106 protein-coding genes, 1 tRNA gene and 1 pseudogene (2 of these 108 running past the window's edge) are annotated in these 113,939 nt (G+C 73.1%); 60 read left to right on the top strand and 48 right to left on the bottom strand.

All coding sequences use genetic code 11. The annotated features are described in order from the left end of the window. On the top strand, positions 1–81 hold the final stretch of the coding sequence (locus FFT21_RS10220) for an ESX secretion-associated protein EspG (RefSeq protein ID WP_192909462.1). It extends 711 nt beyond the left edge of the window; 81 of the gene's 792 nt are visible here — the last part of the coding sequence; its start codon lies off the left edge, out of view; the stop codon is at positions 79–81. A gap of 48 nt (positions 82–129) precedes the next feature. Here the strand turns inward: FFT21_RS10220 and FFT21_RS10215 are convergent, their stop codons facing one another. From FFT21_RS10215 to FFT21_RS10195, 5 genes are all read right to left on the bottom strand, one after another. Beyond that, a complete protein-coding gene (locus tag FFT21_RS10215) occupies positions 130–1,584 on the bottom strand; it encodes an acyl-CoA carboxylase subunit beta (protein WP_137813550.1) in 1,455 nt (484 codons plus the stop codon). 80 nt (positions 1,585–1,664) lie between these two features. Next, complete coding sequence (gene fabF, locus FFT21_RS10210) at positions 1,665–2,897, bottom strand: beta-ketoacyl-ACP synthase II (protein ID WP_137813549.1); 1,233 nt, start codon at positions 2,895–2,897, stop codon at positions 1,665–1,667. 51 nt (positions 2,898–2,948) lie between these two features. Further along, positions 2,949–3,188: an acyl carrier protein gene (locus FFT21_RS10205; RefSeq protein ID WP_137813548.1), complete on the bottom strand. Its 240-nt coding sequence runs from the start codon at positions 3,186–3,188 to the stop codon at positions 2,949–2,951. A 69-nt stretch (positions 3,189–3,257) separates the two neighbouring features. Continuing rightward, positions 3,258–4,187: a beta-ketoacyl-ACP synthase III gene (locus tag FFT21_RS10200; protein WP_137813610.1), complete on the bottom strand. Its 930-nt coding sequence runs from the start codon at positions 4,185–4,187 to the stop codon at positions 3,258–3,260. 47 nt (positions 4,188–4,234) lie between these two features. Beyond that, positions 4,235–5,176: an ACP S-malonyltransferase gene (locus tag FFT21_RS10195; RefSeq protein ID WP_137813547.1), complete on the bottom strand. Its 942-nt coding sequence runs from the start codon at positions 5,174–5,176 to the stop codon at positions 4,235–4,237. Positions 5,177–5,588: 412 nt separating this feature from the next. Between FFT21_RS10195 and FFT21_RS10190 the strand changes: the two genes are divergently transcribed. Next, entirely contained in the window at positions 5,589–7,241 is a 1,653-nt protein-coding gene (locus FFT21_RS10190; RefSeq protein ID WP_137813546.1) for an APC family permease, read from the top strand. 42 nt (positions 7,242–7,283) lie between these two features. Here FFT21_RS10190 and FFT21_RS10185 read toward each other — a convergent pair whose 3' ends face one another. Together FFT21_RS10185 and FFT21_RS28820 are read right to left on the bottom strand one after the other, a co-directional pair. Beyond that, entirely contained in the window at positions 7,284–8,525 is a 1,242-nt protein-coding gene (locus FFT21_RS10185) for a PucR family transcriptional regulator (protein ID WP_137813545.1), read from the bottom strand. Between the two features lie 241 nt (positions 8,526–8,766). Further along, positions 8,767–8,934: a hypothetical protein gene (locus FFT21_RS28820; protein ID WP_153816549.1), complete on the bottom strand. Its 168-nt coding sequence runs from the start codon at positions 8,932–8,934 to the stop codon at positions 8,767–8,769. Positions 8,935–9,187: 253 nt separating this feature from the next. Between FFT21_RS28820 and FFT21_RS10180 the strand changes: the two genes are divergently transcribed. Beyond that, on the top strand, positions 9,188–9,826 hold the full coding sequence (locus FFT21_RS10180; protein WP_137813544.1) for a nicotinamide mononucleotide transporter family protein: 639 nt from the start codon (positions 9,188–9,190) through the stop codon (positions 9,824–9,826). Positions 9,827–9,912: 86 nt separating this feature from the next. Here FFT21_RS10180 and aceE read toward each other — a convergent pair whose 3' ends face one another. Next, the gene (gene aceE, locus FFT21_RS10175; RefSeq protein ID WP_192909461.1) at positions 9,913–12,690 is read right to left on the bottom strand and encodes a pyruvate dehydrogenase (acetyl-transferring), homodimeric type; all 2,778 of its coding nucleotides are present in this window, start codon (positions 12,688–12,690) and stop codon (positions 9,913–9,915) included. 355 nt (positions 12,691–13,045) lie between these two features. Here aceE and FFT21_RS10170 point away from each other — a divergent pair, with 355 nt between their 5' ends. From FFT21_RS10170 to FFT21_RS10155, 4 genes are all read left to right on the top strand, one after another. Beyond that, positions 13,046–13,480 carry a DUF3052 domain-containing protein gene (locus tag FFT21_RS10170; RefSeq protein WP_137813542.1) on the top strand — a complete coding sequence of 145 codons (435 nt, stop codon included), beginning with the start codon at positions 13,046–13,048 and terminating at the stop codon, positions 13,478–13,480. 115 nt (positions 13,481–13,595) lie between these two features. After that, positions 13,596–14,057: a peroxiredoxin gene (locus FFT21_RS10165; RefSeq protein WP_137813541.1), complete on the top strand. Its 462-nt coding sequence runs from the start codon at positions 13,596–13,598 to the stop codon at positions 14,055–14,057. Between the two features lie 50 nt (positions 14,058–14,107). After that, a tRNA-Val gene (locus FFT21_RS10160) sits at positions 14,108–14,179 on the top strand. Positions 14,180–14,533: 354 nt separating this feature from the next. After that, positions 14,534–15,586, top strand: a complete 1,053-nt coding sequence (locus FFT21_RS10155; protein ID WP_137813540.1) for a saccharopine dehydrogenase family protein — start codon at positions 14,534–14,536, stop codon at positions 15,584–15,586. Between the two features lie 3 nt (positions 15,587–15,589). Here FFT21_RS10155 and lipA read toward each other — a convergent pair whose 3' ends face one another. The 3 genes from lipA to FFT21_RS10140 form a co-directional block, all read right to left on the bottom strand. Next, complete coding sequence (lipA, locus tag FFT21_RS10150) at positions 15,590–16,591, bottom strand: lipoyl synthase (RefSeq protein ID WP_137813539.1); 1,002 nt, start codon at positions 16,589–16,591, stop codon at positions 15,590–15,592. A 36-nt stretch (positions 16,592–16,627) separates the two neighbouring features. Beyond that, positions 16,628–17,554 carry an oxidoreductase gene (locus tag FFT21_RS10145; RefSeq protein WP_137813538.1) on the bottom strand — a complete coding sequence of 309 codons (927 nt, stop codon included), beginning with the start codon at positions 17,552–17,554 and terminating at the stop codon, positions 16,628–16,630. Positions 17,555–17,799: 245 nt separating this feature from the next. After that, positions 17,800–18,318 (bottom strand): hypothetical protein, encoded by a 519-nt coding sequence (locus tag FFT21_RS10140; RefSeq protein WP_137813537.1) that lies wholly within the window; start codon positions 18,316–18,318, stop codon positions 17,800–17,802. Positions 18,319–18,448: 130 nt separating this feature from the next. On the opposite strand from FFT21_RS10140, the gene FFT21_RS10135 reads away from it, so the two are divergent. Next, positions 18,449–19,084, top strand: a complete 636-nt coding sequence (locus FFT21_RS10135; RefSeq protein WP_137813609.1) for a TetR/AcrR family transcriptional regulator — start codon at positions 18,449–18,451, stop codon at positions 19,082–19,084. A gap of 60 nt (positions 19,085–19,144) precedes the next feature. Continuing rightward, positions 19,145–20,080, top strand: coding sequence for an LLM class F420-dependent oxidoreductase (locus FFT21_RS10130; RefSeq protein WP_137813608.1), 936 nt, complete (start codon positions 19,145–19,147; stop codon positions 20,078–20,080). 58 nt (positions 20,081–20,138) lie between these two features. Here the strand turns inward: FFT21_RS10130 and FFT21_RS10125 are convergent, their stop codons facing one another. From FFT21_RS10125 to lpdA, 6 genes are all read right to left on the bottom strand, one after another. Next, on the bottom strand, positions 20,139–20,411 hold the full coding sequence (locus FFT21_RS10125) for a hypothetical protein (RefSeq protein ID WP_307722915.1): 273 nt from the start codon (positions 20,409–20,411) through the stop codon (positions 20,139–20,141). A gap of 280 nt (positions 20,412–20,691) precedes the next feature. Further along, positions 20,692–22,002 carry a mannosyltransferase family protein gene (locus FFT21_RS10120; RefSeq protein WP_153816548.1) on the bottom strand — a complete coding sequence of 437 codons (1,311 nt, stop codon included), beginning with the start codon at positions 22,000–22,002 and terminating at the stop codon, positions 20,692–20,694. A gap of 366 nt (positions 22,003–22,368) precedes the next feature. Further along, positions 22,369–23,106, bottom strand: coding sequence for a lipoyl(octanoyl) transferase LipB (gene lipB / locus FFT21_RS10110; RefSeq protein WP_192909460.1), 738 nt, complete (start codon positions 23,104–23,106; stop codon positions 22,369–22,371). Between the two features lie 152 nt (positions 23,107–23,258). Continuing rightward, positions 23,259–24,173: a TIGR01777 family oxidoreductase gene (locus FFT21_RS10105; protein ID WP_137813533.1), complete on the bottom strand. Its 915-nt coding sequence runs from the start codon at positions 24,171–24,173 to the stop codon at positions 23,259–23,261. A gap of 86 nt (positions 24,174–24,259) precedes the next feature. After that, the gene (sucB, locus tag FFT21_RS10100) at positions 24,260–26,065 is read right to left on the bottom strand and encodes a 2-oxoglutarate dehydrogenase, E2 component, dihydrolipoamide succinyltransferase (protein ID WP_137813532.1); all 1,806 of its coding nucleotides are present in this window, start codon (positions 26,063–26,065) and stop codon (positions 24,260–24,262) included. 47 nt (positions 26,066–26,112) lie between these two features. Next, entirely contained in the window at positions 26,113–27,483 is a 1,371-nt protein-coding gene (gene lpdA, locus FFT21_RS10095; protein ID WP_137813531.1) for a dihydrolipoyl dehydrogenase, read from the bottom strand. Between the two features lie 278 nt (positions 27,484–27,761). Here lpdA and FFT21_RS10090 point away from each other — a divergent pair, with 278 nt between their 5' ends. Further along, positions 27,762–28,100 (top strand): oxidoreductase, encoded by a 339-nt coding sequence (locus tag FFT21_RS10090; RefSeq protein ID WP_137813530.1) that lies wholly within the window; start codon positions 27,762–27,764, stop codon positions 28,098–28,100. Here FFT21_RS10090 and FFT21_RS10085 read toward each other — a convergent pair. Together FFT21_RS10085 and FFT21_RS10080 are read right to left on the bottom strand one after the other, a co-directional pair. Further along, positions 28,097–28,474 (bottom strand): antibiotic biosynthesis monooxygenase family protein, encoded by a 378-nt coding sequence (locus FFT21_RS10085; protein ID WP_137813529.1) that lies wholly within the window; start codon positions 28,472–28,474, stop codon positions 28,097–28,099. The two genes, FFT21_RS10090 and FFT21_RS10085, sit on opposite strands and share 4 nt — an antisense overlap. Before the next feature lie 103 nt (positions 28,475–28,577). After that, positions 28,578–30,074 carry a leucyl aminopeptidase gene (locus tag FFT21_RS10080; RefSeq protein WP_225978265.1) on the bottom strand — a complete coding sequence of 499 codons (1,497 nt, stop codon included), beginning with the start codon at positions 30,072–30,074 and terminating at the stop codon, positions 28,578–28,580. 182 nt (positions 30,075–30,256) lie between these two features. Here FFT21_RS10080 and FFT21_RS10075 point away from each other — a divergent pair, with 182 nt between their 5' ends. The 3 genes from FFT21_RS10075 to FFT21_RS10065 all read left to right on the top strand — a co-directional run bounded on the left by FFT21_RS10075 (position 30,257) and on the right by FFT21_RS10065 (position 33,724). Further along, positions 30,257–31,498 carry an APC family permease gene (locus FFT21_RS10075; protein WP_137813527.1) on the top strand — a complete coding sequence of 414 codons (1,242 nt, stop codon included), beginning with the start codon at positions 30,257–30,259 and terminating at the stop codon, positions 31,496–31,498. 9 nt (positions 31,499–31,507) lie between these two features. Next, positions 31,508–32,155 (top strand): ribonuclease FAU-1 family protein, encoded by a 648-nt coding sequence (locus FFT21_RS10070; protein WP_307722914.1) that lies wholly within the window; start codon positions 31,508–31,510, stop codon positions 32,153–32,155. Positions 32,156–32,620: 465 nt separating this feature from the next. After that, positions 32,621–33,724, top strand: coding sequence for a branched-chain amino acid aminotransferase (locus tag FFT21_RS10065; protein WP_137813526.1), 1,104 nt, complete (start codon positions 32,621–32,623; stop codon positions 33,722–33,724). A gap of 218 nt (positions 33,725–33,942) precedes the next feature. Here FFT21_RS10065 and cobS read toward each other — a convergent pair whose 3' ends face one another. The 3 genes from cobS to cobU all read right to left on the bottom strand — a co-directional run bounded on the left by cobS (position 33,943) and on the right by cobU (position 36,399). Next, entirely contained in the window at positions 33,943–34,713 is a 771-nt protein-coding gene (cobS, locus tag FFT21_RS10060; protein ID WP_225978264.1) for an adenosylcobinamide-GDP ribazoletransferase, read from the bottom strand. Further along, entirely contained in the window at positions 34,710–35,774 is a 1,065-nt protein-coding gene (gene cobT, locus FFT21_RS10055; protein WP_137813525.1) for a nicotinate-nucleotide--dimethylbenzimidazole phosphoribosyltransferase, read from the bottom strand. Before cobT ends, cobS begins: the two co-directional genes overlap by 4 nt. 76 nt (positions 35,775–35,850) lie before the next feature. Further along, positions 35,851–36,399, bottom strand: a complete 549-nt coding sequence (gene cobU, locus FFT21_RS10050; RefSeq protein ID WP_137813524.1) for a bifunctional adenosylcobinamide kinase/adenosylcobinamide-phosphate guanylyltransferase — start codon at positions 36,397–36,399, stop codon at positions 35,851–35,853. A gap of 159 nt (positions 36,400–36,558) precedes the next feature. Here cobU and FFT21_RS10045 point away from each other — a divergent pair, with 159 nt between their 5' ends. Continuing rightward, positions 36,559–36,765, top strand: coding sequence for a hypothetical protein (locus FFT21_RS10045; RefSeq protein WP_137813523.1), 207 nt, complete (start codon positions 36,559–36,561; stop codon positions 36,763–36,765). Between the two features lie 23 nt (positions 36,766–36,788). Here the strand turns inward: FFT21_RS10045 and FFT21_RS10040 are convergent, their stop codons facing one another. The 3 genes from FFT21_RS10040 to FFT21_RS10030 form a co-directional block, all read right to left on the bottom strand. Next, positions 36,789–37,631 (bottom strand): right-handed parallel beta-helix repeat-containing protein, encoded by an 843-nt coding sequence (locus FFT21_RS10040; protein ID WP_137813522.1) that lies wholly within the window; start codon positions 37,629–37,631, stop codon positions 36,789–36,791. Between the two features lie 169 nt (positions 37,632–37,800). Continuing rightward, positions 37,801–38,784, bottom strand: coding sequence for an aldo/keto reductase family protein (locus FFT21_RS10035; protein ID WP_137813521.1), 984 nt, complete (start codon positions 38,782–38,784; stop codon positions 37,801–37,803). Positions 38,785–38,855: 71 nt separating this feature from the next. Continuing rightward, positions 38,856–39,500, bottom strand: coding sequence for a DUF3043 domain-containing protein (locus FFT21_RS10030; RefSeq protein WP_137813520.1), 645 nt, complete (start codon positions 39,498–39,500; stop codon positions 38,856–38,858). Between the two features lie 97 nt (positions 39,501–39,597). Between FFT21_RS10030 and FFT21_RS10025 the strand changes: the two genes are divergently transcribed. Both FFT21_RS10025 and FFT21_RS10020 read left to right on the top strand, forming a co-directional pair. Further along, the gene (locus FFT21_RS10025; RefSeq protein ID WP_137813519.1) at positions 39,598–40,752 is read left to right on the top strand and encodes a glycerate kinase family protein; all 1,155 of its coding nucleotides are present in this window, start codon (positions 39,598–39,600) and stop codon (positions 40,750–40,752) included. A 221-nt stretch (positions 40,753–40,973) separates the two neighbouring features. Beyond that, positions 40,974–41,333: a HesB/IscA family protein gene (locus FFT21_RS10020; protein ID WP_137813518.1), complete on the top strand. Its 360-nt coding sequence runs from the start codon at positions 40,974–40,976 to the stop codon at positions 41,331–41,333. Between the two features lie 64 nt (positions 41,334–41,397). On the opposite strand, the gene FFT21_RS29115 is transcribed toward FFT21_RS10020, so the two are convergent. Further along, complete coding sequence (locus FFT21_RS29115; RefSeq protein WP_192909459.1) at positions 41,398–41,565, bottom strand: hypothetical protein; 168 nt, start codon at positions 41,563–41,565, stop codon at positions 41,398–41,400. A 239-nt stretch (positions 41,566–41,804) separates the two neighbouring features. On the opposite strand from FFT21_RS29115, the gene FFT21_RS10015 reads away from it, so the two are divergent. After that, positions 41,805–42,740: a carbohydrate kinase family protein gene (locus tag FFT21_RS10015; protein WP_137813604.1), complete on the top strand. Its 936-nt coding sequence runs from the start codon at positions 41,805–41,807 to the stop codon at positions 42,738–42,740. Between the two features lie 49 nt (positions 42,741–42,789). Here the strand turns inward: FFT21_RS10015 and asnB are convergent, their stop codons facing one another. Next, complete coding sequence (asnB, locus tag FFT21_RS10010; protein WP_137813517.1) at positions 42,790–44,718, bottom strand: asparagine synthase (glutamine-hydrolyzing); 1,929 nt, start codon at positions 44,716–44,718, stop codon at positions 42,790–42,792. A 339-nt stretch (positions 44,719–45,057) separates the two neighbouring features. Between asnB and ctaC the strand changes: the two genes are divergently transcribed. The 4 genes from ctaC to FFT21_RS09990 all read left to right on the top strand — a co-directional run bounded on the left by ctaC (position 45,058) and on the right by FFT21_RS09990 (position 49,308). After that, positions 45,058–45,975, top strand: coding sequence for an aa3-type cytochrome oxidase subunit II (gene ctaC, locus FFT21_RS10005; protein ID WP_137813516.1), 918 nt, complete (start codon positions 45,058–45,060; stop codon positions 45,973–45,975). Positions 45,976–46,021: 46 nt separating this feature from the next. Then, entirely contained in the window at positions 46,022–46,420 is a 399-nt protein-coding gene (locus FFT21_RS10000; protein ID WP_137813515.1) for a cytochrome c oxidase subunit 4, read from the top strand. 316 nt (positions 46,421–46,736) lie between these two features. Next, a complete protein-coding gene (locus FFT21_RS09995; protein WP_192909458.1) occupies positions 46,737–48,068 on the top strand; it encodes a DUF1800 domain-containing protein in 1,332 nt (443 codons plus the stop codon). A gap of 13 nt (positions 48,069–48,081) precedes the next feature. Continuing rightward, positions 48,082–49,308: a DUF1501 domain-containing protein gene (locus tag FFT21_RS09990; RefSeq protein ID WP_137813513.1), complete on the top strand. Its 1,227-nt coding sequence runs from the start codon at positions 48,082–48,084 to the stop codon at positions 49,306–49,308. Between the two features lie 7 nt (positions 49,309–49,315). Here FFT21_RS09990 and trpD read toward each other — a convergent pair whose 3' ends face one another. After that, positions 49,316–50,380 (bottom strand): anthranilate phosphoribosyltransferase, encoded by a 1,065-nt coding sequence (trpD, locus tag FFT21_RS09985; protein WP_137813512.1) that lies wholly within the window; start codon positions 50,378–50,380, stop codon positions 49,316–49,318. 5 nt (positions 50,381–50,385) lie between these two features. Further along, entirely contained in the window at positions 50,386–50,796 is a 411-nt protein-coding gene (locus FFT21_RS09980; RefSeq protein WP_137813511.1) for a hypothetical protein, read from the bottom strand. A 293-nt stretch (positions 50,797–51,089) separates the two neighbouring features. Between FFT21_RS09980 and ctaE the strand changes: the two genes are divergently transcribed. The 4 genes from ctaE (at position 51,090) to qcrB (ending at position 55,644) form a co-directional block, all read left to right on the top strand. Continuing rightward, entirely contained in the window at positions 51,090–51,704 is a 615-nt protein-coding gene (ctaE, locus tag FFT21_RS09975) for an aa3-type cytochrome oxidase subunit III (protein WP_137813510.1), read from the top strand. Between the two features lie 49 nt (positions 51,705–51,753). Continuing rightward, complete coding sequence (gene qcrC / locus FFT21_RS09970) at positions 51,754–52,650, top strand: cytochrome bc1 complex diheme cytochrome c subunit (RefSeq protein WP_137813509.1); 897 nt, start codon at positions 51,754–51,756, stop codon at positions 52,648–52,650. Between the two features lie 169 nt (positions 52,651–52,819). After that, positions 52,820–53,941, top strand: a complete 1,122-nt coding sequence (gene qcrA / locus FFT21_RS09965) for a cytochrome bc1 complex Rieske iron-sulfur subunit (RefSeq protein WP_137813508.1) — start codon at positions 52,820–52,822, stop codon at positions 53,939–53,941. Next, on the top strand, positions 53,938–55,644 hold the full coding sequence (gene qcrB, locus FFT21_RS09960; RefSeq protein ID WP_137813507.1) for a cytochrome bc1 complex cytochrome b subunit: 1,707 nt from the start codon (positions 53,938–53,940) through the stop codon (positions 55,642–55,644). Before qcrA ends, qcrB begins: the two co-directional genes overlap by 4 nt. Before the next feature lie 83 nt (positions 55,645–55,727). Here qcrB and FFT21_RS09955 read toward each other — a convergent pair whose 3' ends face one another. Continuing rightward, positions 55,728–56,015 carry an Lrp/AsnC family transcriptional regulator gene (locus tag FFT21_RS09955; protein WP_137813506.1) on the bottom strand — a complete coding sequence of 96 codons (288 nt, stop codon included), beginning with the start codon at positions 56,013–56,015 and terminating at the stop codon, positions 55,728–55,730. A 212-nt stretch (positions 56,016–56,227) separates the two neighbouring features. Continuing rightward, positions 56,228–58,003, bottom strand: coding sequence for a DEDD exonuclease domain-containing protein (locus tag FFT21_RS09950; RefSeq protein WP_137813505.1), 1,776 nt, complete (start codon positions 58,001–58,003; stop codon positions 56,228–56,230). A gap of 182 nt (positions 58,004–58,185) precedes the next feature. Between FFT21_RS09950 and FFT21_RS09945 the strand changes: the two genes are divergently transcribed. From FFT21_RS09945 to FFT21_RS09920, 6 genes are all read left to right on the top strand, one after another. Next, positions 58,186–60,534, top strand: a complete 2,349-nt coding sequence (locus FFT21_RS09945) for an MFS transporter (protein ID WP_137813504.1) — start codon at positions 58,186–58,188, stop codon at positions 60,532–60,534. Positions 60,535–60,766: 232 nt separating this feature from the next. After that, the gene (locus FFT21_RS09940) at positions 60,767–61,558 is read left to right on the top strand and encodes an AfsR/SARP family transcriptional regulator (protein ID WP_192909457.1); all 792 of its coding nucleotides are present in this window, start codon (positions 60,767–60,769) and stop codon (positions 61,556–61,558) included. Between the two features lie 58 nt (positions 61,559–61,616). After that, the gene (locus FFT21_RS09935; RefSeq protein ID WP_225978263.1) at positions 61,617–62,996 is read left to right on the top strand and encodes an NYN domain-containing protein; all 1,380 of its coding nucleotides are present in this window, start codon (positions 61,617–61,619) and stop codon (positions 62,994–62,996) included. Between the two features lie 573 nt (positions 62,997–63,569). Then, the gene (locus FFT21_RS09930) at positions 63,570–64,445 is read left to right on the top strand and encodes an NlpC/P60 family protein (protein ID WP_225978262.1); all 876 of its coding nucleotides are present in this window, start codon (positions 63,570–63,572) and stop codon (positions 64,443–64,445) included. Positions 64,446–64,542: 97 nt separating this feature from the next. After that, entirely contained in the window at positions 64,543–65,895 is a 1,353-nt protein-coding gene (locus FFT21_RS09925) for a gluzincin family metallopeptidase (protein WP_225978261.1), read from the top strand. Between the two features lie 9 nt (positions 65,896–65,904). After that, entirely contained in the window at positions 65,905–67,041 is a 1,137-nt protein-coding gene (locus FFT21_RS09920; RefSeq protein WP_137813501.1) for a glycosyltransferase family 4 protein, read from the top strand. Between the two features lie 51 nt (positions 67,042–67,092). Here the strand turns inward: FFT21_RS09920 and FFT21_RS09915 are convergent, their stop codons facing one another. Beyond that, positions 67,093–68,907: an AMP-dependent synthetase/ligase gene (locus FFT21_RS09915; RefSeq protein ID WP_137813500.1), complete on the bottom strand. Its 1,815-nt coding sequence runs from the start codon at positions 68,905–68,907 to the stop codon at positions 67,093–67,095. A 250-nt stretch (positions 68,908–69,157) separates the two neighbouring features. On the opposite strand from FFT21_RS09915, the gene FFT21_RS09910 reads away from it, so the two are divergent. The 5 genes from FFT21_RS09910 to FFT21_RS09890 all read left to right on the top strand — a co-directional run bounded on the left by FFT21_RS09910 (position 69,158) and on the right by FFT21_RS09890 (position 73,480). Next, on the top strand, positions 69,158–69,946 hold the full coding sequence (locus FFT21_RS09910) for a metallophosphoesterase family protein (RefSeq protein WP_137813499.1): 789 nt from the start codon (positions 69,158–69,160) through the stop codon (positions 69,944–69,946). Positions 69,947–69,972: 26 nt separating this feature from the next. After that, entirely contained in the window at positions 69,973–70,413 is a 441-nt protein-coding gene (locus tag FFT21_RS09905; protein WP_137813498.1) for an SRPBCC family protein, read from the top strand. Positions 70,414–70,428: 15 nt separating this feature from the next. Beyond that, entirely contained in the window at positions 70,429–71,676 is a 1,248-nt protein-coding gene (locus tag FFT21_RS09900; RefSeq protein WP_137813497.1) for an ArsA family ATPase, read from the top strand. A gap of 17 nt (positions 71,677–71,693) precedes the next feature. Further along, positions 71,694–72,347 (top strand): hypothetical protein, encoded by a 654-nt coding sequence (locus FFT21_RS09895; protein WP_137813496.1) that lies wholly within the window; start codon positions 71,694–71,696, stop codon positions 72,345–72,347. A gap of 179 nt (positions 72,348–72,526) precedes the next feature. After that, positions 72,527–73,480 (top strand): ROK family protein, encoded by a 954-nt coding sequence (locus FFT21_RS09890; protein WP_137813495.1) that lies wholly within the window; start codon positions 72,527–72,529, stop codon positions 73,478–73,480. Between the two features lie 19 nt (positions 73,481–73,499). Here FFT21_RS09890 and FFT21_RS09885 read toward each other — a convergent pair whose 3' ends face one another. After that, positions 73,500–73,940 carry a hypothetical protein gene (locus tag FFT21_RS09885; RefSeq protein WP_137813494.1) on the bottom strand — a complete coding sequence of 147 codons (441 nt, stop codon included), beginning with the start codon at positions 73,938–73,940 and terminating at the stop codon, positions 73,500–73,502. An 88-nt stretch (positions 73,941–74,028) separates the two neighbouring features. Beyond that, positions 74,029–74,799 carry an alpha/beta hydrolase gene (locus tag FFT21_RS09880; RefSeq protein ID WP_137813493.1) on the bottom strand — a complete coding sequence of 257 codons (771 nt, stop codon included), beginning with the start codon at positions 74,797–74,799 and terminating at the stop codon, positions 74,029–74,031. A gap of 252 nt (positions 74,800–75,051) precedes the next feature. Between FFT21_RS09880 and FFT21_RS09875 the strand changes: the two genes are divergently transcribed. The 3 genes from FFT21_RS09875 (at position 75,052) to FFT21_RS09865 (ending at position 77,545) form a co-directional block, all read left to right on the top strand. Further along, positions 75,052–75,798, top strand: coding sequence for a lysophospholipid acyltransferase family protein (locus tag FFT21_RS09875; protein WP_137813601.1), 747 nt, complete (start codon positions 75,052–75,054; stop codon positions 75,796–75,798). 71 nt (positions 75,799–75,869) lie between these two features. After that, positions 75,870–76,376, top strand: coding sequence for a polyadenylate-specific 3'-exoribonuclease AS (locus FFT21_RS09870; RefSeq protein WP_137813492.1), 507 nt, complete (start codon positions 75,870–75,872; stop codon positions 76,374–76,376). 143 nt (positions 76,377–76,519) lie between these two features. Continuing rightward, a complete protein-coding gene (locus tag FFT21_RS09865) occupies positions 76,520–77,545 on the top strand; it encodes a 6-phosphofructokinase (RefSeq protein WP_137813491.1) in 1,026 nt (341 codons plus the stop codon). 149 nt (positions 77,546–77,694) lie between these two features. On the opposite strand, the gene FFT21_RS09860 is transcribed toward FFT21_RS09865, so the two are convergent. Beyond that, the gene (locus tag FFT21_RS09860) at positions 77,695–78,783 is read right to left on the bottom strand and encodes a DUF2891 domain-containing protein (RefSeq protein WP_137813490.1); all 1,089 of its coding nucleotides are present in this window, start codon (positions 78,781–78,783) and stop codon (positions 77,695–77,697) included. A 149-nt stretch (positions 78,784–78,932) separates the two neighbouring features. On the opposite strand from FFT21_RS09860, the gene FFT21_RS09855 reads away from it, so the two are divergent. Continuing rightward, the gene (locus FFT21_RS09855) at positions 78,933–80,321 is read left to right on the top strand and encodes a class II 3-deoxy-7-phosphoheptulonate synthase (protein ID WP_137813489.1); all 1,389 of its coding nucleotides are present in this window, start codon (positions 78,933–78,935) and stop codon (positions 80,319–80,321) included. Positions 80,322–80,362: 41 nt separating this feature from the next. On the opposite strand, the gene FFT21_RS09850 is transcribed toward FFT21_RS09855, so the two are convergent. Beyond that, positions 80,363–82,294: a Stk1 family PASTA domain-containing Ser/Thr kinase gene (locus FFT21_RS09850; protein WP_225978260.1), complete on the bottom strand. Its 1,932-nt coding sequence runs from the start codon at positions 82,292–82,294 to the stop codon at positions 80,363–80,365. A gap of 75 nt (positions 82,295–82,369) precedes the next feature. Here FFT21_RS09850 and FFT21_RS09845 point away from each other — a divergent pair, with 75 nt between their 5' ends. Next, positions 82,370–82,735 (top strand): Rv2175c family DNA-binding protein, encoded by a 366-nt coding sequence (locus FFT21_RS09845; RefSeq protein WP_192909456.1) that lies wholly within the window; start codon positions 82,370–82,372, stop codon positions 82,733–82,735. Between the two features lie 60 nt (positions 82,736–82,795). On the opposite strand, the gene mptB is transcribed toward FFT21_RS09845, so the two are convergent. Beyond that, entirely contained in the window at positions 82,796–84,337 is a 1,542-nt protein-coding gene (gene mptB / locus FFT21_RS09840) for a polyprenol phosphomannose-dependent alpha 1,6 mannosyltransferase MptB (protein ID WP_225978259.1), read from the bottom strand. A 10-nt stretch (positions 84,338–84,347) separates the two neighbouring features. Here mptB and FFT21_RS30275 point away from each other — a divergent pair, with 10 nt between their 5' ends. Then, complete coding sequence (locus FFT21_RS30275; protein ID WP_264081634.1) at positions 84,348–84,470, top strand: hypothetical protein; 123 nt, start codon at positions 84,348–84,350, stop codon at positions 84,468–84,470. Between the two features lie 155 nt (positions 84,471–84,625). On the opposite strand, the gene FFT21_RS09835 is transcribed toward FFT21_RS30275, so the two are convergent. Continuing rightward, a complete protein-coding gene (locus FFT21_RS09835) occupies positions 84,626–85,729 on the bottom strand; it encodes a polyprenyl synthetase family protein (protein WP_137813487.1) in 1,104 nt (367 codons plus the stop codon). Between the two features lie 249 nt (positions 85,730–85,978). On the opposite strand from FFT21_RS09835, the gene metF reads away from it, so the two are divergent. Continuing rightward, positions 85,979–86,881, top strand: a complete 903-nt coding sequence (gene metF / locus FFT21_RS09830) for a methylenetetrahydrofolate reductase [NAD(P)H] (protein ID WP_137813486.1) — start codon at positions 85,979–85,981, stop codon at positions 86,879–86,881. Positions 86,882–86,912: 31 nt separating this feature from the next. On the opposite strand, the gene FFT21_RS09825 is transcribed toward metF, so the two are convergent. Then, positions 86,913–87,593 carry a DUF3153 domain-containing protein gene (locus tag FFT21_RS09825; RefSeq protein WP_192909454.1) on the bottom strand — a complete coding sequence of 227 codons (681 nt, stop codon included), beginning with the start codon at positions 87,591–87,593 and terminating at the stop codon, positions 86,913–86,915. Between the two features lie 191 nt (positions 87,594–87,784). On the opposite strand from FFT21_RS09825, the gene FFT21_RS09820 reads away from it, so the two are divergent. Then, on the top strand, positions 87,785–89,476 hold the full coding sequence (locus tag FFT21_RS09820) for a DUF885 domain-containing protein (protein WP_137813484.1): 1,692 nt from the start codon (positions 87,785–87,787) through the stop codon (positions 89,474–89,476). Positions 89,477–89,504: 28 nt separating this feature from the next. On the opposite strand, the gene FFT21_RS09815 is transcribed toward FFT21_RS09820, so the two are convergent. Both FFT21_RS09815 and FFT21_RS09810 read right to left on the bottom strand, forming a co-directional pair. Next, positions 89,505–90,080, bottom strand: coding sequence for a GNAT family N-acetyltransferase (locus FFT21_RS09815; RefSeq protein ID WP_137813483.1), 576 nt, complete (start codon positions 90,078–90,080; stop codon positions 89,505–89,507). 73 nt (positions 90,081–90,153) lie between these two features. Further along, a complete protein-coding gene (locus FFT21_RS09810; RefSeq protein WP_137813482.1) occupies positions 90,154–90,657 on the bottom strand; it encodes a YbaK/EbsC family protein in 504 nt (167 codons plus the stop codon). Positions 90,658–90,972: 315 nt separating this feature from the next. On the opposite strand from FFT21_RS09810, the gene FFT21_RS09805 reads away from it, so the two are divergent. From FFT21_RS09805 to FFT21_RS09795, 3 genes and pseudogenes are all read left to right on the top strand, one after another. Further along, complete coding sequence (locus FFT21_RS09805) at positions 90,973–91,440, top strand: SAV_6107 family HEPN domain-containing protein (protein WP_192909453.1); 468 nt, start codon at positions 90,973–90,975, stop codon at positions 91,438–91,440. A gap of 253 nt (positions 91,441–91,693) precedes the next feature. After that, positions 91,694–92,452 (top strand): maleylpyruvate isomerase family mycothiol-dependent enzyme, encoded by a 759-nt coding sequence (locus FFT21_RS09800; RefSeq protein ID WP_137813481.1) that lies wholly within the window; start codon positions 91,694–91,696, stop codon positions 92,450–92,452. Positions 92,453–92,581: 129 nt separating this feature from the next. Continuing rightward, positions 92,582–93,199: pseudogene (locus FFT21_RS09795) on the top strand (IlvD/Edd family dehydratase); the annotation flags it as partial. 289 nt (positions 93,200–93,488) lie between these two features. On the opposite strand, the gene FFT21_RS09790 reads toward FFT21_RS09795, so the two are convergent. Further along, positions 93,489–98,219 (bottom strand): ATP-dependent helicase, encoded by a 4,731-nt coding sequence (locus FFT21_RS09790; RefSeq protein WP_137813479.1) that lies wholly within the window; start codon positions 98,217–98,219, stop codon positions 93,489–93,491. A 250-nt stretch (positions 98,220–98,469) separates the two neighbouring features. Here FFT21_RS09790 and FFT21_RS09785 point away from each other — a divergent pair, with 250 nt between their 5' ends. Beyond that, positions 98,470–99,864, top strand: a complete 1,395-nt coding sequence (locus tag FFT21_RS09785; RefSeq protein WP_225978257.1) for an MFS transporter — start codon at positions 98,470–98,472, stop codon at positions 99,862–99,864. Between the two features lie 9 nt (positions 99,865–99,873). On the opposite strand, the gene FFT21_RS30270 is transcribed toward FFT21_RS09785, so the two are convergent. Continuing rightward, on the bottom strand, positions 99,874–100,002 hold the full coding sequence (locus FFT21_RS30270; RefSeq protein ID WP_264081633.1) for a hypothetical protein: 129 nt from the start codon (positions 100,000–100,002) through the stop codon (positions 99,874–99,876). A gap of 32 nt (positions 100,003–100,034) precedes the next feature. On the opposite strand from FFT21_RS30270, the gene FFT21_RS09780 reads away from it, so the two are divergent. Further along, complete coding sequence (locus tag FFT21_RS09780) at positions 100,035–100,229, top strand: DUF3046 domain-containing protein (RefSeq protein ID WP_137813477.1); 195 nt, start codon at positions 100,035–100,037, stop codon at positions 100,227–100,229. An 11-nt stretch (positions 100,230–100,240) separates the two neighbouring features. Here FFT21_RS09780 and FFT21_RS09775 read toward each other — a convergent pair whose 3' ends face one another. Next, positions 100,241–100,930 carry a DUF4383 domain-containing protein gene (locus FFT21_RS09775; RefSeq protein ID WP_137813476.1) on the bottom strand — a complete coding sequence of 230 codons (690 nt, stop codon included), beginning with the start codon at positions 100,928–100,930 and terminating at the stop codon, positions 100,241–100,243. Positions 100,931–101,197: 267 nt separating this feature from the next. Here FFT21_RS09775 and recA point away from each other — a divergent pair, with 267 nt between their 5' ends. From recA to FFT21_RS09760, 3 genes are read left to right on the top strand one after another with little or no spacing between them, the layout of a single operon-like run. Continuing rightward, on the top strand, positions 101,198–102,241 hold the full coding sequence (gene recA, locus FFT21_RS09770) for a recombinase RecA (protein ID WP_137813475.1): 1,044 nt from the start codon (positions 101,198–101,200) through the stop codon (positions 102,239–102,241). A 15-nt stretch (positions 102,242–102,256) separates the two neighbouring features. Beyond that, a complete protein-coding gene (gene recX, locus FFT21_RS09765) occupies positions 102,257–102,892 on the top strand; it encodes a recombination regulator RecX (RefSeq protein WP_137813474.1) in 636 nt (211 codons plus the stop codon). A gap of 32 nt (positions 102,893–102,924) precedes the next feature. Next, on the top strand, positions 102,925–103,629 hold the full coding sequence (locus FFT21_RS09760) for an HAD family hydrolase (RefSeq protein WP_225978256.1): 705 nt from the start codon (positions 102,925–102,927) through the stop codon (positions 103,627–103,629). A 174-nt stretch (positions 103,630–103,803) separates the two neighbouring features. On the opposite strand, the gene eda is transcribed toward FFT21_RS09760, so the two are convergent. Further along, positions 103,804–104,439 carry a bifunctional 4-hydroxy-2-oxoglutarate aldolase/2-dehydro-3-deoxy-phosphogluconate aldolase gene (gene eda / locus FFT21_RS09755; RefSeq protein WP_137813473.1) on the bottom strand — a complete coding sequence of 212 codons (636 nt, stop codon included), beginning with the start codon at positions 104,437–104,439 and terminating at the stop codon, positions 103,804–103,806. 34 nt (positions 104,440–104,473) lie between these two features. Then, the gene (gene edd, locus FFT21_RS09750) at positions 104,474–106,363 is read right to left on the bottom strand and encodes a phosphogluconate dehydratase (RefSeq protein WP_192909452.1); all 1,890 of its coding nucleotides are present in this window, start codon (positions 106,361–106,363) and stop codon (positions 104,474–104,476) included. 259 nt (positions 106,364–106,622) lie between these two features. Between edd and FFT21_RS09745 the strand changes: the two genes are divergently transcribed. From FFT21_RS09745 to FFT21_RS09710, 8 genes are all read left to right on the top strand, one after another. Next, a complete protein-coding gene (locus tag FFT21_RS09745) occupies positions 106,623–106,907 on the top strand; it encodes an Rv0250c family protein (RefSeq protein ID WP_137813472.1) in 285 nt (94 codons plus the stop codon). A 50-nt stretch (positions 106,908–106,957) separates the two neighbouring features. Next, the gene (gene sdhC / locus FFT21_RS09740) at positions 106,958–107,746 is read left to right on the top strand and encodes a succinate dehydrogenase subunit SdhC (RefSeq protein WP_137813471.1); all 789 of its coding nucleotides are present in this window, start codon (positions 106,958–106,960) and stop codon (positions 107,744–107,746) included. A 24-nt stretch (positions 107,747–107,770) separates the two neighbouring features. Next, positions 107,771–109,678, top strand: coding sequence for a fumarate reductase/succinate dehydrogenase flavoprotein subunit (locus FFT21_RS09735; protein WP_137813470.1), 1,908 nt, complete (start codon positions 107,771–107,773; stop codon positions 109,676–109,678). After that, on the top strand, positions 109,678–110,439 hold the full coding sequence (locus FFT21_RS09730) for a succinate dehydrogenase/fumarate reductase iron-sulfur subunit (protein WP_137813469.1): 762 nt from the start codon (positions 109,678–109,680) through the stop codon (positions 110,437–110,439). The genes FFT21_RS09735 and FFT21_RS09730 overlap by 1 nt, the downstream gene beginning before the upstream one ends. A gap of 167 nt (positions 110,440–110,606) precedes the next feature. Then, positions 110,607–111,473: a helix-turn-helix domain-containing protein gene (locus FFT21_RS09725; RefSeq protein WP_137813468.1), complete on the top strand. Its 867-nt coding sequence runs from the start codon at positions 110,607–110,609 to the stop codon at positions 111,471–111,473. Continuing rightward, positions 111,470–111,673, top strand: a complete 204-nt coding sequence (locus FFT21_RS09720) for a DUF397 domain-containing protein (RefSeq protein ID WP_137813467.1) — start codon at positions 111,470–111,472, stop codon at positions 111,671–111,673. Before FFT21_RS09725 ends, FFT21_RS09720 begins: the two co-directional genes overlap by 4 nt. 110 nt (positions 111,674–111,783) lie before the next feature. Beyond that, positions 111,784–112,974, top strand: coding sequence for an alpha/beta hydrolase family protein (locus tag FFT21_RS09715; protein WP_137813466.1), 1,191 nt, complete (start codon positions 111,784–111,786; stop codon positions 112,972–112,974). Positions 112,975–113,011: 37 nt separating this feature from the next. Further along, complete coding sequence (locus tag FFT21_RS09710) at positions 113,012–113,512, top strand: tetratricopeptide repeat protein (RefSeq protein ID WP_137813465.1); 501 nt, start codon at positions 113,012–113,014, stop codon at positions 113,510–113,512. A gap of 6 nt (positions 113,513–113,518) precedes the next feature. Here FFT21_RS09710 and FFT21_RS09705 read toward each other — a convergent pair whose 3' ends face one another. Both FFT21_RS09705 and FFT21_RS09700 read right to left on the bottom strand, forming a co-directional pair. Further along, positions 113,519–113,875, bottom strand: a complete 357-nt coding sequence (locus FFT21_RS09705) for a VOC family protein (RefSeq protein WP_137813464.1) — start codon at positions 113,873–113,875, stop codon at positions 113,519–113,521. A 15-nt stretch (positions 113,876–113,890) separates the two neighbouring features. Next, positions 113,891–113,939 carry the end of an amino acid ABC transporter permease gene (locus FFT21_RS09700; protein WP_137813463.1) on the bottom strand. The gene runs 839 nt beyond the window's last position, so only the last 49 of its 888 coding nucleotides appear in the window; its start codon lies beyond the right edge, outside the window; it ends in the stop codon at positions 113,891–113,893.

Raw genomic sequence — 113,939 nt, 5'->3', positions numbered from 1 at the left:
GGGTGGGTCACGCTCACCCGGGCCGGCCACGACCACCTGGTCCGCGCGCTGCGGGAACTCCTGGACCGCACCGGACAATAACCGTGCCCCGGCACCGTGCCCCGGCACCGGGAACCGGGCGAAAGGAAACTACAGGGGGATGTTGCCGTGCGCGCCGCGGCCGGCGGGCGCGGCGGCCAGCGCCTCGGCGAGCCGGCGGCGGGTCTCCTTCGGGTCGATCACCTCGTCCACCACGCCGATGGTCATGGCGCGGTTCACCCCGCCGGCGATCCGCTCGTGCTCCTCGATCAGCTTGGCCTGCAGGGCCTCCCGCTCCTCGTCAGGCGCGGCGGCGAGCTTCTTGCGGTGCAGGATGCCCACCGCCGCCTTGGCACCCATCACCGCGACCTCCGCGGTCGGCCAGGCGAACACCGTGGTGGCGCCCAGCGAGCGGGAGTTCATCGCGATGTAGGCTCCGCCGTAGGCCTTGCGGGTGACCAGGGTGACCCGGGGCACCACGGCCTCGGAGAAGGCGTGCAGCAGCTTGGCGCCGCGGCGCACCACGCCGTCCCACTCCTGGCCGACGCCGGGCAGGTACCCCGGCACGTCCACGACCACCAGCAGCGGCACGCCGAACGAGTCGCACATCCGGACGAAGCGGGCCGCCTTCTCGGCGGACAGTGAGTCCAGGCAGCCGCCGAGGCGCAGCGGGTTGTTCGCGATCACGCCGACGGTGCGGCCGCCGAGCCGGCCCAGCCCGATCACGATGTTCGGCGCCCACTTGGCCTGCAGTTCCTCGAACATGCTGACCTGCGTGCCGTCCGGGCCCTGCTCGGTGTCCAGCAGGTGCCGCAGCAGCGGCTTGACGTCGTAGGCCCGCTGCGGCCGGTCCGGCAGCAGCGCGCCGAGGTCCTCGCCGTCCCGCACGGCGTGCAGGTCGAACAGGCCGGGCCGGGCGAACAGCCCGGTGATCCGGCGCGCCCGGGTGTAGGCGTCGTCCTCGCTGTCCGCGATCACGTGCACCACGCCGGACCGCTTGCCGTGCGCGCTCGGCCCGCCCAGCGCCTCCATGTCCACCTGCTCGCCGGTCACGCTGCGCACCACATCCGGCCCGGTGACGAAGATCCGGCCGGCCGGCGCCATGACCACCACGTCGGTGAGCGCCGGGCCGTACGCCGCGCCGCCGGCGGCCGGGCCGAGGATCACCGAGATCTGCGGCACCCGGCCGGAGGCGCGGATCATCGCGGCGAACACCTGGCCGACCGCGTCCAGCGACTCGACACCCTCGGCCAGCCGGGCACCGCCGCAGTGCCACAGCCCGATCACCGGGCAGCGCTCGCGCACCGCGGTGTCGATGGCGTCCACGATGTGCCGGCAGCCCTCGGCACCCATCGCACCGCCCATCTTGGTGGCGTCGGTGCAGTAGGCGACGACGCGGGCACCGTCGATGCGCCCGCGCACCGCGTAGACGCCGCTCGAGTCCCTGGGCCGCAACGGGACCAGCGAGTCGGCGTCGAGCAACTGGGCGAGCCGGACCTCCGGGTCACGGGGGTCGAGGTCGCTGCCGGTCTCCTGGGTCTGGAGAGGCGTGGCCAGAGCGGTCATTGTCAGCTCCTCGCTGGCGACGAAGGGCAGCCGGAACCGCGGTGGGACGGAGAGTCCGCCCCACCCCCGGTTCGATGGGATCAGGCTGGGGTGAACGCGAGCGCGACGTTGTGCCCGCCGAAACCGAACGAGTCGGAGACCGCCGCGTCCAGCCTGACCTTGCGTGGTTCGCCGACCACCACGTCAAGCTGCACGCCCGGGTCGAGGTTCTCCAGGTTGAGCGTGGGCGGGATCAGGCTGTCCCGCACGGAGAGCAGCGTGATGATCGCCTCCACCGCGCCCGCGGCGCCGAGCAGGTGCCCGATCGCGCTCTTCGGCGCGGTGAGCACCGGGTGGTCGCCGATGGCGTTGCGTACGGCCACGGTCTCGGTCACGTCACCGGCCTGGGTGGAGGTGGCGTGCGCGTTGACGTGGCCCACGTCGGCCGGGTCGATCCCGCCGCTGCGCAGGGCAGCCCTGATCGCCCTGGCCTGACCGACGCCCTCCGGGTCCGGCCCGGTGATGTGGTAGGCGTCGGCGCTGGTGCCGATGCCGGCCAGCCTGCCGTAGGTCCGGGCGCCGCGGGCGGCGGCGAACTCGGCGCGTTCCAGCACCATCACCCCGGCGCCCTCGCCGAGCACGAAGCCGTCCCGGTCCACGTCCCACGGCCGGGACGCCTTCTCCGGCTCGTCATTGCGCGTGCTCATGGTGCGGGCCTGGGTGAAGCCGGCCATGGTGATCGAGGTGATGCACGCCTCGGCGCCACCAGCGATCACCACGTCCGCCTCACCCGTCTTGAGCATGCGCCACGCCCAGGCCAGCGCCTCCGCCCCGGAGGCGCACGCGGAGACCGGTGCGTGCACGCCGGCCTTGGCCTTGAAGTGCAGGCCGACGTGCGCGGCCGGGCCGTTCGGCATGAGCATCGGCACGGTCAGCGGGGAGACCTTGCGCAGCCCCTGCGTCTCCAGGAGGTCGTCCTGGGTCAGCAGGGTCAGCGCGCCGCCGATCCCGGTGCCGATCACCACGGCCAGCCGCTCCGGCTCCACCGCGTTCTCGTCCAGCCCGGCGTCGGCCCACGCCTGCCGGGCGGCGATCATGGCCACCTGTTCGCACCGGTCCAGCCGGCGGGCCTCCACCCGAGGCAGCACCTCGGTCGGCTCGACCGCGAGCTGCGCCGCGATCCGCGAGGGCAGCTCGTAGCGGTCGACCCAGTCGGCCTCGATGGTGGACACGCCGCTACGGCCGGCGAGCAGGGCGTCCCAGGTGGACGCGACGTCCCCGGCGAGCGGGGTGGTCGCGCCCAGCCCGGTGACGACGACGTCGGGTGAGTTCATGACGTCTCCGCGAGAAGAGGTGCTGGTGTCCGGGTCACGCGACGTTCTGCGTCACGCGTTCTTGACGATGTAGTCGACGGCGTCGCTGACCGTCTTCAGGTTGGCCAGCTCGTCGTCCGGGATCTTCACGCCGAACTTGTCCTCCGCCTGGACGGCGATCTCGACCATGGACAGCGAGTCGATGTCCAGGTCGTCGACGAACGCCTTCTCGGGGGTGACGTCGGCGGCGTCCACGCCGGCGACCTCCTCCACGATGGCGGCGAGGCCCTGCAGGATCTCCTCGTTGCTCACTTGGTTTCCTTCCTTCTTCGCTCGGCCGGCCGGGTGGGGACCCGCCGGAAAACCATGATTCGGGCCGGGTCAGGGTACGAGCACGACCTGCCCGGCGTAGGACAGGCCCGCGCCGAACCCGACCAGCAGGGCGAGATCGCCGCTGCGTACCTGGCCCTTGGCCCGCATGTGGTCCAGCGCCATGGGGATGGACGCCGAGGAGGTGTTGCCCGAGTACACGATGTCGTCGGCGACCACCATGTCCTCGCGGGCTCCCTTGGCGCGCAGCCGCTTCGCGATCGCCTCCACGATCCGCAGGTTCGCCTGGTGCGGCACCAGGACGTCCACATCGGACGGTTCGAGGCCGGCCAGCGCCAGCGCGTCCAGCGCGACCGGGGCGATCTGCGTGGTCGCCCACCGGAAGACCGACTGGCCCTCCTGGTAGATGTACTTGTGCTCGCGCATGTAGATGGTGTCCACCAGGTCGCCGGCGCTGCCCCAGGCCACCGGGCCGATGCCCGGCGTGTCCGCGGGGCCGACCACCGCCGCGCCGGCGCCGTCCGCGAAGATGATCGCGGTGGACCGGTCCACCGGGTCCACCACGTCGGTCAGCTTCTCCGCGCCGACCACCAGGACCCGGTTCGCGGTGCCGCCGCGCACCAGGTCGGAGGCCATGCCCAGGGCGTAGCAGAACCCCGCGCACGCGGCGTTCACGTCGAAGGCGCCCACCGCCTTGATCCCGATCCGGTCGGCGGTCTGCGCCGCGGCGTTCGGGATCGGTGCGGGCATGGTGCAGGTGGCCACGATCACGGTGTCCACATCGGACGCGGTGAGGCCGGCGTCCGCCAGCGCCTTGGAACCCGCCTCGACGCCCATGTCCACGACCGTCTCGTCCGGGGCGGCGAACCGGCGCTCGATGATGCCGACCCGGTCGCGGATCCACTGGTCGCTGGTGTCCATGATCTGGGACAGCTCGTCGTTGGTGACCACCCGGTCGGGCTGGTAGCTGCCCAGCCCCATGATCCGGGTGGCCGGGGCGCCCTGCCGGGGCGGCGCGATCGTGCGGCTCACCGGGCACCTCCGTCGGCGGTCGCGTGCTCGGCGACCAGGTCGGCGACCTTGTCCAGGTCGGCCGGGGTCTTCACGGCCAGCGTGGCGGTGCCCCTGAGTTCCCGCTTCACCAGGCCGCTCAGCGCGCCGGCGGGGGGCAGCTCGATGGTCGCGGTCACCCCCCGCTCGCGCAGGGCGGCCATGCACGCGTCCCACCGCACTGGCAGCGTCACCTGGGCGACCAGCCGGCGCAGCATCTCCGATCCCGTGGTGACCACGGCACCGTCCGCGTTGGACAGCAGTGGCCGGTTCGGGTCGGCGACGGTGATCCGCTCCGCGTGCGCCCGCAGCTTCTCCTCCGCGGGCGCCATGTACCCGGTGTGGAACGCCCCGGCGACCTTCAGTCGGACCAGCTTGGTGCCGGCCGGCGGGTTCTCGGACAGCTTGTCCAGCGCGGCGAGCGAGCCGGCCACCACGGTCTGCCCGGCGCCGTTGCGGTTGGCCGGGGTGAGCCCGAGGTCGGCCAGCGTGGCGAGCAGTTCCTCCTGGTCCCCGCCCATCACCGCGGTCATGCCGGTGGGCTCCAGGGCGCAGGCCGCGGCCATCTCCGCACCACGCACCGCGGCCAGCGCGACCGCGTCGTCCGCGCTCAGCACGCCGGCCATGGCCGCGGCGGCCAGTTCACCCACGGAGTGGCCGGCGGCCGGGGCGCCGGCCGGGATCTCCACTCTGCGGGTCAGCTCCTCGTGCGCCAGCAGTGTCAGCGCGACGATGAGCGGCTGGGTGACGGCGGTGTCCTTGATCTCCTCGGCGTCCGCGGTGGTGCCGAGGCGGATCAGGTCCAGCCCGGTGCGCTCCGACCATGCCGTCAGTCGTCGCTCGGCTCCGTCGAGTTCGAGCCAGGCGGAGAGCATGCCGGGGGACTGGGCACCCTGTCCGGGAGCGAGCAGCGCGATCACGCCCCTCACTGAACACGGTCGTGGGCACTCCGCGTGATGTCGCCAGTGACCAAGTCACGCCGATGACTTTGTGGAGTGTCTACAAAAGTAACTGGCAGATGAACCCAACCAGCAGCTTCGCGTTGTTGAGTACCTGCGGATATCCGACACTGTCGTGTGAGGCGTGGAGCACACGAACGGCACATTGGCGACGCTGACCGCCCGAAGTGAACACGAAGCGTAGCCAATTCGCCGGTTCGAGGTAATGCTTGGTGCGTCACGGGCAGACCGACGGTTGACCTTCACCCGTTCGTGCGAGTATGACGCGCATCTCACGGCCGTGTCGACGCGCCGGGACCCGGCGCCGGCGGCCGGGCTGTGGGGAATGCAAGCAGGAACGGGTACCGGGGGCGGGAAGAGGAGGTCGACACTTATGGTCCAGGTACGAGCCGAAGGACCACCGACACGTCGTCTACGGCGAGAGGTCGGGCTGATCAGCCTGACGTTCGTCTCGCTCGGCTCGATCATCGGCTCGGGGTGGTTGCTCGGCGCCCTGACAGCCGCCAAGGAGGCCGGACCGGCCTCGATCCTCTCGTGGGTGCTCGCCGGCGTGATCCTCGCCGTGCTCGCACTCATCCACGCCGAGCTGGGCGCCGCCTACCCGGTGGCAGGGGGCACCGCACGCTGGCCGCACCTGGTGTTCGGCCCGCTCGGTGGGTTCACCTCGGGATGGATGGCCTGGCTCGGCGGCGTGGCCCTGGCGCCGATCGAGGTGGAGGCCGCGCTGCAGTACCTGAGCAACATCATCCCCGGTCTGGTGAACGAGTCGTCGTCGACCGCGGTGCTCACGCACACCGGCATCGCGGTGGCCGTGGTGCTCATGGCCGTCTTCTCGCTGATCAACATCATGGGCGTCCGCTGGCTGGCGGAGACCAACACCGCGGCGGTGTGGTGGAAGCTGGCGGTCCCGCTGCTCACTATCGTGGTGCTGGCCGCCACGTCCTTCCACCCCTCGAACTTCACCGCGGGCGGCGGCTTCGCCCCGAACGGCTTCAAGGGCATCCTGTCCGCGCTGCCGGCCGGTGTGGTGTTCGCCGCGGTCGGCTTCGAGCAGGCGGTGCAGCTCGGCGGCGAGTCGCGCAACCCGAAGAAGGACGTGCCGAGGGCGGTGGTCGGCGCGATGGTCATCGGCACGCTGGTCTACCTGCTGCTGGAGTTCGCCTTCATCGGCGCGCTCGACCCGGCCAACCTCGCGCACGGTTGGAGCAACCCGATCTCCAAGGGCGAGTTCGGGCCGTACGCCGGCCTGGCGACCAGCCTCGGGCTGTCCTGGCTGGCGGTGATCCTCTACATCGACGCGTTCATCTCGCCGGCCGGCACCGGGCTGGTCTACTCCGGGACCACCCCGAGGATGAGCTACGCGATGAGCCGCAACGGTTACCTGCCGCCGATCTTCGAGAAGCTGAACAAGCGCGGCATCCCGTGGTTCAGCGTGCTCGTCACCTTCGTGGTGGGGCTGGTGCTGCTGCTGCCGTTCCCCAGCTGGCAGGAGTTCGTCGGCTTCGTCACCTCGGCCTACGTGCTGATGTACGCGTTCGCGCCGGTGGCCTTCGCCGCGCTGCGGCGCACCGACCCGGACCGGGCACGCCCCTACCGGGTGGGCGGCGGCGCGGTGCTCGCCCCGCTCGGGTTCGTCGCCGCCAACCTGGTGGTGTACTGGAGCGGCTGGAAGACCGACTCCAAGCTGCTGCTGTGCATGGTGGGCGGGTTCGTCCTGCTGGGCATCTCCTACCTGACCAAGGCGAACCCGAACCGGCCGAAGATCGACTGGAAGGCCGGGAGCTGGATCTTCCCGTACCTGGCCGGTTTGGCGCTGATCAGCTACCTGGGCCAGTTCGGCAACGGCACCAAGGCGATCCCGTTCGGCTGGGACATCGCCGTGATCGTCGTGTTCAGCCTGGCGGTCTTCTACGCGGCGGTGGCGCTGTCGCTGCCCTCGGAACGGGTCGCCGAGTTCGTCCAGCAGGAGGAGGCGGAGGCCCGCGAGGGCCTGGAGGAGAATCCTCCGGCCACCGCGACCGCCTGAGCTGGAGTCCGGTGAAGGGGCGGGGTGCGGGAGCCCGCCCCTTCACCACAGGCCGCGCGCTCGGGCCAGCCGGCCCACCGACAGCGCCACCCGCAGCACCAGCGCGTCCCTCGGATCGTTGGCGTTGCGCCCGGTGATCTCGGCCACCCGGCGCAGCCGGTAGCGCACCGTGTTGGGGTGCACGAACAGCCGCTTGGCGCACGTCTCCAGCACCCCGCCGACCTCGAGGAAGGTGTCCACCGTGGCGAGCAGCGCGCCGCCGGCCTCCTCGAGCGGCTGCGCCACCCGCTGCACGAGCTGCAGCTCCGCCTCGGGATCGCCGGCGAGGGCCCGTTCTGGCAGCAGTTCCGCCGAGCGCACCGGCCGGGGTGCCGCCGGCCAACCCACCACCGCGCGCAGCCCGGACAGCGCGTCCGCGGAGCTGCGGTGCGCCTCGGCCAGGCCGGGCACGGTCGGCCCGGCCACCACCGGTCCCTCGCCGAACGCCTCGGCGATCCTGGCCAGCACGCCGCGCGCCGCGGGACCCTCGGTCGGCCCGGCCAGGATCACCACCAGCCGGGTGCCCTGCACGCCGAGCAGCACCGCGCGGCCCGCTCGGGCGGCGCGGCTGCGCACCTCGTAGACCACCTCGGGCGGATCGTCCGACGGTGAGTTGCCGACCAGCACGGTGGCCTCCGCCGCCGGATCCCAGCCCAGCGCCGAGGCCCGGGAGAACAGTGACTCCTCGGCGTCGCCACGGAGCACGCCGTCCACGACCAGGGCCTCCAGCCGGGCATCCCACGCGCCCCTGGCCTCGGCGGCGGCCGCGTAGGAGGTCGCCGCGGCGAAGGCGATCTCCCGGCCGTAGCGGAGCACCGCGGACAGCAGCGTGTCCCGGTCCGGGGGGTTCGCGGCGAACGCGGGCAGCCGCTGCTCGAACATGTCCAGCGCGACCCGCACCAGTTCCACGGTCTGCCGCAGGCTGACCCAGCGGGAGATGTCCTTGGGCGCGGTGCGGAACGCGTCCGCGGTCAGCCGGATCACCTGCTTCGGATCGCGCAGCCACGCGACGAAACCGGCGACGCCGTTCTGCACCACCAGCAGGATGCTGGCCCGCTGGTTCGCCGGCATGCGGCGGAACCACGGCAGCCGCTGCTCCATCGCCGCCACCGTGGCCGAGGCGAGGTCGCCGGACGCCCGCTCCAGGTTGCGCAGCGTCTTCGCGGACACCTCCGGCCAGGTGTGGTCGTGCGCCGCCCTGGGCTGTTGCGCGTCCTGCCCGAACCGCTCCGCCGCACCGCTCATGAAGCCAGAATCCCAGGTCACCGCCCGGGGACCCAAACCGAACGGTGCCCGCAAGCGAGTAGGGCCGCCCGGCCGGTACCCGCGGTATGCGCGCGGGACGCGGCCGGGCGGCCCCATCTCCCCGGTCCCCACCGGTCCCTCCACTCTGGACGGTGCGCGGAGATCTCGCCACGCGGATCCCACTTTGGTGGCACCGCGCTCGGCTGCTGATCCACCCGATCGGCGAACGGTGCCGGCCCGCTCACCACCGGCACGGCACGTCCGGCTCGCAGCACGGTGCGAGGAACCGGCAGGTGCGGCAGATCCACTTGGAGCCGTTGCCGTAGGGCACGAGATCGTCCCGCTCGCACTGCGGGCACGGCGGCAGCGTCGGGCGACCCGGGCTGGTCTCGACTCGCGGCGTGTCCACAACACCCACCCTAGGAGGCCCGTCCGCGCCGGCGTGGCGGCACGCGCGCGGCTTGCCGGGCACGAACGGCGGGCTTACCGAGTCGTGTGATCCGCTCCGGAGCCGGAACATCGCGGCGCCGCCGGATGTTCCGGCGGCAGACGGGTGTGGTCGGTGCCGGGGACGTTTCGACGGCCGCGCGACAGCCGCGGCGGGCGGAGTGACCACGGTGCGCCGGGCCGTCACGGTGTGCCCAGTCGCGGAGGGAGAGGCCGTGCACGTGCTGCTGGATCACTACCTGGTCCTGCTCGGCGAGCGGGTGTCCTACGCGGAGCTGCTCGGCCAGCTGTGCGCGCTCGCGGTGGTCTTCCTCGCCGAGCGGCGCACGCTGTGGACCTGGCCGGTGCAGGTCGGCGCCACCGTGCTGCTGTTCGCCGTGTACACCTCGGCGCACCTGGGCGGGCTGGCCAGCCGGCAGGTGGTCATCTTCGCCATCTCGGTCTACGGCTGGTGGGCATGGACCCGCCGGCGCGACCCGGTGTACGGGCTGGCCGTCCGCCGGGCCACCTGGCGGGAGCGGGCGGTGCTGCTCGCCGCCGTGGCCGCCGGCACCGTGGGGGTGGCGCTGCTGCTCGGCGCGCTGCACGCGTCCTGGGCGCCGTGGCCGGACGCCTGGATCTTCGTGGGCACGCTCGCCGCGTTCGCCGCGCAGGGGCTGGGCCTGGTCGAGTTCTGGTTGGTGTGGCTGGCCGTGGACGCCGTGGGCGTACCGCTGCAGATCGCCTCGGGGCTGTGGTTCTCCGCCGCGGTGTACGTGGTGTTCGCGGTGCTGGTGGTGCGCGGCTGGCTGGCCTGGGGCCGCACCGCCACCCGGCGTGCGGCGCCCGAACCCACCGGCACGCCGTCCGCCTGACGCCCCTCGAGCCGCTCGGCGGACCCGTGCGGTGGTCGCGCGGTGCGCGAACCCCGTCGGGCCCGCCGAACGCGGTGCGTGTGTGCTCAGGCCACGCCGGGGTCGGACGTCTGCGGGCCCGCCGCCTGCACGTCGTCGATCCGGTACCGCCGCGCCGCCTCGACCACCTTCGACTGGTCGATCTCGCCGCGTCGGGCCAGCGCGGCCAGCGTGGCCACCACGGTCGACTCGGCGTCCACCAGGAACACCCGGCGGGCGGCCGGGCGGGTGTCGGAGAACCCGAACCCGTCGGTGCCCAGGGTGACCATGTCGGTGGGCACGTACGGGCGGATCAGGTCCGGCACCGCGCGCATCCAGTCGGACACCGCGACGACCGGGCCCTCGGTGCGGGCCAGCACCCGGGTGACGTACGGCATCCGGGGCTCGGCCTCCGGGTGCAGCAGGTTGTGCTTCTCCACCTCGACCGCGTCCCGGCGCAGCTCGCCCCAGGACGTCGCGGACCACACGTCGGCCCGTACGCCCCACTCCTCGGCGAGCAGCCGTTGTGCCCGCAGCGCCTCCGGCATGATCACGCCGGAGACCAGGATCTGCGCCTTCGGGCCGTCCCCGGCCGGGGCCGGCTGGTAGCGGTACAGGCCGCGGAGCAGCCCGTCCACGTCCAGGTCCTCCGGCTCGGCCGGCTGCTGGTACGGCTCGTTGTAGACGGTCAGGTAGTAGTAGACGTCCTCGGCGCCCTCGCCGTACATCCGCCGCAGGCCGTCCTTGACGATGTGCGCGATCTCGAACGCCCACGCCGGGTCGTAGGCCACCACGGCCGGGTTGGTGTGCGCCAGCAGCAGCGAGTGGCCGTCCGCGTGCTGCAGACCCTCACCGGTCAACGTGGTGCGGCCGGCGGTGGCGCCCAGCACGAACCCTCGGGTCATCTGGTCCGCCGCGCCCCACAGCCCGTCGCCGGTGCGCTGGAAGCCGAACATCGAGTAGAAGATGTAGACCGGGATCATCGGCTCGCCGTGCGTGGCGTACGAGGTGCCCGCGGCGATGAACGACGCCGTCGACCCGGCCTCGTTGATCCCCTCGTGCAGGATCTGGCCCCGCTCGCTCTCCCGGTAGGCCAGCATCAGGTTGGCGTCCACCGAGGTGTAGAGCTGCCCCTGCGGGTTGTAGATCTTCTGCGTGGGGAACATCGAGTCCATGCCGAAGGTCCGTGCCTCGTCCGGGATGATCGGCACGATCCGCTTGCCGATCTCCGGGTCCTTGGCCAGGTCCTTGATCAGCCGGACGAACGCCATCGTGGTGGCCACGTCCTGCTTGCCGGAGCCGCGCCGGATGACGTCGTAGACCTTGTCCCCGGGCAGTACCAGGGCCTTGGACTTCACCCGCCGCTCGGGCAGGAACCCACCGAGCTGGCGGCGGCGCTCCAGCAGGTACTGGATCTCCGGCGCGTCCTTGCCCGGGTGGTAGTACGGCGGCAGGTACGGGTCCCGCTCCAGGTCCGCGTCGGAGACCGGGATGCGCAGGCTGTCCCGGAAGAGTTTCAGGTCCTCCAGGGCCAGCTTCTTCATCTGGTGCGTGGCGTTGCGGCCGGCGAAGTGCGGGCCCAGCCCGTAGCCCTTGATGGTCTTGGCCAGGATCACGGTGGGCTGGCCGTGGTGTTCCACGGCCGCCTTGTACGCCGCGTACACCTTGCGGTAGTCGTGGCCGCCGCGCTTGAGGTTCCAGATCTCCTCGTCGGTCATCCCGGCGACCATCTCCTTGGTCCGCGGGTCGCGGCCGAAGAAGTGCTCGCGCACGTACGCGCCGTCGTTAGCCTTGTACGTCTGGTAGTCGCCGTCCGGCGTGGTGTTCATCAGGTTGATGAGCGCGCCGTCCCGGTCCCGGGCCAGCAGCGCGTCCCACTCGCGGCCCCAGATCACCTTGATGACGTTCCAACCGGCGCCGCGGAAGAAGGACTCCAGCTCCTGGATGATCTTTCCGTTGCCGCGGACCGGGCCGTCCAGCCGCTGCAGGTTGCAGTTGATCACGAAGGTGAGGTTGTCCAAGCCCTCGTTGGCCGCCACGTGCACCAGGCCGCGGGACTCCGCCTCGTCCATCTCGCCGTCGCCGAGGAACGCCCAGACGTGCTGCTGGCTGGTGTCCTTCAGGCCGCGGTCGTGCAGGTAGCGGTTGAACCGGGCCTGGTAGATGGCGTTCATCGGGCCGAGCCCCATGGACACCGTGGGGAACTCCCAGAAGTCCGGCATCAGCCGGGGGTGCGGGTAGCTGGGCAGGCCGCCGCCCGGACCGGCGTGCGAGTACTCCTGCCGGAACCCGTCCAGCTGATCCGCGGACAGCCGGTTCTCCAGGAAGGCCCGGGCGTAGATGCCCGGTGACGCGTGGCCCTGGATGAACACCTGGTCGCCGCCGCCCGGGTGGTCCTTGCCGCGGAAGAACCAGTTGAAGCCGACCTCGTACAGGGTGGCCGAGGACGCGTAGGTGGAGATGTGGCCACCCACGCCGACGCCGGGGCGCTGCGCCCGGTGCACCATCATGGCCGCGTTCCAGCGCAGCCACGCACGGTAGCGGCGCTCGACCTCCTCGTCACCGGGGAACCAGGGTTCCTGCTCCGGCGGGATCGTGTTGATGTAGTCCGTGCTGGTCAGTGCCGGGACGCCGACCCGGCTCTCCCGTGCGCGTTCCAGCAGTCGCAGCATGAGGTAGCGCGCCCGCTGCTGGCCAGCGCCCTTCAGCACCGCGTCGAACGACTCGAGCCACTCGGCGGTCTCCTCGGGATCGATGTCCGGAAGGTGAGTGGCCGTGCCGTCCCGGATGACACGCACCCGTCCCGGGGTGGCCGCGCTACCGGTGCCGATGTTGTGCGGGGCCAAGGGATCTCCTTGCCTGATCGTTTGTCTTTCCCGTTGTTGACGTCACCGTGCGGCGGAGTCTGCTCGCCCGGGTGACCTACCCCCAACCTCTCCATCCTCGTCCCAGGTAGGGTCGTTCGTCATCGCTACTGGCCAGTACGGTCGTAACGTTTCTCACGCGCGCGCGGATAGGAGGGATGCGGCCCGCCCGATGGGGTGAGGCGGGGTGCTGCTGGGGTCCCGATGTAGGCGTGTCGCGGCGCGGGCGGTTGCGCAGGTGGCCACCGCCAGTGTTCGCTAATTGGGACAGGAACACACACTGGGTGCGGCGGCCCTCGGCGGCTGCCGCACTGGCGCACTTGGAGGAGTGGAAGCCGTGGTCGCCGCGGGAGACGCCGGCAAGGTCGGCGTCGCCGAGAGGCTCGGGATCGAGCCCGGAATGGTGGTCCAGGAACTCGGTTGGGACGAGGACGTCGACGACGAGCTGCGCGCCGCTGTGGAGGAGCAGTGCGGCGGGGAGCTGCTCGACGAGGATGCCGATGAGGTGGTGGACGTCGTCCTGATGTGGTGGCGGGACGGCGACGGTGACCTCGCCGACGACCTGGTCGACGCGATCGGCCCGCTGGCCGACAACGGCGTGATCTGGGTACTGACTCCCAAGACGGGGCGGGAGGGGCACGTCGAGCCCAGTGACATCGCGGACGCGGCCAAGACGGCGGGCCTGGCGCAGACCTCGAACATCAGTGCGGCCGCCGACTGGGCGGGCACCCGGCTGGTGGCGCCGAAGGCGGCGGTGAAGTCCAAGCGCTGAACCGCTGGTCCGGGGCACCGGTTGTGTTCGCGCGGTCTCACCTGGCGGAAGCCGCGCGGGGGTAGCCCCTAAGCTGCTGATGACACGCAAGGACTCCATCGGAGGGTGCTTTCCCATGCCGCTCGAGGTCGGTACCGAAGCTCCGGACTTCACCCTGAACGACTCGAACAAGCAGCCGGTGAAGCTGTCTGACTTCCGGGGCGACAAGAACGTGCTGCTGGTCTTCTACCCGTTCGCCTTCAGCGGCATCTGCACCGGCGAGCTCTGCCAGGTGCGGGACGAGATCCAGCAGTACCAGAACGACGACGTCCAGGTGATCGGCGTGTCCGTGGACACCCCGTTCAGCCTCAAGGCGTGGGCCGAGCAGCAGGGCTACACCTTCCCGCTGCTGTCGGACTTCTGGCCGCACGGCGAGGTCGCCAAGGCCTACGGCGTGTTCAACGACAAGGCCGGCATGGCGGTCCGGGGCACGTTCCTGATCGACAAGCAGGGCGTCGTCCGGTACGCCGAGGCCAACGAGCCCGGCCAGGCCCGGGACCAGGAGAGCTGGAAGAAGGCCATCGCCGCGCTCTCCTGACCCGCCGACACATCCCGCGCCGGCCCGGACATCCCGCCGGCCGGCGTCCCGGGCGCGTAGCTCAGTGGAAGAGCACTCGCCTTACAAGCGAGTGGTCGCAGGTTCGAACCCTGCCGCGCCCACTGTCCCCGGGTAGCTACGGGCGGCGTGCGGACGTAGCCGATGCGAGAGATGCCGGACACGCCGCCGTGGCGCGGGCGGTGCACGCAGGGCCGCCATCGTCCCAGACCAACCCCGACCGGCACGGCTGCGGACCGTGCCCCACGGGACGCGCGGTCCAACGCGGCGGATCTCGGTCGAATGACCGACGGTCGTCGGGTGTTCACGCTAGGGTCTCATGGCCTAGGTTCGCCGGAGCCGGGCATCGCCGTCCACCGCCGCTGGCGCGCCCCAGCGGCGGTGGCGCGGGGTGTGGTCGGGCCGTCCCGGCCGCACCCCGCCCGGCGGTTCACGATCGAGCACGGCATCCTGTGCACATGAGCTGGATGGTGTACGGGGCCAACGGATACACCGGGCGCCTGGTGGCCGAGCTGGCCGTGCGACGCGGGGAACGACCGCTGCTCGCCGGGCGGTCCGCGCCGAAGGTCGCCGAGCTGGCCGGCCGGCTCGGCCTGGAGCACCGGGTGTTCGACCTGGTCGACCCGGCCGGCGTGCGGGCGGCGCTGGACGGCGTCGAGGTGGTGACACACTGCGCCGGCCCGTTCTCGGTGACCTCCGCGCCGATGGTGGACGCCTGCCTGGCCACCGGCACCCACTACCTGGACATCACCGGCGAGGTCGACGTGTTCGAGCGGGTCTTCGCCCGGCACGCGGACGCCGAGCAGGCCGGCGTGGTGCTGCTGCCCGGCGGCGGCTTCGACGTGGTGCCCACCGACTGTCTCGCCGCCATGCTGGCCGCCGCCCTGCCTGGCGCCACGGAGCTGGACCTGGCCTTCCTGGCCGGCGGGGGAATGAGCCCGGGAACGCTGCGCACCGCGATGGAGGGCAGCGCGGCCGGTGGGCGCGTGCGGGTGAACGGGGAGCTGCGGACCGTGCCGATCGGCCACCGCGACCGGGTCGCCGAGTTCCCGTCCGGTCCGCGCCGGGTCACCTCGATCCCGTGGGGCGACCTGGCCACCGCCTACCGGTCCACCCGCATCCCCACGATCACCACCTTCACGTCGGTGCCGGGGCCGGCCGGCGTGGTCGGCAAGGTGCAGTCCTTCGCCGCGCCGCTGCTGCGCTCATCCGCCGTGCAGCAGATCGGCAAGGACCTGCTTGGCCTGGTCCGAGGGCCGGCGGAGGAGCGAAGGGCGGCCAGCCGGTCGGAGGTGTGGGGTGAGGTGCGCGACGGCGCGGGCCGGACCGCCACGGCCGCGCTCACCGCGCCCAACGCCTACGACCTCACCGCGGACGCGGTGCTGCGCGCGGTGGGGAGGCTGCGGTCCGGCTCGGTGCGTCCCGGCGCGCACACCCCGTCCACCGCCTTCGGCGCGGACTTCGTCCGCGAACTGGACGGCGTGCAGGTCCGCGACCCCGAGGTGCGGTAGCGGTCAGCGGGCCAGCAGGGCGCTGACCTCCTGGGCCGCCGGTCCGGCCTCGGCCAGGTGCGCGAGGTGCTCGGGCAGCGGCTCGCCGCGGTGCCGCTTGGCCTGCGCGTACAGCCGGCCGGCGCGGTAGGAGGAGCGGACCAGCGGGCCGGCCATCACCCCGGCGAAGCCGATCTCCTCGGCGGTCTGCTTGTGCGCCAGGAATTCCTCCGGCTTCACCCAGCGGTCCACCGGGTGGTGCCGCACGCTCGGCCGCAGGTACTGGGTGATGGTGACGATCTCGCAGCCGGCCGCGTGCAGGTCGTGCAGCGCCTCGGTGACCTCTTCGGGCGTCTCGCCCATGCCGAGGATGAGGTTGGACTTGGTGACCAGGCCGTCCTCCCTGGCCATGGTGAGCACGTCCAGCGAGCGCTGGTACCGGAAGGCCGGCCGGATGCTGCGAAAGATCCGCGGCACGGTCTCCAGGTTGTGCGCGAGCACCTCCGGCCGGGAGCCGAACACCTCGGCGAGCTGGTCGGGTTCGGCGTTGAAGTCGGGGATGAGCAGCTCCACGCCGGTGCCCGGGTTGAGCGCGTGGATCTGCCGCACCGTCTCGGCGTACAGCCACGCGCCGCCGTCCGGCAGGTCGTCGCGGGCGACCCCGGTCACCGTCGAGTACCGCAACCCCATCGCCTGCACCGACTCGGCGACCCGGCGCGGCTCGTCAGTGTCCAGCTCGGCCGGTTTGCCGGTGTCGATCTGGCAGAAGTCGCAGCGCCGGGTGCACTGCTCGCCGCCGATGAGGAAGGTGGCCTCGCGGTCCTCCCAGCACTCGTAGATGTTGGGGCAGCCGGCCTCCTCACAGACCGTGTGCAGGCCCTCCCGCCGGACCAGCCCCTTCAGCTCGCTGTACTCGGGGCCCATCCGAGCGCGCGTCTTGATCCACGGTGGCTTCTTCTCGATGGGCGTCTGGCTGTTGCGGGCCTCCAGCCGCAGCAGCTTGCGCCCCTCCGGCGCGACGGTCACGACCACACGGTACGCCACCGGCACGGGTGGTCGGGGTCACGCCGGATCGGGCGCCACCCCGGTCAGCTCGGCGGTCACCGTCCACAGCCGGGCCGCCGTCTCCTCGTCCCGCGCCGCCGGCCACAGCCGGGCCGGCGCCGGCGGCCCGTACACCTCACCGGGCCAGCCCGGCCCGACGTAGGAGCCGCCGGTCACGCCGGGTGCGGTGGCCGCGTAGAGCTGGGGGAGCGCGCCGCGCTTGACGGACTGCGCGGTCAGCCGGGTGACCAGGTCGGCCACCCGCGCCACCAGTGGCCCGCCGCGGTCCCGCGCCGTCGCGGTGACCAGGTTGGTGGCGGTGTAGCCGGGGTGCGCGGCCGCGCTGACCAGGTCCAGGCCGGCGGCCCGGGCGCGGCGGTCCAGCTCGAGCGCGAACACCAGGTTGGCCAGCTTGGACTGGCCGTACGCGCCCCCGGCGGAGTACCGGCGGTGGTGGAAGTTCGGGTCGTCGAGGTCCAGCCGGCCCTGGCGGGCGGCCATGCTGGCCACGGTCACCACGCGGGCGCCCGGCCTCGCGCGCAGTGCCGGCATGAGCAGCCAGGTGAGCGCGGCGTGGCCCAGATGGTTGGTGCCGAACTGCAGCTCGAAGCCGTCGGCGGTGCGGCGCAGCGGTGGCGCCATCACTCCGGCGTTGTTGATCAGTACGTCGAGCGCGTCTCCGGTGCGTTCCCGCACCTCCGTGGCGGCCTTGCGGACCGACGACAGGTCGGCCAGGTCGAGGGAGACGAGTTCGGCCCGCCCGCCGGCGCGGTGCACCTCGGCCAGCGCCCGCTCACCGCGCTCCGCGGAGCGCGCGGTCATCAGCACCCGGGCGCCGCTGCCGGCGAGCGCGGTCGCGGTGCGCAGCCCCAGGCCGGCGGTGGCTCCGGTGACCAGGACGGTGCGGCCGGACTGGTCCGGGATGTCAGCTTCGGTCCATGCCATGCGCCACACCTACTACTCGGTAGGTTAAGTTCGCCAGGGCCGGCCGGCCATCGATGAGGTCCTGTGACCGCCGGCGCCGTCTCGGGCCCGGGAGGGCGCGCGAAGGCCCGGCCGCGTCCGGGCGCGATCATATCCGCGGCTGCCGGAGGTCGCCCGGGACGCGGTCGTCCTACGCGTCCCGGGCATCGCGGCCGGGCCAGGGGCGCCCGCGGCGGGTGGGCATCGGGCGGGCGCCGCGCGGGTGGTCAGCCGCTGGGCACCATTCGCCGCAGCAGCTCCACCGGGCTACGCCGCTTGGCCACCGGCAGCGGCGTGCGACGGAGCAGGGTCAGGAAGGCGCGACCGATCCGATTGATCTCCTCGGCGCTCTCGTCCGGCTCGGCGAGCCCGGCGGCCAGCGCGAGCATGCGCTGCTCCCGCTCGACGGCCGCGCGCAGCCGGTGGTCACCCTCGTCCAGGTGCGTGGTCAGCACGGCGTGCAGCACCGGGTTCGCCGCGGCCAGCTCGCGCCACGCGGTGCCGACCGCCTCGACCCGGTCCACGTCCGGGCTGCGCTCGGCGGCGGACAGCGCGATGCCGATCCGCCCGGTCAGCAGTTGCATCCACTTGTAGTGCAGGGCCAGCAGCAACGTGTCCTGGCTGCCGAAGATCTCGGCGGCCTCGGGTACGTCGGCGAACGGCAGCGGGCCCCGCGGGTCCCGCGCGGCTCGCCGCAGCACCTCGTCGATGGCGCGTCGCCGCTGGTAGAAGTCGTTCCAGCTCACGTGCTCGGCCTCCTCCCGTGGCGTGGTCGATACCACAGGTTTGCGGCATACCGTCAGTACGGACCCTCGGTCGACAACATACCATGAGTACGTACCGTTGGTATGTTCTAGGGTTGTGAGCGTGGCGACAGTGCAGTCGAGGCGGTTGGAATACGCGGAGGCGACCCGGCAGGCCCTGGTGGACAGCGCCGTCGAGTTGTTCACCGAGCGCGGCTACACCGGTACCTCGCTGGACGAGATCGCCAAGCTGGCCCGGGTCACCAAGGGCGCGCTCTACCACCACTTCAGCGGCAAGCAGGCGCTGTTCGAGGCGGCCTTCGACGCGGTGGAGACCCGGGTGATGGCCCACCTGGGCGCGATCGTGGCTGGGCCCGGCGACCCGTGGCAGACGGCGATGGCGGGGATCGAGGCGTACGTGAAGGTCTGCCTGGAGCCGTCGTTCCAGCGCATCGTGATCCACGAGGCGCCGGTGGTGATGGGCTGGGAGGCGTGGCGGGAGTGCGAGGAGCGCTACAGCTTCGGCGTCCTGCGCGCGGCGATCAAGTCGTTGATCGACGCCGGCGAGATCGAGGACATGCCGGTGGAGATCACCACCCAGCTACTGTTCGGCGCGCTTTCCGCCGGCGCGCACGCGATCGCCAGCGCGACCGACCCGGAACAGGCCGGCGCTGAGGTGGCCCGCGCGGTGTCCCGGGTGGTGACCGGGCTGCGCCGGCGCGACAACGACCCCGCCGGGCGCCCGGCCGCGGGCGGCGCCTCGCGCTGACCACCCGGGCCGTGCCGCGCGCCCGGCGGGAGGGCTAGCCTCCGGCCCGTGGACACCTCGTTGAGCTTCCGCATCTTCACCGAACCCCAGCAGGGTGCGACCTACGACGACCTGCTCCGGGTCGCCAGGACCGCCGAGGACGCCGGCTACGACGCGTTCTTCCGCTCCGACCACTACCTGAAGATGGGCTCGGTGACCGGGCTGCCCGGACCCACCGACGCCTGGATCACGCTCGCCGGCCTGGCCAGGGAGACGTCCCGGCTGCGGCTGGGCACGCTGATGACCGCGGGCACCTTCCGGTTGCCCGGCCCGCTGGCGATCAGCGTGGCGCAGGTCGACCAGATGTCGGGTGGCCGGGTGGAGTTCGGCATCGGGTCCGGCTGGTATGAGGCCGAGCACACCGCGTACGGCATCCCGTTCGGGTCGCTGCGGGAGCGGTTCGAGCGGTACGCCGAGCAGTTGGAGATCATCACCGGGCTGTGGGCCACGCCCGAGGGACAGAGCTTCTCCTTCGCCGGCAAGCACTACCGGCTCACCGACTCGCCGGCGCTGCCCAAGCCGGCGCAGCGGCCCCGGCCGCCCGTGCTGATCGGCGGCATGGGCGCCCGGCGGACCCCCGCGCTGGCCGCGCGGTTCGCCGACGAGTTCAACCTGCCCTTCGTCGACGTGGACAGCGCGGTCGCCCAGTACGAGCGGGTTGCCGCCGCATGCACCGAGATCGGCCGCGATCCGGCGGAGATCATCCGTTCCGCCGCCCTGGTGGTGTGCGTGGGCCGGGATGAGGCGGAGATCGCCCGCCGGGCCAAGGCGATCGGCCGCGAGGTGGACGAACTCCGGCGCAACGGCCTGTGCGGCACGCCCGCCGAGGTGGTCGACCGGCTCGGCACCTGGCGGCAGCGCACCGGCATCGCCCGGGTCTACCTGCAGTTGCTCGACCTGTCCGACCTGGACCATGTGGAGCTGATCGCGGCCGAGGTGGCGCCGCAACTGCGGTAGCTCAGCGGAATGTCGCGGCGTGGTCGACAACGCCGCCGGCCCTCGCGGTGGACCGGTACTACCGGTCGTCCTCCGGTAACGGGGCGGCGGCCAGGCACGGGGTGCACGGCACGCCGGTGAAGCAGGACAGCACCTCGGCGGTGCCGGGCACGATCTCCGCGCCGCAGTACGCGGTCAGCACCGCCGGCACGTGCTCGGTGGGCACCGGCACCAGGTGCACCACGCGCCGGGCCTCACCGACGATGCCCCGGCGCAGCCGCACCAGCAGCAGCACGGTGCCCCACCCGTCCTCGCTCGCGCGCGGGCGGCACACCCCCTGGTGCCTGGTCACGTCTGGCGTCAGGGTCTGTCGGTTGCTCACGCGCTCGCCTCCGCGGTGCTGCTCACTGTGCCTGGCGCGGCCCGGCGAGCCGGCCCCCGGAACGCCCGGGCCAGGCGGCCCGGGGGTCGCGGTCGGCACCGAGACGTCGCGCCCGTCCCCAGTGATCATCGCCTGCGGACGGCACCGGCGAGAGTCCACCAATGGGCCATTTCGCACCGGGCGCGGGATCACGCGCCGTGAGGGGCGCTCGACACGAGCGCGCTTCGCCCGTTGCGAGACCCGCCGCCGGTCAGGGATTGCTGCCGGTGATGGTCATCACGTAGGTGCCGTACCAGACGGCGGTCATGCCGAGCACCGGGAACAGCGCCGCCTGCACCCGCAGCCGCACCCGGGCGAGCAGCACCGCCAGCGGGTAGGCGAGCAGGAAGGCGGGCAGCAGGAAGCGCGGCTTGGAGTTGAAGAAGCCGGAGCTACCCAGGGCCAGGATCACCACCCCGGTGGTGTAGACCCGCAGTGGCAACGGGATCCGCTCCGCGAACGACCAGCCGAACAGCAGCAGCGTGGCCACCACGACCAGCGCGGTGAGCGAGTAGTACACGTTGCCGTCGGTGACCAGGAAGTGGCTCACCTTGCCGAAGGTGCCGATGCCGCCGTCGAAGCTGAGCCCCCACGCCCTGTCCTGCAACCAGAACCAACCGTCCAGCCGGTGTGCCTGGATGCCCACCCAGAGCAGGAAACCGACCGTGCTCAGCGAGGACAGCGCGACCGCGGCCCACCGCCGCAGGCGGTCCTGCTCCCGCGGGGTGGCGATCAGCGCGGCCACCGCGAGCGCGGCCACCAGCGCCAGGCCCGTGTTGCGCACCAGGCCGGCCGCGAAGGTCAGCACGCCGGCGGTCAGCCACTTCTGGCGCAGCATGGCCACCAGGGCCCAGGCGGCGACGGCGGTGAACAGCGCCTCCGAGTAGGCCATCTGCAGCACCACGGAGCCCGGCGCCACCGCCCACAGCAGGGCCAGCGCGGTGCCCACCCGGTCGCTTCCGGAGATGCTGCGACCCACCTCGAAGACTCCCCAGGCGGCGACCGCGCCGGAGATCAGCGTGATCAGCACGGCGGCCGAGAGGTTGTGCATCCCTGGCAGCGCGCCGAGCCAGCGGACCAGGAACGGGTAGCCGGGGAAGAACGCGAGCGTGGACTGCTTGGGGTCGCCGTTGGGCAGGATGCGCACCGCGTGGTCGTAGCCGTCGTTGGCCAGGCGCAGGAACCACTTGCCGTCCCAGGAGCCGAGCAACTGGGGCAGGGTCGTCGGGCGGCGGGCGCCGCGCACCATGCCCCACATCACCACGAACCCGATGGCTCTGATCGCCAGGTAGCCGAGAACGGCCGGAGCGGCGGGGCGGAACGCCGCGCGGGCCGCGGCGAACCAGCCGGCCAGCGGTAAGCCGGGGGCCGCCGTTCTTCCCGCGGTGGCCTCCGCCGCGGCCACCGAGGTTGCCTCCACCGTCCGCGCCGCTGCCACTCCCTCGTCGTCCGCCTGGGCGTCCTCCGCCCCGGCCGCCGGCACCGGCACCGACTCCCCAAGGTCCGTGCTTGTGCTGCTCAACCCTGACGATCCTCCTGCACCTCTGCCGGCGCCGGCGCCGACACGTCGTCGCCCGGCCCGGATTCGTCACCACCGCGCGCCGCGACCCGCTCGGCACCGCCGCGCCGCGGCACGGTCATGGAACGGCGGGCCACGCCGTCACACCGGGCCGGGGCACCGAGAGAAGGCCCACCCGGCCCGGCGGCGCGTCACTGACACGAGCACTCGCCCCGTCAGATGGATACCGCACCAGCCGAACAAGGTGCCACACCCGGATCCATCAGGCCGCCTCGGGGCCGTCACCCGATCACGGAGTATGGCGCATCCGGCGGCCGGGCCGCCGGGCGCCGCACGCCATCGTGGCAGCAGTCCGCCGGTCGGGAGGAATCAGGAGGGGAGCGCGAAGGTGACTCCGGCGGCGGTCGGCTGGGCGCGGCGCACCGGCCGGTCGGTGATCGGGATGCGGCCGTCCAGCACGTCCAGCACTGCCTGCGCGGCCATCGGGCGGACCTCCGCCACGGTGATGTCCCGGCCCAGCTCGGCGGACAGCGACGTCACCCCGGCGTCCCGGATGCCGCACGGCACGATCCGGTCGAACGCGGTGAGATCGGCGTTGCAGTTGATCTCGAAGCCGTGCATGGTGACGCCGCGCTGCACCCGGATGCCGATCGCGGCGATCTTGCGTTCCGGCCGTTCGCCGTCCGCGGGCAGCCAGACCCCGCTGCGGCCGTCCACCCGGCCGGTTTCCAGGCCCAGCCGCTCGCACACCACGATCAGCGCCTCCTCGATCCGGCGCACGTAGTCGACCACGTCCACCGGGTCGCCGAGACGCACGATCGGGTAGCCCACCAGTTGCCCCGGGCCGTGCCAGGTGATCTTGCCGCCCCGGTCCACGTCGATCACCGGGGTGCCGTCGGTCGGGCGGTCCTCCGGGGCGGTGCGCTTTCCGGCGGTGTACACCGAGGGATGCTCCAGCAGCAGCAGCGTGTCCGGCCCGGCGCCGTCCGCCCGCGCGGCGGCCAGTTCCCGCTGCAACTCCCAGGCGCTGAGGTAGTCGATGGTGCCGAGATCACGCACCTCGACCGGGTCGGTCGAGGCGCGGCAGGAGGTGTCGGGGCTGCTCACGACCACCGACCTTACGCCTCGGTGCCTGCTCCGCGAACGCGTGCCGCGATCGCCGGGGTCCGACCGCGACATGGCAGTGCCGTTGTGTCTGATGGGCGCTCCCGCGAGCGCGGGGCCTCGCCCTGGCGCGGTCCCGTGCTGGGTGTCGCACGTCACTCCGGTTCCGCAACCGGCTGTGAGCGGCGGAGGAGGGCGTGCAGGGCGACGGCGAGCGCCGGGTGCTGGAACCGGTATCCATGCCGCTGCAACACCTCCGGCACCGCCCGCTGGCCGGCGAGCAGCGCCTCGTCGGCCAGCTCGCCCAGCGCGGCGCGCAGCACGAACGCGGGCGCCGTCCAGGGCGCCGGCCGGCCCAGTGCGCGGCCCAGCGCCCGGGTGAACTCGGCGTTGGTCACCGGACCCGGCGCGGTCAGGTTGACCGGCCCGGCCACGTCGTCGCGCTCCAGCACGAACCGGATCGCGCCCACCTCGTCGGCCAGCGAGATCCACGGCATCCACTGCCGGCCCTCGCCCAGCCGCGCGCCCAGGGCCACCGCGAACAGCGGGCGCACCCGGCCGAGCAGGCCACCGGAGCCGGACAGCACCAGGCCGGTGCGCAGCCGCACCACCCGGGCCCCGGCGTCCGCGGCCGGCTTGGTGGCCGCCTCCCAGTCCCGGCACACGTCGGCGAGAAACCCGGTGCCGGCCGGGGAGGTCTCGTCCACCACGGTGTCACCGGTGTCCCCGTAGTAGCCCACCGCCGAGGCGTTGACCAGGGTGGGCACCCCATGGTCGGCGACCGCGGCGGCGAGCACCTCGGTCGGCACCGTGCGGCTGTCCCGGATCACCTGCTTGCGGGCCGCGGTCCAGCGCCGGTCCACCACACCCACACCGCACAGGTTGACCACCGCCGCCGCGCCGTTCAGCGCGCCCGGCTGGATGGTGCCGGCGGGCGGGTCCCAGCCCCGCTCACCCGGGGCCGCGGGCGGCCGGCGCACCAGGCGGATCACCTCGTGCCCGGCCTGGCGGAGGGCGGCGACGAGAGCGGTACCGATCAGCCCGGAGGAACCGGCGACGACGACGCGCATAGCTCGTATGGTCGCCGACCCGGCGGGCTGGTGCACACGCGACGCGGCCCCCGCCGGCGGGCGGGGGCCGCGTCCTGTCAAACCGGTTACAGTCCGAGGTCGGACTCGAAGGCGCCCTCCTCCAGGCGGTTCTTCACCGTGGTGAGGAACCGGCCGGCGTCGGCGCCGTCGACCAGGCGGTGGTCGTAGGTCAGCGCCAGGTACGCCATGGAGCGGATGGCGATGGTGTCGTCACCGTTCTCGTCGGTCACCACCACCGGGCGCTTGCGCACCACGCCGACGCCCAGGATGCCGACCTGCGGCTGCACGATGATCGGTGTGTCGAACAGCGCGCCGTTGCTGCCCAGGTTGGTCAGCGAGAAGGTGCCGCCGGCCAGCTCGTCCGGGGTGACCTTGTTCGCCCTGGTCCGCTCGGCCAGGTCGGCGATCTTGTGCGCCAGCCCGGAGAGGTTCAGGTCGCCCGCGTCGTGGATGACCGCGTTGAGCAGGCCACGCTCGGTGTCGATGGCGATACCGAGGTGCTCGGCGTTGTAGTAGGTGACCTCCTTGCGCTCCTCGTCGATCGAGGCGTTCAGCTTCGGGTGCTGCTTGAGCGCTTCGACCGCCGCCTTGGCGAAGAACGGCAGGAAGGTCAGCTTCACACCCTCGCGCGCCTCGAACGACTTCTTCGCCCGCTCCCGCAGCCGGGCGATCTTGGTGACGTCCACCTCGAACACCTGGGTGAGCTGCGCGGAGATCTGCAGCGACTCGCGGGTGCGCTGGGCCACGATCTGGCGCAGCCGGGACAGCTTCTCCGTCTTGCCACGCAGCGCCTGCACCTCGGGCGAGGGAGCCGGCGCGGCGGGCCGCTCGGGTGCGGCCGCGGGCGCCGCCTGCTCCGCCTTAGCCGCCTCGACCGCGGCGAGCACGTCCTGCTTGCGGATCCGCCCGCCGACGCCGGTGCCCCGGACGGTGCTCAGGTCGACGTTGTTCTCCGCGGCGATCTTGCGGACCAGCGGGGTGACGTACGGCGTGCCGGTCTCGCCGTCCACCCGGGCCGCGGCGGGCTGGGCCTCCGGCTGCGCGGCCGGGACGGTGGCCTGCGGCTGCTCGGTCGGCTGCGGCGTCGGCTCGGCCGCAGGTGCGGGCTCGGGCGCGGGTGCGGGCTCGGGCGCGGGGGGCGCCGGCCGCTGCTGCACCGGCTCGGGGGCCGGTGCAGCCGGCTGGGCGGGTGCGGCCGGCTGGGCGGGTGCGGCCGCCGGTGCGGCGCCGGGCTCACCGACCACCGCGAGCCGGCCACCCACCTCGACGGTGCTGTCCTCGCCGGCGACGATCTCCAGCAACACCCCGGCCACCGGCGAGGGGATCTCGGTGTCGACCTTGTCGGTGGACACCTCCAGCAGCGGTTCGTCGACCTCGACGGTGTCGCCGACCTGCTTGAGCCACCGGGTCACGGTGCCCTCGGTGACGCTCTCGCCGAGCGCCGGCATGGTGACCGGGGTGCCCTCGGCGCCGCCACCGGCGGCCGGCTGGGCGGGCTGCGGCGCGGCGGGCCCGCTCCGCTCGGCCGGCTGCGGCGCCGCGGCCGTGGCCGGCTGCTCCGGCGGCTGCGCGGCCGGCTGGGCCCGCGCGGGCTCGGCCGGTGCCGGCGCGGTGGGCGCGGCGCCGTTCTCGGCCGCCTCCCCGATCACCGCGAGTTCCGCGCCGACCTCGACGGTCTCGTCCTCGGAGACCAGGATCTTCTGCAGCACGCCGGCGGCGGGGGAGGGGATCTCGGTGTCGACCTTGTCGGTGGACACCTCGAGGAGCGGTTCGTCGACCTCGACGGTGTCGCCGACCTGCTTGAGCCACCGGGTCACGGTGCCCTCGGTGACGCTCTCGCCGAGCGCCGGCATCTGGACGGAGAAGGCCATCTCTCGCTGACTCCTCAGTGCTTCGTCTCGCTTCTGGCTCGCCGACCTCAGCCGTGCGCGTGCAGCGGCTTGCCGGCCAGGGCGAGGTGGGCCTCACCGAGGGCTTCGGTCTGCGTCGGGTGCGCGTGCACCAGCGGCGCGACGTCCTCCGGGTAGGCCTCCCAGTTGTAGATGAGCTGGGCCTCGCCGATCAGCTCGCCGACCCGCGCGCCGATCATGTGCACGCCGACCACCGGACCGTCCGGCGCCTTGACCAGCTTGACCGCGCCAGCCGTCTTGAGGATCTGGCTCTTGCCGTTGCCGGCCAGGTCGTAGGTGATGGTCTCGGCCGACCCGTAGCGCTCCCGGGTGGCGGCCTCGGTCAGGCCCACCGAGGCGACCTCCGGCTCGCAGTAGGTCACCCGCGGAATGCCCGCCTCGTCGATCGGCTGGGGGTTGCGCCCAGCGACCTCCTCGGCGATGAAGATGCCCTGCTGGAAGCCGCGGTGCGCGAGCTGCAGGCCGGGCACGATGTCGCCGACGGCGTAGACGTTGGGCAGGTTGGTGCGCAGCCGCTCGTCGGTCAGCACGAAGCCGCGCTCCATCCGCACGCCGGCCTCCTCGAAGCCGACACCCGAGGTGGACGGGCCGCGGCCGACCGCGACCAGCAGCAGGTCAGCGTCGAGTTGCTCGCCCGACTCCAGGGTCACCGAGACGCCGGAGGCGCTCTGCGTGGCTCCGGTGAACTTCACGCCGGTCTTGAACTTGATGCCGCGCCGGCGGAACGCCCGCTCCAGCTGCTTGGACAGGAACTCGTCCTCGGCGGGCACCAGCCGGGGCAGCGCCTCCACGATGGTCACGTCCGCCCCGAAGGAGCGCCACACGCTGGCGAACTCCACACCGATCACGCCGCCGCCGAGCACGACGACCTTCTCCGGCACGTAGTCCAGCGCGAGCGCCTGCTCGCTGGTGACGACCCGGCCGCCGATCTCCAATCCGGGCAGGGACCGCGAGTACGAGCCGGTGGCCAGCACCACGTTCCGCCCCGTGTAGCGCTGCCCGTTCACCTCCACCGCGTTGGGCGCGACGAACCGGCCCTCGCCTTCCACGTACGTGACGCCCCGGGACTTCACCAGGCCCTGCAGTCCCTTGTAGAGGCGGGAGACCACGCCGTCCTTGTAGGAGTTCACCCCAGGCATGTCGATGCCCTCGAGCGAACTCTTGACGCCGAACTGATCCCCGTCACGGGCCGCGTCGGCGACCTCCGCGGCGTGCAGCAGCGCCTTGGTCGGAATGCATCCGCGGTGCAGGCAGGTACCCCCGAGTTTGTCCTTCTCGACGAGGACGACGGACAGGCCGAGCTGCGCCGCGCGGAGCGCGCAGGCGTAGCCGCCCGATCCGCCGCCGAGAACCACGAGGTCGGCGGAGGTGTCGGTCACGGGATCTCCTCGACAGGCATCGTTTGGCGGGTGACTCTCTGCTTGGTCCGGGACCGTTCGCGCCGGTAGGCGCGTGGGCCACCTGCCATCTTGTCACCACGCCGAAACCGGTGGCGACGCGGCCCAGTACGCGCGTTCTCCAAAACCGGACCCCGGTCGTTTCGTACCGGTCGAGTCGATCGAGGCCTGCCACGCGCGGCGCGCTGGCACCATCGAAGGCACGGAGGTGGGCGCGCTCGCGCCGTTGTCGCGCGGAGTCGCGGACAAGGGAGGGATCGGTGGGCCTGTTCGATCGTCTTCGCGGCAACCGGCGAACGGGCTCGTCCCGGCAGCAACTCGGGCGCGACCTCGCCCACCTGCGCGCCTGGGCTGGCCAGCGGCGCGGGGTCGAGGCATACGTGGAACCGAGGACGTCGGTGACACCGACCACCGTGGTGCTCGTCGCGCACGACGGCGAGTGGACCCGCCGCCGGCTGGACGGTCCGCGCAGCGCCTACCAACTCGGCCGCGAGCTGGGCATCCCGGTCTACGACGTGGCGCTGGTCGGCTACCCGCGGCGGATGCGGGAGTACACCTCCCGCCAGGCCGCGCAGCGCCGCGCCCGGGGCCTGGACTAGGACACGTCCGGGTCGCGCCCACCAAACCTGGCCGCACCGTGCTCGCGGGCGAACCGGTAGGCCCGCTCCACCCGCGCGACGTGCACCTGGAACTCCCGGTACCACTCGCGCCGGCCCAGCCCTCGGGTCTCGGCATGTGCCGCGTGCGCCCGCCACGCCGCGATGGACTCCTCGTCCCGCCAGTACGACACGGTGATGCCCAGCCCGCCGGGAGTGCGGGCGGAGTCGACGCCGAGAAAGCCCGGCTGCTCGGCGGCCAGCGCCAACATGCGCTCCGCCGCCTCGGCGTAGCCGTCCTCGACGTCGGTGCGCAGTGAGGTGAAGATCACCGCATGGTACGGCGGTTCCGGTGGGGTCGCGGGTGTGGTGGGCACCCCGCGAGTCTGCCTGGCGGACGCTTCGGCGCCGACCGAATTGCCGCGGGTGGACGCTGCCGTGGCCGACCCGGTGGAATCCGGTCAGCCGCGCCGGTCGCGGTCAGCCGTGGTCGGCGATGTCGGCCAGCACCGCGGCCAGGGTGCGAACCGGCAGCCCGGTGGCGCCCTTGGGGGTGTAGCCCCACGGGCCCGAGGTGTTGAAGGCCGGGCCGGCGATGTCGATGTGCGCCCACGGCACGCCGTCCCCGACGAACTCGCGCAGGAAGATGCCGCCGACCAGCATGCCGCCCCACCGGTGGCCGGTGACGTTGGCGATGTCGGCGATCTTGGAGTCCAGGTCGGTGCGCAGTTCCTCGGGCAGCGGCATCGGCCAGCCGCCCTCGCCGGTGGCCGTGGCGATCTCCGCGACCCGGTCCCGGAACTCGTCCGAGCCCATCACGCCCGGGGTGCGCCGGCCCAGCGCGACCAGTTGCGCGCCGGTCAGCGTGGACGTCTCGATCAGGTAGTCGGGCTCGTCCTCGCAGGCGCGGGCGATCGCGTCGGAGAGGATCAGCCGGCCCTCGGCGTCGGTGTTGAGTACCTCGACCGTCTTGCCGCCGTACATGCGCAGCACGTCACCGGGCCGGTAGGCGGTGCCGGAGGGCATGTTCTCCGCCATCGGCACGGTGGCCGTGACCTCCAGCGGGTAGCGCAGTTTCGCGGCGAGCACGGTCGTCGCGATCACCGCGGCGGCCCCGGCCATGTCCGAGGTCATCTCGTCCATGTTGGCCGCCGGCTTGATCGAGATGCCGCCGGTGTCGAAGGTGATGCCCTTGCCGACCAGCGCCACCTTGGCGCGCGCCTTGGGACCCTTGTAGCGCAACCGGACCAGCCGGGGCGGGCGGGACGAGCCGCCGCCAACCCCGAGGATGCCGCCGAAGCCCTGCTTGCGCAGCGCCTTCTCGTCCAGCACCTCGACGTCCACGCCGGCCCCGCCGGCCAGTTCCGCGGCGCGCTCCGCGAACGACGCCGGGTACAGGTCGTTCGGCGGGGTGTTCACCAGGTCCCGCGCCGCGCACACCGCCTCGGCGATGGCGGTGGCCGCCTTGATCGTCGCCTTGTGCTCCTTGGCGCTGCCGCCGTCCGGGGTGAGCAGTTCCACTCTGGCCACCGGCGCCGAGCCGGGATCGGACTTGTAGGTGGTGAACGTGTACGCGCCGAGCGCGGTGCCCTCCACCGCGGCGGCCAGGTCCAGCCGGGACAGCGTGGTGGCCATCCGCTCGGTACCGGCCAGCGCGCGGGCCGCGGCGCCGGACGCGCGACGCACCTGCTCGGCGGTCGGCCGCTCGCCGTCCTCCGGGCGGCCCAGGCCGGCGGCCACCACGACCCGTGCGGGCAGCGCGCCGCGGGTCGGCACCTTCACCACCTCGTCGGCCTTGCCCGTGGCGCCCAGCGCGGAGAGCAGGTCGAGCAGCCCGCCGTCGAACGCCGCCTCGACGTCCTCGGCGCCCGGTGCCAGCGCCAACCCCTCCGCGCCAGCCACGGTGCCGACCACGAGCGCGTCGGTGGCCAGGCCGGTCGGCGCTCCGGACGTCACAGCGAACTTCGGGGCGGTCACAGGCAACTCCTCGTCTTCGCGGGTCGGCAGCGGCATGGCGGCGGCAGCGGCCGTCGCCGGTGTGAACAGGAACCCTATCCGCGCGGACTCCGCCGAGCTGGAAACGGGGGAGCGGCACGCCGGGAGTGGATCATCCGGACGTTGTCTTCCCGCCCGCGCGCGGGATCTGCCACGGTAGGCGGGTGAGCCAGACGCTGCGCACGCGACCGCGCGCCGCAGGCGCGGTGCTGACCGGTCTGGGCGGGATGCTGGGCGCGGGGGTGTTCGCCGGCCTCGCCCCGGCGGCCGCGCCGGCCGGCGGATGGTTCCTGGTCGGGACGGTGGTCGCCGCGCTGGTGGCCGGCTGCGTGACGACGGCGGTCAGCTACCGCGCGCGGGCGGTTCCCGAACTCGACGGCGACCAGCACCTGCGCGAGCAGCTCGGTGCCTGGCCGGCGCGGATGTCCGGCAGCGCCCAGCTGCTCGGCCGGGCCGCGGGGCTGGCCGCGGTGGCCGGGACGGTGGGCGAGTACCTGGCCCCGGAGTACCGGGTCCCGGTCGCGGTAGGGCTTGTCGCGCTGGTCACCGCGGTGGACGCGGCAGGCCTGGCGCTGAACGGCGCGTGGCGCTGGGTGCCGGCGCTCGGCGTGCTGGCGGTGCTCGGCGTGATGGTTGCGGTGTGCTTCGGCGCGGCACCGCCGCCGGCCGCGCCGGTGCCGCCCGGCCTGCCCGGCGCAGACGATCCGAGCGGCATCGCCGGGGCGGCCGGTGTGATGTTCTTCGCGTTCCTCGGCTTCGAGCGGATCACCGGGGCGACCGCCGGGGAGCGCCGCGCCGCGCGGTGGCCGGCGCCCGTGGTGCTGCCCGTGCTGCTCGGCGTGCCGCTGGCCGGCTACCTGGCGGTGGGTTTCGGCGCGTACCACCAGCTCGGCGGGGCCCGGCTGGCGCTGTCCCCGGTGCCGCTGCGGGACGCCCTGGCGGCGGCCGACGCGGCGCCACTCGCCCCGCTGGTGAACCTCGGCGTGCTGCTCGCCGCCACGGGCGTGCTGCCGGTGGTGCTGGCCGGGGCACGCCGAGCGGTGGCGGCCGTGGCGCGCGCCGGCGACCTGCCCGAGGTGGTCGTCCGGCCCGGGGCAGCCGGCACGCCGTGGCGGGCCAGCGTGCTGGCCGGGGCCGCCGGCGCGGTCGCCGCCGTGCTGCTGCCGCCGGCCGCGGCGATCCCGCTGGCGGCGTGCGGCATGCTCTTCCACTCGGCGTTCGCCTGCGCCGCCGCCCGGCTGGCGCTGCTGGACACGCCGGGGTTGCCAGCCCGGCTGGCGTGCGCCGGCATGGCGCTGTGCGTCGTGGTCGCGATGAGCCTGCCCGTGCCGGCCCTGCTGGTCACCGCGGTCGCCGTGGCGCTGGGCACCGGTGGGTGCGCGCTCGCCGCCCGCGGCGGGCGGTAGCGTGCCGCGGTGACCGAATCACGGGACGGGCGGGTGTGGGCGCCCGGCGAGCGGGTGCTGTACCGGTTCGTGCGTCCTACCGGCGGCGTCGGCACGGTGCACCCGATGCGGGTGCTGTCCGACGACGGTCGGTGGCTGCTCGGCTGGGTGCCCGAGGGCACGCCGATCGTGGTCTCCCGTCTGGCGGACGGCCGGGACCTGCGGGAGGCTCCGCTGGCCGAGCGGTTCCGGTTGCCCCGCACGCGGGTGCCCGGCCGCTGGCGGGGCTGCTCGACGCTGCGCCTGGTCGACGAGCAGGCGTGGTCCAGCGTGTGGTGGTTCTTCGGCCCGGGCGGGAATTTCCTGAGCTGGTACGTCAACCTGGAACTGCCGCGCGGCCGCACACCGTCCACTGTGGACCGGATGGACGGGGTGCTGGACGTGCACGTCGGCCCGGACCGGACCTGGCAGTGGAAGGACGAGGACGAGGCGGCGGCCGCGGTGGACGCCGGGCGGTTCGACGCCGCGCGGATGGCCGGGCTGCGGGCCGAGGGGGAGCGGATGATCGCGCTGGCCGAGGCGGGCCGGTTCCCGTTCGACGGCACCTGGTGCGACTTCCGCCCCGACCCGGCATGGCCACTCCCCGGCCCGCCGGACGATGATGTGGTTCCCCCGTGAGCGTCATCAAGGACCGGCCCAGCGACCACGGGCCGCCAGGCCCGTGCGGGCGGCCGGTGTGGTGAGGGGTGTGGCAACCGCACGGGATCGCCGGATGACGCGAACTTCTGAGCAGAGCCTGTTCCGGAACTGGACCGACCTGCGATGGCGAGGGCGGGAACGCGCCAGGGCGGAGCTTCGCGGTCGTGGCGGCGGGGCGCCCCGTCAGGCACAACCGGAGTGTCATGTCCCGGTCGCGCCCCGGCGACGCGAGCGCGGCGCGCGTTCCGGAACAAGCACTGAATGAGGCACCGTGGACGGGCGGGACGAGCGGGACGCGTCCCCGGCTGGGTGACCCCCGGCAGGGTGGCTGTCAGTCGGCGCTCGGCCGATCGGCCGCAGGTCGGCGGGCCGGCCCGGATGGTTGGACGTCCGATCCTCGGGAAAGCGATGTTCTGTTGACGGAGTGAGGACTACCGTATGCGCATGTCGTCAGCGTTGCCGTTCTCCCGGACTCCCCATCCGCACCCGGCGACCCCGGATCGGATCGCGGAGGTACTTGCGAAACCGGGCTTCGGGCAGCACTTCACCGATCACATGGTGACCATTCGCTGGAACCCGGAGCAGGGCTGGCACGACGCCAGGGTCGAGCCCTACCACCACCTCGAACTCGACCCCGCGACGTCGGTGCTGCACTACGGCCAGGCGGTGTTCGAAGGGCTGAAGGCGTACCGCCAGCCCGACGGATCGATCGCCTCGTTCCGACCCGATGCCAACGCGGCCAGGTTCCGCTCGTCGGCCCGCCGGCTGGCCATGCCGGAGCTACCGGACGAGGTGTTCCTCGACTCGCTGCGCGAGCTGATCGCGGTTGACGGGCGGTGGGTGCCCGACATCGGCGAGGACTCGCTCTACCTGCGCCCGTTCATGATCTCCACGGAGGTCGGGCTGGGCGTGAACCGGCCGGCCGGCACCTACCTGTACGCGCTGCTCGGCTCGCCGGCCGGGTCGTACTTCGCCAGCGGGGTGAAGCCGGTCAGCGTGTGGCTGTGCACCGAGTACGTGCGGGCGGCCCCCGGCGGCACCGGCTTCGCCAAGTGCGCCGGCAACTACGCCGCCGCCTTCGTGGCGCAGGCCCAGGCCGTGGAGCGAGGCTGCGACCAGGTGGTCTGGCTGGACGCGGTGGAGCGCCGCTGGGTCGAGGAGATGGGCGGGATGAACCTGTTCTTTGTCTTCGGCTCCGGGGAGAGCGCGCGGCTGGTGACCCCCGAACTGTCCGGGTCGCTGCTGCCCGGCGTCACCCGCGACTCGCTGCTGAAGCTGGGCCGGGATCTCGGCTATCCGGTGGAGGAGCGGCGGATCTCCACCGAGGAGTGGGAGAAGAAGGCCGAGTCCGGCGAGTTGAGTGAGGTCTTCGCCTGTGGCACGGCCGCGGTGATCACCCCGGTGGGCCGGGCGAAGCACGCCGACGGCGAGTTCCTCATCGGCGGCGGCCAGCCCGGGCCGGTGACCATGCGGCTGCGCGAGCGCCTCACCGCCATCCAGCGCGGCCAGGCCCCCGACCCGCACCACTGGATGGTCACGTTGTCCTGACAGCCTGAGATGACGAGTATGGGAACGCGCCAGGGCGAAGCCCCGCGATCGCGGGGGCGGGGCGCCCCATCAGGAATAACCGGAGTGTCATGTCCCGGTCGCGCCCCGGCGACGCGAGCGCGGCGCGCGTTCCGGAACAAGCACTGAGTTCCCGGTGACGGCGGTGGGTCACATTCCGGCCCACCGCCGTCACCCTCGCTTGTCCACTGTGGACAGCGTTAGCCGGTCAGCGCACACACCGCGAGCACCACCGTGGTGGCCACCTCGCTCGCGGCGCCCAGCACGTCGCCGGTGATCCCGCCGAGCCGGCGGCGGGTATGCCCGGCCAGCAGCGCCACCACCGCGGCGGATGCCGCCACGCCGAGCGGGCCCAGCCACGGCCGGCCCGGCACGGCCAGCACCCCGCCGCCGGCCAGCACCAGCCACCACAGCACCGGCACCGACACCGGCTGCGAGCCGGCCACCAGGGCACCCATCCCGTCCGGCCGGGCCGCCGGCATGCCGCGCCGGCAGCACCAGGCGAACGCCGCCCGCCCGGCCGCGGCGGCGAGCACCACCGCACCCCACCGCCCGGCGGCGCCCAGCGCGGCCAGCGCGCTCGCCTGCACGCCGAGCACCACGATCAGCGTGACCACCGCGAACGGCCCGGCGCCGCCGTCCCGCATCACCGCCAGCGCCCGCTCCGGCGGCCCGTAGCAGCCCAGCCCGTCCGCGGTGTCGGCGAGCCCGTCCACGTGCATCCCGCGGGTGAGCAGCGCCAGCGCGCCCACCACCAGCAGCCCGGCCAGCAGCGCCGGCGCGCCCAGCGCGAGCAGCCCGGCCAGCAGGCCGGCGCCGGCCGCGCCGAGCAGCGCGCCCACCACCGGGGCGAGCAGGATCGCGCGGCGGCAGGCGGCCGCGTCCACCGTGCCGGCCCGCACCGGTACCACGGTCAGCCAGGACACCGCCAGCCGCAGTCCGTCCAGCGCCCTGGCCGCGGGAACCGTCACGCCGGGCCCGACACGCCGGCGTCGTCGAAGGTGGCCATCTCCGCGAGCACCCGTGCGGCCATCACCACCAGCGGCAGCGCGGCCACCGCGCCGGAGCCCTCGCCCAGCCGCATGCCCAGGTCCAGCAGCGGCTCCAGGCGGAGGTGGTCGAGCGCCATGGCGTGCGCCGGCTCGGCGGAGCGGTGCCCGGCCACCCACCACCGACGCGCCCCCGGGGCCATCTCCTCGGCCACCGCGGCCGCGGCGCCGGCCACCACACCGTCCAGCACCACCGGGGTCCGCCGCACCGCCGCCTGGGCGAGGAACCCGGCGATCGCGGCGATGTCCGCCCCGCCGGCGGTGCGCAGCAGCGCCACCGGGTCGCCGCTGACCTTGCGGGCGCGGCGCAGCGCGTCCCGGATCGCCGCGGTCTTGCGCATCCAGCCGTTGTCGTCCACGCCGGTGCCCCTGCCCACCACGGCCACCGGCTCCGCCCCGGTCAGCGTGGCGATCAGCACCGAGGACGGGGTGGTGTTGCCGATCCCCATGTCGCCGGCCACCAGCAGGTCCGCGCCGCCGTCGACCTCCTCGTCGACGATCCGCCGGCCCGCGGTGATCGCCGCCCGCACCTCGGCGTCGGTGAGGGCGTCCTCGCGGTCGATGGAGCCGGACCCGCGGCGCACCTTGAAGCCGGCGACCCGCTCCGGGGTGTCCGCGTTCACCGAGATGTCCACCACGCGCACGGTGGCGCCCGCCGCGGACGCGAGCACGTTCACCGCGGCGCCCCCGGTGAGGAAGTTCGCCACCATCTGGCCGGTGACCTCGCTGGGGTAGGCGGAGACGCCGTGCGCGGCGATGCCGTGGTCGCCCGCGAAGACCACCACCCGGGGCCGGGTGAACGGCCGGGGCGGGCACGCGCCCTGGCAGGCGGCCACCCAGATGCCCAACTCCTCCAGCCGGCCCAGCGATCCGGCCGGCTTGGTCAGCCGCTCGTGCCGGGCCACCGCCTGCCGGCGGACCTCCTCGTCGGGCGCCTCGACGGCCGGGAACGTGACGTCTCCGTCGACGCTGTTGGCGGTCACCCATCACCTCCGGGGTCGGCACGCGGCCGTGCGCGGCCGCGTGTGGGAAGTTGTCGTTCGGGGCTCGTCCCGCCGGTCACCGCAGCCGCAGCGGGATGCCGGCGACCAGCAGCAGCACCTCGTCGCACACCTCGGCCAGCCGCGCGTTCAACGAGCCGAGCGAGTCCCGGAAGAGCCTGCCAGAACGGGTCGGCGGCACAACGCCCAGGCCGACTTCGGCGGACACCAGCACCAGCCGGGCCCGGCAGCCGGCGACCGCGGCGAGCAGCACGTCGCAGTGTTCCCGGGCGGCGGCCAGCGCCTCGCCGTCGCCGTCCCACGCGGCCACGTCGTCCAGCACGCCGGTGAGCCAGGTAGCCAGGTCATCGACCAGCAGAGGTTCGTCCCCGTGCGCCGCGGCGGCGAGCAGCGCGGGCAGTTCGCTCGGCGATGAGGCCTCGAGGGTGTGCCACACCGGCGGGCGCCGCTCGGCATGCGCGGCGATCCGCGCCGACCACTCCGGGTCGTCCGGGTCGCGCCGCCCGGTGGCCACGTAACTGACCGGTTCGTCGGCCGGGAGCAGACCCTCGGCGTGTGCGGACTTGCCCGAGCGTGCCCCGCCGAGGACCAGCGTTCGTCGCGTCACACTCTCCTCCCGCGCTGCGCTGTCCGGGTGACAGAGTCGGCCGCGCAACGTTACCTTTCTCGCCGGTCGATGCCCGAGCGGTTGCCTTAAGGGCGATCGGAGGCGTGTGGTGGCGACCCGATCACGGTCGTGGGACGTCGCGGAGGGAGAGGCGGTTCGGTGAGCTACCGGTGGCGGTACCAGGACGCGTCCGGCCGTGACGTCACCGGTCCGGACCTGGTCTTCGACGACCAGACCGACGCGGAGGACTGGCTCGGCATCAACTGGGCGGGACTGCTCGAGTCCGGGGTCGAGCAGGTCACCCTGCTGCACACCGACGCCGAGGTGTACGGCCCGATGAGCCTGCGCCCGGCCGAACCGCGCTGAGCGTCGCGGCTCGCGCCGAGTCGTCAGGCGCAGCCGGGAATCTCCTCCGCCGGGAAGCAGTCGCTTGCGCTGGCGTTGCGCGTCACCCGGCTGTCGTCTAGTTGCACCACGCCGTCGTCGACCCGAAGGCCGCCGCCCTGGCCGCCGGCGATGTTGCCGATCGCGCTGCTGTGCCGCAGCAGCGCCGTCCCGCCGACCACGGCGATGCCGCCGCCGTCGAGGCCGGCGACGTTGCGGTCCACCGCGCCGCGCAGCACGGACAGCGCCCCGAAGTGCTGGTGAATCCCGCCGCCGTCGGCCACCGCGTTGTTGCCGGCCACCTCGGTGCCGTCCAGTTCCGCGGTGCCGCCCTCGTCGGCGATGCCGCCGCCCTGGCGAGCCGTGTTGCCCAGCACCCTGGCGCTGATCAGGGTGAGATGACCGTGGTTGAGGATGCCGCCGCCCAGGTCGGCGCCGGGCGGGCCGGCTGAGGCCACGCCGCCGCTCACCGTGACGCCGGACAGGGTGAGGTCGCCGAACGGCGCCACCTCGGCGATCCGGAAGAGCGGCGTGCCGGCGGGCCTGGTGATGGTGCTGCGGAACCCGCTGATCCACACCCGGCCGCCGATCACCGGCAGCCCGCTCGGCCCGTGCTCCACCGCGGCCGGTGCGGTGAGGCGGTAGGTGCACCGTGGGGCGAGCCAGATCATGCCTCCGCCGACGTCGTTCGCCGCCTCGATGGCGGCGACCAGCGCGGCGGTGTCGCCGCACGGCACCCAGGCGGCCGTGGCGGCGTGCCCGGCTCCGGGGACGGCGGTGACGATTCCGGCGGCAAGTCCGGCGGCGAGTGCGGCCGCGCCCATGGCGCGGCGAAGGCCGGTGTGCATGGTGGTGCTCCCCACGGTGCTTCGCTGGACGCGATCGAGTCCAGCCGCGCGCACCGGGCCCGGCAACGCGAAGCCGCCACCGTGGCGCGTCGGGGTGACCGGGTCGACCCGGACGAGCGAGCGGGCCCGCGCGCTGTCCGCACGGGCCCGCTCGCAAGCGGCAGCGCGGTCAGGGCGAGACGGTGCGCCGCGGGTCGCGCTCGACGATGTCGCCGAGCACCTCATCGATCCGGTCGAGCACGTCGGATTCCAGGCGCACGCCGGCGGCCTTGACGTTCTCGGTGACCTGCTCGGGCCGGGAGGCGCCGATGATGGCCGAGGCCACGTTGGGGTTCTGCAGCACCCAGGCCACCGCGAGCTGGGCCATGGAAAGCCCGCAGTCGTCGGCGACCGGCCGCAGCCGCTGTACCCGCTCCAGCACCTCGTCGCGGAGGAACCGGCTGACGAAGTTGCTGCCGCTTTCGTCGGTGGCGCGGGAGCCGGCGGGCGGCTGCTCGCCCGGCCGGTACTTGCCGGTCAACACGCCCTGCGCGATCGGCGACCAGACGATCTGGCTAATCCCTTCCCGCTCGCAGGCCGGGATCACCTGCGACTCGATCACCCGCCACAGCATCGAGTACTGCGGCTGGTTGGAGATGAACGGCACGTTCAGCTCGCGGGCGATCGCCGCACCTCGGGTGATCTCCTCCGCGGTCCACTCGGAGACGCCGACGTAGAGCACCTTGCCCTGGCGCACCAGGTCGGCGAAGGCGAGCATGGTCTCTTCCAGTGGCACCGTCCGGTCGAACCGGTGCGCCTGGTAGAGGTCGATGTAGTCGGTCCGCAGCCGGCGCAGCGAGGCGTGGCAGGACTCGATGATGTGCTTGCGCGACAGGCCGCGGTCGTTCGGGCCGGGACCGGTCGGCCAGAACACCTTGGTGAAGATCTCCAGCCCCTCCCGCCGCTCGCCGGCGAGCGCGCGGCCCAGCACGGACTCGGCGCGGGTCTCGGCGTAGACGTCGGCGGTGTCGAACGTGGTGATGCCGGCGTCGAGCGCGGCCCGCACGCATGCCCGGGCCTGCTCCTCCTCCACCTGGGAGCCGTGCGTGATCCAGTTGCCGTAGGAAATCTCGCTGATCGATAGGCCGCTGCGGCCGAGACGACGGAACTCCATGCGGCCGAGCTTAACGGTTATGTTTCGCCTTGCTAACTACCTGGAGTGTGCTCCAGGGTCCCGGGCGACGATCAGGCGGGCCGCTCGCCGACCCGCACCCTTGGCCGGGGCACCCGCAGCCGCCGGACCTGGCTGGCGCGGACGAAGGCATACCAGCCCAGGGACAGCCCGCGATCGGTGGCGTTCGGGAACTTCGCCCGGACCCGCCGGGTCACGATCATGCCGAGCACCAGGCCCTCGATGATCATCAGGGCCAGCATCACCGTGCAGAACAGCGTGGCGTACTGCTGCACCCGCACCGAGGGCACCAGCAACGCGAGGAAGACCACGATGGCCAGCGGCATGAAGAAGCCCATCAGGTTGCGCCGCGAGTCCACCAGGTCCCGCACGTAGGCCCGGACCGGGCCGCGGTCCCGGGGCATGAGGTACCGGTCGTCGCCGGCCATCATCCGTTCCCGGCGCTCGGCCGCCGCCCTGCGGCGTTCCTCCTTGTTGCCGCGCATCCGCCGCATGGCCTCCCGCTGGGTGCGCGGCGGGGGCGGCACCGGGCCGCGGCGGCGCCGCTCGGCCTCGCGCCGCTTCGGCGTCGGCCGGCCCTTGCCGGTGGTGCGTGTCCTGGCCGTGCTGGAGTTCTGCTCGGCGGCGGACATCACCTCCGCCGCGCCCTCATCGGCGGTCTCGGCGGTCTCCTTGGCGTTGCGGCGCAGGAACCTCACGCGCTAAAGAGTAGGTCAGTGCCGTCAGCGGTCCGAGTGGTCCCTGGCGAACCCGCGGACCGGCCGACCTCCGCACGTTCCGCTGTAGGCTCCGGCCGTGCGAGTACTGGTGGCACCGGACTGTTTCGGCGGCACGCTGACCGCACGCCAGGCCGCCGAGGCGATCGCGGCCGGTTGGCGCGCGACCGCGCCGCAGGACACGCTGATGCTCCGCCCGCTGGCCGACGGCGGCCCCGGATTCGTCGAGGTGCTGCGGGTCGCGCTGGGCGGCACCACGCACCGCCGCACGGTGACGGGCCCGCTGGGTGAGCCGGTCTCCGCCGAGTGGTTGGAGCACGAGGGTACCGCGTACCTGGAGTGCGCCCAGGCGTGCGGGCTGCACCTGGTCCGGGACGGCACCGGGCGCCCGCCCGTGGCCGCCGCCGAGCGGGCCGGGACCCGCGGCGTGGGCGAGTTGATCGCCGCGGCCAGGGACGCCGGCATGCACACCGCCGTGATCGGCCTGGGCGGCTCGGCGAGCACGGACGGTGGCGCCGGCATGCTCGCCGCGCTCGACGCCGCGCCCGTCGACGCGGGCGGCCGCGAGCTGCCGCCGGGCGGCTCCGCGCTGGCCCGCTGCGCCGGACTGGCCGGCCGGGCGCGGCTCGCCCGGCCCGGATCGAACCGGCCGATGCGCCTGGTGGCCGCGTCCGACGTGGAGAACCCGCTGCTCGGCGAGCACGGCGCGGCGCGGGTGTTCGGCCCGCAGAAGGGCGCCGACCCGGACGCGGTGGTGCGGCTGGAGGCCGGCCTCACCCGGTTCGCCGACGTCCTCGCCGAGGCCACCGGACGTGACGTGCGTCACGAGACCGGGGCCGGTGCGGCCGGCGGCCTGGGCGCCGGGCTGCTCGCGCTCGGCGCCAGCCGGGTCTCCGGCGCCGGCATCGTGCGCCGGCTCACCGGGCTGGACGCCGCCCTGGACGTCGCCGACCTGGCCGTCACCGGGGAGGGCAGCTTCGACTGGCAGTCGCTGCGCGGCAAGCTGATCACCGCGGTGGCCCGCGGCGCGGCCGAGCGCGGGGTGCCCTGCCTGGTGCTGTCCGGGCAGGTCAGCGTAGGTCGCCGGGAGGCGGCCGCGGTCGGCGTGGAGGCCGCCTACTCGGTCGCCGAGCACGCCGGCTCGGTGGCGGCCGCGTTCGCCGACCCGGCCGGCACGCTCGCCGCGCTCGCCCGGCACGTGGCCAGCCAGTGGTCCCGGCCGGCCAGCGCGTGACGCCCTCCGCCGGCCGGCGGGGTCCCGCGTCACGTGGGCAGTCGCGCCGCGCTGTGCCACCATGGACGTCAGGAACAAACCGGGTCCACGCCGTGTTGCACCGTGCGTACCCGGCGCAGCGGGACCTCGAGGAGTTCTATGACCGGGTGGGGCCGCGCTACGCGAGGTGACCACGGCGCGCGCTGGTGCAGTCTGGCGCAAGATCGCGGAAAAGGAGAGCGATGACCGTCCAGGAAGCACAGACCGATGTGCCGACGCACGGCGTCACGTTGACCGATGCGGCTGCCGCGAAGGCCAAGGCGCTGCTCGACCAGGAGGGCCGCGACGACATGCACCTGCGCATCGCCGTCCAGCCCGGTGGTTGCGCCGGCCTGCGCTACCAGCTGTTCTTCGACGAGCGCACGCTCGACGGCGACGCCTTCCGGGAGTTTAACGGGCTCAAGCTGGTCGTCGACCGGATGAGCGCGCCGTACCTCGACGGAGCCACCATCGACTTCGTGGACACGATCGAGAAGCAGGGCTTCACGATCGACAACCCGAACGCCGGCGGCTCCTGCGCCTGCGGCGACTCCTTCCACTAGGCCACGTACGAGAGGGGCCGCGACCGGCATCCGGTCGCGGCCCCGCGTGCTGTCCGGACGGGGATCAGGTCCCGTAGTCGTCCATGGTCTCGACCTGGGCGGTGCACGCGCTGTCCACCCGCCACGGGTCCGCGGTGCGGTGCGCCTGGCTGGCCGCGGGGCGCGGCGGGCGTGGGATGTCGGCGCAGTCCCTGATCAACTCGGTCAGGGTCTCGGCGTCCTCGGTGCTCATCCGTCGACGGTAGGTTTCCGTTTCCGGCCCACACACCCCTACCAGCCGGTAGTGTGCGTGATCGGTCCGCCGTACCACCCGGAAGAGTGATCTCCCGGGGACGCGGCTGGCTGGCACGTCGAGCGCGCCGCCACCGGCCGCTGCCATGCTCGAAGGCGGTCACCGAGGCAGCCAGACCACCAGGAGGGGAGGGCCCCGTGCCCGTCGCCGTCACCGGAAGCATCGCGACCGACCATCTGATGCACTTTCCGGGTCGCTTCGCCGAGCAGTTCGTGGCCGAGTCGCTGAACCGGCTCTCGCTGAGCTTCCTGGTGGACGACCTGGTGGTCCGCCGAGGCGGGATCGGCGCGAACATCGCGTTCGGCATGGGCGTGCTCGGCTGTCGCCCGGTGCTGGTGGGCGCGGTGGGCACCGACTTCGACGACTACCGGTCGTGGCTGTCCCGGCACGGCGTGGACTGCTCCGGGGTGCACGTCTCCGAGGTGGCACACACCGCCCGGTTCGTCTGCACCACCGACGACGACATGTGCCAGATCGCCTCGTTCTACGCGGGGGCGATGGCCGAGGCCCGACTGATCGAGTTGGCTCCCCTGGCGGACCGGACCGGCCCGCTGGACCTGGTGATGATCAGCCCGAACGACCCGGAGGCGATGCTTCGGCACGCGAGCGAGTGCCGGGAGCGCGGCTACCCGTTCGCCGTCGACCCGTCCCAGCAACTGGCGAGGATGGATGGCGAGCAGGTGCGGGCCTTCGTCGAGGGCGCCGACTACCTGTTCACCAACGACTACGAGTGGGGCCTGCTGCTGCGCAAGACCGGCTGGACCGAGCAGGACGTGCTGGACCGGGTCGGCATGCGGGTTACCACGGTGGGCGCGAAGGGCGTGGAGATCGTCGGCCGGGAGGTCGAGCCGCTGCAGGTGCCCGCGGTGCCGGAGAACGCCAAGGCGGACCCGACCGGGGTCGGCGACGGGTTCCGCGCCGGGTTCCTCGCCGCGCGCAGCCGCGGCCTCGGGCTGGACCGGGCCGCCCAGCTCGGCTCGCTGATCGCGGTGCTGGTGCTGGAGACCATCGGCACCCAGGAGTGGACCTTCGACCGCGAGGTGGCGCTGTCCCGGCTGGCCGGCGCGTTCGGCCCGGACGCCGCCGACGAGATCGCGACCATCCTGCCCGGCTGACCACCACCGCCGGGCTGGCCGGGTCACTCCAGCCAGCCCGGCGGCGACCTCAGACCTTGACCGGGTAGAGCGGCTCGGGCACGTGCGGGCGGATCCGCTGCTCCACGAAGATCCCGTGCCAGAGCATGAACACCAGCAGCGCCCAGATCCGGCGGCTGTGGTCGAGCACGCCCGAGCGGTGCTCCTCGAGCAGCCGCAGCACGCCCGCCTTGTCCAGCAGCGCGTCGGTCTGCGACTGCTGCACGATGCCCCGCGCCCAGTCGTGCATCTCGTCCTTGAGCCAGTCCCGGATGGGCACCGGGAACCCGAGCTTGCGGCGGTTCAGCACGTGCGGCGGGACGATCTCGCGCAGCGCCTGACGCAGCGCGTACTTGGTGGTCTCCCGGGTGAGTTTCTGCTCCGAGGGGATCTGCGCGGCCACCCGGAACACCTCCGGGTCCAGAAACGGCACCCGCAGTTCCAGCGAGTTGGCCATGGTCATCTTGTCGGCCTTGACCAGGATGTCGCCGCGCAGCCAGGTGAACAGGTCGACGTGCTGCATCCGGGTCACCGGGTCCCAGCCGGAGGACTCCCGGTAGGGCTGCGCGGTGACGTCCATGTGCGACACGTGCGGGTTGAACGTGCGCAGCACCTGGCTGAGCTGGTCGTCGCGGAAGATGCGGGCGTTGCCGTAGTAGCGCTGCTCCAGGGTGAGCGCGCCGCGGCGGAGCAGGTCCTTGCCGCGCACCCCCTCCGGGATGCGGGTGGACACCCGGCCCATCGCCTTGCGCAGGCTGCCCGGCACCTTCTCGAACGGCGCCAGCGACAGCGGCTCACGGTAGATGGTGTAGCCGCCGAAGAGTTCGTCGCTGCCCTCGCCGGAGAGCACCACCTTGACGTGCTGGCGGGCCTCCCGGGCGATGAACCACAGGGGCACCAGCGCGGGGTCGGCGACCGGGTCGTCCAGGTACCAGACGATCAGCGGCAGCGACTCCATCATCTCCTGCGCCGACACCGTGCGGACCACGTGTTTGACGCCGATCGCGGCGGCCGTCTCGGCGGCCACGTCCACCTCGGAGTAGCCGGGCCGCTCGAACCCGGTGGTGAAGGTGATCAGGTCCGGGTTGTGCTGCTTGGCCAGCGCGGCGATCGCGGTGGAGTCGATGCCGCCGGAGAGGAACGCGCCCACGGTGACGTCCGCGCGCATGTGCTTGGCCACCGAGTCGCGCAGCACGTCGGCGATCTCCCGGTACAGCCGGTTCGCGTCCGCCTCGGTGGGCACCGGCCGGGGACGGAAGGTGGCCGGGAAGTACCGCTCGGTGGTCAGCGCGCCGCCCGGGGCCAGGGTGAACGACGTGCCCGACTCGATCCGGCGCACCGAGGTGTGCAGGGTCTCCGGCTCCGGCACGTACTGCAGCACCAGGTAGTGCTGCAGCGCGGTGCGGTCCAGCCCGGGTGTGATACCCAGCGTCGGGCCCAGCTCCAGCAGGCTCTTCTTCTCGCTGGAGAACGCCACCCCGCGCGGCCCGGCCGCGTAGAACAGCGGCTTGATGCCGAACGGATCGCGCGCGCCGAAGAGCACCCCGCGCTCGCTGTCCCAGATGAGGAACGCGAACATGCCGCGCAGCCGGCCCACCATGGACGGCCCGAGGTGATGGTAGGCCGCCACGATCGCCTCGGTGTCGCCGTCGGTGGCGAACCGGGCGCCGTACCGTTCGGTCAGCTCCGCGCGCAGCTCGAGGTAGTTGTAGATCTCCCCGTTGAACAGGATCGTGTAGCGCTGCTCGGCACCCGGCGGCCCCCAGTGCAGCGGCTGGTGCGAGCGCTCCAGGTCGATGATGGACAGCCGGTTGAAGCCGAAGACGGCCGCGCCGCCCTGCCAGGTGCCGCTCTCGTCCGGACCGCGGTGGCGCTGACAGCGCAGCGCGCCCGCCACGGCCGCACGGGCGGCCTGTGCGTCGTTCTCGCTAGGGCAAACCAGTCCAAGCAGGCCGCACACGCCTCTCGCGCACCTCTCGTCTCGCATCGTCACGTCGGTACGGAAGCCGCGCGCGGGCAACCCCACGACGCGGGAGCTCTCCGGGGGGCCAGTATGCCTGCCACGGCGATCGGCGCGCCGCCCGCCGCCGGCCGGGCCCGACGCGGGCGGGGGACCGGCGGGCGTGTGACGTAATCCGCGCCACTGCCGGATCACCCCCTGACAGCGTGCGTCGCCGTGCTGGGCTACGCTCCCGCATGACTTGGACGGGGTGCCGTCACCGCTCGTCAGCAGCGGCTTGCGCGCGGCCGGGGGCCGTGGCGAGAGGTCGATCGAGCAGTCACGAGGAGGCGTCGAGCAGTGGGCCTGAAGGAGGGCACCCGGGCAGTGCGGCTGGCCAAGGTCGTCGGGCTGGTGGGCCTGGTCGGCATCGCGGCCACGGGCTGCTCCAGCGATGAGGTCCTGAGGTTCGGTTGGCCGGAGGGTGTCACCCCGCAGGCCGACAAGATGCGCGAACTGTGGACCTGGTCCGCGGTGGCGGCGTTGGTCGTCGGCGCGATCGTGTGGGGCCTGATGCTCTGGGCCGTCGCGTTCCACCGCAAGAAGAGCGAGGAACTGCCCCGGCAGACGCAGTACAACCTGCCGCTGGAGATCGTCTACACGATCATCCCGTTCGCCATCATCGCGGTGCTCTTCTACTTCACCGCCACCACCGAGAACTACGTGACGTCGAAGACTGCCAAGCCGGACGTGAATGTGAACGTCACGGCGTTCCAGTGGAACTGGGAGTTCGATTACCCGGACTACAAGACGCCGGACGGCCACCAGGTCAGCACGGTGGGTTCGAGCAGCGAGATTCCGCTGCTGGTGCTGCCGACGAGCAAGACGATCCGCTACAACCTGCGCTCCACCGACGTCATCCACTCGTTCTTCGTGCCGGACTTCAACTTCAAGCGGGACGTCTTCCCGGACCCGGAGAAGAACAACCAGGACGCGTCCTTCGAGAACTCCATCGACCGGCAGGGTTCGTTCGTCGGCCGGTGCGCCGAGCTGTGCGGCACCTACCACTCGGCGATGAACTTCGAGGTCCGCGCGCTGAGCCCGGAGCTGTTCGACCGGTACATGCAGCTACGTACCCAGATCAACCCGCAGACGGGTCAGCCCTACACGGCCGCCGAGGCGCTCGCCGCGATGAACTGCGGTCAGCTCTGCACGCCGCACGCGGTCACCACCCAGCCGTTCAACACCGACCGCACCGCGCGTTCGGCGACCGGATGACCACGGGCGCGGTAGTGCGGACGGGACGGCGAGAGCGAGGACAGCAATGAAGACCGAGGCGCGCATCTTCGAGCTCCTGACGATCTTCTTCTTTGCCGCGGCGGTGCTCTACGCGCTGTGGGCCAAGGAGCCGGTCGGGATCGTCGGGCTGACCCTCACCGGCGGCCTCTCCCTGATCATCGGCACCTACTTCCGGTTCGTGGCGCGCCGCGTGCAGGAGCGTCCCGAGGACAACCCGGACGCGGAGGTCAGCGACGGCGCCGGCGAGCTGGGCTTCTTCAGCCCGGGCAGCTACTGGCCGATCGGCCTGGCCGCCGCGGCCGCGATCGCCGGTGTGGCGTTCGCCTTCTTCTACGTGTGGCTCATCGTCATCGCCGTGGTGCTGGTGCTGTTCATGGCGGCTGGCCTGGTGTTCGAGTACCACATCGGCCCCCGGCACGACTGACGTTTCCCTGCTCAGCGGGTCGATCGGGCATGGCTGAATCCGCCCGACCGGCCCGCTGACAGTCTGTTCCGGAACTGGACCGATCCTGCGGTGACGAGTATGGGAACGCGCCAGGGCGAAGCCCCGCGATCGCGGGGGCGGGGCGCCTGGTCAGGCGCGACCGGAGTGCCGGGTCCCGATCGCGCCCCGGCGACGCGATCGCGGCGCGCGTTCAGGAACAAGCACTGACGCGTTTTCCGGGCCGGCGCTGAAACGTTGCTGAAGGTGCGGCCGGGAATGCTGCCGCCGCCGCCCCGGCATGGTCATCATCGTCGGCGTGCCAACGCTTGACGAGCGCGCCGCGGTGCGCCGGTTGCTCGACCGGTTCGGCTTCGGCCCCCGGCCCGGGGAACTGGACGCGGCCGCGGCCAGGGGTTTCGACGCGACGCTGGCCGCGCTGCTCGACCCGGGCGCACCCGCGACGGACGCGGGCGCGCGGGCCACCCCGCCGCCCGACCTCGGTGACGAGCCCTACCGGCCGGGGACCGCGACGCAGGACCAGGCGGCCAGGCAGCGGACCCAGGCCGCGCTGCGGGACCAGGAGCGCCGGCTCACCGTCTGGTGGCTGGACCGGATGGTCGCCGCGGACGCGCCGCTGGCCGAGCGACTCACCTGGTTCTGGCACGGCCACTTCGCCACCAGCGTGCAGAAGGTGCGCAGCGTCCGGCTGATGCTCAAGCAGAACCAGACCATGCGCCGGCTCGGTGGCGGTGACTTCACCAGCCTGGCCAGGGCGATGATCGCCGACCCGGCCATGTTGATCTGGTTGGACGGCCAGCAGAACACCGCCGGCGCGGCCAACGAGAACCTCGCCCGCGAGTTCATGGAACTGTTCACCCTCGGCATCGGCCACTACACCGAGACCGACGTGCGGGAGGCGGCCAGGGCGCTGACCGGCTGGCGGGTGGACCGGCAGGCGATGACCGCCAGCCCGGTGCCCCGGCGGCACGACGGCGGCACCAAGACGGTGCTCGGCGTGACCGGCAACCTGGACGCGAACTCCCTGGTCGACCTGCTGCTGAACCGGCCGGAGTCGGCCCGGTTCGTGGCCGGCCGGATCTGGTATCGGCTGGTGTCCGCCGATCCGCCGCCCGCCGGCACCCTGGACCGGCTGGTCGCCGGCTACGGCGCCGGCCGGGACATCCGCGGGCTGCTCCGTGCGGTGGCCGCCGAGCCGGCCTTCCGCGAGCCGGCGACCGCCCTGGTCAAGCAGCCGGTGGAGTGGGCGGTCGGCCTGATGCGGGCGTTGCGGGTGCGGCCGGCCGAGCTGCCCGAGCAGGCCGGCAACCAGCTGCTCGCCGGGCTGCGCGGGCTCGGCCAGGTGCCGTTCCAGCCGCCGTCGGTCGGCGGGTGGCCGGGCGGCGCCGCCTGGCTGACCACCTCGGCCGGGCTGGCCCGGCTGCACCTCGCCCAGTTGCTCGTCCAGCACGGGGACGTCACCGCGGTGGCCTCGGCGCCGCCGGCCGGGCGGATCGACGCGGCGCGGGCGCTGCTCGGCGTGGACGCCTTCGGCCAGCGCACCACCGAGGCGCTGCGCCGGGTCACCGGCGATCCCCGGCAACTGCTCGCCGTCGCGGCCTGCGCCCCCGAGTACGTCGTCAGCGGATAGGAGCACCCCGGACGTGGACACCATCACTCGCCGCCGCTTCCTGACCGCCTCCGGGGTCGTCGCCGCCGGGGCGATCGCCGCTGGCGCCACCCGGCTGAACTGGTCCGACCTGCTGTCCGCGGCGCACCGCGACCCGCTGCGCCCGGACGCCGGCGTGCTCGTCGTGGTCACCCTCTACGGCGGCAACGACGGGCTGAACACGGTGGTCCCGGCCGCCGACCACGCCTACCAGGACGCCCGCCCGCACCTGGCCTACCAGCCGCAGGAGGTGCTCGACCTGGGCGAGGGCCTCGGGCTCAACCCGGGCATGAAGGGGCTCAAGCGGCTGTGGGACGCGAAGCAGCTCGCCGTGGTGCGCGGTGTCGGCTACCCGCAGCCGGACCATAGCCACTTCCGGTCCATGGCCATCTGGCAGACCGCCTCGCCGGGCTCCGCGCAGACCACCGGCTGGCTGGGCCGCTGGCTGGATGCCACCGGGGACGACCCGCTGCGCGCGGTGTCCGTGGAGCCGGTACTGCCGCCGCTGCTGGCCGGTGAGCGCGCCGCGGGCGGCTCGCTGCCCGCCGGCGGCCTGCAACTGCCCAAGGGCCAGCTCGGCGTGGCCTTCGCCGGTCTTGGCAGCCCGCAGCCGGGTGAGGGCACGCTGCAGGCCAGGGCGGCGAAGTCACTGGCCGACCTGCAGAACGCGGCGCACGTGCTGGGCGGCGCGACCGGAGGGAAGGCCTCCGCTGCGAAGGCGGGCCAGCAGCGGACGCGGGGTGCGCTGGCCGCCCAGCTCGACCTGGTCGCCGGCCTGGTCGAGGCCGGCGTGCCGACCAGGGCGTACTCGGTGTCCCTCGGCGGCTTCGACACGCACGCCGACGAGCGCGGCACCCAGGAACGGCTGCTCACCGAGCTGGACGGTGCGCTGGCCGGGTTCGTCGACCGGATGGGCCGCGGCGACCGGGGCAGGCAGGTGGTGGTGCTGGTGTACTCGGAGTTCGGCCGGCGGGTGCGGGCCAACGCCAGCCAGGGCACCGACCACGGCACGGCCGGCCCGGTGTTCCTGCTCGGCCAGGGCGTGCGCGGCGGCTTCTACGGCGAGCAGCCCAGCCTGACCGACCTGGGGGGCGGCGACCTCAAGGAGACCACCGACTTCCGGGACGTCTACGCGACCGTGCTGGAGGGCGTGCTGGGCACCGAGGCGGGCAAGATCCTCGGCGACCACCGCGGCCGCATCGACGGCGTGCTGAACGCGTGAGTCGGAGTCAGGAGTGCTCGGTGCGGAGCTTGGTGGACAGCGCCGCCCACCGCTGCAGCAACTCCGCGGCGGCGCCGGAGTCGACGGCGTCCGCCACCGCGCGCATCCCGGCCCGCATGTCCTCGGTGAGGTCGCCGGACAGCCCGCGGTAGGCGGCCACCGCGCCCGCCGCGTTGAGCAGCACCGCGTCCCGCACCGGGCCCGGCTGCCCGGCCACCAGGTCGCGCACCACCCGCGCGTTGTGCTCCGGGTCGCCGCCGCGCAGGTCCTCCGGCCGGGCCGGGCGGACGTCCAGCGCCGCGGGGTCGATCCGGTCCTCGCGGACGGCGCCGCCGCTGACCACCCACACCGAGCTGGTCGTGGTGGTGGTCAGCTCGTCGAGCCCGTCGTCCCCGCGGACCAGCAGCACGCTGGCCCCGCGCCGGGCGAACACCTCGGCCATCACCGGCGCCATCCGCCGGTCGGCGCAGCCGATCAGCCCAGCCACCGGCTGCGCCGGGTTGGTCAGCGGGCCGAGGAAGTTGAAGACGGTGCGGATGCCGATCTCCCGGCGCGGTCCCGCGGTGTGCCGCAACGCCGGGTGGTAGACGGGGGCGAAGCAGAATCCAATGCCCAACTCGGTGACGCAGCGCCGCACCGCGGGGCCGGGCAGGTCCACCGCGATGCCCAGCGCCTCCAGCACGTCGGCCGCGCCCGACTTGGACGATGCCGCGCGGTTGCCGTGCTTCACCACCGGCACCCCGGCGGCGGCCACCACTAGGGCGGCCATCGTGGAGATGTTCACCGTGCCGGCCGCATCCCCGCCGGTGCCGACGACGTCGACCGCGCGACCGGCCACGTCCACCCGCTGCGCGTGCGCGAGCATCGCCTCCGCCATCCCCAGGATCTCGGCGGCCGTCTCGCCCTTGGCCCGCAGCGCCACGGCGAACGCGCCGACCTGCGCCGGCGTCGCCACGCCGGACATCACCTGGTCCATCGCCCAGGCGGTCTCCTCGGCGGACAGGTCGTGCCCGGTGACCAGCCGGCCGAACAGCGCGGACCAGGAGTGAGTTTCGTCTCGGTGACCGGTCATCGGGTTCAGCCGTGTACGGCTGGCAGCCGCCGGGCGCGCAGCACCTCGGCCACGGTCTCCGCGGCGGCCAGCGGGTCCAGCGGGTGCACCAGCACGGCGTCCGCCTGCGACCAGGTGGCCAGCCAGCGGTCGTCCCTGCGGCGCACCGCGACGACGATCGGCGGGCAGTCGATGATCTCGTTCTTGAACTGCCGGGCCAGGCCCAGGCCACCGGTGGGCTGCGCCTCGCCGTCCAGGATCAGCAGGTCGACGCCGCCCTGGTCGACCTCGTACAGCACGTCGGCCACGGTGCCGGCCTCCAGGTAGCTCACCCGGCCCAGGTCCGGGGCGGGCCGCCGGCCGACCGCCGTGATGATCGCCTCGCGCACCTCGGGACGGTGGCTGAACACCAGGATCTTGCTGGTCTGCGTGCTCATCTGCGCTGGTCCTCCCGCGAGGTGGCATGGACGGGCATCGGCCGGCTCGATGCTATCCCGCTGGTGGTCGGCCGGCCCCGCGGCGTCGGCGGGCCAGCGCGTCCGGTCCCGCCCCGGTCGCGCGGCCGCCGGTCCTGTCCCGTTCGCGCGGCGGCGAGGGCGGCGCACCCGCCCGGCGCGGCCCGGCGGCGGTCCTGGTCAGGCAGGGGCTGGTCTCACCGTGTGTGACCTACGCAACCCCGGCCGGACCTGGGGCGGACCCGATCGGGCGGGCCGATTACCTGCAAGTCATAATGCGTCGCGTGACCACGGCAGCGCCCTCCATCAGCCAGCGCGTGCACTCGCTGAACCGGCCCAACATGGTCAGCGTCGGCACGATTGTCTGGCTGTCCAGTGAGCTGATGTTCTTCGCGGGTCTCTTCGCCATGTTCTTCACGGTGAAGGCCCAGAACTCCGCACCGGAGTGGCCACCGCCACCGGCGCACCTCAACATTCCGTACGCGCTTCCGTTCACGATCATCCTGGTGGCGTCGTCCTTCACCTGCCAGTGGGGTGTGTTCTGCGCCGAGCGGGGTGACGTGTTCGGGCTCCGCCGGTGGTACACGATCACCCTGATCATGGGTCTGATCTTCATCGCTGGCCAGGCCGGTGAGTACTACCAGCTGGTCGAGTGGCACGAGACGACGATCTCGTCGTCGGCGTGGGGCTCGGTGTTCTACCTCGCCACCGGCTTCCACGGGTTGCACGTGATCGGTGGTCTGGTGGCGTTCGTCATCCTGATGATCAGGACCAAGCTGAGTAAGTTCACGCCGGCCCAGGCCACCTCGGCGATCGTCGTGTCCTACTACTGGCACTTCGTCGACATCGTGTGGATCGGGCTGTTCGCCTGCGTCGAACTGCTCAAGTGAGGTTTGCCTAACAGCACGGCTGGAACTGACAGCAAGGGTTGCCGTACACATGACCACGAAGAGGAATTCCGCCGCCGCGGGAGCGGATGTCGCTGCCGCGGAAGCGGGCGCGGGAACAGCCACGTCGGCCGCGTCCGGCGGTTCGCCGGGACGGCGCCGAACCCGCTCGCGCTCCAAGCTTCGCCGGCGGATCTCCGGACTGCTCGCACTCGGTGTGGCCCTGGTGGGCGCCGGGGCGCTGTACAGCGTGCTGACCCCCACGCCGCAGACCGCGCGGGCGGCCGACGACCCGGCCCTGATTCGGCAGGGTGAGCAGGTCTACAACAACACCTGCATCACCTGTCACGGGGCCAACCTGCAGGGCGTGCAGGACCGCGGCCCGAGCCTGATCGGTGTGGGTAGCGCGGCGGTGTACTTCCAGACCTCCACCGGCCGGATGCCGCTGGCCGCGCAGTCCGCGCAGGCCGACCGCAAGCCGCCGAAGCTGTCGCCGGAGGAGATCGACGCCCTGATGGCCTACGTCCAGGCGCACGGCGGCGGTCCGCAGAAGCCGGACGAGTCGGACGCCGCGCTGGTCGGTGGCGACCCGGCCCGGGGTGGCGAGCTGTTCCGGCTCAACTGCGCCTCCTGCCACAACTTCACCGGCCGCGGTGGTGCGCTGTCCTCCGGCAAGTTCGCGCCAGACCTGGACCAGGCCACCCCGTCGCAGGTCTACACCGCGATGCTGAGCGGGCCGGAGAACATGCCGAAGTTCTCCGACCGGCAGCTCTCCCCCGAGGAGAAGAAGGACATCATCGCGTACATCAAGTCGGTGACCGACGGCAAGAACAACCCGGGTGGCAACGCGCTGGGTGGCATCGGCCCGGTCTCGGAGGGCCTGATCGCGTTCATCGTGGGTATCGCCGCGCTGGTCGGCGTGACCCTGTGGATCGGAGCCAAGGCATGAGTAGCTCGGTGTCGAGCCGCGGCACTCGAAACGACCAGGGCGCGCGCTCAGGCCGCCAGGCCCCACGATCGGGGCGGCAGGGCGTTCGGCTGCGTGAGGTGACCGGGCCGCGCGTGCGACGCCCTGGCGACACGATCGCGGTCGCGCGCGGACTTGCGGAGGAAGCAGCATGAGTAGCGGCGAGAACAGGGAGCCCACCGAGGCCGAGCTCGCGGAGTACAGCCGCGACGAGCTGGTCAGGCTGGGCGGTCAGCTGGACGGCGTCGAGGTCGTGCACAACCCGGACCCGTGGCCGGTCCCGGGTACCCGCGCGGAGAAGCGGGCCGAGCGGCGCACCGCGCTGTGGTTCACCCTCTCCGCGCTGGCGGGCCTGGCCTTCCTCGGCGTGTTCATCTGGTGGCCGTGGCAGTACCGGGCGCCGGGGCAGAGCGGCTACTTCCTCTACACGCTCTACACCCCGCTGGTCGGCGCGACGCTCGGCTGCGCCGTCCTCTTTCTCGCGGTGGGCGCGCTGTACTACGTGAAGAAATTCCTGCCGCACGAGGTGTCGGTGCAGGAGCGGCACGACGGCCCGGACACCCCGGCCGCCCAGCAGACGCTGCTCGCCCAGCTTGCCGACGCCGGGGCGCGCAGCACCATCGGGCGCCGCTCGATGATCAAGCGGGCGGCCGGCGCGGCCGCGGCGGTCTTCGGCGCCGGGCTGGTGGTGCTGCCGGTCGGCGGGCTGGTGCGCAACCCGTGGAAGGACCCGAACAGCGAGGACTCGCTGTGGCGCACCGGCTGGCATTCGCCCAACGGCGAGACGGTGTACCTGCGCCGCAACACGGGCAACCCGCACGAGATCGTCAAGATCCGGCCGGAGGACCTCGATGTCGGCGGCTTCGAGACGGTCTTCCCGTTCCGCGAGTCGGAGCGGAACAACCCGGAGGCGCTGTCCGCCGCGTTCACCCGGTCGGACAACCCGGTCATGCTGATCCGGGTGCGGCCCGGCCAGGAGGTGGTGAAGCGCGCCGGCCAGGAGGACTTCAACTACGGCGACTTCTACGCGTACTCCAAGATCTGTACCCACCTGGGCTGCCCGACCTCGCTGTACGAGCAGCAGACGGGGCGCCTGCTCTGCCCCTGTCACCAGTCCCAGTTCGACGTCTTCCACTACGCGAAGCCGGTATTCGGCCCGGCCACCCGGTCCCTGCCCCAGCTTCCGATCACGGTTGACGCGGACGGATACTTTGTCGCGCGAGGCGACTTCATCGAGCCCGTCGGGCCGGCGTTCTGGGAGCGCAAGTCATGAGTGCGATCACCACCCCCACCAAGGCGAGCAACCCGGCTTCCCGCAGGTTCGAGCAGGCGTTCCAGGAGGCCGACTCCCGGTTCCACATCGCCAGTGGCCTGCGCAAGCAGCTCAACAAGGTCTTCCCGACGCACTGGTCCTTCCTGCTCGGTGAGATCGCCCTGTACAGCTTCATCGTGCTGCTGCTGTCCGGCACGTACCTGGCGCTGTTCTTCGACCCCTCCATGCAGGAGGTCACCTACCAGGGCACCTTCGACAACCTGCGCGGAATCGAGATGTCCCGCGCGTTCGAGAGCACCCTGCACATCACCTTCGAGGTGCGCGGCGGGCTGTTCGTGCGGCAGATCCACCACTGGGCGGCGCTGATCTTCATGGCCGCGATCGTGGTGCACATGTTCCGGATCTTCTTCACCGGAGCGTTCCGGCGGCCGCGCGAGACCAACTGGCTGATCGGCATCGGCCTGTTCGTGCTCGGCATGTTCGAGGGCTTCGCCGGCTACTCGCTGCCGGACGACCTGCTCTCCGGCACCGGCCTGCGGATCGCCTCCGGCATCCTGCTGTCCATCCCGGTGGTCGGCACCTGGTTGCACTGGATGCTGTTCGGCGGCGAGTTCCCCGGCACCGAGCTGATCCCGCGGCTGTACATCATCCACGTGCTGGTCCTGCCGGGCATCATCCTCGCCCTGGTCGGTGTGCACCTGGCGCTGGTGTGGCACCAGAAGCACACCCAGTTCCCGGGCGTGGGCCGCAAGGAGAGCAACGTCGTCGGTGTCCGGATCATGCCGGGCTTCGCGGTGAAGAGCGGCTCGTTCTTCGCCGCCACCGTGGGCGTCATCGCCATCATGGGCGGTGTCTTCCAGATCAACCCGATCTGGAACTTCGGCCCGTACAACCCGGCGCAGGTCTCCGCCGGCTCCCAGCCCGACTGGTACATGGGCTGGACGGACGGTATGGCCCGGTTGTGGCCGGCCTGGGAGGTCTACCTCGGCAACTACACCATCCCGGCGGTGTTCTTCCCGACCATCCTGGGCATGGGCCTGATCTTCACCACGGCCGCGCTCTATCCCCTGATCGAGCGCAAGCTCACCGGTGACGACGCCCACCACAACCTGCTGCAGCGGCCACGGGACGTGCCGGTGCGCACCAGCCTCGGCGCCATGGCGATCACCTTCTTCATGGTGCTGCTGCTCTCCGGCGGCAACGACATCATCGCGGACAAGTTCAACATCTCGCTGAACGCCACCACCTGGATCGGCCGGGCCGGCCTGCTCCTGCTGCCGCCGATCGCCTACTGGGCGACCTACCGGATCTGCCTGGGCCTGCAGCGGGCCGACCGGGAGGTGCTGGAGCACGGCGTGGAGACCGGCATCATCAAGCGGCTGCCGCACGGCGAGTTCATCGAGGTGCACCAGCCGCTCGGCCCGGTGGACGGGCACGGCCACCCGGTGCCGCTGGAGTACCAGGGCACCCCGGTGCCGAAGAAGATGAACCAGCTCGGCTCCGCAGGGCACGCGGTGCCCGGCGGCCTGTTCCGGCCAGACCCGTCCGGGGAGACCGCCGCGCTGGAGCGGGCCCGGGCCGAGTACGGCACGTCGGACGACGCGCTCCTCGAGCGGGTGCCCGGTGAGGAGGCGGAATCCGGCGTGGAGGAGCCCTCCACGGAGCTGGCCGCCAGCCAGTACCGGCACCAGCGGCAGAGCTGACCCGCTCACCCGGCGACATTCGGCGGGCCCGGCACCGGATCGGGGAATCATCTCGATCCGCCGCCGGGCCCGCCGGCGCCGTGCTAGACGGTCTCGTCCATGCCGATGGCGAAGGCCGCCTCGGTGTCCCGCCGCGAATAGGAGCGGAACGCGATATGCGTGTCCGTGTCCAGCACGCCGGGCACTTTGCCGATCTTGCCGGGCACCAGGTCGGCGAGTTGCTCGTGCTCGGTCACCCTGGCCACGGCGATCAGGTCCACGTCGCCGGCGCAGGAGTAGACCTCGGCCACCCCTTCGATGTCGGCGATCGCCTGCGCCGTCTCCGGGATGCTGTCCGGCTCGGTCTGGATCAGCACGATCGCGGTGATCACGGTGTTCCTCCTTGCTTTCGCGGCTTCGCGCGCCGCCGCGATCCCGCCGGCGGGGCGCCGCCCTGCCACCGGAGATCGCGGGCCTGGCGGCCGGGTGCGCGCCGTGGTCGTCCTCGAGCGCCGCGACGTGCGTTGATCATCGAACTCCTCGTGGTCGGCTGTCTCGAATCGTAGGGCGCACCCGCTGACCCCCGCCTTCGGCGCGCGGGCACTCAGTTCGAGGCGGGGCGGCGGCCGCCGGCGTCACCCCCCGCCTCGGCGGGGAAACGTGCCTCGGCGGGGAAACGTGCCTCGGCGGCCCGGTCGAGCCAGCCCCGCCAACTCGCCGCCGCGCCCGCCGGCTCGGCCCACGGTTCGGCGCAGCGCACCAGGCGGGTGCCCGGCCGGGTGAGCCAGCGCAGGATCACCCCGGTCTCCTCTGGTGGCGCACCGCGCAGCGGGCCCGGACCGGGGGTGACTGTCTCCGCGCCGGCCACCAGGGCGTCCACCACCGGCATCGGTGCGACGCCCCGGGCGGCCACCCCGGCGGAGGCCAGCCGCCCGTACCGCACCACGGCCAGCTCCCAGCCGCCCCGCCCGTCCGGGCGCGCGGCGACCAACTCCGGCAGGGCGGCCAGCGCGGCAAGCCGCTGCCCCCGGTCCAGCACCCGCACCAGCCCGGCCAGCCGGTCCCGGCGGACCGCGGCCTCCTCGAACCGGTGCGCATCGGCCAGCTCGCCGAGCCGCGTGGCGAGCCGGGCCAGCGGACCGGTGGCCCGGCCGGCCACCAGATCGTGCACCGCCACCACCGCCGGCTGGTACTCGTCCGCGCTCTGCCGGCCGGCGCACGGGGCGGCGCACCGGCCCAGTTCGGCCAGGGCGCACGGGGTGAGCCGGGGATTCCGGGCGGGGATACGCACCGTGCACGGCCGCAGCGGTACGGCGTCCAGCAGCGCCCGCACCGCCTCCTCGGCGGACCGCCGGGACCGGAACGGGCCCAGCGCGCCGTCCCGGGGGCGCCGCACCAGCGAAGGGCGGGGAAAGGGCTCCTCGGTGAGCGCCACCCACCAGTACCGGCCCGGCTCCTTGGAGCGCCGGTTGTAGGCGGGCCGGTGGGCGGCCAGCAGCCGCAGCTCGCGCACTTCCGCCTCCAGCGTGTGCGCGCAGGTCACCGTGTCCACCCGGGTGGCCAGCGCGACCATCTCCCGGATCCGGCGCCGGCTCTCCGCCCCAGTGAAGTACTGCCGGACCCGCCGGTGCAGGTTGCCAGCCGTGCCCACGTACAGCACCTCGTCCCCCGGCCCGCGGAACAGGTACACGCCCGGGGCGCGCGGCAGGTGCTCGGCCAGTCCACGCTTGGCCCGCTGCGCCGCCGTGACCTCGGGCAGGTAGCCGAGCAGGTCCTCCAGCGAGTGCACGCCCAGCGGGCCGAGCCGCGCCAGCAGGCCGTGCAGCACGTCCACCGTGGCCCTGGCGTCCTCCAGCGCCCGGTGCACCGGCCGGGTGGTGGCGTGGAACAGCTCGGCCAGCGCGGCGAGCCGGCAGCTCGGCGCCTCGTCCCTGGCCAGCACCCGGCGGGCGAGCCGGACGGTGCACAGCACCGGCGGCCGTGACCACGGGTAGCCCAGCCGCCGGGCGGCCGCGCGCAGGAAGCCGACGTCGAATGAGGCGTTGTGCGCCACCAGCACCGCCCCGGAGGCGAACTCCAGGAACGCCGGCAGCACCGCCTCGATCCGCGGCGCGGCGTGCACCACCGCGTCGGTGATGCCGGTGAGCGCGACGATGGACGGTGGGATGCCGCGCCCCGGATCGACCAGGGTGGCGAACTCGCCGAGCACCCGGCCGCCCCGCACCTTCACCGCGCCCACCTCGATGATCGCGTCCCGCTCGGCGCTGCCACCGGTGGTCTCCAGGTCGACCACGACGAAGGTGGTGTCGGCGAGCGGGGTGCCCAGGTCGTCGAAGGAGAGCTGGGCCGTGCCGGTGGCGGACACTCCTGCGGTGCTCATCGGCCGCACACGCTAGAGCCGACCCCTGACAGTCCCGATCAGCCGCCACGCAGCCGCGGACCATCCCCGTCGGCGGTACCGATTCGGTCGAGCGACGCTCGAGCGCGGCGCGGCAGGCTCGGTGCGCCGGCGAAAACCACCTCTTCCGCAGCGCGCACCGGGCCGGCCAGCAAGGGACCACGATGACCACGACCTCCCCGTCGCCCACCGTCGCCGAGGCGGGCCCCGCGCCGCGGCGCCGTGACTGGCTCGGCTTCCTTGTGGTCACGCTGGCCGTCTTCATGGACATGCTGGACGTCGGCATCGTCACCGTCTCGGTGCCGACCATGCAGCGCGACCTGGGCGCCGGCTACGCCGCGGGCCAGTGGTTCGTCGCCGGCTACGCGCTCGCCTTCGCCGTCGTGCTGGTCACCGGTGGCCGGCTCGGCGACGTCTACGGGCGCAGGCGCGTCTTCCTGGTCGGCGTGGCCGGGTTCACGCTCGCCTCGCTCGGCTGCGCGCTGTCGCCTTCGGCCGGAGTGCTGATCCTCTTCCGGCTGGTGCAGGGCGGGTTCGGGGCGTTGATGGCGCCCCAGGTGCTCGCCCTGTTACAGGTGCTCTTCCCCCCCGAGCGGCGCAGCGGCGCGTTCGTCGTGCACGGCGTGACGATGAATCTGGCGCTGATCAGCGGCCCGATCCTCGGCGGGCTGATCACCACGGAGAACCCGTTCGGGCTGAGTTGGCGGCTGGTGTTCCTGGTCAACATCCCGATCGGGGTGCTGATCACGGTGGGCACGCTGGTGCTGCTCGGTGAGTCGAAGGCCGACCGCCCGCCCCGGCTGGACGTGATCGGCATGACCCTGGTGGCCGCCTTCTCCGCGCTGGTCATGGTGCCGTTGCAGCAGGGCAGGGATGCCGGCTGGCCGTGGTGGATGATCCTCATGCTGCTCGCCGCGGCGCCGGTGCTGCTGCTCATCGCGCGACACCAGCGTCGCCGCGGCCCGCGCGCCGCACTGATCCCGGTGGCGCTGTTCCGCCGCCGGCCCTTCGTCGCCGGGCTCGCCCTGCTGCTGCTGGTGTACGCGGCCTTCGGGTCCGCGCTGATGGCCATCATCTGGTACCTGGAGATCGCCCTGGGCTGGTCGCCGCTGCGGACGGCACTCGGCCTGCTCGGCTGGGTGGTTGGCAACTTCGTGCTCGGTGCCGCCGCGGTCGGCAAGGCGCCGGCGCTCGGCAGAACGCTGCTGGTCGTCGGCTGCATCGTGGTCGCGGCCGGCATGGCGCTGCTCAGCGTGACCATCGGATACGCGGGCGCGGACCTCGGCCCGGTCCGGCTGTTCGGGCTGCTGGTGGTGGTCGGCGCCGGGCTGGGCCTGGTGACGCCGATCCTCATCGACCTCGTCCTGGCCGGGGTGCCGGCCCGGGACGCCGGCGCGGGCGGCGGCCTGGCCAACGCCGCGGTGGACTTCGCCTCCGCCGTCGGCATCGGGGTGGTGAGCCTGATCCTCTTCGGGCTGCTCGGCGCCGGCGCCGCCGGGCACGCCGCCGCCGTCGAGCCGCAGATTCGGACCGTGCTGGCCGCGCAGCGGGTGCCCGCCGCCGAGCAGGCTCGGATCGTGGCCGAGTTCCGCACCTGCTTCCTGGACCGCACGCGCGGCGCCGACCCGAACGCGGTTCCGCCGAGCTGTCGCACCCCGGGCGCCACCGACGCGGCGGTGCTGCCCGCGCTGAGCCGTGCGTACCGGGACGACTTCGCGGCCGCCACCTCGAACACGCTCTGGTACCAGGTCGGCTCGTTTCTGGCCGCGCTGCTGCTCACCCCGCTGCTGCCGCGGGGAAGCGCCGCCGAGCGGGCGGTCGAGGACGACGCCGAGGAGCGCCGCGACGGCCACTCCGGGTCGGACGTGGCGCGGCTGCCTGCCCGGGCGGTCGAGCCGGAACCGGCCGCGAACGGCCGCCCGTGGCCGCCGGGCGAGGACCTGCGCGGGCACGACCGCACCGGCCCGCCGGTGGCCGACCGTCCCGCCGCGGCGACCGGCGCGGCGACCACCGCGGCGGCCGTTGCGGAGTGGCCCACCGAGGTGCTGCCGCTGTACGGCTACCTGGATCCGCTCCGGGTTCCGGCCGTCACCGCGGCGCTCGGCCGGCAGCGGTACGCGGTCGCCGCCCGAACCTCCCGGCCGGGCGGGCGGCACCGGGCCGACCGGCGCCGCGGGCGCGTGCCGCGCACCACCGACCAGGTCACGGTCAACGCCCACTTCGGCGTGTGCGACGTGGAGATCCAGAAGACCGCACTGCGCAACTCCCGGACGGTGATCGCCGCGTCGGCCATGTTCGGCAGGGCGGTCATCTACGTGCCGCACGGCGTGCGCGTCCGGTTCAGCGGCGCGGTCGCGCTCGGCACCCGGCGGTCCACCATCGCGGACGCCGAGCCGGTCCCCGACGCGCTGGAGGTCGAGGTGCGCTGCCGCGTGTGGTTCGGCGCGGTGCGGGTCCGCACCCGGCACCAGCCGGAGGACGAGGACACCGCGGCGTCACGGGTGGCCGGCTGACGGCCCGGCCAGGTGCGCGGCCGCCGGTCCGCGGCCACCCGCCGCGGCACGCTCGGATCGCGGCGAGCCGAATCGTCGTTCCCACCGGCCAAGCCGCCGACGCTACCACGGGAAATCTAGAGGTAACTCCAGTGCGCGGTCGCCTCCGGTTTCGGAAAGATGTATATCACAATCCCGCAACAACACTTGCCATTGGTCCTGTCGTTAGTCCGTCTCCACCCCGAGGATGGCAATGGGTTACGAATTCCGACTACTCGGGCCGCTTGAGATAGTCCGGGACGGCCGCGAGGTCACCCCGACGGCGCCGAAGTTGTGCGTGGTCGCCGCGCTGCTGGTACTGCGGCGCAACCGGTTGGTGCAGACGTCTGAATTCGTCGACGAGCTGTGGGGCGAGGATCCGCCGAGCAGCGCGATACCGACCGTGCACACCTACATCTACAAGCTCCGCAAGCTGCTCGACGGTTCCGGCGCCGGCTCGGCCGATGACCTGGTGCACACCTGCCTCAACGGCTACTCCGCGCGCATTCCCGCGGAGCAGGTCGACGTGCACCGGTTCGAGCACCTGGCCGAGCAGGGGCGGACCGCGCTGATGCGCGGCGAGGCCGAGCACGCCGCCCGGTGCTGCGCCGGTGCCCTCCGGCTGTGGCGGGGGCCGGCGCTCGCCGGGCTGCCCGCCGGCCAGCGGTTGTCCGCCCACGTCGTGCGGCTCGGTGAGGCCCTGCTGCGCATCCGGGAGACGAGGATCGAGGCGGAGCTGCGGCTCGGCCACCACCGCGAGGTGGTCAGCGAACTCGTGGAGCTGACCCGCGCCCACACCTTCCACGAGGGCCTCGCCCGGCAGCTCATGATCGCGCTGTACCGGTGCGGGCGCCGCGGCGAGGCACTCGCCGAGTACCAACGATTCCGTGCGCTGATGGCGGACGAACTGGGCCTCGAGCCGTCGCCGTCGCTGCGGCGGCTGCAGCAGAGCCTGCTCGCCGGCGATCCGGTGCCGGCCGCCCTGCCCGCCGGGGAGGCCTCCTAGCGCAATCCCTGGGCCGCGCGGGTCGATGTGTCCGGTGGGGCCGGACTAGCCTGGAGGAGTGGCACCGTCAGCGCAGCCCGAGGAACCCGAGCAGCAGGTTCCCGAGTCCGAGCCGTCCACCGTGGACGGTTCCGCCGCTGCGTATGCTGAGTCTACTGTGGACTGGGAGGCCCTGCCGGAGGCCGTCCGTACCCGGCTGGCCGAGATCGGCGCCGAGGCGCTGGGCGACATGGCCAGAGTGGACGTTCCGCAGCAACTTCGCCCGGTGGCCCGGTTCGCGCCAGCCAAGCGGGCGCGGCTGGGCGGCGCTGCGGTGCTCGCCGCGCTGCGCGACTCACCCACCTTCCGCACCGCCGTGGTGCACTGGTGCCGCGAGCATCGCCCGGCCCAGGTGGACGTGACCGCGCCGGACGCGGTGACCGCGGCCTGCGCGGCCGTGTTGCTGGGCGAGCCGGTGGCCACGCACTACGTCGAGCTGGTGGCCCGCAGGGCCGGCGAGGCGGCGCTTCGGGCCGAGCGGGACGCCGCGCTGGCCCGGGCGGAGAAGCTGGAGTCCGAGGTGGCGCGGCTGCGCGCGGAGCTGGAGGGCTCCCAGGGCGCGGCGGAGCGGGTCCGCCAGGAACGCGAGGCCGAGCTGGAGCGGCTGCGCAAGCGGCTGCGCGAGCAGGGCGTGCGGCTGCGGGAGGCCAAGGACGCCGCCGCGGAGGCCACCGCGCGGGTCGAGGCGGTGCGCGCCGAGGCGGAGACGGAGTTGAAGTCGCTGACTGCGGAGCGGGACCGGGAGCGGGAGCGCGCCGAGGCGGAGCGGGTGCGGGCACAGCGGGCCGAGGCCGAGGCGGAGGTGGCGCGGCAGTCGGCCAAGGAGGCCAGGCAGGCCGACGAGGTCCGGCTGGCGCTGCTGGTGGACACCCTGGACGGCGCGGTCACCGGGCTGCGCCGGGAGCTGGCGCTGGGTGGGGCCGGGCCGAGGCCGGCGGACATGGTGCGCGGCGCCACCCCGGCGCAGGGCGCGGTGGGCCGGGTGGAGGACCCGGCCGCGCTGGACCGCCTGCTCGCGCTGCCCTCGGTGCATCTGGTCGTCGACGGCTACAACGTGACGAAGACCGGTTATCCCGAATTGCCCCTTTCCGACCAGCGTGAGCGGCTGGTGCACCAGCTTGCGGTGCTGGCCGCGCGCACCGGCGCGGAGGTCACCGTGGTCTTCGACGGGGCGGGCGTGGTGGCGGTGCCCTCGGCCGCGCCGCGCGGGGTGCGGGTACTGTTCAGCGATCCGGGCGTGCTGGCCGACGACGTGATCCGGGCGCTGGTCACCGCCGAACCCGAGGGTCGGCCGGTGGTCGTGGTCACCTCCGACCGCGCGGTCGCCGATTCGGTCCGCCGCCGGGGCGCCCATCCGGTGCCGTCCTCGGTGTTGCTGGCCCGCCTCGGCCGGGTGTGAGCGGTTCCACGATCGGGCGGAATGGTCCGGTCGGGGAACGCCACGAGTTTCGTGCCCACAAAGGGTGATCGGTCGGCCATTTGATCAGTTCCGCTGGTCACGGCGTGGAGTCGACGCTCCTCCGAAGGGACGTATCGCGCGGTCCGTCCCGTTTTTCCGACCCTGGTAGTGGACGAAACCGCTCACTTTTCGTAGCCTAGCCGAGACCTCGCGGCGGGCAGTCGTCCACAAAGGACGACTACGCGAGGTCACCGCCGAATCGGCAAGTCGGGGTGCCGAACCGGAGCCAGCGTTCAGGCGTATTCCGGTGCGGGCGCGCGTGCCCGTGTCGATGGACGCCTGCGCTCTCACTCGCCTCGCGAGTGGCTTCGTGGGCGGTTGGAAGGACGAAGGAGCACGCGCGACGTGGCGTCGCACCAACTCAAGCGCACCATGCGTGGAGCAGTTGCCGCTGGCGCGGTGATGGCTGCGGTGGGGATGGCTTCGACCCCGGCGTCTGCGGACCCGAACGGCCCCACCAACGCAGGCGATGCACTGCAACAGTTCCAGCAGCTCAGCACGCAGGCTGAGCAGGTGAACGAGGATCTGCTCAAGGCTCAGATCGACCTGAAGAACAAGCAGGGCGACCTGGATCGGGCCAACGCCGACCTGGCGCAGGCCAAGCAGCTCGAGGCGGCGGCGCAGGCGGCCGAGGACCAGTTCCGCGGGCAGGTCGACCAGCTCACCGACGCGTCCTTCCAGGGCGCGCGGTTCAACCAGCTCTCCGCATTACTTACCAGCAACTCCGCCCAGGACTTCCTGGACCGCTCGGCCGCGTTGAACATCCTGGCCAGCGACAACTACGACGTGATGAGCAAGCTCGCCGCCGCCGTGGCGCAGGCCGCGGACGCGCGCAAGCGCGCGGAGGACGCGCAGCGGCGGGCCCAGCAGGCCACCGACGCGGCCGCGCAGCTCACCCAGGCGATCGCGGCGCACAAGCAGGACCTGCAAAACCAGATCACCCAGCTGCGGGCCGCAATGAACCGGCTGACCGCGGCACAGAAGAGCTCGCTGATGGGCAGCGCGGCGTGCGGCGCCGCCAACCTGGGCACCGGAGCGGTGGCCACCGCGCTGGAGGCGGCACTGTCCAAGTGCGGCGCGCCCTACGTGTGGGGCGGCAGCGGGCCGAACAGCTTCGACTGCTCCGGGCTGACCATGTGGGCCTTCGGCAAGGCCGGCATCAGCCTGCCGCACTCCGCGGCCGCGCAGTACAACTACGGCACCTCGGTCTCCCGCAGTGATCTCCAGCCGGGTGACCTGGTGTTCTTCGGCAGCTCGGCCAGCTCCATCCACCACGTGGGCATCTCGCTGGGCGGGAACAAGATGGTCGACGCGTCCACCGAGGGCGTTCCGGTCGGCATCCACTCGCTGTACAGCGACTACTACGGGGCCAAGCGCCTCGCCGGCTGACCCCGGCACGGACGGCCGGGGCATCCAGCTCACCCGACCGGGGCCGGTGCGCCACGTCGCCCGGCCCCGGTCGTCCCCGGCTACCTAGCATCCGAATGTGACGGGGGACACGCGGTTTCGGGCGTGGCTGGTCGCGGCCGTGGCCGCGGTCCTGCTGGCCGGCCTGGTGCTGGTGTCGCCGGCCGGCCTGCTCCGCGACGGCGCCGCGCCGTCCGGCGTCGACGGGCCCGCCGGACACCGGAGCGGCTCGGCCGCCGCGCTCGCCGTGGCGGACCTGCTGCACCGCCGCGCCGTGGCGGTGCTGGGCCGGGACGAGGCCGGGTTCATGGCCACCGTCGACCCGGGCGCCGACCCGTCCTTCCGCGCCGCCCAGCGTGCCCTGTTCCGTGACCTCGGCGGCGTGCCGCTGCGGGTGTGGGAGTACCGGGTGGACCCGGACGACGCGCTGGATCCCGGATCGCCCGCCGCGCTCGCCGGCGCGGACGAGCTGTGGGCGCCGCGGGTGGTGCTACGGTACGCGCTGGCCGAGGTCGACGAGGTCCCCACCACGCGGCCGATGGGCTACCTGTTCGACCGGCGGGGCCCGGACTGGTACCTCGCCTCGGACACCGCTCTGGCCGCCGCCGGCCGGGACACCTGGCGCGGGCCGTGGGACTTCGGCCCCTGCCTGGTCCGGCACACCCGGTCCGGGCTGGTCATCGCGCACCCCGGTGCGGAAGGCACGGCGCTGGCCGACCGGGTGGCCGCCGAACTGGACGCCGCGGTGGGCGCGGTCGCCGCGGTGTGGGGCGCCGGGTGGCCGCGGCGGGTGGCCGTGCTGGTGCCCGCGGGTGGCGCCGAGATGCGCGCCCTCGTCGGGCCGGAGTTCTCGGTGGACGCGATCGCCGCGGTGGCCATCGCGGACCGGGTGAGCCTGGCCGGGCACACCGCCGAGGGCCAGCGGGTGGTGCTCAACGCGGACACCGCGGGCCGGATGTCGACGCAGACGCTGCGGGTCGTGCTGCGCCACGAGGTCACCCACGTCGCGGCCAGGGCGGCAACCGTGGACGGGGCACCGATGTGGCTGCTGGAGGGGTTCGCCGACTACCTCGGCTACCGGGACAGCGGCATCCCGCTCGCGCAGGCCGCCGGTGACCTGGCCGACCTGGTCCGCGCCGGCCGGACCCCGGACGCGCTGCCCGACGACGCCGACTTCCGCGCCGGCGCGGCCCGGCTCGACCTCGCCTACCAGGAGGCCTGGACGGCGGTGCGCTACCTCGCCGAGCGGGTCGGCGAACCGCGACTGGTCGAGCTCTACCGGCGGATCGCCGGCCTGGCCCGTCCCTCCTGGTCCGAAGTGGACGCCGCGCTGCGCGCCGTCGCCGGTATCGACCATGCCGGGCTCGTCGCCGGCTGGCGGAACTACCTGTCCGGTCACCTTGGCTCGGCCGGTGCGACCGGCGACCGATAGTCTCGCCCGGTGCATCGGACCCTGCTGGTGACCAACGACTTCCCACCGCGGCCCGGCGGCATCCAGGCGTACCTGCATGCACTGGCCACCCGGCTGCCCGGGGACAGCCTGGTGGTCTACGCCCCGGCCTGGCACGGCCGGTCCGGGGCGCATCCCGAGTTCGACGCCGCCGCGCCGTTCCCGGTGGTGCGGCACCCGACCTCGCTGATGCTGCCGGTGCCGGAGGTGCTGCGCCGGGCGCGGGAGGTGATGCGGGCCGAGCGGTGCGAGGCGGTGTGGTTCGGGGCCGCCGCGCCGCTGGCGTTGCTCACCCCGTGGCTGCGTGCGGCGGGGGCCGGGCGCGTGGTCGCCTGCACGCACGGGCACGAGGTGGGTTGGTCGATGCTGCCCGGTGCGCGGCGGGCGCTGCGCCGCATCGGCTCCACTGTGGACGTGGTGACCTACGTGTCGAAGTACACCCGCTCCCGGTTCGCCTCGGCGTTCGGCCCGATGGCCGCGCTGGAGCACCTGCCGTCCGGGGTGGACACCTCGGTGTTCCGGCCGGACCCGGCGGCCCGCGCCGAACTGCGCCGGCGCTACCGGCTGGGTGAGGCGCCGGTGGTGGTGTGCGTGTCCCGGCTGGTGCCGCGCAAGGGCCAGGACGTGCTGGTGCGCGCCCTGCCGGAGATCCGGCGCCGGGTGCCTGGGGCGAAGCTACTGCTGGTGGGCGGCGGCCCGGCCAGGGACCGGCTGCGCCGCCTCGCCGCCGAGTCCGGTGTGGACGACCACGTGGTGCTCACCGGCTCGGTGCCGTGGCCCGAGCTGCCCGGCCACTACGCCGCCGGCGACGTGTTCGCCATGCCGTGCCGCACCCGCGGCGGCGGGCTGGACGTCGAGGGCCTGGGCATCGCGCTGCTGGAGGCATCGGCCACCGGGCTGCCGGTGGTCGCCGGCAACTCCGGCGGCGCCCCGGAGACCGTGCAGGACGGAGTCACCGGCCACGTCGTCGACGGTCGCGAGGTGTCCGCGGTCGCCGGCGCGGTGGCCGGGCTGCTCGCCGACCCGGAGGCGGCCGCCGCGATGGGCAAGGCCGGCCGCGACTGGATGGCCACCCGCTGGCGCTGGGACGACCTCGCCGCCCGGCTCGCCGCCCTGATCGGCGGCTGACCCCACGACGGGCCCACCCCGCACGCCGGGTGGGCACGCCGCGGCCGGTGCTCAGGACGCGTAGATCGCGTCGATCTCGTGCGCGTGGTTCTTGGCGACCACGTTGCGCTTCAGCTTCAGGCTCGGCGTGAGCTCGCCGGTGTCCTCGGTGAAGTCCGTCGGCAGGATGCGGAACTTCTTGATCGCCTCGGCGTTGGACACCGCCTTGTTCGCCTCGTCGATCGCCTGCTGGATCTCCGCGCGCAGGTCGGGGTCGTTGACCAGGTGCGCGACCTCGGCGTGCGCGGGCTTGCCGTGCTGCTCCTTCCACGCCGGGAAGAAGTCCGGGTCGATGGTGATCAGCGCGCCGATGAACGGCTGCTTGTCGCCGACCACCATGCACTGGCTGATCAGCGGGTGCGCGCGGAGCCGGTCCTCGAGCACCGCCGGGGCGACGTTCTTGCCGCCCGCGGTGACGATGATCTCCTTCTTCCGTCCGGTGATCCGCAGGAAGCCGTCCGTGTCGAGCTGGCCGAGGTCGCCGGTGTGGAACCAGCCGTCGTCCTCCTTGGCCTCCTTGGTGGCCTGCTCGTTGTTCCAGTACCGATGGAACACCACCGGCCCCCTGATCAGGATCTCGCCGTCCTCGGCGATCCGCACGCTGGTGCCCGCCACCGGCCGGCCCACCGTGCCCACCTTGTAGGCGTCGTAGGTGTTCACCGTGGCCGCGGCGGTGGTCTCGGTCAGCCCGTAGCCCTCCAGCACCGGCAGGCCGATGCCCCGGAAGAAGTGCGCCAGCCGCTCGCCGAGCGGCGCCCCGCCGGACACCGCGGCCTCGCACCGGCCGCCCAGCGCGGCCCGCAGCTTGCCGTACACCAGCTTGTCGAACACCGCGTGCTTGACCCGCAGCGTGATCTTGGCGTTGCCGCTGTCCTGCGCCTTGCTGTACTCGACGGCGGCGGCCTCCGCGGCGTCGAAGATCCGGCCCTTGCCCTCGGAGTGCGCCTTCTGCTTGGCCGTGTTGTAGACCTTCTCGAAGACCCGGGGCACGGCGAGCACGAAGCTCGGCCGGAACGATCCCAGCGCGGCGACCAGGTTCTTCACGTCCGAGGTGTGCCCGAGGGTGGTGCGCGCGTACACGCAGCACACGGTGATCGCCCTGGCCAGCACGTGCGCCATGGGCAGGAACATCAGCATCGACTTGCCCGGCTGCATGAGCTGGGGGAAGCCGTTGATCGCGGCGCGGACCTCGGACAGCAGGTTGCGGTGGGTCAGCTCACAACCCTTGGGCCGGCCGGTGGTGCCCGAGGTGTAGATGATCGTCGCCGTGTCGTCGGCGCGCACGCTGCGGCAGCGGCGGCGCACCTCGGGGTCGGGCACCTGGCGGCCGGCCGCGCCGAGGTGTTCCACCGCGCCCGCGGCCGGATTACCCGCCGGCGCCTCGATCTGCCAGATGTGCCGCACCTGGACCAGCCGGTCCCGCACCGTCTCCACGGTCTGCCGGTGCGCCGCCGTCTCCACGAACAGCGCCCGCGCCCCGGAGTCGGACATGATCCACTCGACCTGCTCGGCGGACGAGGTCTCGTAGATCGGCACCGTGACGCAGCCCGCCGCCCAGATGGCGAAGTCCAGCAGCGTCCACTCGTAGCGTGTCTTGGACATCAGGCCGACCCGGTCCCCGACCTGGAGTCCGGCGGCGATCAGGCCCTTGGCGACCGCGAACACCTGGGCGGCGAAGTCCCGGGTCGTCACGTCCACCCACGTGCCATCGATCTGGCGGCGGAAGCTAACAGCATTGCCAAAGCGTTCCGCGTTCGCCCACACCATGTCGGTGAGGTTCTCATCGGGGGCCACCTTGATGGCGGCGGCACCGCTGAACTCCCGCACGTCAACAACCTCCGCACCGTTGCTTGTTACTGGTGAGGAAACCTAGCGTGCCGCTACGCCAACTGGGTAGGCCCGTAACCGGTTCGCGTTCCTCCTTATGGCAGTGTGCCCTGTCGGCGGGCGGGCTATGCAGCCTGCCGTACGTCTGACCCGCGGTGGGCAAATGCCCGGCCGGCCGGCGCCGATCGGCCGGCCCCGGCCGGGATTCGGCGGCCACGGACCGACCGGCTTTTCCCGTAAGGTCATCCGTGTGCGGGTCCATGTGGTGTCCGACGTGCACGGCAACGCCGATGCCCTGGCACGGGCGGGGGAGGGCGCGGACGCCCTCGTGGTCCTCGGCGACCTGCTCGACTTCGTCGACTACCACGACCACTCCCGGGGCATCCTCGGCGCGATCTTCGGCCCGGACAAGGTGGCCACCTTCGCCGAGCTGCGCCGAAACCGGCAGGGCGCGGAGATCGCCGCGTACGCCCGGTCGCTGTGGGCGAGCCTGGACGACCCGGAGACGGTGATCATCGAGGCGGTCCGCGAGCAGTACGAGAAACTGTTCGCCGCGATGACCGCGCCCACCTACGCCACCCCCGGCAACGTCGACGCGCCCGCGCTGTGGCCGGAGTTCGCCGGCCGCAGGGTGCACATCCTGGACGGCGAGGTCGCCAAGATCGGCGAGCTGCGGTTCGGCTTCGCCGGCGGCGCCCTGCTGCCACCGGGCGCGGTGCCCCGCTCCGGCGGCGGCTGGCGACCGTACCTGCGCACCGAGGAGGACTTCGGGGCCGCGGTGGCCCGTCTGGGCGAGGTGGACGTGGTGTGCACGCACATCCCGCCCGCCGTGCCGGAGTTGACCTACGACGTGGTGGCCCGCCGCCCGGAACGCGGCTCGGCGGCGCTGTTGGACGCCATCGTCCGGCACCGCCCCCGCTGGTCACTGTTCGGTCACGTCCATCAACCCCTGGCCAGGCGCATGCGGGTGGGCAGGACCGAATGCGTGAATGTGGGCCACTTCAAACGCACCGCCCGGCCCTACGTGCTGCGGTGGTGAGAACCCGACCAGGTAGCCTGCCGGACATGGCCGACGAGTCCACGCAGTCCATCGTGATCGAGGCGCCGCCGGAAGAGATCATGGCGGTCATCGCCGACTTCGCGGCGTATCCGGAGTGGACGAACGCGGTCAAGCAGACCGAGGTGCTCTCCTCGGATGCCGACGGCCGCGCCGCGCAGGTCCGGTTCATCTTGGACGCCGGCGTGGTCAAGGACGAGTACGTGCTCGCGTACGACTGGGCCGACGACGGCCTTGCGGTCAGCTGGACGCTGGTCAAGGGACAGATGCAGAAGGCGCAGCAAGGGAGCTATCGCCTGGAGCCGGTGCCGGAGGGCACCAAGGTGACCTACACCCTTGCGGTCAGCCTGGCCATCCCGATGATCGGTATGTTCAAGCGCAAGGCGGAGAAGATGATCATGGATACCGCACTCAAGGAGCTCAAGCGGCGGGTGGAGGCCACCAGGTAGCCGGAGGCGGGACACGTGCGGGTCCTCTTGTTCACGGGGAAGGGCGGCGTCGGCAAGACCACGCTGGCCGCGGCCACCGCGGCCCGACTGGCCGCCGACGGGCGGAAGGCGCTGGTGGTGTCCACCGACCCGGCCCACTCGCTGGCCGATGCGCTGGACACCCCGCTCTCCGCTGCACCGTCCGAAGTGGACGGCGAGCACGTCGCGGGCGGGCTGATGGCGGCCCAGGTTGATGCCAGGAGCCTGGTCGACGGGGCGTGGCACGAGCTGCGCGCGCACCTGCGGACCGTGCTCGCCGGCGCGGGCGTCGGCGAGCTGGACGCCGAGGAGCTGACCGTGCTGCCCGGCGCGGAGGAACTGCTCGCGCTCACCGAGGTGCTCCGGCTGGCCCGGTCGGGGCCGTGGGAGGCGGTGGTTGTGGACTGCGGGCCGACCGCCGAGACGCTGCGCCTGCTCGCCCTGCCCGAGGCTTTCGCCGGCTACCTGGAGCGGCTGTTCCCCACCCACCGCCGGGTGGTGCGCGGCCTGCTCGCCGGGCTCGCCGGCACCGGCACGGTGGAGCGCTGGGACGCGGCGGCCGACGCGCTCGGCCGGCTCGCCGAGCACCTGGGCGCGCTGCGCGCCCTGCTCACCGACTCGGCGACCACCAGCGTGCGGCTGGTGCTCACCCCGGAGCGGGTGGTGGTCGCGGAGACCCGGCGCACCCTCACCGCGCTGGCCCTGCAGGGTGTGCGGGTGGACGGCGTGGTGGCCAACCGGCTGGTGCCATCCGCCGGGTCCGCGCGCGGCGCGACCGCGGCCTGGCTGCGCACCCGCCGGGCCGAGCAGGACGCGGTGCTGGCCGACCTGCGCGGCTCGGCCGGCACGTCCGCGCTGGACGGGCTGCCGGTGCGCACCGTGGAGCACCGGGCGGCCGAGCCGATCGGCGTGCCCGCGCTGCTGGAACTGGCCGCCGAGCTGTACGCGGAGGCGGACCCGCTAGACGACGGCGGCGGCGAGCCGGGCCGGCCACTGCTGTCGGTCTCCGGCGGGGGCCGCGGCCTGGACGCCGAGTACGAGCTGCGCATCGCCCTGCCGCTGAGCGACGACGCCGATCTGGACCTGGCCCGGGTGGACGACGAGCTGGCCATCACGGTGGACGGGCGGCGCCGGCTGGTGGCCTTGCCGTCGGCGCTGCGCCGCTGCGTGGTCATCGGCGCGGAGGTGGACGACGCCGGGCTCGCGGTCCGCCTGCGCCCCGACCCCGAGCTGTGGATGCGGTGAGGCGCATGGGAGACCGGATGAACGCCTCGACGGGCACGTCGGAGGACGGTGCGACCGATGCCGGCCGGCGCCTCGGCGAGGAGTTCCGGCTGCTGCTCGACGCGCTGGCCGAGCGTGCCGAGCCGTGGCTGAACCAGCTCGCCACGCCGCGCCCGGACGCCGCGGGTCAGCGGCCGGGCACCTGCGAATGGTGCCCGGTGTGCGCGGCGATCGCGCTGGTCCGCGGCGAGCACTCGGAGTTGGCCGGGCGTGCCGCCGAGCACCTGCTGGGTCTGCTGGTCCTGGTCAGGGCCGGGCTCGCGGCCCCCACCCACCACGCCGGTCACCACCACGCCGGGTACCACGCCGCCAGCACGGCCGGCCGCGACACCGATGCCTCGCAGCCTGGCGATGACGCGGCGCCCGCTGATGCCACCGGACCGGCCGGTGGCACCGGGCCGGAAGCCGGGCCGAGCGCGCCGCGACCCGGCCCGACCGGGCCGGATGCCGTGCCCACCGAACCGCCGGGCGCGGCGGCACCCGCCCCGGCAGGGCAGTCCGTCCCGGGCGGTGGGTTCGCGCCGTCCGAGGCGGACGGCGAGCGCGTCACCCGGGTGCAGCGGATCACTGTGCGCCGCCGCACCGGCGCCGGCGCGACCAACGGCACCGCCGCGTCGGAGGCCGAGTGCTGACTGCCCGTCTCAGAGCCGGACTGACATGCAATGGCGGACCCGGGAACGCGCCGGGGCGAAGCCCCCGCGATCGTGGCGGCGGGGCGTTCCCTCAAGGACAGCCGCCGGGTACTGGATCATTGCCGCGCCCCGGCGACGCGATCGCGGCGCGCGCTCCGGAACCGACACTGACGATCGGTGTGGACGTCGGCGGAACCAGCGTGCGGGCAGGGGTGGTCGACGAGCGTGGTGCGGTGATCGACACGACCAGGGCGCCGACCCCCGGCGGGGAGCGGGCCCTGGACGACGCGATCACCGGGGCGATCCGGGAACTGGCCGACCGGCATGCGGTGGCCGCCGCCGGACTCGCCGTGGCCGGCTTCGTCACGGCCGACCGGCGCAGCGTGCAGTTCGCCCCGCACCTGGCCTGGCGGCACGTGCCGGTGGCCGACCGGATCTCCCGACGGCTGGGCCTGCCAGTGGTGCTGGAGCACGACGCGAACGCCGCCGCCCTCGCCGAGCACCGGTTCGGCGCGGCCCGGGGTGCCAGGGTCGCGGTGCTGGTGGCCATCGGCACCGGCATCGGCGCCGCACTGCTCATCGACGGCCGGGTGTTCCGCGGCGCGCACGGCGTCGCCCCCGAACTCGGCCATCTTCGGGTGGTGCCGAACGGGCGGCCGTGCCCGTGCGGCAAGCGCGGCTGCTGGGAGCGGTACTGCAGCGGCACCGCGCTCGCCGCCACAGCGATCGAGTTGCTCGCCGAGTACCCGGGCACGTCCACCGTGCTGGCCAGGGAGGCCGCCGGGGATCCCAGGGCGGTGACCGGGCTGCGGGTGGCCGGCGCGGCCAGGGACGGCGACCCGCTGGCCCAGCGGGCCATGGCCGAGCTTGCCCGCTGGCTGGGCGAGGGGCTCGCCGTGGTCGCCGACATCTACGACCCCGAGGTGATCGTGGTCGGCGGCGGGGTGGCCGAGTCGGCGCCGCTGTTCCTGGACGAGGCCAGGGAGCACTACGCGTCGGTGATCACCGGTGCCGGGCACCGGCCGCTCGCCCGGATCCGCACCGCGCAGCTCGGTGACGACTCCGGCATCGTGGGCGCCGCCCAACTCGCCAGGGAGATCGTCAACGAGGTGGCGCCGAACTCCGCCGGCTGAGGCCGGCGCCAGGGCCGGGCTAGAGCTGCGCGCCGTCGTCCGGGCCGGAGTCGGGTGGCGGCCCGGTGCGCATCCGCAGCACCAGCCAGCCGATGCCGCAGGACAGCGAGATCAGCGCCAGCGGAGTGGCCACCCGCGGTGCGATACCGACCGCACCGGGCGCGACCAGCAGCAGCGCCCCGATCGCGAACAGCACCAGCGCCACCACGGCACCCGCCCGCAGCCGCGGGAACGGCGGCGGCTCCGGGGGCACGTAGTGATCGTCGTCGTCGGCGGGTGGCTCCGGCACGGGCATCCCGGTGGGCTCGCCGGCGTCGCGGGCGGCCGGGCGCGACGGCCGCTCCTCGTCCAGCTCGGCCGGTTCCGGCCACCGGCCGCCGAAGTCCCGCTCCAGGCCCGCCACGATCTCGGCGAAGGCCGCGTCGACGTCCTCCGGCCCCTCGGAACCCCGGCTGCTCACGCCGTCTCCCCCGGGAGTTCGCGCGTGACCGCGGTCGCGTCGCCGGGGCGCCGGGTACCACTCCGGCCCGCACATCGGATGCGCCGGCTCATGCGGGCTCACCAGCCCGGTCCCGGTGCACCCGGGTGGCGAACTCGACGCTGTGCGCGAAGATCAGCGGCGCGTCGTTGTCCAGGGTGGCCACGTGGTAGCTGTCCGGAAGCACCACCTCGCGGACGTCCTCGCTGCCCACGCTGTCCAGCACGATCTTCGCATTGATCGGCTCGACCACGTGGTCGACGGCCGAGCGCAGCAACAGCAGCGGCTGGCTGACCCTCGGCAGGTCGGCGCGGACCAGCCGCCATAGCTCGGCCAGGCTCGCCGCGGCCCGCAGCGGCAGCCGGTCGTAGGCCAGCTCGACCATCCCCGGCTTGGCGATGTCCCCGGCGATCCCGGCCACCGAGGGCACCACCTTGGCCAGCAGCGGGAGCACCGCGGCGTCCTTGCGCAGCGTGGTGACGGACGGGTTGACCAGCACCAGGCCGGCGACCGCGGCGCCGTGCTGCTGGGCCAGCCGCAGCGCCAGGGTCCCGCCCATGGACTGTCCGAAGACGAACACCGAGCCGCACCGCCGGCTCAGCTCGGCGAACTCCGCGTCGACGCAGCCGTACCAGTCGGTCCACCCGGTGCCGTTGAGATCCCGCCAGTGGGTCCCGTGCCCGGGCAGCCGGGGACAGCGGACGGTGAATCCCTCGGCGGCGAGGTGCTCGCCCCAGGGCCGCATGCTCTGCGGCGTGCCGGTGAAGCCGTGGCAGAGCAGCACCCCGATGTCCTCGGACCCGTCGTGTGCGAACGGTTCCGCGCCGGCCAGCACGGGCACCCCAGCCCTCCCTCGCACTCGGGCTCGTGTGTGCTGCCATGGTCTCACGCGCGGGGGCGTCCGTGGCACGTGGTTCCCGGCGCTTTTCACCGCCGTTTCACCGCTTGGGAGGTTTTCCGGGCCCGGCGTCGCGGGCGGGTGGTTTCTCACCCTCTTCCCACCCGGGTCGACATTGTGTCCGAGGGTGCACGCTCCGTACCCTTGCCGGCAGAGCGGGAACGTGTACTGGGGTGGAGGGAGGCGCTCGTCGCGGTGCTGTACTGGTTGATGAAGTACGTGCTGCTCGGGCCGTTGCTGAAGCTCCTGTTCCGGCCGAAGGTCGAGGGGTTGGAACACGTTCCCGCGTCCGGCGGGGCGATCCTGGCCAGCAATCACCTCGCGGTCGCCGACTCGTTCTTCCTGCCGCTGATGCTGCCCCGCCGGGTGACCTTCCTGGCCAAGCGGGAGTACTTCACCGGCCGGGGGATCAAGGGCTGGCTGAAGAGGTCGTTCTTCTCCGGCGTCGGCCAGGTGCCGATCGACCGCTCCAGCGCGGCCGCCGCGCAGGCAGCGCTGGACACCGGGGTGCGGTTGCTGCGCGAGGGTCGGCTGCTCGGCATCTACCCGGAGGGCACCCGCTCCCCGGACGGGCGGCTGTACAAGGGCAAGACGGGCGTCGCCCGGATGGCTCTGGAGGCCGGCGTCCCGGTGATCCCGGTCGCCATGTTCGGCACCGACAAGGCCAACCCGATCGGGTCGAAGATCTGGCGCCCGTACCCGATCCGAATCAAGATCGGCAAGCCGCTGGACTTCGCCCGGTACGAAGGCCTGGCGGGCGACCGGTTCGTGGAGCGGTCGATCACCGACGAGATCATGTACGAGCTGATGGAGCTGACCGGGCAGGAGTACGTCGACCTGTACGCGGCCAGGGTCAAGGAGGAGCAGGCCCGGCCGCGGTCGGTCGCCGTCGCGGCGCCCGCGGCCGACATGGACCGGGTTCCGCAGACCAGGGCCGGCTGACCGCCGCGCGGGTGCGGCGCCGGGTCGCACCTGGGTGATGCTCCGGTCGCCAGCCGACCTACGCTGGTTCGGTGCGGTTCTTCTACGACTGCGAGTTCATCGAGGACGGGGTGACGATCGACCTGGTCTCGATCGGCGTCGTCAGCGAGGAGGGCCGCGAGTACTACGCCGTGTCCACGGAGTTCTCCCCGGAACGGGCGGGACCATGGGTGCGCCAGCACGTGCTGTCCAAGCTCCCCGCGCCGAGCGACCGGGCCTGGCGCAGCCGCGCGCGGATCCGCCACGACCTGCTCGAGTTCCTGCGCTCCGACGGTGGGGAGATCGAGTTGTGGGCGTGGTTCGCCGCCTACGACCACGTCGCGCTCGCCCAGCTCTGGGGCGCCATGCCCGACCTGCCCCGGTCGATCCCGCGGTTCACCCACGATCTGCGGCAGCGCTGGGAGGACGTGGGCCGGCCGGCACTGCCGCAGCCCCCGCCGGACGCGCACGACGCTCTCGCCGACGCCAGGCACAACCTGGTCCGCTGGCGGGTGATCGAACGGGAGCGGCAGCGGCTGGGCTACCCGGTGCACCGCTGACCTGCGCGAAGATCGTTACAGCCAGATATGGTCTAGACCAGGGGCGGCTTGCTGCACCGATCCAGTTCGTGACACGCTCTGCATGACAGTGACGCCGGCCACGGGTGCCGGCGAGGTCGACAGGAGACGAGGCGAGCGAGCAGATGCGCATCGGTGTGCTCACCGGGGGCGGCGACTGCCCCGGACTGAACGCGGTGATCCGCGCCGTTGTCCGCAAGGGCATCGAGGTGCACGGCTGGGAGGTGCTCGGGTTCCGCAACGGGTGGCTCGGCCCGCTGGAGGGACTCGCCAAGCCGATCGGCCTGGACGACGTGGAGGACATCCTCGCCCGGGGCGGCACCATCCTCGGGTCCTCCCGGACCAACCCGTACAAGGAGGAGAATGGCCCGGCCAGGATCAAGGCGGTGCTCGCCGAGCACGGGGTGGACGCCCTGGTCGCCATCGGCGGGGAGGACACGCTCGGCGTCGCCCGGCGGCTCACCGATGAGGGCGTCAACGTCGTCGGCGTGCCCAAGACCATCGATAACGACCTCGCGGCCACCGACTACACCTTCGGCTTCGACACCGCGGTGCACATCGCCACCGAGGCGATCGACCGGCTGCGTACCACGGCCGAGTCACACCACCGCGCCCTGGTTGTCGAGGTGATGGGGCGGCACGCGGGCTGGATCGCGCTGCACTCCGGCCTGGCCGGCGGGGCGAACGTGATCCTGGTGCCGGAGAAGCCGTTCGACGTGCGGCGCGTGGTGGAACTGGTGCAGCGCCGGTTCGAGCGGCAGTACGCACCGATCATCGTGGTGGCCGAGGGCGCGATGCCGGCGGACGGCGCCGAGGTGCTGCAGACCGGTGAGAAGGACGCGTTCGGTCACGTGCGGCTCGGCGGCGTGGGGACCTGGCTCGCCGACGAGATCGCGCACCGCACCGGCAAGGAGTCCCGCGCGGTGGTGCTCGGCCACGTCCAGCGCGGTGGCACGCCGACCGCCTACGACCGGGTGCTGGCCACCCGGTTCGGGCTGCACGCGGTGGACGCGGTGCACGAGGGCGACTTCGGCGTGATGGTGGCGCTGCGCGGCACCGACATCGTGCGGGTCAAGCTGGCCGAGGCGACCGCGGAACTGAAGACCGTGCCACTGGCACGCTACGCCGAGGCCGAGGTGTTCTTCGGCTGACGCCACGTCGCCGGCCGGGCCGACGCTCGGGCCGGCGTCCGGTTCCCGGTCGGTGCAGCAGGCCGTGCGGGTGGCGGACCACCTCGCCCGCCGAGGTGGTCCGCCACCCGCCGCCCACCCGTCACGGTCGGCCGGAGGTCAGGCCAAGGTCAGCCGGAGGTCAGTGCGCCGAGGTGCAGGTAGGCCGCGAAGGTGCCCAGCCAGTGCTCCGCGGCGTAGCCGTGGCCGAACACGTACCGCCAGCCGGTTTCCCGGTGCGCCTTCGCGGCGGCCGTGGCCGTGTCCCGGTACGGGTGGTCGGCCGGCAGCGCGTCGGCCAGCCCCTGCCACGCCCAGGCCCGGGACAGGGCCAGCCCGGCCAGGTGCGAGCCGAGGGCGTCGGCGGGATCGTCCACCTCGACCGGCTCCCGCAGCACCGCCCAGCGCGGCGTGTGCAGGTCCGGAAGGAACCGCTCGAACCACACCGGGAACTCGGCCGGGTCGAGCACCCTGCGCATCAGGTCCGCCTCGGTCAGCGCGGGGGAGAGGAAGTCGGCGGCGTCCGGTTCGAACCCGCCGTATCCGGCGTCGGCGGCGTACCAGCGGTGCGCCGCGTCGACGCAGGCGTTGGCCAGTTCGGTGTCGCCGGTGGCGCGGGCCGCGTCGAGGACCAGGCCGGCGGCGAACGCGGTGTTGCCGTGCGTGCCGGTGCGCACCGGCCACCGGGCGGTGGCCAGCCAGCCGATCCAGTGCGCGCGCAGTAGCTCGGCCAGCGGCCGGAGCGCGGCCGCCCACCGCGCGGCGGCAGCGGACCACCCCGACGTGTCCGGGCCCGCGGTACCCGGGCCGGCCGTCGCGGTATCGGTGCCTCCCGACCACCCGCGCAACTCGGCGTCAAGCAGCAGCAGCCACGCCCAGCCGTACGGACGCTCCCAGCGCCGGCCCTGCTCGCCCGTGAAGAAGGCCGCCTCGGTGGCGCAGCCCTCCGGGGTGACCAGCCGGTCCAGCACCTCCCGGGCCTCGGCCGCGCCGGCCAGCCACGGGCGCAGCCGTAACAGGCGTACCGCCAGCCACGTCTGGTGCACGCAGGAATGCCAGTCGTAGGAACCCGCGAAGACCGGGTGCAGCCGCCGCTGCGGGACGAGGTCGTCGTCCGAGTCGATCAGGTGACGCCAGTGCACCGGGTGATCGCGCTGCACGTTGGCCACGGCCGTGGCGAGCAGCCGGTCGGCGTCGGATTCATCCAGAAGGGTGGTCACGGCGCGTCATGATGCCGTTCGCTCCCGTCCGCACGCGCCCCGCGTCCGTGTGGTGACACCGGACATGACGGCGACCCGGCGTGTTCCTCGCCACCGCGGCCACACCGCCTCGACGCCCGCGGACGCCCCCGGCCTATAGGCTTGGCGACGTGAACTGGACCGTGGATGTGCCGGTGGATTCGCTCCCCGAGTTGCCTCCGCTCCCTCCCGCGCTGCGGACCCGTCTGGACGACGCGCTGGCCCGCCCGGCTGCTCAGCAACCGGAGTGGCCAGACCCGGACCAGGTGGTCAAGGTCCGCACGGTGCTGGAGAGCGTGCCGCCGATCACCGTGCCGAGTGAGATTGACCGCCTGCGTGAGCGACTGGCGATGGTCGCCCGGGGCGAGGCGTTTCTGCTGCAGGGCGGGGACTGCGCCGAGACGTTCGCGGACAACACCGAGCCGCACATCCGGGCGAACCTGCGCACGCTGCTGCAGATGGCGGTGGTGCTCACCTACGGGGCGAGCATGCCGGTGGTCAAGGTGGGCCGGATCGCCGGCCAGTACGCCAAGCCGCGGTCGTCGGCCACGGACGCGCTGGGCCTGCCGTCCTACCGGGGGGACATCATCAACTCGCTGGTGGCCACGCCGGAGGCGCGGGTGCCGGACCCCTCGCGGATGATCCGGGCGTACGCCAACTCGGGCGCCACGATGAACCTGCTGCGCGCGCTGACCAGCGCGGGCATGGCGGACCTGAACCGGGTGCACGACTGGAACAAGGACTTCGTGCGCACCTCGCCGGCCGGGGAGCGGTACGAGGCGCTGGCCGGGGAGATCGACCGGGGGCTGCGCTTCATGTCCGCGTGCGGGGTGCAGGACAGCAGCCTGCACACGGTGGAGATCTTCGCCAGCCACGAGGCGCTGCTGCTGGACTACGAGCGGGCGCTGCTGCGGTTGGACACCAACGGTCCCGAGCCGAAGCTGTACGACCTGTCCTCACACTTCCTGTGGATCGGGGAGCGGACCCGCCAGCTGGACGGGGCGCACGTCGCGTTCGCCGAACTGCTGGCCAACCCGATCGGGCTGAAGATCGGTCCGACCACCACCCCGGAGCAGGCGGTGGAGTACGTGGAGCGGCTGGACCCGCACAAGGTTCCCGGCCGGTTGACGCTGATCAGCCGGATGGGCAACGGCAAGGTGCGGGACGTGCTGCCGCCGATCGTGGAGAAGGTCACGGCCTCGGGGCACCAGGTGATCTGGCAGTGCGACCCGATGCACGGCAACACCCACGAGTCGTCCACCGGGTACAAGACCCGGCACTTCGACCGCATCGTGGACGAGGTGCAGGGCTTCTTCGAGGTGCACCGGCGGCTGGGCACCCACCCGGGCGGCATCCACGTGGAGCTGACCGGGGAGGACGTCACCGAGTGCCTGGGCGGTGCCCAGGACATCTCCGACACCGACCTGGCCGGCCGCTACGAGACCGCATGCGACCCGCGGCTGAACACCCAGCAGTCCCTGGAACTGGCCTTCCTGGTCGCGGAGATGCTCCGCTCCTGACCCGCCGGCCGGCCCGGCGCGCCGCCGGGCCGGCCCTGGCGCTACGGGAACGCGGCGAGCAGCACCGTGCTGCCCGGCTGCACCCGGCTGCCGGCGGTCGGCAACTGGGCGAACACCCGGCTGTCCGGCCGGGAGACGAACTGCTGCACCCGCGCGGTCAGCCCGAGTTGCGCCAGGATCTGCTGGGCTTGGGCGACCGGCTGGCCGCTGAGGTTGGGCACGGTCACCGCGTTGGACACCACCACGCCCACCCGCGGGCTGTCGTCGCCGGTGAGGGTGGTACCGGCCGGCGGGTCCGTGCTGACCACCTGGCCGGCGTCGAACTGGGCGGAGAACGTCGCGCCCTTGTCGTAGGGCTGCAACCCAGCGTTGCGCAGCACCTGGAACGCCTGGTCGTGCGGCATGCCGGTGACGTCGGGCACCGGCCGGGGCGCGCGGCCCCTGCTGAGCACCACGGTGACGGTGGCGCCCACGTCCAGGCTGGTGCCCGAGGGCGGGTTCAGTCGAACCACCCGGCCCCGCGGCACGGTGTCGTCGTAGGCGTTCGCGGTGTCGTCCCGCCGCGGTTGCAGCCCGGCCGCGCGGATCGCCTGCTCCGCCTCCTCCGCGGTGACCCCCGGGGCCACCGCGGGCACCACCGGCCGGCCGCTGGACACCAGCACCTGCACCTCGGTGCCGCGCCGCGCCCGGGTGCCCTGGTCCGGCCTGGTGGCGATCACCCTGCCGGCCGGTACGTGGTTGTCCGCCTGCCGGGTGAGGTGCGGGGTGAGCTGCGCGTTCTGCAGCGCGCGCTCCGCCGCGGTCTGGTCCATGCCGGCCACCGGGGGCACCGTCGTCCAGCGCGTGCTGCCCAGCCACCACGCCGTGGTGGCCAGCACACCGGCGAGCGCCAGCACCACCACCGTCCACAGCCGGACGGTGCGCCGGCCGCGCCTGCGCTCGCCTGGGTAGCCGTCCACCGGCCGCGGTGCCGGTTCCCGCGTGTCCAGGCCCACCAACTCCGACCGGGCCAGCGCGCGGGTGCCCCGCGGCCCACCCTCCGGTGCGTCGCCGAGCGGGGCGAGCCGCACGGTGGCCGGTTCCCGCCCCGGCGCGGGCACCGGCACCGCTTCGACACCCAGGGCCTCGCGCACCCGGCCCAGTTCGGCGAGGAACGCCTCCGCGTCGGCCAGCCGCGCCGAGGGGTCCCGCGCGGTGGCCCGGCGGACCAGTTCGTCCAGTTCGGCGGGCAGCCACGGGTTGACCGAACTCGGTGCCGGCACGTCGGAGTTGACGTGCTGGTAGGCCACGGAGATGGGGGTGTCCGCGGTGAACGGGGGCGCCCCGGTCAGCATCTCGTAGAGGACGATCCCGGCCGCGTAGACGTCGCTGCGGGCGTCCGAGGCGCCGGTGGCCACCTGCTCCGGGGCCAGGTAGGCGACCGTGCCGAGGATCATGCTGTTGCTCGTGGTCCCGGCGCTGGCCACCGCCCGGACCAGGCCGAAGTCGGCGACCTTGACCTCGCCGCCCCGGCCGACCAGCACGTTCTCCGGTTTGATGTCGCGGTGCACCAGCCCGGCGCGGTGCGCCGCGGCGAGCGCGGAGAGCACCCGTTCCAGCACACTCAGTGCGATCGGCACGGGCAGCGCGCCGCCGCACTCGGTCAGCAGGTCGCGCAGGGTGCCGCCGTCGAGCAACTCCATCACCAGGAACATGTGGTCCTCGCCGGAGGAGCTGTCCACGCCCTGGTCGTAGACGTCCACCACGGCGGGGTGCTGCAGCCGCGCGGCGGCCCTGGCCTCGCGGACGAAGCGGTCCACGAAGGCGCGGTCCGCGGAGAACCGCGGATCCATCACCTTGATCGCCACCGGCCGGTCCAGCCGGGTGTCCATGCCGCGGTAGACCGTGGACATTCCACCGCGGGCGAGCAGCTCGTCCACGCGGTAGCGCTGTTCGAGCCGTCGCCCGATCAGTCCTCCACTCTGGGTGTCCACGACCGTGGATCGTACGGGCGGCATGACCCGTCTGGGTCAGGGCGTCTCGGCCGCCGATGTGGCATCGTGGCGGGCGTGAGTGCAATTCCTGCTGCCGAGGATGTGCTCGACCGGGAGCTGGACGTGCTGAGCCTGCCCGATGTGGCGCGGGCGCTCGGTCTGCCGCTCACCCGGGTGCATCAGATGTTGCGGGACGGGCAGTTGCTCGCGGTGCGCCGCGACGGCGTGCTCGTGGTTCCGGCCCTCTTCCTCAACGGGGAGGGCGTGGTCAAGGGCCTGGCGGGCACCATCACGGTGCTCAGGGACTCCGGGTTCAACGTCGACGAGATGATCCGCTGGCTGTTCACCGCGGACGACTCGTTGCCGGGCACGCCGATCGAGGCGTTGCGCGGCAACCGTGGTCGCGAGGTGAAGCGGCGCGCGCAGGCGCTCGCGTTCTGAAGCGTCTGCGTTCCCGGACGGGCCCGGACGCGGCGTGACGGGCCCGGGGAGCCATGTGTGCTACGGGGCCAGTTCGATGACCCGCGGCCGGTCCCGCTCGGCCGGCGTGCGCCGCGAAAGCCGCAACGGGTCCGGGCTGATCAGCGAGGCGGCGGCGAGCACGGAGGCCGCCAGGGTCACCGCCAGGTAACCCCACGAGTACAGCGCGGTGTCCCCGGTGGGGAAGGTCACCAGCAGCATCCACACCGAGCCGAGCGTGCCGAGCACCAGAGCCGACCCGGTCCAGGGCAGCGCCGCGCCGATCACCAGCGGCCAGCTGAAGTACCAGGGCAGCGTGGCCGGCGAGAGCAGGCCCACGGCGAGCAGCGCGATCGCCGCGCGGCGCACCGCCTCCGGACCGCCCTGGCGTGCCGCCCACCACTGCCGGACCAGCACCACGGCGAGCAGCAGCGAGCCGAGCGTCCTGGTGATCCTGAGGAACCACCGGTCGCTGACGTGCACCAGCAGGTTGACCAGGGTGTGCAGCAACTGGCCCACCGCCGTCGGCAGGGACAGCCAGTTCACGATCGCCGAGGACGTCTTCAGCGCGGGCAGCCAGCCCAGGTTCAGACCGGAGACCAGGGTGCACAGCGCGAATACGCCCACCACGACGGCCAGACCGGCGGCGGTCGCCCTGGCGAACCGGGCCGGCGCCGAGCCGGGCAGCCGGGCTGCCCACACCCACACCAGGAACGGCAGCGCGACCCCGGCCGTCGCCTTGATCGCCACCGCGACGGTGACCAGCACGATGCCCACGAGGTGCCGGCGGTCCAGCACCAGCAGCACGCCCGCGGCGAGCAGGCCGACCATCAGCAGGTCGTTGTGCGCGCCGCCGACCAGGTGCACCAGCAGCAGCGGGTTGGCCGCGGCCAGCCACAGCGCGCTCGGCGCGCTGCCGCCGAGATGCCTGGCCAGCCCGGGAAGTGACCAGCACAGCAGCCCCAGGCCGATCGCCATGGCCAGCCGCAGCAGCACCACGCCGGTGATGAGGTTGTCCCCGGTCACCGCGACCACACCCTTGGCGATCAGCACGAAGAGCGGCCCGTAGGGCGCCGGGGTGGTCTGCCAGATGGGGCTGACGTTCTCGCTGAGCGGCCCCGGCAGCGCGGAGGGCCCGACCCGGTACGGGTCCAGGCCGTGCAACGCCAGGTTGCCCTGCGCGAGATAGCTGTAGATGTCCCGGCTGAACAGCGGCGGCGCCAGCAGCAGCGGCAGCGTCCACACGCCGATCGCGAGCAGCATGCCGCGCGTGCCGACCGTTCCGGCGCGCACGTCGCGGCCCAGCCGGACCCACCCCCACACCACCAGGGTGAGGCCGCCGTAGAGCACGGCGGTGGCCAGGTCCTTGCCGTGACCGAAGCGCACCCAGGTGAGTGGGCTGTCGGCCAGCAGCGGGTCGTGCACCAGCGTGCCGCCGGCACCGACCCCACCCACGGTGAGTAGCGCCATGCCCCCGAGCCCAAGCAGCAGGGTGCGCAGCGGGACGCCGGCGCGGAGGGCGGCGAGGCGCCGCGGCGCGGTGGCCGGCGCCGCTGGCGACGCCAGGCTGGGTGTGGTCTGCACCGTCCGGGTAGTGACGGCCGGCACCGATGCGCGCTCGGTGCTGAAACGCGGAATGGATGGTGTGGCGGGCATTGCGGTGGACATCGTTGCACAACCCCGAACGTCAGGAGCACGCGACAACACCCCGGCGTGACCGGCTCGTAATCCCGCGTAGTTCGGGATTTGCGGGGCCGTCGCCCGCGGGCGTGACGATCATGGTTCGGTCGCGCCGGCGGCCCGGCGCCGGCCTGGTCGATCGCCCTGGTCGCGCGGTGTCTCGGCGGCCGCGTGGGCCGGCCCGCGTGGGGCTCAGGACGTGCGCTCAGTAGCGGTAACGGCCAACTGGGTGAGGGCGGCTACGGCCGTTCGCGTGATAGGCGCGGCCCGAAGGGTCCCGAGCGCGCCCTCGGTCAGCGCGGCGATGCGGTCCTCCACCGCGCGCACCGCGCCGAGGTCGGTGAGCAGCCCCTGCACCGTCCGCACGGTGCCCTCGTCGAGGTCGGGCCGGCCGAGCGCGGACCGCAGCGTCTCCGCGGCGGCGTGCTCGCCCCGCTCCCGCGCCCGCTCCAGCGCCACCGCGACGAGCAGGGTCCGCTTGCCCTCCCTGAGGTCGTCGCCGGCCGGCTTGCCGGTCACCTCCGGGTCGCCGAACACGCCGAGCAGGTCGTCGCGGAGCTGGAAGGCGACACCGATGTCGGCGCCGAAGGAGCGCAACGCCTCGACGGCGGCCGGGTCCGCGCCGGCGATCGCGGCACCGAGGTGCAGCGGCCGCTCCACGGTGTACGCGGCGGTCTTGAGCCGGTCGACGCGCAGCGCCGCATCCGCCGACTCGTTCCCGGTCACCTGGGTGAAGATGTCCAGGTACTGCCCGGCGAGCATCTCGGTGCGCATCCGCTGCCACGGCGCCCGGCAGCGGCGCAGCGGCGCGGCGGGCAGCCCCGAGTCGGCCAGCATGTCGTCGGCCCAGGTCAGCGCGATGTCGCCGAGCAGCACGGCGACACCTAGCCCGAACCGCTCCGGCTGGCCCAGCCAGCCGTGCTGGCGGTGCCTGCCCGCGAACGCCACGTGGATGGTGGGGGCGCCACGCCGTACCGCCGAGGCGTCGATCAGGTCGTCGTGGATCAGCGCGCCCGCCTGCAGCAGTTCCAGCGCGCTGATCGCGCGAAGCACCGCGGGCGCCTCCGCGCCGCCGGGGTCGCCGCCCCCGGCCCGCCAGCCCCACCAGGCGAAGGTCGGCCGGATGCGCTTGCCACCGCCGAGCACGAACCCGCGCAGCGCGTCCACCGCGTCGGCGAAGGCCGGGTCCGCGGCCTGCGCCTCGGCGCGCCTCGTGTCCAGGTAGTCGACCAGTTCCCGCTCCACGCGGGCCGGCAGGTCCGCGTCGACCGGGTGATCCTCGTCGGGTGCCGGCACCGGCCAATCCTGCGCGACCGAACCGGCGGTCGCACCGTTACGGCCGGCCTGCCCGCCGAACGTGCCGGCGCCCGGATGCTCCACGTTGACACCGCCCCACGGCTCGACGTCCTGATCCCTACTACCCGTGACCCTACGGCCCCGCCCCGGCCGCACCACCGGCGGCCGACATGGCACACACGGGCGGAACGGCTCCCACGGTTCGGGAACTCACTCCCAGTTCGAGGACGCTTTCGTAGGCTTGAACCCATGATGTCGGTGGTGGAGCGCATCAGCGGGACCCGCTCGGTGTTCTCCGTGGAGTTCTTCCCGCCCCGGGACGCCGAGGACGAGGTGCGCCTGTGGCGGGCGATCCGTGACCTGGAGCCGCTGGACCCGGCGTTCGTGTCGATCACTTACGGCGCCGGCGGGTCGAGCCGGGACCGCACGATCCGCACCACCGCCCGGGTGGCCCAGGAGACCACCCTGGTGCCGATGGCCCACCTCACCGCGGTCAACCACTCGGTGGCCGAACTGCGGCACGTGATCGGCTGGTATGCGGCGGTCGGGGTGCGCAACATCCTGGCGATCCGCGGCGACCCGCCCGGTGACCCGATGGGGGAGTGGATTCCGCATCCCGACGGCGTCACGTACGCGGCGGAACTGGTCCGGCTGGTGCGGGAACTCGGCGACTTCTGCGTCGGAGTGGCCGCGTTCCCGTACGGGCACCCCCGCTCGGTGGACCTGGACACCGACACCGACCACCTGGTGGGCAAGCTACGGGCGGGCGCGGACTTCGCCGTCGCGCAGCTGTTCTTCGAGGCCGAGGACTTCCTGCGGCTGCGCGACCGGGTGGCTGCCCGGGGTTGCCAGGCGCCGATCCTGCCCGGGGTGATGCCGCTGACCACGGTGCGCACCCTGCGCAAGGCGGTCGAGCTGTCCGGAGCGCCGGCGTCCCCGGCGCTGGCGGCGCGGCTGGAGCCGTTCGCCGACGACCCGGCCGCGTTCCGGGCCGTCGGGATCGACCTGGTCACCGAGCTGTGCCAGCGGCTGCTCGCCGAGGGCGTGCCGGCGCTGCACTTCTACACGCTGAACCGGTCGACCGCGACCAAGGAGGTGGTCGGCCGGCTCGGGCTGGTGCCGGACCGTGCGGGTGAGCTGACCGCGAGCTGACCGGGGCGGGACAGCGGGGCGGGGCCACAGGTCAGCCGACGCCCAGCGCGCGCGCGTTGCGGCGGTGCGCCGCGAGCGCGAGCAGCCCGACCACCACGGCGACCGTCACCGCGAACCCGCCGACCAGCACCATCCAGCCGACCAGCCCCACGGACGGCACACCCGAGTACTCCGCGGTGGCCGACAGCAGGCTGACCTGTCCCGGCCTGGGCTTCCAGGTGATCGTGCCGTTCTCGTTGTGCCCGTCGGTGTTCAGGATCTGGCCGGGAAAGTTGACCTTGATGATCACGTCCGCGTGGCTCGGCTGGATCTCGGTGAGGTCGACCGAACCGGACAGCGCCACCAGCCCGCCGGAGCGGTGGAAGTTGAACTGGAAGCGGTTGTGGTGGCCGTCCGCCTCGGCCAGTTCGCGCAGCTCGTCGAAGGTCAACCCGTCGAAGGACAGCTGCGTGCCGTTGTACCCGTCCGCCTTGTACGGGGCGACGCTGACCCGGTCGGACAGATCCTGCGGCACCGCGATCTGGGTGTTCGGGTCGCCGTCCGGCGCGCCGTACCCGGCGATCACGATGCGCCCGGCGACCCGGTCGTCGGTGGTCAGCCCCAGCCCGGCGTGTACCCGCACGCATCCGGTCAGCGACAGCGCGGTGAGCAGAAGGAACAGCGGTCCCAGCAGCTTCGCCGGCCGCACGGGTCGCCACGGGAGGGCACGCACGCGATCATCCTGCCAGCCGGTTCGGTGGACCGCCCGGGCCGGCACACCCGTTCGGTGGGCGAAGCCGGTCCGGTAGGTGACCGCCCCGGTCGGGTCGACCTCGACCGGCGGGGCGGCCTGGCCGTCCGGTAGGGCCCTGGCACCCGGATTCCCTCGCAAGCCCGTTCGCCGGACCCGGTAGCGTGCCGCTCATGGCATCCACCCGGACGGGCGTACACCAGATCAGTGACCGGTACGTCGCCGAGCACGCCGCACTCAACCCCAACGCGGCCACCTACCTCGGCATCCTGGGCCACGACGAGGAGCTGACCGACTTCTCGCCGGACGGGCACGCCGCACGGGCCGAGCTCGCCGAGCGGGCGCTGCGCGAGGTGGAGGCCGCGGAGCCGGCGGACGACTCCGAGCGCAACGCCAAGGCGGTGTTCCTGGAGCGGATCGGTCTGGAACTGGAGATCCACGAGGCCGGGCTGGACGAGTCCGCGCTGAACGTGATCGCCAGCCCGGTGCAGGACGTGCGCCAGGTCTTCGACCTGATGCCAACCGGCACCGCGGAGGAATGGGCGGTGATCGCCAAGCGGCTGGCCAAGGTGCCCGCCGCGCTGCGCGGGCTGCGGGAATCCCTCGGCTCCGCCGCCGACGCCGGCCGGGTGGCCGCGGTGCGTCAGGTCAACCGGGTGGCCGAGCAGTGCGAGACCTGGGCCGGGCAGCGCGGCGGGCGACCGTTCTTCGCCACGCTGATCGAGGCGGCGGATGGGGTGCACGGCGTGGACCGGGCGCTGCGCGCCGACCTGGAGGCCGCGGCGGAGTCGGCCACCGAGGCGTACGCCGACCTGGCCCGCTACCTGCGCACCGACCTGGCGCCGAGGGCGCCGAAGAAGGACGCCGTCGGCGCGGACGTGTACCGGCTGTGGTCCCGCTACTTCACCGGAGCCCGGCTGGACCTGCCGGAAGCCTACGAGTGGGGCTGGGCGGAGTTCGCCCGGATCGAAGCGGAGATGAAGCAGGTGGCGGGCCGGATCCGGTCCGGAGCCACGCTGGCCGAGGCCGCCGCCGCGTTGGACGCCGACCCGCGCTACCAGGTGCACGGCCAGGATGCCTTCCAGGCGTGGATGCAGCAGCTCTCCGACAAGGCCCTGGTCGACCTGCGCGGCGTGCACTTCGACATCCCGGACCAGCTGATGAAGCTGGAGTGCCGGATCGCCCCGCCCGGCGGCGGGGTGGGCGCCTACTACACCGGGCCGACCGAGGACTTCACCCGGCCCGGCCGGATGTGGTGGTCGGTGCCCGCGGACAAGGAGGAGTTCTCCACCTGGCGCGAGGTGACCACCGTCTACCACGAGGGCGTGCCCGGCCACCACCTGCAGGTGGCCACCGCGGTGTACCAGTCGGCCGAGCTGAACCAGTTCCAGCGGCTGATGTGCTGGGTGTCCGGGCACGGCGAGGGCTGGGCGCTCTACGCGGAGCGGCTGATGCGCGAGCTGGGCTACCTCGACGACGACGGCGACCTGCTCGGCATGCTGGACGCGCACCTCTTCCGGGCCGCGCGGGTGGTGGTGGACATCGGCATGCACCTGGAGCTGCCGATCCCGGCGGGCACCGGGTTCCACGAGGGCGAGCGGTGGACGCCGGAGCTGGGCCTGGAGTTCATGCTCACCCGGACCATCACCGACCCGGCGCACGTGCGCGACGAGATCGACCGCTACCTCGGCTGGCCGGGGCAGGCGCCGTCGTACAAGATCGGCGAGCGGCTGTGGCTGGCCGCCAGGGAGGACGCCGCCCGCCGTGGCGGCGACGCGTTCGACCTGAAGACCTTCCACGGGCAGGCGCTGCGGATGGGCGCGATGGGCCTGGACACGCTGCGGGATCGGCTCGCCGACCTGTGAGCGTCGCTCGGAACCAGCCCGGCAGGACTCAGCGGGGCTCGCCGTCCAGCGGCAGGCTCCGGCCGAGCACGGCGAACGGTCGCGGGTCCCCGGCGAACCGGTAGTTCCGCAGCACGTCCTGGAAACCCACCCTGCGGTAGAGCCGCCATGCCCTGGTCGGGCCCTCCGGTGTGGACAGCAGCACCCGCCGCGCCGGCACACCGGCGAGCAGCCGGCGCAGCAGCGTTTCCCCGATGCCCCGGCCCTGCGCGTCCGGCCGCACGTGCAGCTCGGTGAGCTCGAAGTAGTCCTGCAGCCACCGGTCCGCCACGGCGGCGCCGGCCACCGAGACCAACCCGCGGCGTACCTGCTCGTGCCACCACTGCCCGGGCGCCCCCCGGTAGCCGTAGCCGATGCCGACCAGCGTGTCCTCCGGGTCCAGGGCCGCGACGCAGCGCCAGTCCTCCCGCAGCATGTGCGACAGCCACATCGGCGCCCGCTGCTGCACCGTGGACGCGGGATAGCGCATCGCCATCACGTACAACCGCAGTGCCTCGTTGAGGCGCTGCCGCAGATCGTCCGGCGACAGCTCCACCAACCGCTGGTAGCGCGGTGCGGCGGTCATGTCGCCGCCTCCGCGGGACGGCGCACGCCGGCCGGGCTGACCGCCGCGTCCGCGGGACGGCGCACGCCGGCGGTCATGAGGTCACCTCCGCGGGCTCGCCGCCGCTGAGCTCGACGAGTTCGGCGAACGTGGTCGGGAAGACGGCCTTCGGGTGCCCGGCGGCGGCCCACACCACCGGATGACCGGCCAGGGTGGTGTCCACCAGCGTCCGGATCCTGCTCGGGTGACCCACCGGAGCCACTCCGCCGATCGGCTGTCCGGTATGTACGCGGACGAAATCCGGATCGGCCCGGTCCACCCGTTCCGCGCCAACCAGGGCGGCGAGCACGTGGGTGTCGGCGCGGTGCGCTCCCGAGGCCAGCACCAGCAACGGCCACTCCGCGCCGTCCGCGCTCACCGCGCGGAACACCAAGCTGTTGGCGATCGCGGCCACCTCCACCCCCAGGGCCGTCGCGGCCGCGGCAGCGGTGCGTGCGTCCTCGTCGAGCAGTCGGATGCCGTCCGCGGCCGCGATCGCGCCGGCCTCGATGAGTGCCGAACGGACCTTCTGGACACTCGGGTGATCCAGCGAACCCACGCGAACTCCCCGCTGCGCTCGTCGACGTCGGCGGCGGCGTCCATCGGTCCGGGCGACCTCGGTGCCGCGCGCTCACCACCCATCAGACCACGGCAGCTCGATGTTCGGTGCGCTCACCCCCGATGACGTCTTGAGAGTTGTCGGTGGTGGGCGCTAATCTGGACATGTTCGAACAGGTGTTCGAACACCGGCTGGCCTGTCGGCCGCCGGTACCCAGGCCCGGTGGTGGGGTGGGGGAAGCACCCCACCACCGGGTGCCGCCGGCTTCCCCACGGCGGAGACGTCGACTGCCACGACGCCGTGAGGAGGCTCCCCATGTCCCTTCCCCTCGACTTTTCGGTTCCCGCTCCGCGCCGGCCCGGCCGGCCGGGCCGGCGCCCGCTGATGCTTGCCGCGCCCGCACCGCCGGCCACCGCCGTCTCCCTGCTGCACGACGCCCGTCACGGGCTGGCCCAGGCGGAACGCGAGCCGGACGCCGGTCAGCGGTTCGCCCAGGCGCACCTCGCCGCGCTACGCGGGGCCGCCGCGATCCTCGCGTTGCGCGGCCGGCCACACCGCGGGCGTTCCCGGCCGACCAGCGCGTGGACGCTGCTCGCCACGATGGCGCCCGAACTGCGCGAGTGGGCGGTGTTCTTCGCCTCGGGTTCGGCGACCCGCGCGGCGGTCCAGGCCGGCATCCCGGCTGCGGTGACCACCCGTGCCGCCGACGACCTGGTCCGCCAGACCGGCCAGTTCCTGGATCTCGTCGAGCGGCTGGTTCGTGGCGTGCCAGCGGCCGGCTGACCCGTGGGTGCCGGCGCGGGACGCGGAGCGACGATCTCCGCCCGCGCCGGCCACGAGATCGCGGAGGGCGAGGTGCATCGCTGATGAGTTGGTCGAGGCGCGGTACGCGCAGCGGCGACCCCCGCGCGCCCGGGCCGCGGCTCCCGCGGTCGGGGCGGCAGGGCGGTGGGCTGAAGGCTTCGACGCGAGTGCCCTGGGCGCGCCCCGGCGACCCGGTCGCGGGCGGGGTCGCGGAAGAAAAGGTGGCCCGCGGATGCGCGCGCTGATCGACTACGGCCGGCTGCTCGACGTGCTCGGCGTGCAGGGTGAACTTCTCGCCGACTCGGCCCGCGACGTCCAGCCCGACCTTCCGGTGCCCGGCTGCCCGGGGCTGACCACCGGGGAGACCGTCCGCCACGTGGCCAGCGTGTACCGCATGGTGCTGGGCTGGTTGCGCGACGGGCGCCGGCCACGCCAGTGGCAGCGGGCGCCGAACCGCGACGAGGATCCGGCCGACTTCCTCCGCTCCGGACTCCGGGCGCTGATCGACGAGTTGGCCGCACACGATCCAGGTGAGCCGTGCCCGACGTGGTGGCCGGAGGACACCAGCTACGGGTTCTGGTACCGCCGGATGGCACACGAGACCACGGTGCACCGGGTGGACGTCCAGGCGGCCGCGGGAGAGGGCGCCGTGCATCCCGTTCCCGAGGACGTGGCCGAGGACGGGGTGGACGAGGTGCTGACACTGTGGTTCGGTCACCGGCTCACCGTGCTCGGAGTGTCCGGCAGCCGCCGGGGGCAGGTGGCGGTGCGCACCGGTGACCGCGTCTGGATGACCAGGGTCGGGCCGGTCGGCACCGCGGCGTGGCGGTCGGCGGCCGCGACGTCGGTGGCCGACGCCGAGGTCACCGGCGCTCCCGCGGACGTGTACCTGTGGCTGTGGGGGCGCCGGCCGGTGCACCAGGTGCGCAGCAGCGGAGATCCGGACGCCGTGGCGCAACTGTGGGCGTTGCTCCGGCTGGCCACCCGGTGATCTCGAGCTGGCCACCTGGTGGTCCGGGTCCCGGCCGCGGCGTGGCACCACGATGCGACGCGCGCTGTGGTGGCCGCGGCGGGCGAGGCGTGCCTCGATCAGGCGTCGGCTTGGCGGTGTAATCCTTTTCATCCCGTCTCGGCAGAGGGCGGGATCGCCGTGCTGCGCGGCAACCTCGCCCCGGACGGCGCGGTGATCAAGCACATCGCCGCCGACCCGGCGTTGCTACGCCACACCGGCCCCGCCGTGGTCTTCGACAGCTACCAGGAGATGCGGCGCAGGATCAACGACGAGGCGGTGGACGTCGACGAACGCTCGGTGCTTGTGCTGCGCAACGCGGGGCCGGTGGGCGGGCCCGGCATGCCCGAGTGGGGCATGCTGCCCATCCCCGACCGGTTGCTCCGCCGCGGCGTGCGGGACATGGTGCGCATCTCCGACGCCCGGATGAGCGGCACCAGTTACGGCGCCTGCGTGCTCCACGTCGCCCCGGAGTCGTTCATCGGCGGCCCACTGGCCCTGGTGCGCGACGGCGATCCGATCACTCTCGACGTGGCCGCCCGCCAGCTCGAACTCGGCGTCAGCGACGACGAACTGGCCAAGCGGCGCGCCGGCTGGCAGCCACCGCGGGACCGGTACGGCCTCGGGTACGGCGCGCTGTTCAGCGAGCACGTGCTGCAGGCCGACGAGGGCTGCGACTTCGACTTCCTCGCCGTGCGCGGTGAGGTGCCCGAACCCGAGGCCCAGTAGCCAGGCGGGTCCAGTCCCCGGAGCAGCCTGCCAGGGCGGGGCCCCGCACCCACGGCGCCGTGCGCACCAGGCGGGCCGCGACTGCCGGGGCCGCGTGCAGCCGGACGCGCGCGCAGCCCGTTGCCCGCGGGCAGCCTGTCGCCCCGCGGCCGGTTGCCTGCGCGAGCCCGTTGCCGGGCGCGTGGCTGGTTGCCCGGGCGGGCAGCGCTCGGTCGGGCGGGCGACCACCTGCTCGGGCCGCCAACCGCGTACCCGGGCGCACGACCAGTTCGCTCGGACCCCCGCCCGGTCAGGCGCGCAGCCGCAGGCCCTTGGGTGTGGCCCGGAAGCCGACCTCGCGGAGAATCTGGCCCAGCCCGGACGCCAACGCGCCCTCGCCATCCGCGCGCTCGACCGCGAGTTGGCCCAGCCAGCCGTCCCGTACCGCGCCCGCCAACGCGTCGGCCGCGCTGCGCAGCACGGTCTCGTCCTCGGTGAAGGAGAGCAGCGACCGGCCGCCGCGCTCGACGTACAGCGCCGGTACCCCGTCGACCAGCACTGCGAGCGCGCCCGCCTTGCGGGCCGGCCGGTGCCTGGTACCGCCCACCGGCTCCGGCCAGGGCAACGCCGCGCCGTACGGCTGGGCCGGGTCGGCCGCGGCCAGCACCACCGTGGCCGGGTCCCTGGGCCGGCCGTCCGGGCCGTCCCGGGACAGTGCGCGCAGCCGGTCCACGGCGCCGCGCGCGGCGAACTGCGCCGCGCCCAGGCCCTCGACCACGTAGCCGCGCACCACCTGGCCGGACTCCTCCATGGCGCGCAGCACCCGGTACACAGCACTGAACCCGCCGCTGACCCGCTCGGTGTCCAGCGCGCCCCGGGTGAGCACACCGTGCCGCTCCAGGAACGCCTCGGCGTGCGCGTGCGCCCGCCGCGTCGGATCGGTTTCCCGGGCCGGTGCCAGCGACCACCGCCCGGCCACCGTCGGCGGGCCGGTGCGGCTGGGCATCGTCGGCCGCCCCGGGACCGTTCCCGCGCCGGGTAGCCTGTGCCGGCTGCGCAGCCGGGCGTACCGGCCGCGCGGGGCCGCCCGGCGAGGCTTGTGCGCCGCGCCCCGCCCGGACACCATCGCCCGCAGCGGGGCCAGCGTGTCGTTGGTGACCAGGCCCGACCAGACCAGGTCCCACAGCGCGGCCACCACGGCGGCATCCTCCGGCGCCTGCTCCCCGGCACCGACCAACTCAGCACCCGCCCGGTCGGCGAGTTGGCGGAAGAACAGCGCGCCACCATCCAAAGCGGACAGTACGGCCCGGTGCACCGGCGAGTCCGGCCGCTCCTCCGGCGGATCCGGCTCGGGCAGCAGCAGGTCGGCGATATCGGTGGGGGCGAGCGCGACCCAGCCGTCACCTCCGGCCAGCGCCCCGCAACCCGTCCAGCTCACCTCACCGGTCGCGGTGAGTTCGTCCAGCAGCGCGGGGGAGTAGCCGGGCAGCCGGGCGGGCAGCACCAGTGACTCCAGCGCGCTGGCCGGCAGCGGCGCCCCGGCAAGCTGCTCGACCACCGCCAGCACGTCGTCCACAGTGGACACTCGGGAGAACGATCGCTGGGGTCGGGCCGGAGCCGCGGTGGCCTGTGTGACCCCGTGCCATGCCGGCAGGAACCGGCCCAGCGCGGCCGGCTCTACCGGCTCCACCTCGGCGCGCAGCCGGGCCAGCGAGGCGCGCCGCAGCCGGCGCAGCACCTCGGCGTCGCAGTACTCGGTGCCGGCCCGGTGCTGGTGCCGGGTGCCCGGCGGCGGGTCGGCGGTCGGCCGCAGCTCGCCCCGCACCAGCCGGCCCGAGCCGGCCAGCCGTTCCAGCACGCCGGTCACCACCGCCACGCCGAGCCCGAACCGTTCCGCCGCGTCGGCCGCGGTGAACGGGCCACGGCCGCGGGCGTACCGGGTCAGCAGGTCGGCCAGCGGGTCGGCGACCGGTTCGGTGAACGCCTCGGGCACGCCGACCGGCAGCGCCACGCCCAGCGCGTCCCGCACCCGGCCGGCATCCTCGATCGCGATCCACCGCTCCTCGCCGGCGATACGCACCCGGATCGCCCGACGCGTGGCCTCCAACTCGGTCAGCCACTCCGGCCGCACGCCGCGGTCCGCCGCCTCACCCGTGGTCAGGTCGCCGAGGAAGCGCAGCAGATCGGCGGTGCCCTCCGCGTCCCGCGCCTGCCGCTCCGGGGCCAGCCGCTGCAACTGCGCCTCGACCTCGGCCAGCACGTCGGCATCCAGCAGTTCCCGGATCGCGTCGGCGCCGAGCAGTTCCGCCAGCAGCGCCGAATCCAGGGACAGCGCCGCCGCCCGCCGCTCGGCCAGCGGCGCGTCCGTCTCGTACAGGAACATGCCCACGTAGCCGAACAGCAGGCTGCGGGCGAACGGCGACGCGGACGGCGTCTCCACCTCCACCACCCGCACCCGGCGGGAGCGCACCTCGCTCATTAGCTCGCGCAGGCCGGGCAGGTCGTACACGTCCTGCAGGCACTCCCGCATCGCCTCCAGCACGATCGGGAACTGCTCGTACTGCGCGGCCACCGCGAGCAGTTGCGCGGCGCGCTGCCGCTGCTGCCACAGCGGGGTGCGCCGCCGGGGGTCGCGGCGCGGCAGCAGCAGGGCGCGGGCGGCGCACTCCCGGAACCGGGCCGCGAACAGCGCGGACCCGCCCACCTCGGCGACCACCACCTGCTCGACCTCCTCCGGGTCCAGCAGCACGTCCTCGGCGGAGGGCAGCACATCCGCGCCGGCGGCGTCGACCGCGTCCGGCAGCCGCAGCACGATGCCGTCGTCGGAGTGCGCGGCATGCACGTCCAGATCCCGCCGCTCGCGCAGCCGGGCGACGATGGCCAGCGCCCACGGCGCGTTCACCTGGGCGCCGAACGGCGAGTGCACCACCAGCCGCCAGTCGCCCAACTCGTCGCGGAACCGCTCGATCAGGATGGTGCGGTCACTGGGCACGTGCCGGGTGGCCGCCCTCTGCTCGGCCAGATAGCCGAGCAGGTTGTCGGTGGCCCACTCGTCCATTCCGGCCGCGATCGTCCGTTCCCGCGCGGTCGCCTCGTCCGCGGCGGACAGCTCGCGGAGGAACGCGCCGACCGCGCGGCCCAGCTCCAGCGGCCGGCCCGGCGCGTCGCCCTTCCAGAACGGCAGCCGCGCCGGCTGGCCGGGCGCGGGCACCACGACCACCCGGTCCCGGGTGATGTCCTCCACCCGCCAGGACGACGTGCCGAGCAGAAACACGTCGCCGACCCGGGACTCGTAGACCATCTCCTCGTCCAGCTCGCCCACCCGGGAACCCCGTTTCCCGTCCTCGCCGCCGGGCGTGACCACGGTGAACAACCCGCGGTCCGGGATCGTGCCGCCGGAGGTGACCGCCAGCCGCTGCGCCCCGGGCCGGCCGCGCAGCTCACCGGTCACCCGGTCCCAGGTGATCCGGGCGCGCAGCTCGCCGAACTCCTCGCTGGGATACCGCCCGGCCAGCATGTCCAGCACCGCGTGCAGTGCCGAGTCCGGCAGCCCGGCGAACGGGGCGGCCCGGCGCACCAGCGCCGCCAGGTCAGGCACTGCCCACGGTTCGATCGCCACCATCGCCACCACGTGCTGGGCCAGCACGTCCAGCGGGTTGCGCGGGTAGCGGATCGCCTCGATCGAGCCGGCGGCCATCCGCTCGGACACCACCGCGCAGGACACCAGGTCCCCGCGGAACTTGGGGAACACCACGCCCCGCGACACGGCGCCCACCTGGTGCCCGGCACGGCCCACCCGTTGCAGGCCGGAGGCAACCGTGGGCGGCGCCTCCACCTGCACCACCAGGTCGACCGCGCCCATGTCGATGCCCAGCTCCAGCGAGGAGGTGGCCACCACGCAGGGCAGCACGCCGGCCTTCAGCTCCTCCTCGGCCGCGGTGCGCTGTTCCCGGGACATCGAGCCGTGGTGCGTCTTCGCGATGGTCGGCGCCGCGCCCCTGGCCACCCCGGACTCGCCGATCGCCTCCGCCGGGAACCGCGCCGGCCCGTCCAGGTCCACGAGCAGCGCGTCCTCCTCCGCCGTCGTCTCCGCGTTGAGCTCGTTGAGCCGGGCGGTCAGCCGCTCGGCGAGCCGGCGGGAGTTGGCGAACACGATGGTCGACCGGTGCGCCCGGATCAGGTCGAAGATCCGCCGCTCCACCGCGGGCCAGATGGACGCGCGACGTTGCCCGGGCAGCTCGCCCGCGTCGAACGGGCCGGCGTCACCCTGCGGCGCCTCCGGCTCGTCCACGTTCGCCATGTCCGCGACCGGGACCTCGATGCGCACCTCGACCGTCTTGGCGGCGGCCGGCTGCACGACCCGCACCGGCCGCCCGCCGGCCAGGAAGGTGCTGACCTCGTCCACCGGGCGCACCGTCGCGGACAGCCCGATCCGCTGTGCCGGGCGGTCCAGCAGCGCGTCCAGCCGCTCCAGGGAAAGCGCCAGGTGCGCGCCGCGCTTGGTGCCCGCGACCGCGTGCACCTCGTCCACGATCACCGACTCCACCCCGCGTAGCGACTCCCGCGCGGCCGAGGTGAGCAGCAGGAACAGCGACTCCGGGGTGGTCACCAGCACGTCCGGCGGGGTACGCGCGAACGAGCGGCGCTGCTCGGCGGGCGTGTCCCCGGTGCGCATGCCGACGTCGATCCGCGGCTCGGTCTGGCCCAGGCGGTGCGCGGCCTGCCGGATGCCGGCCAGCGGGGCACGCAGGTTGCGCTCCACGTCCACCGCGAGCGCCTTGAGCGGCGACACGTACAGCACCCGGCAGCGCCGGCGCGGCTCGCTCGGCGGTGGCTCGGTGGCCAGCCGGTCCAGCGCCCAGAGGAACGCGGCGAGCGTCTTGCCGGACCCGGTTGGCGCCACGACCAGCGCATGCTCCCCGGCCGCGGCCGCGCGCCAGGCACCCACCTGCGCATCGGTGGGCGCGGCGAACGCTCCGGCGAACCACCACCTGGTCGCCGGCGAGAACACGCTCAGCACGTCGTCGTCCACGTGCCCCATCCTCGCTCACGCCACCGACAGTCTGTCCGGAAACCGCACGCACCTGCGGTAAAGGGCCGGGCATGCGCCGCGCGGCGTCGGGAACCGGCCGCCGAGCGCGCCCGACGTGTCCCACGGTCAGCCGGTATTCGGGGAGATCCGAACCTGCCATGATCGTTGGGACGCGGCCGGAGGGGTGATGCCTGGTGAGCATTCGGGGGATTGTCAAGGTGCCTGGCGGCGGAGTACGCGGGCGCGGGGCTGGTCGCCGGTGACCGATCCGGCCGCCGCCTCCGTCACCTCCATCGAGCAACACACCGACCGGCTCGCGCCGGACCCGGCCGAACCGCGGGTGACCGACACCGCGCTGCGCGCCGCCACCGGGCTGGCATGCCCGGCACAGCGCCGGGCGCTCGGCGTGCTCACCGCGACCCAGGTGCTGGGCACGGTCGGCGTGGCCACCGGCGCGGCGGTCAGCGCGCTGGTCGCCGCGCAACTCTCCGGCATGGACCTCGCCGGGGGGCTCGCCCAGACCAGCACCGTGCTCGGCGCGGCGCTGCTCGCCGTCCCCACCGCCCGAGTCGCCGCGCGGCGTGGCCGGCGGCCGGCGCTGCTGCTGAGTTACGCGGTGGCCGCCGGCGGGGCGGCGCTCGCCGCGGCGGCCACCGCGTTATCCGCGTGGCCGCTGCTGCTCCTGTCCTTGCTGCCGTTCGGCGGCGGCACCGCGGCCACCTTCGCGGCCCGGTTCGGCGCCGCCGACCTGGCGCGACCGGCCCACCGGGCGCGCGCGGTGTCCACCGTGGTGTGGGCCGCCACGCTCGGCGCGGTCGCCGGCCCCAACCTGGCCGGGCCGGCGGGGAGCGTCGCGGGCGCGTTGGGCATGCCCGCCGCAGCCGGCGCGTACCTGCTCGCCGCCACCGCGTTCGCGCTGGCCGGCGCGGGGGTGCTGGCCGGCCTGCGGCCGGACCCGCTGGTCGTCGCCCGGCGAACTGCACCGGAGGGCCCGGTGGTGCCGATGCCCAGGGCGCAGGGCCACGCCTGCCCGGCCGGCCCGGTGCCGGGGCCGGAGCAGGCGACCGGGCGGATGCGCCTGGCGGTGTGGTGGGTGCTGCCCGCGCCCGCCCGGTTGGCCCTGGTCGGCATGGTGACCAGCCAGACGGCCATGGTCGGCATGATGTCGATGACACCGGTGCACATGAACCACGGCGGAGCCTCGGTCGGCGTGGTCGGCATCGTGATCAGCGTGCACCTCGCCGGGATGTACGCGGCCAGCCCGTTCTTCGGCTGGATGGCGGACCGGTTGGGACGGGTGCCCGTGCTCACCGTGGGCGCCGCCCTGGTCGTCGCCGCCGCGGGTATCGCGGGCATGGCCGCCTCGCACGAGGCCCCGCAACTCGGCGCCGGGCTGACCATTCTCGGCGTGGGCTGGTCGGCATCGCTGGTGTCCGGCTCGGCGCTGCTCAGCGAGTCCGTCCCGCTCCGGGTACGGGCGGCCGCCCAGGGGCTTTCCGACCTGGTCATGAACGTCGGTGGGGCGCTGGGCGCGGTGCTGGCCGGGCTGATCGTGACCGCATGGTCGTACGCGGGGCTCGGCCTGGCCATCGGTTTCGCCGCGCTGCCGCTGCTGGTCGCGTGCATGGCCGCCGCGCTGCGCCCGGCCGGCTGAGCGGCGCCGTCACCGCCTGCGGTTGTGCCAGAACGCGCGGAGCGCCACCACCAGCGCGGCCACCAGCACCGCGGCGATCGCCAGCTGCCCGTACGTGGAGGACAGGCCGGTGGGGTCGCCGTCGAGGAGCAGCCGCACACCGCGAGGGTACCCGCCGTACGCTGGGGCCGATGCGCTTCACGGTGTTCCGCAGGATGATGGCCGAGGAGTTCGGCGAGGTGCGCGCCGAGATGCTGGCCCGTGACCACGTCTTCTCCGCGCTCGGCGGTCGCACCGTGGACCAGGCGCTGGAGGCGGGTATCCCGCCGAAAGAGGTGTGGGCGGCGGTCTGCGACGCCTTCGACGTGCCCCGGGAGCGCCGCTGACCCGCCCCGGATCAGTAGTACGGGTTGTTCGCCGACGGCGGTCCTGACTCGGACTGGAAGTGCTCGTAGGCGTGTCGGCGGGCCTCGGCGGCCCGGCGCGCGGCGTCGGCCCGCACCGCCCGCTCCTGCTCCGGCGTGGCCCGACCCTCCGCGACCGCGAGTTCCGCCCAGACCAGTTCGTCGATCTCGGCGAGCCGGCGCCGCTCGGCCTCCCGCTCGGCGGTGTGGTCGGCGTCGGGCGGTTCGTGGTGCCGGTACCGCACGTAGGGGTTGTCCTCCGGCAGCCCGCCGCTGACCCGGCCGTACAGCCCGACGAACAGCAGCAGCATGCCCGCGATCAGGCTGAACACCACGTTCTGGATGTGGAACGCGAACACGTTCAGCGGAGTGTCCAGCACGGCCAGGTTGACCAGCCCGGACAGCAGGAACAGCGCCCCGGCCGCCGCGTTGGTGGTCGACGAGATCGCACCGCCCAGCACGGACGCGACCACCAGCACCAGCCCGACCAGCACGGACACCGTGGACAGCAGGCCGTTGCTGGACAGGCCCCAGATCACCGTGCCGTGCGTGGTGAAGAACGCCAGCCGGTTGGCGAAGCCGAGTGCGCCGAATGTGGTCAGGCCGGAGCCGAACAGGGCGGCGCCGACCCGGTACACCCTGCTCAGCGGATGGTTCGGGGGTAGATAGGGGTCCATCTTCATGGCGATCCCCCTGGTGTTCCATCGCGCACCGCGTGTCGCCTCAAGTGTCCCTCGCGGTGCCGGCGCTGCCCAGGGCCCACGAGGCAAACCTCGTATTTTCCCGGACCGGCGTGTCATCCCCATGGTCGAACATCTGTTCGGCTACGCTGTTGTCCACAGCGGGGCGGTCCGTCCACAGGTCGCCGCCCGGCGGCCTAACTGTCGGTCCCCGGTCGTAGCGTCGATTCCGACACGCGACATAGGCTGAACCAACTCGAGGTGGGCTCCATGGCACAGGCACCCGACCGGGACAAGGCGCTCGAACTGGCGTTGTCCCAGATCGAGAAGAACTTCGGCAAGGGCTCCGTGATGCGGCTGGGCGAGGAGGGTCGCCCGCCCGTCGAGGTGATCCCCACCGGGTCCATCGCCCTCGACGTCGCCCTGGGCATCGGCGGTCACCCGCGCGGCCGGATCGTGGAGATCTACGGCCCGGAGAGCAGCGGTAAGACCACCGTCGCCCTGCACGCGGTGGCCAACGCGCAGAAGGCCGGCGGGATCGCCGCGTTCATCGACGCTGAGCATGCGCTGGACCCTGAGTACGCCAAGGCGCTCGGGGTGGACACGGACGCGCTGCTCGTCTCCCAGCCGGACACCGGCGAGCAGGCGCTGGAGATCATGGACATGCTGATCCGCTCCGGCGCGCTGGACATCATCGTGGTCGACTCGGTGGCGGCGCTGGTGCCGCGCGCCGAGATCGAGGGCGAGATGGGCGACAGCCACGTCGGCCTGCAGGCCCGGCTGATGAGCCAGGCGCTGCGCAAGATCACCTCGGCGCTGAACAACGCCGGCACCACCGCGATCTTCATCAACCAGTTGCGCGAGAAGGTCGGCGTGTTCTTCGGCTCGCCGGAGACGACCACCGGTGGTAAGGCGCTGAAGTTCTACGCCTCGGTCCGGCTGGACGTGCGCCGCATCGAGACCCTCAAGGAGGGCGCGGACGCGGTCGGCAACCGCACCCGGGTCAAGATCGTCAAGAACAAGGTCGCGCCGCCGTTCAAGCAGGCCGAGTTCGACATCCTCTACGGGCAGGGCATCAGCCGCGAGGGTTCGCTCATCGACATGGGTGTCGAGCAGGGCATCGTGCGCAAGTCCGGCGCCTGGTACACCTACGAGGGCGACCAACTCGGTCAGGGTAAGGAGAACGCCCGCCGGTTCCTGCGGGAGAACCCGGACGTCGCCAACGAGATCGAGAAGCGGATCAAGGAGAAGCTCGGTATCGGGGCGAAGCTGGACGCCGAGGGCGAGAACGCGCCAGCCCCGGTCGACTTCTGACCGCCTGGCTCCGCCGTGGTAGGCCGTCAACCGAGGGGCGGAACGGGTCGCCGCCGGGCTCCCGGGCCCGCAGCCGAGGAGGCCGGGGCCGGCGAGCCCGCCGGTGGGGCAGCGCCGGTTCCGCCGGACGACCCGGTCCAGCGGGCCAAGGAGCTGTGCCTGCGGCTGCTGACCGCGCGTCCGCGGACCCGGGCCGAGCTGCACCAGGCGCTGATGCGGCGCGGCTTCGGCGAGGACGTCGCGGAGCAGGTGCTCGGCCGGCTGGACGACGTCGGCCTGGTGGACGACGCCGCCTTCGCCGAGGTGTGGGTCCGGTCCCGGCACACTCACCAGGGGCTGGGCCGGCGCGCCCTGGTCGCCGAGTTGCGCCGCAAGGGCGTCGCGGAGTCGGTGGCCGCCGAGGCGGCCGCCACCGTGGACGACGAGGCCGAAGAAGACCGGGCGCGGCAACTCGTCCGCAGGCGGCTGCGCACGGTCGGCGGCGCGGATGAGGCCGCCCGCGTTCGCCGGCTCGCCGGGATGCTCGCCCGCAAGGGTTACCCGCCGGGGCTGGCCTTCCGGGTGGTGCGGGACGAACTCCGCCGCGCCGGCGAGGACACCGACCTGCTTGACGATCCGGCGCTGGACGCCGACGACCTCACGCCGGACTGACCGGGAACTCCGTACGGTCCGCGAGCCATGCCGTGACCGGGAGAGAGGACGTGATGCGCACCAACGGCGACGACGTGGTGATGCCTCAGCACATCGTGTGGGACTGGAACGGCACACTCCTGTCCGACAACGATGCGGTGGTGGCCGCGGTGAACCAGGTGTGCGCCTCGTTCGGGCGGGAGGCGGTGACCCTCGACGACTGGCGGGCCGTGTTCACCCGCCCGATCGTCCGCTCCTACGAGCGGTTATTCGGCCGGTCGTTGAGCGAGGACGAGTGGGCCCGGGTGGACTCGCTCTACCACGTGCACTACCGGGAGCGGTTGCCCACCTGCCGGCTCGCCGATGGCGTGCCTGACCTGCTGCACGACTGGCGGAACGGCGGCGGCAGCCAGTCGCTGCTGTCCATGTGGTTCCACGACGAGTTGGTGCCCCTGGTGGGCCGGCTCGGCCTCGCCGAGTTGTTCGCCCGGATCGACGGGTTGCGCGCCGACATCGGCGGCGGCTCCAAGGCCGAACACCTCGCCGAGCATCTCACCGCCCTGCGGCTGGACCCGGCGGACGTGGTGCTGATCGGCGACGTGGCGGACGACGCGCATGCCGCGGAGCACGTGGGCGCCCGCTGCGTACTGGTCAGCAGCGGCATGGGCACCCGTGAGGCGCTGGTCGCCACCGGTGCCCCGGTGGCGACCTCCATCCCGGACGCGCTCGACCTCATAGTGCGCGACCGCGTGGCCTGAGCGCCGGCGCCCGCCGGGTGGACGGCGGTGCCCCGGAGCGGATCGGCGAGCCGGCCGTCCGGCCCGCTCCGGTGGCGGCTGAACCGGCGCGGCCAGGCCACGACCAGCCCGCGGAACGTACTCAGGCTGGCCCCGTGGGACGTAGTCACGCCGGGGCCCGGCCGTGGAACCCGCTCAGCCTGCGGCCTGCCGGAGCCCGGCGGCCTTCGCGGCGAGCGCCCCGATCCGGGCGAAGTCGCCGGCGGCCAGCGCCTCCTTCGGCGTCAGCCAGGTGCCGCCGACACAGCCCACGTTGGGCAGCGCGAGGTACTCGGGGGCGTTGCCCGGGGTGACGCCCCCGGTGGGGCAGAACCGCAGCCCGGGCAGCGGGCCGCCCATCGCGCGCAGGTAGGCCACCCCGCCACTGGCCTCGGCCGGGAAGAACTTCAGCGCGGACAGGCCCCGCTCGGCCGCCCGCAGCGCCTCGGAGACGGTGCTCACCCCGGGCAGGAACGGCAGCCCCGTCTCCGCCACCGCGTCCAGCAGCCGATCGGTGCACCCCGGCGTGACCAGGAACGCGGCCCCCGCCTTGGTGGCCTGCTCCGCCTGCTCGGGCGTGGTGACCGTGCCCGCGCCGACGACGATGTCCGGCACCTCCGCCGCCACCCGCTCGATCGCCGCCAGCGCGGCTGGCGTGCGCAACGTCAGCTCGATCACCCGGAGGCCGCCGCGCAGCAGTGCCCGCGCCAGCGGCACCGCCTGCTCCGCCTCGTCGAGCACCACCACCGGCAGCACCGGGGACAGTGCGAGCAGGTCCGCACCGGTCGTCATCGCCCTACCTCCAGCCTTTCCTGCCGCAAGCCGGTCACGCCCAGCTCCCCACCGGCTCGCCGACGTGGTCCAGACCCAGCCTGCCGAACACGCTCGCCCCCTCCTCGGCCGGCCCCACCGCGGCACGCAGCGCGGCGAACAGTTCACGGCCGGTGCCGGCCCACTCGGCCGCGCTCGGCGGACCGTCGACGGTTTCCCGGGCGGCCAGCTCCGCGTCCGGAACGAGCACCTCGAGACTGCCCCGTTCGGCGTCCAACCGGATCAGGTCGCCGTCCTGCACCCTGGCCAGCGGACCACCCGCGGCCGCCTCCGGGGACACGTGGATGGCCGCCGGAACCTTGCCCGACGCGCCGGACATCCGCCCGTCGGTGACCAGCGCCACCCGGTGGCCGCGGTCCATCAGCACCCCGAGCGCCGGGGTGAGCCCGTGCAGCTCCGGCATACCGTTCGCCCTCGGCCCCTGGTTGCGGAGCACCACGACCACGTCGGAGTCCAGCTCGCCGGCGCGGAACGCGGCGGTGAAGTCCTCCTGCCGGGTGAACACCCGGGCCGGCGCGAGCACCGACCGGTGCTCCGGAGCCACCGCGGACACCTTGATCACCGCCCGGCCCAGGTTGCCGCGCACCACACGCAGCCCGCCGTCCGGGGCGAACGGGTCGGCCACGCCGCGCAGCACGTCGGTGTCCAGTGAGTGGCGCGGCCCGTCCCGCCACACCAGCCGGCCCTCGTCGAGTACCGGCTCGCGGCGGTAGCGGTCCAGGCCCGGTCCGGCGACCGTGTGCACGTCCGGGTGCAGCAGCCCGGCGTCGAGCAGCTCGCCGACCAGGAACTGCACCCCGCCGGCGGCGTGGAAGTGGTTGATGTCCGCGCCGCCGTTCGGGTAGATCCGGGACAGCAGCGGCACCACCGCCGAGAGGTCGTCGAAGTCGTCCCAGGTGAGCCGGATGCCGGCGGCGGAGGCCACGGCGACCAGGTGCATGGTGTGGTTGGTCGATCCGCCGGTGGCCAGCAGCGCGACCACCCCGTTGACGATCGCCCGCTCGTCCACCACGTGGGCGATTGAGGTGCCCTCGGCGGCCAGCGCGACCACCCGGCGGCCGGCCTCCTCGGTCAGCGCGCGGCGCAGCGGGGTGCCCGGCGGCACGAAACTGGCCCCGGGCAGGTGCAGGCCCATCACCTCGACCACGAGCTGGTTGGAGTTGGCCGTGCCGTAGAAGGTGCAGGTGCCGGGGGAGTGGTAGGACGCGGCCTCCGCGTCCAGCAGCTCCTCCCGGCTGGCCCGGCCCTCGGCGAACAGCTGCCGCACCCGGGACTTCTCCCGGTTGGGTAGGCCGGAGGGCATCGGTCCGGCGGGCACCAGGATGGCTGGCAGATGGCCGAAGGACAGCGCGCCGACCAGCAGCCCGGGCACGATCTTGTCGCACACGCCGAGCAGCAGCGCGCCGTCGAACATCTGGTGGGACAGCGCGATCCCGGTGGCCATCGCGATCACCTCCCGGCTGAACAGGGACAGCTCCATCCCCGGGCGGCCCTGGGTGATTCCGTCGCACATGGCCGGCACGCCGCCGGCGAACTGGGCCACCCCGCCGGCTTCGCGCACCGCGTCCCTGATCCATTCCGGGTACTCGTGCAGCGGTTGGTGGGCGGACAACAGGTCGTTGTAGGCGGACACGATGGCGATGCCCGGCTTGCTCAGTCCACGGACGGCCGTGCGGTCCGGCCCGGCGCACGCCGCGAACCCGTGCGCCAGGTTGCTGCACGGCAGGCCGGCCCGTACCGGTCCCTCGGAGCGGGCCCCGGCGACCCGGTCCAGGTAGGTGGACCGGGTGCGCGCGCTGCGGGCGACGATCCGCTCGGTCACCTCCGCCACCACGGGGTGCAGATCGGGCCGGGCGGTTCCGGATGTGCTCGCTGGTGCGTTCATGTGCCTGCCTCCCGCTCGGATCACTGGCCTACGGCCCCGGCGGACGACGGCACTGGCGTTCCGCGTGACGCCCCACACACTAAGCGACCACCCGACCGGGATCAAAACCGATACAGATAGTGGTATCGAACACATTCTGGCGATCATTGGTGCCGGCGTGTGCGACTTGTCACAAGAGCGGCGGAGGAGCAGAGTCACCCCCGCGGGATCGGCGGCGACGGGGCTGCCGAGGCGGTGCCGAGGCACGGAGGTGCATGGCATGTCGACGAGCGAGATCGCGGGGCTGCATCAGGCGATCGGCGAGCTCCGCCGCTGTGTGGGCGAACTGCGTACGCGTTACGGTAACGTCACCGCGATCCAGCGGTTGGCGAACGATGTCGAGCGGCTCGGTATCGACGCCTCCGAGTTGCCCGACGGAACGTCGCCACCGGCGCCTCGCGGACCGATAAACGAGCACGACGTCGTCGTGGTTCCCGACACTCCGTACGACCCCGAACTGTGGCGCGGTGCCGACGACGAGGGAATCGGCGGCCAGCGGCCCTAGCCGCCGCCCGATTCGGGGTTGGGACAGGTCCGAGTACACCCGAGGAGACCATGACCGCAGGAATCAGCGCACCCGGTCGGCCGAGCATTCGCGCCCGTACCCTGCGCACCGACCGGTGGTGGTTGGCGCCGGCGGTGACGGCGGCTTCGCTGTTCGCATTCGTCGTCTACGCCACCATCAGGGCGTTCTGGAATGGCGCCTACTACGCGCCACCCTACATTTCGCCCTTCTATTCGCCGTGCATCGCGACGAACTGCGTGCCCGGTTCGGAGACAATCTACATCTTCGGCGACTGGTGGAAGCTGTCCCCGGCGCTGATCATCCTGATTTTCCCGCTCGGCTTCCGGTTGACCTGCTACTACTACCGGAAGGCGTACTACCGGTCGTTCTGGGCGTCCCCGCCGGCCTGCGCGGTCAGCGAGCCGCATCGCAGCTACACCGGCGAGCGGCGGTTCCCGCTGATCCTGCAGAACATCCACCGGTACTTCTTCTACTTCGGCCTCATCTTCAACGTGATCCTCACGTACGACGCGGTGATCGCCTTCCGGGACGCCGACGGCGACTGGGGCCACGCCGGGCTGGGCACGCTGGTGCTGCTGGTGAACGCGGCGCTGCTGTGGCTGTACTCGCTGTCCTGCCACTCCTGCCGGCACATCGTCGGCGGCCGGCTGAACCACTTCTCCCGGCACCCGGTGCGCTATCGCATGTGGACATTCGTGTCCCGGCTGAACGCCCGGCACATGTTGTACGCGTGGCTGTCGCTGTTCTGGGTGGCGTTCGCCGACCTGTACGTCGCGATGGTCGCCAGCGGCACCATCAGCGATCTCCGATTCTTCTGACGAGTACGACGACGAGGGAAGCTCATGACCGAGTTCGAACGGCACGCCTACGACGTTGTCGTGATCGGGGCTGGGGGAGCCGGCCTGCGCGCGGCGATCGAGGCGCGCCAGCGCGGCCTGCGCACCGCGGTGGTGTGCAAGTCGCTGTTCGGCAAGGCGCACACGGTCATGGCCGAAGGCGGAATCGCCGCCGCCATGGGCAATGTCAACGCGCGCGACAACTGGCAGGTCCACTTCCGGGACACCATGCGCGGGGGGAAGTTCCTCAACCACTGGCGGATGGCGGAACTGCACGCCAAGGAGGCGCCGGAGCGGGTCTGGGAACTGGAGACCTACGGCGCCCTGTTCGACCGCACCCCGGACGGCAAGATCAGCCAGCGAAACTTCGGCGGGCACGAGTACCCCAGGCTCGCGCACGTCGGCGACCGCACCGGGCTGGAACTGATCCGCACGCTGCAGCAGAAGATCGTGTCGCTGCAGCAGGAGGACTTCAAGGAGACCGGCGACTACGAGGCCAACCTCAAGGTGTTCGCCGAGTTCACCGTCACCGACCTGCTGAAGTCTGATGGTCGGATCGCCGGGGCGTTCGGCTACTGGCGGGAGTCCGGCCGGTTCGTGGTGTTCGAGGCGCCGGCCGTGGTGCTGGCCACCGGCGGCATCGGCAAGTCCTTCAAGGTGACCTCGAACTCCTGGGAGTACACCGGGGACGGGCACGCGCTCGCGCTGCGGGCCGGCGCCTCGCTGATCAACATGGAGTTCGTGCAGTTCCACCCGACCGGCATGGTGTGGCCGCCCAGCGTGAAGGGCATCCTGGTCACCGAGTCGGTGCGCGGCGACGGCGGGGTGCTGCGCAACTCCGAGGGCCGGCGGTTCATGTTCGACTACATCCCCGAGGTGTTCAAGGACAAGTACGCCGACAACGAGGCCGAGGCCGACCGCTGGTACACCGACCCGGACAACAACCGCCGGCCGCCCGAACTGCTGCCCCGGGACGAGGTGGCCCGGGCGATCAACGCCGAAGTCAAGGCCGGCCGCGGCTCCCCGCACGGCGGGGTGTTCCTGGACGTGTCCAGCCGGCTGTCCGCGGAGGAGATCAAGCGGCGGCTGCCGTCGATGTACCACCAGTTCAAGGAACTGGCCGATGTGGACATCACCGCCGAGCCGATGGAGGTCGGCCCCACCTGCCACTACGTGATGGGCGGTGTGGAGGTCGACCCGGACTCCGCACAGTCCAGGGTGCCCGGGCTGTTCGCCGCCGGCGAGGTGGCCGGCGGCATGCACGGGTCCAACCGGCTGGGCGGCAACTCGCTGTCCGACCTGCTGGTGTTCGGCCGCCGCGCCGGCCTCGGCGCGGCCGACTACGTGGCGGCCCTGGGCAGCCGGCCCAGCCTGTCCGAAGAGGACGTCCAAGCGGCGGCGCGGCTCGCCGTGCTCCCGTTCGAGGGCGGTGACGGCGAGACCCAGGAGAACCCGTACGCCCTGCACGGTGAGCTGCAGCAGGTGATGAACGACCTGGTCGGCATCATCCGCAAGGGCGAGGAGATGAAACTGGCGCTGACCAAGCTGGACGAGCTCAAGCGCCGCGCCAAGAACGTGGTGGTCGAGGGACACCGCCAGTACAACCCCGGCTGGCACCTCGCCCTTGACCTGCGCAACATGCTGCTGGTCAGCGAATGCGTGGCCAAGGCGGCGTTGCAGCGCACGGAGAGCCGTGGCGGGCACACCCGCGACGACTACCCGCAGATGGAGGCGGACTGGCGGCGCAAGCTGCTGCCCTGCACGGTCGAGGATGACGGGATCACCGTGACCGAGCAGCCCCAGCCGGCCATGCGCGGCGACCTGCTCGACCTGTTCGAGTACGACGAGCTGCAGAAGTACTTCACGCCAGAGGAACTGGAAAGCCACCGAGCCAGGCTCGGGAAGGAGAGCTGATGGGGTACCAGGCGCACCTCCGCGTGTGGCGGGGCGACGCCGAGGGCGGTGAGCTGCGGGACTTCACCGTGGAGGCGAACGAGGGCGAGGTCGTCCTCGACATCATCCACCGGTTGCAGGCCACCCAGTGCTCCGACCTTGCCGTGCGGTGGAACTGCAAGGCCGGCAAGTGCGGCTCGTGCTCGGCGGAGATCAACGGCCGGCCCCGGCTGATGTGCATGACCCGGATGTCCATCTTCGAACCGGACGAGGTCATCACGGTCACCCCGATCCGGACCTTCCCGGTGATCAAGGATCTGGTGACCGACGTGAGCTACAACTACCAGAAGGCTCGCGAGGTCCCGTCGTTCAGCCCGCCGAAGGACCTCCAGCCCGGCGAGTACCGGATGCAGCAGCAGGACGTGAACCGGTCGCAGGAGTTCCGCAAGTGCATCGAGTGCTTCCTGTGCCAGAACGTCTGCCACGTCATCCGTGACCACGAGGACAACAAGGCCAACTTCGCCGGCCCCCGGTTCCTCATGCGCATCGCCGAACTGGAGATGCACCCGCTGGACAGCCTGGAGGAGAACACCGGCGCGGACCGCACCGCCGTCGCGCAGTCCGACCACGGCCTGGGCTTCTGCAACATCACCAAGTGCTGCACCGAGGTCTGCCCGGAGAACATCAAGATCACCGACAACGCGCTGATCCCGATGAAGGAACGCGTCGTCGACCGTAAGTACGACCCGATCCTCCGGCTTCTCCCCTGGCGCAAGCGCTGACCGCCGCCCCGCCCGGTGCCGTGTCCCGTCGGCGCGGCACCAGGCGGGAGTGCATTCCCGCCGACGGGTTACGCCAGGGAAAACCGGCGCGACGGGCTGCGGCGTTGGGGTGGATCTTGGTGTCGTTCGTCGCCGCTGCGCGGTTCGGCGCAATAGCGTTGCGCGCCATGAAGGCTCAGCAGAGGTCCACGGTGCGCCTGCGGGAGTTGGGCGACGAACTGCGCCAGGCGCGGGTGCGGGCCGGGTTCAGCGGGTCCGAGTTGGCGCGCCGGCTCGGCTGGTCGCGCCCACGGCTGACGCTGATGGAAACCGGGCGGCGCACCACCCCGGAGGCCAACGTCTTCCTGTACCTGGGCCAGTGCCGGGCCGACGCGGAGACGGTGGAGCGGGTCAAGCAACTGGTCCGGGAACGGGACACCGGCTACCTGCTCAGGCCGCACCAGCCGTACCTCCCGGATGAACTCAGCACGATGATCATGCTGGAAAGTGCGGCGACCGCGATCAGTGGCTACGAGCCGGTGCTCATCAGCGGCTTACTCCAGACCGAGGACTACGCTCGGGCGATCATGGCACGGTTCTGGGACGGCCCGGCGGCGGAGTTGGAGCCGTTCGTGGCGGCCCGGATGGCCCGGCAGAGTGTGTTGCAGCGGTGGCGTCCCCCGCAGGCCACGTTCTACCTCCACGAGGCCGCGCTGCACCACGTGGTCGGTGGCCTGCAGGTCATGCATGAGCAGATGCTCCGGCTCGCGCTGATGGCGAACTGGTCGCAGGTGACCATCCGCGTGGTGCCGCTGTCCGCGCCCGCCTCGCCTGCCCTGGGTTATCCGGCCAGGCTCCTGGAGTTCGCCGACCACGACCCGGTGGCGCACGCGGACACCGATACGGCCACCGTCTTCCTGGAGGACCCGGCCGCGATCCGCGTGTACCGCCGCAAGTTCAACTGCATCGCCGACGTGGCCCTGGGCGTGGAAGAATCCCGGTCGTTGTTTGCCCAGTGGGCAAACACTAGACCGGCCAGGGGAGGCCCGGCATGACAACTCGGCGCCCGGGGCGCATGGCGTGGCGTAAGAGCAGCCGCAGCGGTGGTCCGACGAAGGACTGCGTCGAGGTGGCGGTCGGCGAGGCCAGCGTGGGCGTGCGGGACTCCAAGAACGTCACCGGTCCGGTGCTGGATTTCCCCCGGCGCAACTGGAATGCCTTCCTCGCCGCGGCCAAGGCTGACCGACTTCGGTAGCAACCCGGGGGAGTGAACCCCGGCGATCACGGCCGTGTGTGGGCGGCCGGACGGGTTGGAGCGTGCCATGGTGAACGCGTGCGCCGTCCCGGAAGGCCCGCGAAGCCCGCATGAAGGCACTGTTCGACGATCCGCTGTGGCAGATGTTCGCCGAGCGGGCGCTGGCCACGATGCCCCGGGGTGGTGCCGAGTACGGCGAGTGCGCCGCCACCGCCGCACGAATCGCGGGCGGTGACGCGGACGGCTGGTACGCGGCATGGATGGAGACCGCCGATCGGGTGGAACGGCTCGGCGACGCCAGCGCCGAGCGGGGCCACCGGGTGAGCGCGCGCGAGGCGTACCTGCGGGCCAGCACCTACTACCGGGTCTCGTTCTACCCGCTGTTCGGCGCGCCGGTCGATCCGCGCCTGGTCACCGCGTTCGACCTGGAGGCGTCCTGTTTCGACAAGTTCGCCGCGCTGGCGGCCCCACCGATGGAGCGGGTGGAGGTGCCGTTCGAGGGCACCACGCTGCCCGGTTACCTGTGCCTGGCGGACGACTCCGCAACCGCGCGGCCGACCCTGGTCGCTGTGAACGGGTACGACTCCAACATCCACGAGATGTACTTCTCGCACGCCGTGCCCGCCGTCCGGCGCGGCTACCACTGCATGCTGGTCGACGGTCCCGGTCAGGGCCGGGCGCTGATCAAGCAGGGCCTGCACATGCGGCCGGACTGGGAGACCGTCATCCGGCCGGTCCTCGACTACGCGGTCGGAAGGGTCGAGGTCGACCCGGGCCGGATCGCGGTGATGGGCTGGAGCTTCGGCGGCTTCCTCGCGCCCCGCGCGGCCAGCGGTGACCGCCGGATCGCCGCGCTGGTGGCCGACCCGGGGCAGTGGGAGCCGCTGGACGCGATGCGCGCCGTGCTGCCGCCCGACCTCGCCGCCCGGCTGCCCGAGGTCGACCCGCACGAACTGGAGCCGTTCTTCGTGCGGGCCGCCGCGTCGCCGCCGGTGCGCTGGCGGCTGTTCCAGCGCGGCCTGTGGGTGCACGGCGTTCCCGGCCCCGCCGAGTACATCGCCGAGTTGGCCCGCTACCGCATCGCCGACGTTGTCGAGCGGATCACCTGCCCGACCATGGTGGCCTGGGCGGAGGGTGACCCGATCGCGGTCGGCGCGGAGCGGCTGTTCGACGCGCTGCGCTGCGAGAAGACGCTCGTCCGCTACACCGCCGCGGACGGCGCCGCCGGGCACTGCGAGGCGTGGAACCGGTCCCTGTTCGACCAGCGCACCTTCGACTGGCTCGACGAGGTTCTGCGATAGCCACCCGGGCGGCGTCGCGACCTGGCAGGCTGATGCGGTGAGCGAGGCGGATTGGGAGGGGCGGCTGGCCGGCGCGTGGGCGTCGTTCGACCAGTACGGCGAGGCGGAGTTCCTGACGCTGATCGAGAAGCTGGCGGCGGAGCTGCCCCCGGACGACCCGGTGGGCGTTTTCGAGCGGGCCTGCTCGCTGGACTCGACCGGTCACTCGGACCGGGCCGTGCCGCTGTACCGGGAGGCGCTGGACCGCGGGCTCACCGGTGAGCGGCGGCGTCGCGCGGTGATCCAGCTGGCGAGCAGCCTGCGGAACATCGGCAAGCCGGAAGAGAGCGTCGCCCTGCTGCGCGCGGAGATGGAGGCCGGCCACGACCACCTGGACGACGCGGTGCGGGCCTTCCTGGCCCTGGCCCTGGTGGACGTCGGACACGAGCGGGAGGCGGTGTCGTTGGCGCTCGGCGCGCTCGCTCCGCACCTGCCGCGCTACCAGCGGTCGCTGGCCAACTACGCGCGGCTGCTCGGGTCTGCGGATGCGGGCGAGTGACCCGCGTCAGCGGTGGTCGATCACGCAGAACCGGTTGCCCTCGGGGTCCGCGAGCACCACGAAGTCCGCGCCCTCCGGGTAGTCGGCCCAGTCCACGCGGGTCGCACCGAGGGCGAGCAACCGGTCCACCTCGCCGGCCTGGTCGGCGGTGTAGAGGTCCAGGTGCACCCGTGGCCGGTCCTGCACCGGTGTCTCGGACCGTCCCAGCGAGATGTTCGGGCCGTCGCCGGACGGCGGGGTGAGCACCACCCACGTGTCGTCGGGTTCGTCGCGCGGCACGTAACCCAGCGCCCGTGTCCAGAAGTCCATGGCGCGCCGGACGTCCGACACGCCCAGCACGACCGATCCCACGCGCAGCGTCATGCGCCGATTCTGCCTCTACTCCGCCTGCAGGGTGTCGATCTTCAGCTCGTCCTGCGTCTCCGCC

Origin of the sequence: Gandjariella thermophila (assembly GCF_005405885.1) — a bacterium.
GTDB classification, from domain to species: domain Bacteria; phylum Actinomycetota; class Actinomycetes; order Mycobacteriales; family Pseudonocardiaceae; genus Gandjariella; species Gandjariella thermophila.
This window is presented reverse-complemented; position numbering and strand designations above follow the sequence as displayed.

What these genes read in the sequence shown, in the direction of transcription:
- FFT21_RS10105 (WP_137813533.1), bottom strand. Translation starts at nt 24,173, where the DNA reads ATGCGCGTCGTCGTCGCCGGTTCCTCCGGGCTGATCGGTACCGCTCTC.
- FFT21_RS09805 (WP_192909453.1), top strand. Translation starts at nt 90,973, where the DNA reads ATGTCCCTTCCCCTCGACTTTTCGGTTCCCGCTCCGCGCCGGCCCGGC.
- FFT21_RS10165 (WP_137813541.1), top strand. Translation starts at nt 13,596, where the DNA reads ATGCCGCTCGAGGTCGGTACCGAAGCTCCGGACTTCACCCTGAACGAC.
- qcrC (WP_137813509.1), top strand. Translation starts at nt 51,754, where the DNA reads ATGACCACGAAGAGGAATTCCGCCGCCGCGGGAGCGGATGTCGCTGCC.
- FFT21_RS10200 (WP_137813610.1), bottom strand. Translation starts at nt 4,187, where the DNA reads ATGGGGCTGGGCAGCTACCAGCCCGACCGGGTGGTCACCAACGACGAG.
- FFT21_RS09725 (WP_137813468.1), top strand. Translation starts at nt 110,607, where the DNA reads ATGAAGGCTCAGCAGAGGTCCACGGTGCGCCTGCGGGAGTTGGGCGAC.
- qcrB (WP_137813507.1), top strand. Translation starts at nt 53,938, where the DNA reads ATGAGTGCGATCACCACCCCCACCAAGGCGAGCAACCCGGCTTCCCGC.
- sdhC (WP_137813471.1), top strand. Translation starts at nt 106,958, where the DNA reads ATGACCGCAGGAATCAGCGCACCCGGTCGGCCGAGCATTCGCGCCCGT.
- FFT21_RS09730 (WP_137813469.1), top strand. Translation starts at nt 109,678, where the DNA reads ATGGGGTACCAGGCGCACCTCCGCGTGTGGCGGGGCGACGCCGAGGGC.
- edd (WP_192909452.1), bottom strand. Translation starts at nt 106,363, where the DNA reads ATGAACGCACCAGCGAGCACATCCGGAACCGCCCGGCCCGATCTGCAC.
- qcrA (WP_137813508.1), top strand. Translation starts at nt 52,820, where the DNA reads ATGAGTAGCGGCGAGAACAGGGAGCCCACCGAGGCCGAGCTCGCGGAG.
- FFT21_RS09775 (WP_137813476.1), bottom strand. Translation starts at nt 100,930, where the DNA reads ATGAAGATGGACCCCTATCTACCCCCGAACCATCCGCTGAGCAGGGTG.
- FFT21_RS09980 (WP_137813511.1), bottom strand. Translation starts at nt 50,796, where the DNA reads ATGAGCACGCAGACCAGCAAGATCCTGGTGTTCAGCCACCGTCCCGAG.
- FFT21_RS09815 (WP_137813483.1), bottom strand. Translation starts at nt 90,080, where the DNA reads ATGACCGCCGCACCGCGCTACCAGCGGTTGGTGGAGCTGTCGCCGGAC.
- FFT21_RS29115 (WP_192909459.1), bottom strand. Translation starts at nt 41,565, where the DNA reads ATGAGCACCGAGGACGCCGAGACCCTGACCGAGTTGATCAGGGACTGC.
- FFT21_RS10035 (WP_137813521.1), bottom strand. Translation starts at nt 38,784, where the DNA reads ATGGAGTTCCGTCGTCTCGGCCGCAGCGGCCTATCGATCAGCGAGATT.
- fabF (WP_137813549.1), bottom strand. Translation starts at nt 2,897, where the DNA reads ATGAACTCACCCGACGTCGTCGTCACCGGGCTGGGCGCGACCACCCCG.
- sucB (WP_137813532.1), bottom strand. Translation starts at nt 26,065, where the DNA reads ATGGCCTTCTCCGTCCAGATGCCGGCGCTCGGCGAGAGCGTCACCGAG.
- FFT21_RS10065 (WP_137813526.1), top strand. Translation starts at nt 32,621, where the DNA reads ATGTCGTCAGCGTTGCCGTTCTCCCGGACTCCCCATCCGCACCCGGCG.
- FFT21_RS09745 (WP_137813472.1), top strand. Translation starts at nt 106,623, where the DNA reads ATGTCGACGAGCGAGATCGCGGGGCTGCATCAGGCGATCGGCGAGCTC.
- FFT21_RS09820 (WP_137813484.1), top strand. Translation starts at nt 87,785, where the DNA reads ATGGCATCCACCCGGACGGGCGTACACCAGATCAGTGACCGGTACGTC.
- trpD (WP_137813512.1), bottom strand. Translation starts at nt 50,380, where the DNA reads ATGACCGGTCACCGAGACGAAACTCACTCCTGGTCCGCGCTGTTCGGC.
- FFT21_RS10155 (WP_137813540.1), top strand. Translation starts at nt 14,534, where the DNA reads ATGAGCTGGATGGTGTACGGGGCCAACGGATACACCGGGCGCCTGGTG.
- FFT21_RS09735 (WP_137813470.1), top strand. Translation starts at nt 107,771, where the DNA reads ATGACCGAGTTCGAACGGCACGCCTACGACGTTGTCGTGATCGGGGCT.
- FFT21_RS09865 (WP_137813491.1), top strand. Translation starts at nt 76,520, where the DNA reads ATGCGCATCGGTGTGCTCACCGGGGGCGGCGACTGCCCCGGACTGAAC.
- FFT21_RS09705 (WP_137813464.1), bottom strand. Translation starts at nt 113,875, where the DNA reads ATGACGCTGCGCGTGGGATCGGTCGTGCTGGGCGTGTCGGACGTCCGG.
- ctaE (WP_137813510.1), top strand. Translation starts at nt 51,090, where the DNA reads ATGCGTCGCGTGACCACGGCAGCGCCCTCCATCAGCCAGCGCGTGCAC.
- FFT21_RS10145 (WP_137813538.1), bottom strand. Translation starts at nt 17,554, where the DNA reads ATGGCATGGACCGAAGCTGACATCCCGGACCAGTCCGGCCGCACCGTC.
- FFT21_RS10040 (WP_137813522.1), bottom strand. Translation starts at nt 37,631, where the DNA reads ATGCACACCGGCCTTCGCCGCGCCATGGGCGCGGCCGCACTCGCCGCC.
- FFT21_RS10015 (WP_137813604.1), top strand. Translation starts at nt 41,805, where the DNA reads ATGCACTTTCCGGGTCGCTTCGCCGAGCAGTTCGTGGCCGAGTCGCTG.
- recA (WP_137813475.1), top strand. Translation starts at nt 101,198, where the DNA reads ATGGCACAGGCACCCGACCGGGACAAGGCGCTCGAACTGGCGTTGTCC.
- FFT21_RS10020 (WP_137813518.1), top strand. Translation starts at nt 40,974, where the DNA reads ATGACCGTCCAGGAAGCACAGACCGATGTGCCGACGCACGGCGTCACG.
- FFT21_RS10185 (WP_137813545.1), bottom strand. Translation starts at nt 8,525, where the DNA reads ATGAGCGGTGCGGCGGAGCGGTTCGGGCAGGACGCGCAACAGCCCAGG.
- FFT21_RS09905 (WP_137813498.1), top strand. Translation starts at nt 69,973, where the DNA reads ATGGCCGACGAGTCCACGCAGTCCATCGTGATCGAGGCGCCGCCGGAA.
- eda (WP_137813473.1), bottom strand. Translation starts at nt 104,439, where the DNA reads ATGACGACCGGTGCGGACCTGCTCGCACTGTCCCCGGTGCTGCCGGTG.
- FFT21_RS09800 (WP_137813481.1), top strand. Translation starts at nt 91,694, where the DNA reads ATGCGCGCGCTGATCGACTACGGCCGGCTGCTCGACGTGCTCGGCGTG.
- FFT21_RS09950 (WP_137813505.1), bottom strand. Translation starts at nt 58,003, where the DNA reads ATGAGCACCGCAGGAGTGTCCGCCACCGGCACGGCCCAGCTCTCCTTC.
- FFT21_RS09895 (WP_137813496.1), top strand. Translation starts at nt 71,694, where the DNA reads ATGAACGCCTCGACGGGCACGTCGGAGGACGGTGCGACCGATGCCGGC.
- FFT21_RS10215 (WP_137813550.1), bottom strand. Translation starts at nt 1,584, where the DNA reads ATGACCGCTCTGGCCACGCCTCTCCAGACCCAGGAGACCGGCAGCGAC.
- FFT21_RS09715 (WP_137813466.1), top strand. Translation starts at nt 111,784, where the DNA reads ATGAAGGCACTGTTCGACGATCCGCTGTGGCAGATGTTCGCCGAGCGG.
- FFT21_RS09790 (WP_137813479.1), bottom strand. Translation starts at nt 98,219, where the DNA reads ATGGGGCACGTGGACGACGACGTGCTGAGCGTGTTCTCGCCGGCGACC.
- metF (WP_137813486.1), top strand. Translation starts at nt 85,979, where the DNA reads ATGATGTCGGTGGTGGAGCGCATCAGCGGGACCCGCTCGGTGTTCTCC.
- FFT21_RS10190 (WP_137813546.1), top strand. Translation starts at nt 5,589, where the DNA reads ATGGTCCAGGTACGAGCCGAAGGACCACCGACACGTCGTCTACGGCGA.
- FFT21_RS09940 (WP_192909457.1), top strand. Translation starts at nt 60,767, where the DNA reads ATGGGTTACGAATTCCGACTACTCGGGCCGCTTGAGATAGTCCGGGAC.
- FFT21_RS09780 (WP_137813477.1), top strand. Translation starts at nt 100,035, where the DNA reads ATGCGCTTCACGGTGTTCCGCAGGATGATGGCCGAGGAGTTCGGCGAG.
- FFT21_RS10000 (WP_137813515.1), top strand. Translation starts at nt 46,022, where the DNA reads ATGAAGACCGAGGCGCGCATCTTCGAGCTCCTGACGATCTTCTTCTTT.
- FFT21_RS09945 (WP_137813504.1), top strand. Translation starts at nt 58,186, where the DNA reads ATGACCACGACCTCCCCGTCGCCCACCGTCGCCGAGGCGGGCCCCGCG.
- FFT21_RS09720 (WP_137813467.1), top strand. Translation starts at nt 111,470, where the DNA reads ATGACAACTCGGCGCCCGGGGCGCATGGCGTGGCGTAAGAGCAGCCGC.